At 70.2% G+C, this 112,763-nt stretch carries 108 protein-coding genes and 1 pseudogene (1 of these 109 running past the window's edge); 59 read left to right on the forward strand and 50 right to left on the reverse strand.

Going from position 1 to position 112,763, the window contains the following annotated elements; all coding sequences use genetic code 11:
• From ACRWNM_RS26595 to ACRWNM_RS26610, 4 genes and pseudogenes are all read left to right on the forward strand, one after another.
• Positions 1-406: pseudogene (locus ACRWNM_RS26595) on the forward strand (pyridine nucleotide-disulfide oxidoreductase); the annotation flags it as partial.
• 34 nt (positions 407-440) lie between these two features.
• On the forward strand, positions 441-1,574 hold the full coding sequence (locus ACRWNM_RS26600) for an Mrp/NBP35 family ATP-binding protein (RefSeq protein WP_431970830.1): 1,134 nt from the start codon (positions 441-443) through the stop codon (positions 1,572-1,574).
• Positions 1,575-1,673: 99 nt separating this feature from the next.
• Positions 1,674-2,516, forward strand: a complete 843-nt coding sequence (locus tag ACRWNM_RS26605) for a class I SAM-dependent methyltransferase (protein ID WP_431970831.1) — start codon at positions 1,674-1,676, stop codon at positions 2,514-2,516.
• Between the two features lie 185 nt (positions 2,517-2,701).
• On the forward strand, positions 2,702-3,085 hold the full coding sequence (locus tag ACRWNM_RS26610; RefSeq protein ID WP_431970832.1) for a helix-turn-helix transcriptional regulator: 384 nt from the start codon (positions 2,702-2,704) through the stop codon (positions 3,083-3,085).
• A 19-nt stretch (positions 3,086-3,104) separates the two neighbouring features.
• Here ACRWNM_RS26610 and lexA read toward each other — a convergent pair whose 3' ends face one another.
• Positions 3,105-3,836 (reverse strand): transcriptional repressor LexA, encoded by a 732-nt coding sequence (gene lexA, locus ACRWNM_RS26615; RefSeq protein ID WP_431970833.1) that lies wholly within the window; start codon positions 3,834-3,836, stop codon positions 3,105-3,107.
• Between the two features lie 208 nt (positions 3,837-4,044).
• On the opposite strand from lexA, the gene ACRWNM_RS26620 reads away from it, so the two are divergent.
• From ACRWNM_RS26620 to nrdR, 3 genes are all read left to right on the forward strand, one after another.
• Entirely contained in the window at positions 4,045-4,491 is a 447-nt protein-coding gene (locus ACRWNM_RS26620; protein ID WP_431970834.1) for a hypothetical protein, read from the forward strand.
• 157 nt (positions 4,492-4,648) lie between these two features.
• Entirely contained in the window at positions 4,649-5,896 is a 1,248-nt protein-coding gene (locus ACRWNM_RS26625; RefSeq protein WP_431970835.1) for a hypothetical protein, read from the forward strand.
• A gap of 120 nt (positions 5,897-6,016) precedes the next feature.
• Positions 6,017-6,487, forward strand: a complete 471-nt coding sequence (gene nrdR, locus ACRWNM_RS26630; RefSeq protein ID WP_431970836.1) for a transcriptional regulator NrdR — start codon at positions 6,017-6,019, stop codon at positions 6,485-6,487.
• Positions 6,488-6,564: 77 nt separating this feature from the next.
• Here nrdR and hrpA read toward each other — a convergent pair whose 3' ends face one another.
• Positions 6,565-10,641: an ATP-dependent RNA helicase HrpA gene (hrpA, locus tag ACRWNM_RS26635; protein WP_431970837.1), complete on the reverse strand. Its 4,077-nt coding sequence runs from the start codon at positions 10,639-10,641 to the stop codon at positions 6,565-6,567.
• A gap of 139 nt (positions 10,642-10,780) precedes the next feature.
• Between hrpA and ACRWNM_RS26640 the strand changes: the two genes are divergently transcribed.
• On the forward strand, positions 10,781-11,419 hold the full coding sequence (locus tag ACRWNM_RS26640) for a Pr6Pr family membrane protein (RefSeq protein WP_431970838.1): 639 nt from the start codon (positions 10,781-10,783) through the stop codon (positions 11,417-11,419).
• A gap of 73 nt (positions 11,420-11,492) precedes the next feature.
• On the forward strand, positions 11,493-12,716 hold the full coding sequence (locus tag ACRWNM_RS26645; RefSeq protein WP_431970839.1) for an aspartate aminotransferase family protein: 1,224 nt from the start codon (positions 11,493-11,495) through the stop codon (positions 12,714-12,716).
• Positions 12,717-12,726: 10 nt separating this feature from the next.
• Here the strand turns inward: ACRWNM_RS26645 and ACRWNM_RS26650 are convergent, their stop codons facing one another.
• Positions 12,727-13,221: a GNAT family N-acetyltransferase gene (locus ACRWNM_RS26650; RefSeq protein WP_431970840.1), complete on the reverse strand. Its 495-nt coding sequence runs from the start codon at positions 13,219-13,221 to the stop codon at positions 12,727-12,729.
• Positions 13,222-13,322: 101 nt separating this feature from the next.
• Here ACRWNM_RS26650 and ACRWNM_RS26655 point away from each other — a divergent pair, with 101 nt between their 5' ends.
• The gene (locus ACRWNM_RS26655) at positions 13,323-14,960 is read left to right on the forward strand and encodes an acyl-CoA synthetase (RefSeq protein ID WP_431970841.1); all 1,638 of its coding nucleotides are present in this window, start codon (positions 13,323-13,325) and stop codon (positions 14,958-14,960) included.
• A gap of 7 nt (positions 14,961-14,967) precedes the next feature.
• Here ACRWNM_RS26655 and ACRWNM_RS26660 read toward each other — a convergent pair whose 3' ends face one another.
• Positions 14,968-15,678, reverse strand: a complete 711-nt coding sequence (locus tag ACRWNM_RS26660; RefSeq protein WP_431970842.1) for an SDR family NAD(P)-dependent oxidoreductase — start codon at positions 15,676-15,678, stop codon at positions 14,968-14,970.
• 236 nt (positions 15,679-15,914) lie between these two features.
• On the opposite strand from ACRWNM_RS26660, the gene ACRWNM_RS26665 reads away from it, so the two are divergent.
• The 4 genes from ACRWNM_RS26665 to ACRWNM_RS26680 all read left to right on the forward strand — a co-directional run bounded on the left by ACRWNM_RS26665 (position 15,915) and on the right by ACRWNM_RS26680 (position 20,770).
• Positions 15,915-16,952, forward strand: a complete 1,038-nt coding sequence (locus ACRWNM_RS26665; protein WP_431970843.1) for an AraC family transcriptional regulator ligand-binding domain-containing protein — start codon at positions 15,915-15,917, stop codon at positions 16,950-16,952.
• An 80-nt stretch (positions 16,953-17,032) separates the two neighbouring features.
• Positions 17,033-18,091: an AAA family ATPase gene (locus ACRWNM_RS26670; protein WP_431970844.1), complete on the forward strand. Its 1,059-nt coding sequence runs from the start codon at positions 17,033-17,035 to the stop codon at positions 18,089-18,091.
• A 2-nt stretch (positions 18,092-18,093) separates the two neighbouring features.
• On the forward strand, positions 18,094-19,923 hold the full coding sequence (locus ACRWNM_RS26675; RefSeq protein ID WP_431970846.1) for a vWA domain-containing protein: 1,830 nt from the start codon (positions 18,094-18,096) through the stop codon (positions 19,921-19,923).
• A gap of 130 nt (positions 19,924-20,053) precedes the next feature.
• Positions 20,054-20,770 carry a DUF5134 domain-containing protein gene (locus ACRWNM_RS26680; RefSeq protein WP_431970847.1) on the forward strand — a complete coding sequence of 239 codons (717 nt, stop codon included), beginning with the start codon at positions 20,054-20,056 and terminating at the stop codon, positions 20,768-20,770.
• 56 nt (positions 20,771-20,826) lie between these two features.
• On the opposite strand, the gene ACRWNM_RS26685 is transcribed toward ACRWNM_RS26680, so the two are convergent.
• From ACRWNM_RS26685 to ACRWNM_RS26695, 3 genes are all read right to left on the reverse strand, one after another.
• The gene (locus tag ACRWNM_RS26685; protein WP_431970985.1) at positions 20,827-21,501 is read right to left on the reverse strand and encodes a PhzF family phenazine biosynthesis protein; all 675 of its coding nucleotides are present in this window, start codon (positions 21,499-21,501) and stop codon (positions 20,827-20,829) included.
• Between the two features lie 165 nt (positions 21,502-21,666).
• Positions 21,667-22,206, reverse strand: coding sequence for a carboxymuconolactone decarboxylase family protein (locus tag ACRWNM_RS26690; RefSeq protein WP_431970848.1), 540 nt, complete (start codon positions 22,204-22,206; stop codon positions 21,667-21,669).
• Between the two features lie 107 nt (positions 22,207-22,313).
• Positions 22,314-22,901, reverse strand: a complete 588-nt coding sequence (locus ACRWNM_RS26695; RefSeq protein WP_431970849.1) for a peroxiredoxin — start codon at positions 22,899-22,901, stop codon at positions 22,314-22,316.
• Between the two features lie 111 nt (positions 22,902-23,012).
• On the opposite strand from ACRWNM_RS26695, the gene ACRWNM_RS26700 reads away from it, so the two are divergent.
• The 7 genes from ACRWNM_RS26700 (at position 23,013) to ACRWNM_RS26730 (ending at position 28,603) form a co-directional block, all read left to right on the forward strand.
• The gene (locus ACRWNM_RS26700; protein WP_431970850.1) at positions 23,013-23,921 is read left to right on the forward strand and encodes a hydrogen peroxide-inducible genes activator; all 909 of its coding nucleotides are present in this window, start codon (positions 23,013-23,015) and stop codon (positions 23,919-23,921) included.
• 58 nt (positions 23,922-23,979) lie between these two features.
• The gene (locus ACRWNM_RS26705; RefSeq protein ID WP_431970851.1) at positions 23,980-24,759 is read left to right on the forward strand and encodes an MBL fold metallo-hydrolase; all 780 of its coding nucleotides are present in this window, start codon (positions 23,980-23,982) and stop codon (positions 24,757-24,759) included.
• A gap of 128 nt (positions 24,760-24,887) precedes the next feature.
• The gene (locus ACRWNM_RS26710; protein ID WP_431970852.1) at positions 24,888-25,376 is read left to right on the forward strand and encodes a gamma-glutamylcyclotransferase family protein; all 489 of its coding nucleotides are present in this window, start codon (positions 24,888-24,890) and stop codon (positions 25,374-25,376) included.
• A gap of 23 nt (positions 25,377-25,399) precedes the next feature.
• Entirely contained in the window at positions 25,400-25,990 is a 591-nt protein-coding gene (locus ACRWNM_RS26715) for a TetR family transcriptional regulator C-terminal domain-containing protein (RefSeq protein ID WP_431970853.1), read from the forward strand.
• 76 nt (positions 25,991-26,066) lie between these two features.
• On the forward strand, positions 26,067-26,804 hold the full coding sequence (locus tag ACRWNM_RS26720; RefSeq protein ID WP_431970854.1) for an SDR family NAD(P)-dependent oxidoreductase: 738 nt from the start codon (positions 26,067-26,069) through the stop codon (positions 26,802-26,804).
• The gene (locus ACRWNM_RS26725; protein WP_431970855.1) at positions 26,804-27,007 is read left to right on the forward strand and encodes a tautomerase family protein; all 204 of its coding nucleotides are present in this window, start codon (positions 26,804-26,806) and stop codon (positions 27,005-27,007) included. Before ACRWNM_RS26720 ends, ACRWNM_RS26725 begins: the two co-directional genes overlap by 1 nt.
• A gap of 201 nt (positions 27,008-27,208) precedes the next feature.
• Positions 27,209-28,603, forward strand: a complete 1,395-nt coding sequence (locus ACRWNM_RS26730; protein ID WP_431970856.1) for a cation:proton antiporter — start codon at positions 27,209-27,211, stop codon at positions 28,601-28,603.
• Between the two features lie 120 nt (positions 28,604-28,723).
• Here ACRWNM_RS26730 and speD read toward each other — a convergent pair whose 3' ends face one another.
• The 4 genes from speD to ACRWNM_RS26750 form a co-directional block, all read right to left on the reverse strand.
• Positions 28,724-29,932: an adenosylmethionine decarboxylase gene (gene speD, locus ACRWNM_RS26735; RefSeq protein ID WP_431970857.1), complete on the reverse strand. Its 1,209-nt coding sequence runs from the start codon at positions 29,930-29,932 to the stop codon at positions 28,724-28,726.
• 8 nt (positions 29,933-29,940) lie between these two features.
• Positions 29,941-31,053, reverse strand: coding sequence for a type III PLP-dependent enzyme (locus ACRWNM_RS26740; RefSeq protein ID WP_431970858.1), 1,113 nt, complete (start codon positions 31,051-31,053; stop codon positions 29,941-29,943).
• Positions 31,054-31,150: 97 nt separating this feature from the next.
• Positions 31,151-33,649, reverse strand: a complete 2,499-nt coding sequence (locus ACRWNM_RS26745; protein ID WP_431970859.1) for a DEAD/DEAH box helicase — start codon at positions 33,647-33,649, stop codon at positions 31,151-31,153.
• Between the two features lie 65 nt (positions 33,650-33,714).
• Entirely contained in the window at positions 33,715-34,647 is a 933-nt protein-coding gene (locus ACRWNM_RS26750) for a PAC2 family protein (protein ID WP_431970860.1), read from the reverse strand.
• Between the two features lie 297 nt (positions 34,648-34,944).
• On the opposite strand from ACRWNM_RS26750, the gene ACRWNM_RS26755 reads away from it, so the two are divergent.
• Together ACRWNM_RS26755 and ACRWNM_RS26760 are read left to right on the forward strand one after the other, a co-directional pair.
• Complete coding sequence (locus tag ACRWNM_RS26755; RefSeq protein WP_431970861.1) at positions 34,945-35,652, forward strand: DUF5642 family protein; 708 nt, start codon at positions 34,945-34,947, stop codon at positions 35,650-35,652.
• Between the two features lie 262 nt (positions 35,653-35,914).
• Complete coding sequence (locus ACRWNM_RS26760; RefSeq protein ID WP_431970862.1) at positions 35,915-37,267, forward strand: DUF4192 domain-containing protein; 1,353 nt, start codon at positions 35,915-35,917, stop codon at positions 37,265-37,267.
• A 50-nt stretch (positions 37,268-37,317) separates the two neighbouring features.
• Here ACRWNM_RS26760 and galE read toward each other — a convergent pair whose 3' ends face one another.
• Together galE and ACRWNM_RS26770 are read right to left on the reverse strand one after the other, a co-directional pair.
• The gene (gene galE, locus ACRWNM_RS26765) at positions 37,318-38,298 is read right to left on the reverse strand and encodes a UDP-glucose 4-epimerase GalE (protein ID WP_431970863.1); all 981 of its coding nucleotides are present in this window, start codon (positions 38,296-38,298) and stop codon (positions 37,318-37,320) included.
• A 3-nt stretch (positions 38,299-38,301) separates the two neighbouring features.
• The gene (locus tag ACRWNM_RS26770) at positions 38,302-38,991 is read right to left on the reverse strand and encodes an iron dependent repressor, metal binding and dimerization domain protein (RefSeq protein ID WP_431970864.1); all 690 of its coding nucleotides are present in this window, start codon (positions 38,989-38,991) and stop codon (positions 38,302-38,304) included.
• A gap of 185 nt (positions 38,992-39,176) precedes the next feature.
• Between ACRWNM_RS26770 and ACRWNM_RS26775 the strand changes: the two genes are divergently transcribed.
• The 3 genes from ACRWNM_RS26775 (at position 39,177) to ACRWNM_RS26785 (ending at position 43,535) form a co-directional block, all read left to right on the forward strand.
• The gene (locus ACRWNM_RS26775) at positions 39,177-40,442 is read left to right on the forward strand and encodes an acetoin utilization protein AcuC (RefSeq protein ID WP_431970865.1); all 1,266 of its coding nucleotides are present in this window, start codon (positions 39,177-39,179) and stop codon (positions 40,440-40,442) included.
• Positions 40,435-43,122 carry a GNAT family N-acetyltransferase gene (locus ACRWNM_RS26780; protein ID WP_431970866.1) on the forward strand — a complete coding sequence of 896 codons (2,688 nt, stop codon included), beginning with the start codon at positions 40,435-40,437 and terminating at the stop codon, positions 43,120-43,122. Before ACRWNM_RS26775 ends, ACRWNM_RS26780 begins: the two co-directional genes overlap by 8 nt.
• A gap of 107 nt (positions 43,123-43,229) precedes the next feature.
• On the forward strand, positions 43,230-43,535 hold the full coding sequence (locus ACRWNM_RS26785; RefSeq protein ID WP_431970867.1) for a DUF4333 domain-containing protein: 306 nt from the start codon (positions 43,230-43,232) through the stop codon (positions 43,533-43,535).
• Positions 43,536-43,670: 135 nt separating this feature from the next.
• Here the strand turns inward: ACRWNM_RS26785 and ACRWNM_RS26790 are convergent, their stop codons facing one another.
• The 3 genes from ACRWNM_RS26790 to ACRWNM_RS26800 form a co-directional block, all read right to left on the reverse strand.
• Entirely contained in the window at positions 43,671-44,639 is a 969-nt protein-coding gene (locus ACRWNM_RS26790; RefSeq protein WP_357400583.1) for a sigma-70 family RNA polymerase sigma factor, read from the reverse strand.
• A gap of 196 nt (positions 44,640-44,835) precedes the next feature.
• Positions 44,836-46,353: a DUF7059 domain-containing protein gene (locus ACRWNM_RS26795; RefSeq protein ID WP_431970868.1), complete on the reverse strand. Its 1,518-nt coding sequence runs from the start codon at positions 46,351-46,353 to the stop codon at positions 44,836-44,838.
• A 95-nt stretch (positions 46,354-46,448) separates the two neighbouring features.
• Positions 46,449-47,189: a VOC family protein gene (locus ACRWNM_RS26800; protein ID WP_431970869.1), complete on the reverse strand. Its 741-nt coding sequence runs from the start codon at positions 47,187-47,189 to the stop codon at positions 46,449-46,451.
• 198 nt (positions 47,190-47,387) lie between these two features.
• On the opposite strand from ACRWNM_RS26800, the gene ACRWNM_RS26805 reads away from it, so the two are divergent.
• Positions 47,388-48,674, forward strand: a complete 1,287-nt coding sequence (locus tag ACRWNM_RS26805; protein WP_431970870.1) for an MFS transporter — start codon at positions 47,388-47,390, stop codon at positions 48,672-48,674.
• A 4-nt stretch (positions 48,675-48,678) separates the two neighbouring features.
• On the opposite strand, the gene ACRWNM_RS26810 is transcribed toward ACRWNM_RS26805, so the two are convergent.
• Positions 48,679-49,095 (reverse strand): DUF3099 domain-containing protein, encoded by a 417-nt coding sequence (locus tag ACRWNM_RS26810; protein WP_431970871.1) that lies wholly within the window; start codon positions 49,093-49,095, stop codon positions 48,679-48,681.
• Between the two features lie 107 nt (positions 49,096-49,202).
• Between ACRWNM_RS26810 and ACRWNM_RS26815 the strand changes: the two genes are divergently transcribed.
• Positions 49,203-49,439 carry a DUF3039 domain-containing protein gene (locus ACRWNM_RS26815; protein ID WP_431970872.1) on the forward strand — a complete coding sequence of 79 codons (237 nt, stop codon included), beginning with the start codon at positions 49,203-49,205 and terminating at the stop codon, positions 49,437-49,439.
• Between the two features lie 17 nt (positions 49,440-49,456).
• Here the strand turns inward: ACRWNM_RS26815 and ACRWNM_RS26820 are convergent, their stop codons facing one another.
• The gene (locus ACRWNM_RS26820; RefSeq protein WP_431970873.1) at positions 49,457-50,566 is read right to left on the reverse strand and encodes a YihY/virulence factor BrkB family protein; all 1,110 of its coding nucleotides are present in this window, start codon (positions 50,564-50,566) and stop codon (positions 49,457-49,459) included.
• A gap of 165 nt (positions 50,567-50,731) precedes the next feature.
• Between ACRWNM_RS26820 and ACRWNM_RS26825 the strand changes: the two genes are divergently transcribed.
• Entirely contained in the window at positions 50,732-52,498 is a 1,767-nt protein-coding gene (locus ACRWNM_RS26825; protein ID WP_431970874.1) for a DEAD/DEAH box helicase, read from the forward strand.
• Positions 52,499-52,580: 82 nt separating this feature from the next.
• Here ACRWNM_RS26825 and ACRWNM_RS26830 read toward each other — a convergent pair whose 3' ends face one another.
• On the reverse strand, positions 52,581-53,177 hold the full coding sequence (locus tag ACRWNM_RS26830) for a TetR/AcrR family transcriptional regulator (RefSeq protein WP_431970875.1): 597 nt from the start codon (positions 53,175-53,177) through the stop codon (positions 52,581-52,583).
• A 104-nt stretch (positions 53,178-53,281) separates the two neighbouring features.
• Between ACRWNM_RS26830 and ACRWNM_RS26835 the strand changes: the two genes are divergently transcribed.
• Positions 53,282-54,022 carry an SDR family NAD(P)-dependent oxidoreductase gene (locus ACRWNM_RS26835; RefSeq protein WP_431970876.1) on the forward strand — a complete coding sequence of 247 codons (741 nt, stop codon included), beginning with the start codon at positions 53,282-53,284 and terminating at the stop codon, positions 54,020-54,022.
• 3 nt (positions 54,023-54,025) lie between these two features.
• Here ACRWNM_RS26835 and ACRWNM_RS26840 read toward each other — a convergent pair whose 3' ends face one another.
• The gene (locus ACRWNM_RS26840) at positions 54,026-54,805 is read right to left on the reverse strand and encodes an AraC family transcriptional regulator (protein WP_431970877.1); all 780 of its coding nucleotides are present in this window, start codon (positions 54,803-54,805) and stop codon (positions 54,026-54,028) included.
• Positions 54,806-54,860: 55 nt separating this feature from the next.
• On the opposite strand from ACRWNM_RS26840, the gene ACRWNM_RS26845 reads away from it, so the two are divergent.
• On the forward strand, positions 54,861-55,433 hold the full coding sequence (locus tag ACRWNM_RS26845) for a class I SAM-dependent methyltransferase (RefSeq protein ID WP_431970878.1): 573 nt from the start codon (positions 54,861-54,863) through the stop codon (positions 55,431-55,433).
• Between the two features lie 7 nt (positions 55,434-55,440).
• Here ACRWNM_RS26845 and ACRWNM_RS26850 read toward each other — a convergent pair whose 3' ends face one another.
• Complete coding sequence (locus tag ACRWNM_RS26850; RefSeq protein WP_431970879.1) at positions 55,441-55,989, reverse strand: hypothetical protein; 549 nt, start codon at positions 55,987-55,989, stop codon at positions 55,441-55,443.
• On the reverse strand, positions 55,989-57,884 hold the full coding sequence (locus ACRWNM_RS26855; RefSeq protein ID WP_431970986.1) for a DEAD/DEAH box helicase: 1,896 nt from the start codon (positions 57,882-57,884) through the stop codon (positions 55,989-55,991). The genes ACRWNM_RS26850 and ACRWNM_RS26855 overlap by 1 nt, the downstream gene beginning before the upstream one ends.
• Before the next feature lie 103 nt (positions 57,885-57,987).
• On the opposite strand from ACRWNM_RS26855, the gene ACRWNM_RS26860 reads away from it, so the two are divergent.
• A complete protein-coding gene (locus ACRWNM_RS26860) occupies positions 57,988-58,743 on the forward strand; it encodes a TetR/AcrR family transcriptional regulator (protein ID WP_431970880.1) in 756 nt (251 codons plus the stop codon).
• 130 nt (positions 58,744-58,873) lie between these two features.
• On the opposite strand, the gene ACRWNM_RS26865 is transcribed toward ACRWNM_RS26860, so the two are convergent.
• Positions 58,874-59,068: a DUF7455 domain-containing protein gene (locus ACRWNM_RS26865; RefSeq protein ID WP_029903635.1), complete on the reverse strand. Its 195-nt coding sequence runs from the start codon at positions 59,066-59,068 to the stop codon at positions 58,874-58,876.
• A 275-nt stretch (positions 59,069-59,343) separates the two neighbouring features.
• Between ACRWNM_RS26865 and ACRWNM_RS26870 the strand changes: the two genes are divergently transcribed.
• Positions 59,344-59,703: a DUF952 domain-containing protein gene (locus ACRWNM_RS26870; protein ID WP_431970881.1), complete on the forward strand. Its 360-nt coding sequence runs from the start codon at positions 59,344-59,346 to the stop codon at positions 59,701-59,703.
• Positions 59,704-59,712: 9 nt separating this feature from the next.
• Here ACRWNM_RS26870 and ACRWNM_RS26875 read toward each other — a convergent pair whose 3' ends face one another.
• Together ACRWNM_RS26875 and ACRWNM_RS26880 are read right to left on the reverse strand one after the other, a co-directional pair.
• Positions 59,713-60,360, reverse strand: coding sequence for a response regulator (locus ACRWNM_RS26875; protein WP_431970882.1), 648 nt, complete (start codon positions 60,358-60,360; stop codon positions 59,713-59,715).
• Between the two features lie 173 nt (positions 60,361-60,533).
• Positions 60,534-61,775 (reverse strand): sensor histidine kinase, encoded by a 1,242-nt coding sequence (locus tag ACRWNM_RS26880; RefSeq protein WP_431970883.1) that lies wholly within the window; start codon positions 61,773-61,775, stop codon positions 60,534-60,536.
• Between the two features lie 47 nt (positions 61,776-61,822).
• On the opposite strand from ACRWNM_RS26880, the gene ACRWNM_RS26885 reads away from it, so the two are divergent.
• The 3 genes from ACRWNM_RS26885 to ACRWNM_RS26895 are packed head-to-tail and all read left to right on the forward strand — an operon-like array spanning position 61,823 to position 63,767.
• Complete coding sequence (locus ACRWNM_RS26885; RefSeq protein WP_431970884.1) at positions 61,823-62,074, forward strand: hypothetical protein; 252 nt, start codon at positions 61,823-61,825, stop codon at positions 62,072-62,074.
• Between the two features lie 25 nt (positions 62,075-62,099).
• Entirely contained in the window at positions 62,100-62,582 is a 483-nt protein-coding gene (locus ACRWNM_RS26890; RefSeq protein ID WP_431970885.1) for a cation:proton antiporter regulatory subunit, read from the forward strand.
• Between the two features lie 3 nt (positions 62,583-62,585).
• Complete coding sequence (locus ACRWNM_RS26895) at positions 62,586-63,767, forward strand: cation:proton antiporter (RefSeq protein WP_431970886.1); 1,182 nt, start codon at positions 62,586-62,588, stop codon at positions 63,765-63,767.
• On the opposite strand, the gene ACRWNM_RS26900 is transcribed toward ACRWNM_RS26895, so the two are convergent.
• The 4 genes from ACRWNM_RS26900 to ppgK form a co-directional block, all read right to left on the reverse strand.
• Positions 63,764-64,513, reverse strand: a complete 750-nt coding sequence (locus ACRWNM_RS26900; RefSeq protein ID WP_431970887.1) for a rhomboid-like protein — start codon at positions 64,511-64,513, stop codon at positions 63,764-63,766. The genes ACRWNM_RS26895 and ACRWNM_RS26900 overlap by 4 nt on opposite strands.
• 206 nt (positions 64,514-64,719) lie before the next feature.
• A complete protein-coding gene (locus ACRWNM_RS26905; protein WP_431970888.1) occupies positions 64,720-65,847 on the reverse strand; it encodes an MHYT domain-containing protein in 1,128 nt (375 codons plus the stop codon).
• Positions 65,848-66,098: 251 nt separating this feature from the next.
• Complete coding sequence (locus ACRWNM_RS26910; protein WP_431970889.1) at positions 66,099-67,481, reverse strand: RNA polymerase sigma factor; 1,383 nt, start codon at positions 67,479-67,481, stop codon at positions 66,099-66,101.
• Between the two features lie 222 nt (positions 67,482-67,703).
• Positions 67,704-68,462, reverse strand: a complete 759-nt coding sequence (ppgK, locus tag ACRWNM_RS26915) for a polyphosphate--glucose phosphotransferase (protein ID WP_431970890.1) — start codon at positions 68,460-68,462, stop codon at positions 67,704-67,706.
• A gap of 169 nt (positions 68,463-68,631) precedes the next feature.
• On the opposite strand from ppgK, the gene ACRWNM_RS26920 reads away from it, so the two are divergent.
• Positions 68,632-69,546: an inositol monophosphatase family protein gene (locus ACRWNM_RS26920; protein ID WP_431970891.1), complete on the forward strand. Its 915-nt coding sequence runs from the start codon at positions 68,632-68,634 to the stop codon at positions 69,544-69,546.
• Between the two features lie 86 nt (positions 69,547-69,632).
• Here the strand turns inward: ACRWNM_RS26920 and cei are convergent, their stop codons facing one another.
• Positions 69,633-70,316, reverse strand: coding sequence for an envelope integrity protein Cei (gene cei / locus ACRWNM_RS26925; RefSeq protein WP_431970892.1), 684 nt, complete (start codon positions 70,314-70,316; stop codon positions 69,633-69,635).
• Positions 70,317-70,692: 376 nt separating this feature from the next.
• On the opposite strand from cei, the gene ACRWNM_RS26930 reads away from it, so the two are divergent.
• A complete protein-coding gene (locus tag ACRWNM_RS26930) occupies positions 70,693-70,995 on the forward strand; it encodes a DUF4193 domain-containing protein (protein WP_067779587.1) in 303 nt (100 codons plus the stop codon).
• A 55-nt stretch (positions 70,996-71,050) separates the two neighbouring features.
• Here the strand turns inward: ACRWNM_RS26930 and ACRWNM_RS26935 are convergent, their stop codons facing one another.
• Positions 71,051-71,563: a DUF3093 domain-containing protein gene (locus ACRWNM_RS26935; RefSeq protein WP_431970893.1), complete on the reverse strand. Its 513-nt coding sequence runs from the start codon at positions 71,561-71,563 to the stop codon at positions 71,051-71,053.
• A 62-nt stretch (positions 71,564-71,625) separates the two neighbouring features.
• On the opposite strand from ACRWNM_RS26935, the gene dut reads away from it, so the two are divergent.
• Positions 71,626-72,126, forward strand: coding sequence for a dUTP diphosphatase (gene dut, locus ACRWNM_RS26940; RefSeq protein WP_431970894.1), 501 nt, complete (start codon positions 71,626-71,628; stop codon positions 72,124-72,126).
• A 4-nt stretch (positions 72,127-72,130) separates the two neighbouring features.
• Positions 72,131-72,979, forward strand: coding sequence for a DUF3710 domain-containing protein (locus tag ACRWNM_RS26945; protein WP_431970895.1), 849 nt, complete (start codon positions 72,131-72,133; stop codon positions 72,977-72,979).
• Between the two features lie 332 nt (positions 72,980-73,311).
• Here ACRWNM_RS26945 and ACRWNM_RS26950 read toward each other — a convergent pair whose 3' ends face one another.
• Positions 73,312-74,076, reverse strand: coding sequence for an alpha/beta fold hydrolase (locus tag ACRWNM_RS26950; RefSeq protein ID WP_431970896.1), 765 nt, complete (start codon positions 74,074-74,076; stop codon positions 73,312-73,314).
• A gap of 101 nt (positions 74,077-74,177) precedes the next feature.
• Between ACRWNM_RS26950 and ACRWNM_RS26955 the strand changes: the two genes are divergently transcribed.
• The 3 genes from ACRWNM_RS26955 (at position 74,178) to ACRWNM_RS26965 (ending at position 76,069) form a co-directional block, all read left to right on the forward strand.
• The gene (locus ACRWNM_RS26955) at positions 74,178-74,555 is read left to right on the forward strand and encodes an OB-fold nucleic acid binding domain-containing protein (protein ID WP_067849155.1); all 378 of its coding nucleotides are present in this window, start codon (positions 74,178-74,180) and stop codon (positions 74,553-74,555) included.
• Between the two features lie 5 nt (positions 74,556-74,560).
• Entirely contained in the window at positions 74,561-75,298 is a 738-nt protein-coding gene (locus ACRWNM_RS26960; protein WP_431970897.1) for a DUF3159 domain-containing protein, read from the forward strand.
• Positions 75,299-75,436: 138 nt separating this feature from the next.
• Positions 75,437-76,069: a sigma-70 family RNA polymerase sigma factor gene (locus tag ACRWNM_RS26965; RefSeq protein WP_431970898.1), complete on the forward strand. Its 633-nt coding sequence runs from the start codon at positions 75,437-75,439 to the stop codon at positions 76,067-76,069.
• Between the two features lie 34 nt (positions 76,070-76,103).
• Here ACRWNM_RS26965 and ACRWNM_RS26970 read toward each other — a convergent pair whose 3' ends face one another.
• Together ACRWNM_RS26970 and ACRWNM_RS26975 are read right to left on the reverse strand one after the other, a co-directional pair.
• Positions 76,104-76,775: a potassium channel family protein gene (locus ACRWNM_RS26970; RefSeq protein ID WP_431970899.1), complete on the reverse strand. Its 672-nt coding sequence runs from the start codon at positions 76,773-76,775 to the stop codon at positions 76,104-76,106.
• 2 nt (positions 76,776-76,777) lie between these two features.
• Positions 76,778-77,443, reverse strand: a complete 666-nt coding sequence (locus ACRWNM_RS26975) for a potassium channel family protein (RefSeq protein WP_431970900.1) — start codon at positions 77,441-77,443, stop codon at positions 76,778-76,780.
• Positions 77,444-77,636: 193 nt separating this feature from the next.
• Between ACRWNM_RS26975 and ACRWNM_RS26980 the strand changes: the two genes are divergently transcribed.
• The 4 genes from ACRWNM_RS26980 (at position 77,637) to ACRWNM_RS26995 (ending at position 81,851) form a co-directional block, all read left to right on the forward strand.
• A complete protein-coding gene (locus tag ACRWNM_RS26980) occupies positions 77,637-79,628 on the forward strand; it encodes an APC family permease (RefSeq protein WP_431970901.1) in 1,992 nt (663 codons plus the stop codon).
• Positions 79,629-79,665: 37 nt separating this feature from the next.
• On the forward strand, positions 79,666-81,069 hold the full coding sequence (locus tag ACRWNM_RS26985; protein WP_431970902.1) for a class I SAM-dependent RNA methyltransferase: 1,404 nt from the start codon (positions 79,666-79,668) through the stop codon (positions 81,067-81,069).
• Between the two features lie 126 nt (positions 81,070-81,195).
• Positions 81,196-81,498 (forward strand): DUF1330 domain-containing protein, encoded by a 303-nt coding sequence (locus ACRWNM_RS26990; protein ID WP_431970903.1) that lies wholly within the window; start codon positions 81,196-81,198, stop codon positions 81,496-81,498.
• A gap of 74 nt (positions 81,499-81,572) precedes the next feature.
• Positions 81,573-81,851, forward strand: a complete 279-nt coding sequence (locus ACRWNM_RS26995) for a glyoxalase (protein ID WP_431970904.1) — start codon at positions 81,573-81,575, stop codon at positions 81,849-81,851.
• Positions 81,852-81,867: 16 nt separating this feature from the next.
• Here ACRWNM_RS26995 and ACRWNM_RS27000 read toward each other — a convergent pair whose 3' ends face one another.
• The 3 genes from ACRWNM_RS27000 to glsA form a co-directional block, all read right to left on the reverse strand.
• Positions 81,868-82,671, reverse strand: coding sequence for an enoyl-CoA hydratase (locus tag ACRWNM_RS27000; protein WP_431970905.1), 804 nt, complete (start codon positions 82,669-82,671; stop codon positions 81,868-81,870).
• 88 nt (positions 82,672-82,759) lie between these two features.
• Positions 82,760-83,443, reverse strand: coding sequence for an SIMPL domain-containing protein (locus ACRWNM_RS27005; RefSeq protein WP_431970906.1), 684 nt, complete (start codon positions 83,441-83,443; stop codon positions 82,760-82,762).
• A 61-nt stretch (positions 83,444-83,504) separates the two neighbouring features.
• The gene (gene glsA / locus ACRWNM_RS27010; protein ID WP_431970907.1) at positions 83,505-85,367 is read right to left on the reverse strand and encodes a glutaminase A; all 1,863 of its coding nucleotides are present in this window, start codon (positions 85,365-85,367) and stop codon (positions 83,505-83,507) included.
• A 244-nt stretch (positions 85,368-85,611) separates the two neighbouring features.
• Between glsA and dxs the strand changes: the two genes are divergently transcribed.
• Positions 85,612-87,510, forward strand: coding sequence for a 1-deoxy-D-xylulose-5-phosphate synthase (gene dxs, locus ACRWNM_RS27015; protein WP_431970908.1), 1,899 nt, complete (start codon positions 85,612-85,614; stop codon positions 87,508-87,510).
• Between the two features lie 105 nt (positions 87,511-87,615).
• Here dxs and ACRWNM_RS27020 read toward each other — a convergent pair whose 3' ends face one another.
• Positions 87,616-88,884 (reverse strand): HRDC domain-containing protein, encoded by a 1,269-nt coding sequence (locus ACRWNM_RS27020; RefSeq protein WP_431970909.1) that lies wholly within the window; start codon positions 88,882-88,884, stop codon positions 87,616-87,618.
• A gap of 22 nt (positions 88,885-88,906) precedes the next feature.
• Positions 88,907-89,458 (reverse strand): DUF3000 domain-containing protein, encoded by a 552-nt coding sequence (locus ACRWNM_RS27025; protein ID WP_431970987.1) that lies wholly within the window; start codon positions 89,456-89,458, stop codon positions 88,907-88,909.
• A gap of 225 nt (positions 89,459-89,683) precedes the next feature.
• On the opposite strand from ACRWNM_RS27025, the gene hemE reads away from it, so the two are divergent.
• The 3 genes from hemE (at position 89,684) to hemQ (ending at position 92,967) form a co-directional block, all read left to right on the forward strand.
• Complete coding sequence (gene hemE, locus ACRWNM_RS27030; RefSeq protein WP_431970910.1) at positions 89,684-90,739, forward strand: uroporphyrinogen decarboxylase; 1,056 nt, start codon at positions 89,684-89,686, stop codon at positions 90,737-90,739.
• A 121-nt stretch (positions 90,740-90,860) separates the two neighbouring features.
• Entirely contained in the window at positions 90,861-92,222 is a 1,362-nt protein-coding gene (locus ACRWNM_RS27035; protein WP_431970911.1) for a protoporphyrinogen oxidase, read from the forward strand.
• A gap of 49 nt (positions 92,223-92,271) precedes the next feature.
• Positions 92,272-92,967 carry a hydrogen peroxide-dependent heme synthase gene (hemQ, locus tag ACRWNM_RS27040; RefSeq protein ID WP_431970912.1) on the forward strand — a complete coding sequence of 232 codons (696 nt, stop codon included), beginning with the start codon at positions 92,272-92,274 and terminating at the stop codon, positions 92,965-92,967.
• A 103-nt stretch (positions 92,968-93,070) separates the two neighbouring features.
• On the opposite strand, the gene msrB is transcribed toward hemQ, so the two are convergent.
• The 4 genes from msrB to ACRWNM_RS27060 all read right to left on the reverse strand — a co-directional run bounded on the left by msrB (position 93,071) and on the right by ACRWNM_RS27060 (position 97,291).
• On the reverse strand, positions 93,071-93,514 hold the full coding sequence (gene msrB, locus ACRWNM_RS27045) for a peptide-methionine (R)-S-oxide reductase MsrB (RefSeq protein ID WP_357400618.1): 444 nt from the start codon (positions 93,512-93,514) through the stop codon (positions 93,071-93,073).
• Entirely contained in the window at positions 93,511-94,845 is a 1,335-nt protein-coding gene (locus tag ACRWNM_RS27050; RefSeq protein WP_431970914.1) for a glycosyltransferase family 87 protein, read from the reverse strand. The genes msrB and ACRWNM_RS27050 overlap by 4 nt, the downstream gene beginning before the upstream one ends.
• A gap of 95 nt (positions 94,846-94,940) precedes the next feature.
• Positions 94,941-96,497: an alpha/beta hydrolase gene (locus tag ACRWNM_RS27055; RefSeq protein ID WP_431970915.1), complete on the reverse strand. Its 1,557-nt coding sequence runs from the start codon at positions 96,495-96,497 to the stop codon at positions 94,941-94,943.
• A gap of 32 nt (positions 96,498-96,529) precedes the next feature.
• Positions 96,530-97,291 carry a pyrimidine reductase family protein gene (locus ACRWNM_RS27060; RefSeq protein WP_431970916.1) on the reverse strand — a complete coding sequence of 254 codons (762 nt, stop codon included), beginning with the start codon at positions 97,289-97,291 and terminating at the stop codon, positions 96,530-96,532.
• 35 nt (positions 97,292-97,326) lie between these two features.
• On the opposite strand from ACRWNM_RS27060, the gene zapE reads away from it, so the two are divergent.
• Both zapE and ACRWNM_RS27070 read left to right on the forward strand, forming a co-directional pair.
• Positions 97,327-98,346: a cell division protein ZapE gene (zapE, locus tag ACRWNM_RS27065; protein WP_431970917.1), complete on the forward strand. Its 1,020-nt coding sequence runs from the start codon at positions 97,327-97,329 to the stop codon at positions 98,344-98,346.
• Between the two features lie 59 nt (positions 98,347-98,405).
• On the forward strand, positions 98,406-99,203 hold the full coding sequence (locus tag ACRWNM_RS27070; RefSeq protein WP_431970918.1) for a tyrosine-protein phosphatase: 798 nt from the start codon (positions 98,406-98,408) through the stop codon (positions 99,201-99,203).
• A 21-nt stretch (positions 99,204-99,224) separates the two neighbouring features.
• On the opposite strand, the gene ACRWNM_RS27075 is transcribed toward ACRWNM_RS27070, so the two are convergent.
• The 3 genes from ACRWNM_RS27075 to ACRWNM_RS27085 form a co-directional block, all read right to left on the reverse strand.
• Complete coding sequence (locus ACRWNM_RS27075) at positions 99,225-99,713, reverse strand: GbsR/MarR family transcriptional regulator (protein WP_431970919.1); 489 nt, start codon at positions 99,711-99,713, stop codon at positions 99,225-99,227.
• Between the two features lie 75 nt (positions 99,714-99,788).
• Positions 99,789-100,568, reverse strand: a complete 780-nt coding sequence (locus ACRWNM_RS27080; protein ID WP_431970920.1) for an ABC transporter permease subunit — start codon at positions 100,566-100,568, stop codon at positions 99,789-99,791.
• A 42-nt stretch (positions 100,569-100,610) separates the two neighbouring features.
• A complete protein-coding gene (locus ACRWNM_RS27085; RefSeq protein WP_431970921.1) occupies positions 100,611-101,495 on the reverse strand; it encodes an ABC transporter ATP-binding protein in 885 nt (294 codons plus the stop codon).
• A 115-nt stretch (positions 101,496-101,610) separates the two neighbouring features.
• Here ACRWNM_RS27085 and ACRWNM_RS27090 point away from each other — a divergent pair, with 115 nt between their 5' ends.
• Entirely contained in the window at positions 101,611-102,363 is a 753-nt protein-coding gene (locus ACRWNM_RS27090) for an alpha/beta fold hydrolase (protein WP_431970922.1), read from the forward strand.
• A 16-nt stretch (positions 102,364-102,379) separates the two neighbouring features.
• Here the strand turns inward: ACRWNM_RS27090 and ACRWNM_RS27095 are convergent, their stop codons facing one another.
• Positions 102,380-102,919 carry an N-acetyltransferase family protein gene (locus tag ACRWNM_RS27095; RefSeq protein ID WP_431970923.1) on the reverse strand — a complete coding sequence of 180 codons (540 nt, stop codon included), beginning with the start codon at positions 102,917-102,919 and terminating at the stop codon, positions 102,380-102,382.
• Positions 102,920-103,150: 231 nt separating this feature from the next.
• On the opposite strand from ACRWNM_RS27095, the gene ACRWNM_RS27100 reads away from it, so the two are divergent.
• From ACRWNM_RS27100 to ACRWNM_RS27115, 4 genes are all read left to right on the forward strand, one after another.
• The gene (locus tag ACRWNM_RS27100; protein WP_431970924.1) at positions 103,151-104,377 is read left to right on the forward strand and encodes a cytochrome P450 family protein; all 1,227 of its coding nucleotides are present in this window, start codon (positions 103,151-103,153) and stop codon (positions 104,375-104,377) included.
• Positions 104,378-104,518: 141 nt separating this feature from the next.
• Positions 104,519-105,835 (forward strand): cytochrome P450, encoded by a 1,317-nt coding sequence (locus ACRWNM_RS27105; RefSeq protein WP_431970925.1) that lies wholly within the window; start codon positions 104,519-104,521, stop codon positions 105,833-105,835.
• Positions 105,836-105,887: 52 nt separating this feature from the next.
• On the forward strand, positions 105,888-107,690 hold the full coding sequence (locus ACRWNM_RS27110; RefSeq protein ID WP_431970926.1) for an NAD(P)-binding domain-containing protein: 1,803 nt from the start codon (positions 105,888-105,890) through the stop codon (positions 107,688-107,690).
• 70 nt (positions 107,691-107,760) lie between these two features.
• Positions 107,761-108,675, forward strand: coding sequence for a LysR family transcriptional regulator (locus ACRWNM_RS27115; RefSeq protein WP_431970927.1), 915 nt, complete (start codon positions 107,761-107,763; stop codon positions 108,673-108,675).
• Here ACRWNM_RS27115 and ACRWNM_RS27120 read toward each other — a convergent pair whose 3' ends face one another.
• A complete protein-coding gene (locus ACRWNM_RS27120; protein ID WP_431970928.1) occupies positions 108,676-109,830 on the reverse strand; it encodes a hypothetical protein in 1,155 nt (384 codons plus the stop codon).
• Positions 109,831-110,197: 367 nt separating this feature from the next.
• Between ACRWNM_RS27120 and ACRWNM_RS27125 the strand changes: the two genes are divergently transcribed.
• Positions 110,198-111,154 carry a hypothetical protein gene (locus ACRWNM_RS27125; RefSeq protein WP_431970929.1) on the forward strand — a complete coding sequence of 319 codons (957 nt, stop codon included), beginning with the start codon at positions 110,198-110,200 and terminating at the stop codon, positions 111,152-111,154.
• Positions 111,155-111,159: 5 nt separating this feature from the next.
• Here ACRWNM_RS27125 and ACRWNM_RS27130 read toward each other — a convergent pair whose 3' ends face one another.
• Positions 111,160-112,317, reverse strand: a complete 1,158-nt coding sequence (locus ACRWNM_RS27130) for a hypothetical protein (protein ID WP_431970930.1) — start codon at positions 112,315-112,317, stop codon at positions 111,160-111,162.
• A 251-nt stretch (positions 112,318-112,568) separates the two neighbouring features.
• Positions 112,569-112,763, reverse strand: the end of a protein-coding gene (locus ACRWNM_RS27135) for an SDR family oxidoreductase (protein WP_431970931.1). It continues 687 nt past the right edge of the window; only the last 195 of its 882 coding nucleotides appear in the window; its start codon lies off the right edge, out of view — the gene reads right to left on this strand; its stop codon occupies positions 112,569-112,571.

Genomic DNA, 112,763 nt, shown 5'->3' on the forward strand with positions numbered 1-112,763 from the left:
CACGCCGCCGGGGAAGCTACCGTTCGACGACTGCTCGGGAACGGTGCCCAACGAGGCGGGCCGCATTCTGGTCGACGAGGAAGCCGTGGGGTCCGCGAGGTATCTCCCGGCCGTCTACGTCACCGGCTGGATCAAGCGTGGCCCGGTCGGCCTGATCGGCCACACCAAGGGCGACGCCAACGAGACCATCACCTGCCTGCTCGAGGATCGCGAAACCTTCGACGGTGCAACCGATCCCGATCCGCAGTCGGTGCTCGAATTCTTGCGCTCGAAGGACGTGCCGTACACGACGTGGGACGGCTGGCACCGGCTCGACACCTACGAGCGCGCACTCGGCGAGCCCGAAGGCCGCGAGCGCGTCAAGGTCGTCGAGCGCGCCGACATGCTCCGCGCGAGCCTCGGCTGACCGTCCCGAACTCCGCACCGAAAGGCAACCCGCGATGACCCAGCCGCTGGTATCGAAGGAACGGATCGCGCAGGCGCTCGCGCTGGTCCAGGATCCCGAAATCCACCGCCCCATCACCGAATTGAACATGGTCGACGCCATCGAGGTGCATCCAGGCAACCGGATCGCCGTCCGGGTGCTGCTCACCGTCGCCGCCTGCCCGATGCGGACGACGATCGACCGTGACGTCCGCGCCGCGGTGCTCGATGTTCCCGGCGTCGCCGAGGTGACCGTCGAGTTCGGCGTGATGTCCGACGAGCAGCGGGCCGCGCTGCGCACCCGACTGCGCGGCGGCGCGCCGGACGATGTCGTTCCGTTCGCCCAGCCGCACTCCCGGACCCGTGTCTACTGTGTGGCCTCCGGCAAGGGCGGCGTCGGAAAGTCCACGGTCACGGTCAATCTCGCTGCGGCCATGGCCGAGCGCGGGCTCGCGGTGGGAGTGCTGGACGCGGACATCCACGGCCATTCGATTCCCGGGATGCTCGGCGTCACGGGCGCGCCGACCCAGATCGATCGGATGATCGTGCCGCCGACGGCCCGCGGCGTGCGGGTCATCTCGATCGGCATGTTCCTCGATTCCGACAAGCCTGTGGTGTGGCGCGGGCCGATGCTGCACCGCGCGCTGCGGCAGTTCCTCTCGCAGGTGTTCTGGGGCGATCTGGACGTGCTGCTCGTCGACCTGCCGCCCGGCACCGGCGACATCGCGATCTCGCTGGCGCAACTGCTGCCCACCGCCGAACTGCTGATCGTCACCACGCCGCAGCCGACGGCGGCCCGGATCGCCGAGCGGGCAGGCGCCGTCGCGGCGGAGACCGGGCAGCGGGTAACCGGGGTCGTGGAGAACATGTCCTGGTACGAGGACCCCGCGGGTGGCCGTCACGCCCTCTTCGGCGCGGGTGGTGGTCGTGCCGTCAGCGATCGTCTGGCCGCCTTGCTCGGCGCCGCCTGTCCGCTGCTCGGGCAGATTCCGTTCCATCCCGAGGTGGGCGCCGCGGGGGATCGGGGTGCGCCGATCGTTCTCGCCGAACCCGACTCGGTGGCCGCGGGGGTGCTCCGCGAGGTGGCACAGCGGCTCGCTGTGCGCCCGCGTGGTTTGGCGGGTCGTCCGCTGGCGGTCGCCGTGCGGTAACTCCACGAGCGGAGGTCGTTGCGGAGGCAGCGGACCTGAGTTAGGTTGTCCTTAGTTCTTGTTGAACATCGATTTCACTAATGCGGCTGGGGTGCGCGGGTGACTCCGCCGACCGAGTGGGAGGACGAAGCGATGGGCGCCGATATCGAACTCGACGGGATCCCGCTGACCATGCTCTGGACCCTGCACAACCGGGCAGGCGAGTCCACGCGACCCGATGCGATCCTGCGCGATCCCGACTGCGAGCGGATCTACGACGCCATCGCCTTCGACTACGAGCGGACCTTCGGCAAGCCGGACGGCACGCACGCGGTGCGGTCGAAGAAGTTCGACGCGGTGCTGCGGCCCTGGCTCGCGGCACACCCAGGCGGCACGGTGGTGGAACTCGCGGCCGGACTCGAGACGCAATTCCAGCGCTGCGACGACGGGCGGGTGCGGTGGCTGTGTGTGGACGTGCCGGACGCGATCGCGGTGCGCGAACGATTCCTGCCGCCGAGTGAGCGGTGCAGGCACCTGTCCGTGAGCGCGCTGGACACCGCCTGGCTGGACGAGGTGGATCCGTCGCGGGGCGTATTCGTCACGGCGCAAGGGCTTTTCATGTACTTCGAGCCGGAGCAGGTGCGGCGGCTGTGCTCCGCGATCCTGGACCGATTCCCCGGCGTGGAGTTGATGTTCGACACCATCCCGCCCTGGTTCTCCCGCAAGACTGTGCGCGGTTTCCACAAGACCCCGCATTACCAGGCGCCGCCGATGCCGTGGGGTGTCCGGCGCAGCGACATCGCGGCCCTGGTGCGCTCGTGGAGCCCGAAGGTGGTGGAGGTGACGGTCTCGTCGTACGGCCCGTCGCACGGACCGTTGCCCGCCACGCTGCCGCTGTTCGAGCGACTGCCGGTGCTGCGCGATATCCCGCCCGCGATCGCGCACGTCCGCACCGCCGTTTAGCGGCCTTCCCTCCGAAGGGAATTCGCGAGTTTCGCCCGCCGACCGCGCGCGGAATTGGTACTTTTCGCGGACCCGCGAGGGTGTCCAGGGAAGGTCGATGGGGGTTCGCGGAGATGTCCGACTCCGAACTATCTCGAGAAATGTCCGCGCCGGCGGGAAACATGTCTGCGGCGCACCGTGATCGGTTGCCGCGCAAGATGATTCGCGCCGATGTCGCGGGAGCGGTGCGCGACGAACTGGTCAGGGACCCCGCCGCGATCCCGGATCTGCCGCGGGTCGCCGCGGCACTGTTCCTCAGCGTTCGCACCCTGTCCCGGCGGCTCAACGCGGAGGGCACGTCGTTCCGCGCACTGGTGGACGACGTGCGGCGGTCCCGGTCCGAGCACCTGCTCGGCCGCACGCGCATGACCACCGAACAGATCGCCGCCCGGCTCGGTTACGCCGAATCGGCCTTGTTCATCCGTGCCTTCCGGCGCTGGAACGGGTGCCCGCCGCAGGAATTCCGTTCCCGCGGCGGGCAACTGCCGGGGCGCGCCTCCGCCCTCGCGCGCGCCGTACGCCCGCGGTAGCCGGACGTCGCCCGGCCGGCTAGATCTTGCGGATCACCGTCACGACCTTGCCGAGGATGCGGGCGTCGTTACCCGGAATCGGCTCGAACAGCGGGTTGTGCGGCATCAGCCACACGTCCTTGCCGCTGCGCTTGAAGGTCTTCACCGTGGCCTCGCCCTCGATCATCGCGGCCACGATGTCACCGTTGTCGGCGACGTTCTGCTGGCGGACGACCACCCAGTCGCCGTCGCAGATGGCGGCGTCGACCATCGACTGGCCGACGACCTTCAGCAGGAACAGCGAACCGTCGCCGACGAGTTCGCGCGGCAGCGGGAACACGTCCTCCACGGCCTGCTCGGCCAGGATCGGCCCACCGGCGGCGATCCGGCCGAGCACCGGAACGAACGTCGGGGTCGGACGGTTCGGATCGATCGCGGCGGATTCGGCGTCCTCGATCGCGGCGCCGGGCAGGCTGGTCACCGCGCGCACCGCCTCGTCCAGTCCGCGGACGTCGACCGCGCGGGGGCGGTTGGGGTCGCGGCGTAAATAGCCCTTGCGCTCCAGTGCCCGCAGTTGATGGGCGACCGAGGAGGTGGAGGTCAATCCGACCGCGTCGCCGATCTCGCGGATGCTCGGCGGGTAGCCGCGCTCGCTCACCGAGGTCCGGATGACCTCCAGTACCTTGCGCTGACGCACGGTGAGATCTGCCCCGGTCGGCGACGGGTCGCCGCCGACTCCGCTCTCGTCGCCCGTGTCGTCTGTGTGGCTCACCGCAACCGCCCTTCTTGTCGTTGATGTCGCCTCTCGAATTTAGTCCGGTACCGCCGAGGTTTCAAACATCTGTTCGACGCATGTCGGGCGTTTCGTGCTGACTTCGGCGGCCGCGCGTGGTAGAAATCGAACATCAGTTCTTCGAACATGTGATCGAAAGCGACTCCCTTCGAGCCACCCTGCCTGCATCTACACGGAGGTTTGTCCGATGAACACAGCGATCCGCGAAATCCCCGCCGCCGCATCCGCCCCGGAAACGTGTGACCCGGTCGACGAGCTCGGCTTCGACTCCGTACCCCTGGTGCGACGCGCGCACCGCGGCGGACTTCGCGCCGTGGAGGCGTCGGGGCGCGCCGTGGCGGATCGTCGCCCACGGGCGAGCAGGCCGGGCGGGTCTGTGGAGATGTATCGGCGCGGTCCCGTGCGCACGTCCGCGGCCCGCCCGCCGCGCGGAACGCACCCGGTGCCGAGTGTGGAACAGGCGCAGCTGGGCTTCGCGGTGCTCGCGGTCGCGGCGCTGATGAGTGCGCTGGTGGTGGCGGCGCTGCTGGGATTGGCGCACTGGCGGGCGGGCTCCGTCGTCGTTCCCGAGCCGTCGACCTCGATTCCCGCGGAGATCGAGCAGCAGCCGGTCTACGACGGCCTTCCGCGCTGATTCGTTGCCTCCCGGGTGGATTCGGCGGTCCTTCCCGAGTCGTCCGAGGCCGCGAACCGTGGCCGAAAATCTCGATCGACAACTAGAACACGTTGCTACTGTGCTGAAAACGTGACCCAGGCAACATCTGCCTCGAACGATTTCGGGACTTCGTGCAATGACGCATCGACACACCGCGGGCGGCGCGCTGCGGGCCTTCGCCGGACTGTTCTTCTGTCTTCTCTTGGGACTCGCCGCGATTCCCGCCGCCCACGCCGCTCCGGCCTACCTCGGCTATCTCGATCTGCCGTCGGTCAACGGCGACGGTGAGCGCGGCGGCGGCCTGAATCCCGCACTGCCGCTGGACGAACCGACGCTGCGCGCGGCGCTGGACGAAGCGCGGTCCGACGGCATCGCGCCGGAACGCTATGCGACACTGCTGCATCAGTACTGGCTCGTGGTGGCCACCGGCAACGCCGCGATCGATCTGGCGGGCTGGGATCCGAGCCGCGGCACGCGGGCCAACGAGCGCACCTTCAATCAGGTGTACGTCAATTATCTGCGGCTCACCACGACGCACCCGGAGTTCTACTGGGCCGGGCTCGCGGGGATCGCGGGCGGCTCGTTCGCTTCGGGCTTCTTCGACATGAGCGATGTGGGCGTCGTCCTCGACGTGCCCGGCATCCATCAGCTCGGCAACGCCGTCGCCGACCTGCTGCGCGGAACCCCCGAGGAACTCGTCGGCGAACTGCCCGCCGATATCGGGCTGCTGGCCACCCAGGGCGCGCGACTGTCCGCCGAGGACATCGCCTGGTACCAGACCCGGCTGATGATCATGCAGAAGCACATCTTCACCGACCTCGTCCCGATGCACGAAGCCTTTGTCGCGCTGGGCATGCCCGGCATCGACGAGATGTACGCCGCGGGCATCGTCGACGCGGACATCCACGCCGCGTGGCAGTCGATCACGACGGGCACCCGCGACGGCTACATCGACGCGCTGATCCGGATGACCGACCGGGAGCAGAACCACATCGTCGCCGATCAGTGGGACGTCACCGCCGCGGGTCGCGACGGCATCGGGCGGGTGCTCACCTACGTCAGCACCATCGCGGGCAAACCCGCGGTGCCCGGCGTGCGCGCACCGGGCGTCTTCGCCCCGGCCACCGTGCGCGCCGATCTCGGCGGGCGGCCGGTCGCGCTGCGCACCGCGCTCCCCGCCTTCAACTGGGCCGACCGGGACGACCGCTGGACCTACATCATGGGCGACCTGGTGCCGCGTCACATCGACATGGAGACCGACAGCGTGCTCGCGGCGGCGGTGCTCGGCGAGTCCTTCTGGAACAAGCTCGCTCGCGGCAGGCTGGTCCCGCGCCTGCCCGAACTGGTCGCCGACCTGACCGCGCGATGGCAGCTCGTCGAGTGATGCGGCCCGCCGGGCGAAACCCCCGGTGACGACCCGGGTATCCTCGAAGAGCTATGGAGGTATATCGCGTGTCGATACGGATATGCCTTGTGCCGGGTACATCGACGAAGGATCTCTCGGATGCATTGCCCGTACTGCCGACACCCTGACTCGCGGGTGGTCGACTCGCGCGAGGCCGAGGAAGGCGCGGCCATCCGCCGTCGACGTTCCTGCCCGAACTGTGGGCGGCGTTTCACCACGGTCGAGACCGCCATCCTGTCCGTGGTCAAGCGCAGCGGCGTCACCGAACCGTTCAGCCGGGAGAAGGTCATCCGCGGCGTGCGGCGCGCCTGCCAAGGCCGCGAGGTCGACGACGACGCGCTGAACCTGCTGGCCCAGCAGGTCGAGGACGCCGTGCGCGCGACGGGTTCGCCGGAGGTGCCGAGCCACGAGGTCGGCCTCGCCATCCTCGGCCCGCTGCGCGACCTCGACGAGGTGGCCTATCTCCGATTCGCCTCGGTCTACCGGTCGTTCACCTCCGCCGAGGATTTCGAACGCGAGATTCAGCAGATGCGCGAGGCGCGCGCCGCGGCGGGCGTCGTCGCCGACTGACGTGGACGTCCGAGCCCACCGGAACGAAATCCGGCGGGCTCGCTGCCGGACGAGGTACCTGCCGCAGCGAGGTCCGCTCATCGGCGGATGGCGGCGATCGCTTTCTCGATCCGCTTGGCGGACACCGGATACGGCGTGCCGAGCTTCTGGGCGAACAGGCTCACCCTGAGTTCCTCGGTCATCCACCAGATCTCGGTGACGTCGGCCGCGTTCTTGCGCCCGTCGGGCAATGCGGCGAGCAAGCTGTCGTACGCGGCGAGGACGCGGTCGAGTTCGGCCATGCCCTGCCGGTCGCGGACGGCGGAACCGGGCAGCGACTCCAGCCGGACCAGCGCGGCGCGCAGGTAGCGGGGGAGGTCCCGCAGGCGGGCACTGCCCCATTCGGAGACGAAGCCGGGGAACACCAGATCATCGAGCTGGTGCCGGACGTCCTCGGCGATGTCGCGCTCCGCGACGCCGCCCAGCGCCGAGGTCACCCGATGCGCCGCGGCCAGGACCGGCACCACGAGGCGGACGATGCGGGCGACCTCGGTGGCCAGCCGGGGGCGTATCGCGGAGACGAGCGCCTCGAAGCGGTCGGGGCTGTGCACCGGGCCGCCCGCGGCCGCGATCAGCTCGTCGACGGCCGCGGCGCGGCAGTCGTCGACCAAACCCTCCAGCGAACCGTATGGATTCTGGCTCAGCGCAAGGCGATCCGTGGGCGAGAGAGCCGAGGTGACAGTGCGCACCGAGGTGGGGATCGCGTGCAGCACCAGGGTGCGGGTGCCCGCCCGCATCGCGGCGGCCTGTTCGGCGGGAGAGCTGAGCACGCGCACCGCGACGCCCTCGCCCTCGGGCACCAGCGCCGGATATCCGGTCACGGTCTGCCCGGCGACCTGGCGGCGCACGGTCGGTTCGACGGTGCCGAGAGACTCCGAGGTCCACACGGTGGCCGCGGCGCGCTCGGCGCCCGCGGTCGCCCGCGCCACCGAGGCCGCCACCTGTTCGGCGAGTTCGGTCTTCAGCGCGGCGAGGCTCTTGCCCTTGGCGAGTACCCGGGCCCTGGTGTCGACCGCGGCGAAGGTCATGCGCAGGTGGTCGGGCAGCGCGGCGGGGTCGAGGTCGTTCGGCGTGATCGTCACCGAGCCGAGCCGCGACAGCTCCCTGGCCAGGCCGGTGCGCAGCGGCTCGGCGCGCGGGGTGAGCGCGGCCAGCGCGGCAGCGGCGAAGTCCGGGGCCGGAACGACGCTGCGCCGCAACGTCTTCGGTAGCGTCTTGATCAGCGCCGCCGCCAGCTCCTCGCGCATGCCAGGCACCAGCCAGTCGAAGCCGACGGCCCGCACGTGCGCCAGCTGCTCGACCGGGATGCGCACGGTGACGCCGTCGTCTTCCTGGCCCGGCTCGAACTGGTAGGTCAGCGGGAAGCTCAGCTCGCCCTGGCGCCAGGCGTCCGGGAAGGCCGTCGGGTCCAGCGCCGCCGCGTTCGCGTTGACCACGGTGGACTTCGAGAAGTCCAGCAGCGCGGGATCTTTCCGCTTCGCCGTGCGCCACCAGCTGTCGAAGTGGCGCGCCGAGACGACCTCGGCGGGGACGCGCTGGTCGTAGAACTCGAACAGCACCTCGTCGTCGACCAGGATGTCGCGCCGGCGGGCCCGGTGCTCGAGATCGGCCACGTCGTCGAGCAGTTCCCGGTTGCGGTGGAAGAACTCGTGTTTGGTCTGCCACTCGCCCTGCACCAGCGCGTGCCGCAGGAACAGCTCGCGAGACACCTCGGGATCGATCCGGCCGTAGTCCACCGGGCGGCTCGTCACCAGCGGCACGCCGTAGAGCGTGACCCGCTCGTAGGCGCGCGCCGCGCCACGCTTGGCCGACCAGTGCGGTTCGGAGTAGGTGCGCTTCACCAGATCGCCCGCGAGCCGCTCGGCCCACTCGGGTTCCACCCGGGCCGCGATACGGCCGAACAAGCGGGACGTCTCGACGAGTTCGGCGGCCATCACCCAGCGCGGCGGCTTCTTCGCCAGCGACGAGCCGGGGAAGATCATGAACTTGGCGCCGCGCGCGCCGAGGAACTCCCTGGTCTCCGCCTCCCGCACGCCGATGTGGGAGAGCATGCCCGCCAGCAGCGACTGGTGGATCGCCGTGGAATCCCATGGCAGGCCGTCGTTCTCGGATGCGACGACCGGGATCTCCGAGGGCTTGGCCGTGCCTCGGCCGCCGCGCCGTCTGCCGGAACGGTTCGACGCGGCGGAGTCATCGCCGCCCTCGGGCGCGGATTCTGTTGTCGCGCGGGAAGTTCGAGAGCCGCGGCCGTCGGCCGACCAGCCCAGCCCCTTGGTGATCGTGCGCAGCTGCCCGTGCAGGTCCTGCCACTCCCTGATCCGCAGGTAGTGCAGGAACTCCTCGCGGCACATCCGCCGGAACTGATTGGACGACAACGATTTCCGCTGCTCGGTGAGGTAGTCCCAGAGTCGCAGGTAGGCGAGGAAATCCGAGCCCTCGACGACGAATCGCGCGTGCTTGGTGTCGGCGGCCTGCTGGAACTCGGCGGGCCGCTCGCGGACGTCCTGGATCGACAGCGCCGCGACGACGATCAACACCTCGGCCAGACAGCCGTTGGCGTTGGCCTGCACCAGCATGCGCGCCATACGCGGATCGACCGGCAGCTGCGCCATCTCGCGGCCCACCGGCGTGAGCGCGAGCGCGGCGTCGGGACTCGCCGCGCCGCGAGCCAGCGCGCCCAGCTCCTCCAGCAGCGCGACACCGTCGCGGATCGCGCGCTTGTCCGGCGGCTCCACGAACGGGAAGTTCTCGATATCGCCCAGCCCGAGCGCGGTCATCTGCAGAATGACGGCGGCCAGGTTGGTGCGCAGGATCTCCGGTTCGGTGAAGGCGGGCCGGGATTCGAAATCGTCCTCGGCGTACAGCCGGATCGCGATGCCGTCGGCGACGCGGCCGCAGCGCCCGGAGCGCTGCCGGGCCGAAGCCTGGGAGACCGGTTCGATCGGCAGCCGCTGCACCTTGGTGCGCATCGAATAGCGGGAGATGCGCGCGGTGCCCGGGTCGATCACGTAGCGGATGCCGGGCACGGTCAGCGAGGTCTCCGCGACGTTGGTGGCCAGCACGACGCGGCGGCCGGTGTGCGACTGGAAGACCCGGTGCTGCTCGGCGGCCGACAGCCGCGCGTACAGCGGCAGGATCTCGGTGCGCGGCAGTTTCAGGTCGCGCAGTGTGTCGGCGGTGTCGCGGATCTCGCGTTCGCCGGAGAGGAAGACCAGCACGTCGCCGTCGCCCTCGGAGAACAACTCGCGCACCGCGTCGCCGATGGCGTCTACGGGGTCGCGGTCCACCACGCGGGTGTCCTCGTCGTCCTCGTCGGCGGCGGGAAGCTCGAGACTCAGCGGCCGGTACCTGATCTCGACCGGATACGACCGGCCGGACACCTCGACAATCGGTGCGGGCGTGCCCTTTTCGTCGGCGAAATGCCGGGCGAACAGCTCCGGATCGATGGTCGCCGAGGTGATGATCACCTTCAGGTCGGGGCGGCGGGGCAGCAGCTGCTTGAGGTAGCCGAGCAGGAAGTCGATATTGAGGCTGCGCTCGTGCGCCTCGTCGATGATGATCGTGTCGTAGCGGCGCAGCAGCCGATCGCGCTGGATCTCGGCGAGCAGGATGCCGTCGGTCATCAGCTTGACCAGCGTGCGCTCGGAGGCCTGGTCGGTGAACCGCACCGTATAACCGATCACGTCGCCCAGCTCGGTGCCCAGCTCCTCGGCGATGCGCTCGGCGACGGTGCGCGCGGCCAGCCTGCGCGGCTGGGTGTGGCCAATGGCACCGCGGACGCCGCGCCCCAGCTCCAGGCAGATCTTGGGGATCTGCGTCGTCTTGCCGGAGCCGGTCTCGCCCGCGACGATCACCACTTGGTTGTCGGCGATGGCCTTCGCGATATCGGCGCGACGGGTCGTGACGGGCAGTTGCTCCGGGTAGCGGATCCGCGGCACCGCCGCGCGGCGCGCCTCCACGCGCAGCTCGGCGGCGGCGATGTCGGCGGCGATCTCGTCGAGGTCCGTGCCGCGTGCCCGGTCCAGCCGACGCCGCAGCCGGTACTCGTCGCGGAGGGAGAGATTCGCCAGGCGGGTGCGGAGCGCGCGGGTTCCGGTATCAGCTGTCCTGGTCATTGCGTCGTCCAGCCTACCGGGCCGGGCATCGCGGCCCGCCGCTGCCGGTCCGCCGCGACGGACCGCGCCGTTAGCCGAACGTATGCCAGCGGCGGTGATTCGACCGGTCGAGCGTCGTCCGGTGTGCGAAGATCGGCCGATGGACGCGGGCTCGGGCACGTCGTGGGTGATCAGAGGACCTCGTGTTGCCTTCGGTGTACTCGGCATCGTTGCGCTGGCCTGGATCCCGCTGCGCAATCTGGATGTGGACACCTTCTCCACCGCGAACTACTTCAGCTACTTCACCATCCAGTCGAACGTTCTCGGCGTGCTCGTGCTGCTGATCGGCGGCCTGCTGGACCTGGGCTCGCGGCGCTGGCAGGTGCTTCGCGGCGCGGCGACGCTCTACCTGCTGATCACCGGCGTGGTGTACGCCGTGCTGCTGGCGACTATCGACGTGATGCTCACCGACAAGTGGATCAACGACATCCTGCACCGCATCCTGCCGATCGTGCTGGTGCTGGACTGGATCCTGGTACCGGTGAGCCTGGGCGTCACCGGCAGGCTCGTCGGTGGCTGGCTGATCTATCCCGCGGCGTACGGCGTCTACACCCTCGCGCGGGGGCCCTTCGTGGACTGGTACCCGTATCCCTTCCTGGATCCCCGCGATCAGGGATATGTCTCGCTGATCATCGGACTGATCGTCCTGACCGGGGTGTTCGCGCTGCTGGCGATGGCCGTCGCCGCCCTCGGCGGGCTCGCCGAGCGATGGCGCGAACCCAGCGAGGTGCAGGCATGAGTGAACGTAGTGAGCGAATCATGTGTCAGCGCGCTTCGCGCGTGCCGGAGCCGAGCGCCGGCGAGGTGCAGGCATGAGCGCGTTGTGGCACGGATTCGCCGACATGGGCGCCGTCGAACGGGACGGCGCGTTCGTGATCGCCCGCGGTGAGGGCGCCTATGTCTACGACGAGGCGGGCACGCGATATCTCGACGCCACGGCCGGGTTGTGGTTCGCCAACGTCGGGCACGGCCGCGCCGAGATCGCCGACGCGGTCGCCGGCCAGTTGCGCACCATCGCGCACTACTCCAACTTCGGCGACCTGGCCGAACCGGCCACCAGGGAACTCGCCGAGCGGCTCGCGACCATCGCCCCGGTGCCGGGCAGCAAGATCTTCTTCACCTCCGGCGGCTCGGACGCGATCGACACCGCCGCCAAACTGGCCAGGCGCTACTGGAACGAACTGGGCAGGCCGGAGAAGACGATCGTGGTGGGCAGGGAGCGCGCCTATCACGGAATGCACGTCGCGGGAACGGCTTTGGCGGGTCTGCCGCTCAACCGCGCCGGGTACGGCGAGCTCATGCCCGACGCGCGCATCATCGCGTGGGACGACGCGACGGCGCTGCTCGCCCTCGTCGATGAGGTCGGCGCCGAACGCATCGCCGCCTTCTTCTGCGAGCCGATCATCGGCGCGGGCGGGGTGTACCTGCCGCCGGAGGGCTACCTGAGCGAGGTGCGTCGCATCTGCCGCGAGCACGACATCCTGTTCGTTGCGGACGAGGTGGTCACCGGATTCGGGCGCATCGGCGGAAGCTGGTTCGCCTCTACCCGATTCGACCTGCGACCCGACATCATGACCACCGCCAAGGGGCTGACCAGCGGCTATCTGCCGATGGGCGCGATGTTCGCCGCGCCGCACGTGGCCGAGCCGTTCTTCCGCGGCGGCGTCTGGTGGCGGCACGGCTACACCTACGGCGGGCACGCCGCCGCGGCCGTCGCGGGCCTGGTCAACCTCGACATCGTCGAACGCGAGAACCTCCTCGCCGAGGCCGCCCGGCTGGAAACCACCCTGGACGAGAAGCTGGCGCCGCTGGCGGCGCATCCGCGGGTCGCCGAGGTGCGTAGCGGACTCGGCGCGGTGGCCGCGGTGCAGCTGGCCGAACCGTCCGAAGCGCTGTCGTTCGTCAAAGAGCTTCGTGCCCAAGGGGTTTCGAGCAGAGCCGCGGGTCAGGGAGCCATCCAGGTCTCGCCCGCGTTCGTGATGACCGACGCGCAGGTCGACGAGCTGGTGGCGGCGTTCACCCGAGCGCTGGGCTGATCGCGGCTGCTCACAGTGCCAGTGTCATGAAAACGCTGTGCGGGTCGTCGGTGTAGTCGGCGAAGGGCGGGCAGACCTGGAAGCCGTGCCGCGCGTAAAGGCGTTGGGCGGGAAGGTAATAGGGCGCGGCGCCGGTCTCCAGGCTGAGCCTGCGGTAGCCGCGGGCGCGGGCTTCGCCGACGATGTGCCGCAGCAGGTCCGCTGCGACACCGCGGCCGGTGTGCCCGGTCGCGGTGCGCATGGATTTGATCTCGCCGTGGGCGGCGTCCAGCCATTTGAGCGCGCCGCAACCCAGGAGTTCGGCGCCCTCGCGCACGCTCCAGAAGGTGATGCCGGGCCCGCGGAGCTCGGCGAGGTCGAGTGCGTGCATGCTGCCAGCGGGGGAGTTGGCGTGCATCTCGGCCAGGTGGGTGGCCAGCAGGTCGACGATGTCGGTGCCGGTGAGGTCGTCGACGGCAATGCGTGTCCCAGTGCGCGACGGCGGCTCCTCGATGCGGCTCGACATACCGTCCATCATGGCCGCGAGCCGAGCTCTCGACGGGACTGTGTGAGACACCTTACTGTGAGGACACCCGCCCTCATCTCGGCCCCAGCTCAGGTGGATCCATGAACCGTGTCAACACCCTCGGCTCCGTCGCGCTCGGCGCGGCCCGCCGCGTCGCCGACGAGACCTACTACGCGAGCCTGGCGGTGCGCGCGGGTTTGGCGACGCCGCAACGGCCGGACCGATTGGCGCGGATGGGCATGGCGGTGGTGCGCTCTGGCATGCTCGGCGGACTCGTGACGGTCGCGGCGCTGCGTTACCGGAACCGGGCCGCGCTCATCGACGAACTCGGCGCGGTGAGCTTCCGCGAGCTCGACGAGCGCACTACCGCGTTGGCCAACGCCTGGCGGGCGCGCGGTCTGCGCGACGGCGAAGGCGTCGCGGTGCTGGCGCGCAACCATCGCGGCTTCCACTACGCGGTGTTCGCCGCGGCCAAATGCGGTGCCAGGATCATCCTGCTCAACACCGATTTCGCCGGGCCGCAGCTGCGCGAGGTGCTCGGCCGCGAAGGCGCCGACCTGCTGGTCTATGACGACGAATACGCGGGCATCCTCGGCGATCTGCGGCCGCCGCGCGGGCGCTACCGTGCCTGGACCGACGCGCCCGCGGTCGACTCGCTGGAGAACCTGATCGCGGGCGGCTCCCGGAAACCGCCGCGCAGGCCGAGCACCGCCGCCAGGATCATCCTGCTGACCAGCGGCACCACCGGAACCCCGAAGGGCGCGCCGCGGCGGGAGCCGAGGTCGCTGGCTCCGCTCGGCGCCATCCTCGGCCGGGTTCCGTTCCGCGCCGAGGAGATCACCGAATGCCCGGCGCCGCTGTTCCACACTCTCGGCTTCGCGCACGCCGTCACTGCCGTCGGCTTCGGGTCGACCCTGGTGATCCGGCGCCGCTTCGATCCCCGAGCGGTGCTCGACAGCCTGCACCGCCATCGCGCCACGGCGTTGATCACGGTGCCGGTGATGCTGCAGCGACTGGTCGATCTCGGGCCCGAAGCCCGTGCCGGACACGACTTCTCGCGGCTTCGGATCATCTTCGTCGCGGGCTCGCAGCTGGGCGCGGAGCTGTGTGTGCGCGTCACCGAGGCGTTCGGGCCCGTGGTCTACAACGTCTACGGCTCCACGGAGGTGGCCTACGCGACCATTGCCACGCCCGCGGATCTGGCGGTCGAGCCCGGCTGCGTCGGCACCCCGGTGCCGAGCACCACGGTGAAGATCTTCGACGACAACGACGCCGAGCTGCCGCAGGGCCGCACCGGGCGCATCTTCGTCGGCAACGACTACCAGTTCGAGGGCTACACCGGCGGTGGCGACAAGGACCGCATCGACGGCCTGATGTCTACCGGCGACGTCGGCCACTTCGACAGTGCGGGCAGGCTTTTCATCGACGGGCGGGACGACGACATGATCGTCTCCGGCGGTGAGAACGTCTTTCCCGGCGAAGTCGAGGAACTGCTCGCCGCCCACCCCGCGGTCGCGGAGGTGAGCGCCTTCGGCGTCGACGACGAGCGCTACGGCCAGCGGCTGCGTGCGGTGGTCGTGGTCCGCGCCGGACACGCGCTCACCGAGGACGAGGTGCGCGAGCACGTGAAGGCGCATCTGGCTCGGTTCAAGGTGCCGCGCGATGTGCTCTTCGTCGACAGCCTGCCCCGCAACCCGACCGGCAAAGTACTCAAACGCCTACTGCGCGAACTGCGTTAGACAGGGCCTAAGCCATCCCGAACATGCGGCGCATGGTCTGGCGCAGCTGAACGGGATCGGGAACGGTGGTGCGGAACCAGCCGTCGGGCGGCACCACCACCAGCCCGGCCCTGCGGTGCTCGACGCAGTCGACGATGGCGTCGGCGACCATCTCGGGGGCGGGTGCGTAGCCGGGGGCGATGGTGCTGACCAGCACGCCTTGTGGGGCGAGCCCGCGGTGCAGTGCCGCGCCGAGCCCGACCACAGCGTGCTTGGTGGCGCTGTACACCGCCGCGCCGAGCGCCGCGGTGACGCCGACCGCCGAGCCGATATTGACGATGTGGCCGTGCCCCTGCTCCACGAAACGCCGTCCGGCCAGCCGGGATCCGGTGACGACCGCGCGCAGGTTGACGTCGATCTGGAGATCCGATTCGGCCTCGGACTCGCTCAGGAACGATCCCGTCGGCGCGGCGTCGGCGGCGTTCACCACCACGTCCAGCCCGCCCAGCTTGCGTTCGGCGCGGGCCAGGAATTCCGCGAACCGGGCGCTGTCGGTGGTGTCCAGCGCGAGACCGACGATGGTGCCGCCGTGCATCCGTCCGAACTGCTCGGCGACCGCGCGCGCCCGCCCCGTGTCCGAGTCCCCCAGCGCGATGTCCGCGCCCGCCGCAAGGAAGGCCAGCGCGGTCTCCTTACCGACGCCGTACGCGCCGCCGGTGATCGCTACCCGTTTGCCCACAAGTGTCTTCTTCGACATGTGATTTCGCTCGCTTCCGCCTCTACTCGACGGTAGGGCGCGGCGCGGGGCCGGTGCCATGCGATGTCGGGTCAGGACATTTCACATATCGGCCAGTTGTGCTGCGGCTGCGCGAGGTTCGCCGCGTACCGCGGACGGATGGACCGGACGAGCGGCTGTCCTTGCGATGTCCGGCCAAACCCATGCGGAATCCGGCCATCCTGGACGACGATGGAGCGGTGTCCACATGGGAGTGGCGGCGCTCGGTCGCATTGTCGGCTGTCTTGGTCGAGCTGGCGCGGGACCACGGTGTGCCGCTCGAGGAATGCCTGCGCGACACCGGGATCGAGCCCGCCCAGCTGACGACGCCGGGCACGGAGGTCACCGCCGCGCAGGAACTCGCCCTGATCGGCAATCTCGTCACCCGGTTCGACGACCGCCCCGGTCTCGGGCTGGAGGCCGGAATGCGCACGTACGTCACCACTTACGGCGCCCTCGGACTGGCGCTGCTCAGCAGCCCGACCGTGCGGTCCGCGGTGGATCTGCTGATGCGCTACATCCGGATGACCACGACCTTCGCGAAGACCCGGCACGTCTACCGGGACGGGCGGCTGCTGCTCTACGCCGACGATCGCGAGGTGCCGGAACGGTTGCGTGGCTTCCTGCTGGAGCGCGATGTTGCGGTGCTGCTGACGAATTGGACCGCGGTCTACCACGCTCCCGCGCCGATCGTGGGCGGCGAGGTCGCGTGGGGACTGCGTCCGCGACTGCGGCCGATCCTCGACGAGTACGGCATCACGGCCACCGACGGCGCGGGCCCGCACCTCGTCGTCTTCGACACCGCAGGCTTCGACGACCCGCTGCCGCAGGCGAGTCCGCTCACCGCGGCGCTGTTCGAACAGCAGTGCGCGCAGCTGTTGCAGCGGCGTGGGCTGGCGCAGGGCATCGCCGGATCGGTGCGCGAGGTCCTGTTGCGCCGACTGGGCGCGCGCGTCTCGCAGGAGGACGTGGCCGCCGCGCTGCACATGAGCCTGCGCACCATGCGCCGCCGCTTGGCCGACGAGGGCACCTCCTACCGCAGGCTGTACAGCGAGACCTACGGGAACCTGGCAGAGGAGCTGCTGGCCGCCGGCCTGACCGTCGAGGACGTCGCCTACCGGATGGGTTACTCGGGCGCGCCGAGCTTCTCGAACGCGTTCAAACAGTGGCGCGGCACCTCGCCCGGCCGGTTCGCCCGCGCCGCCGCCGAGCGGGAGGGCCCGCCGTCGATCGCCTGACGTCCCGGAAAAACGGTGGCTCGACCTGGCTCGGCGGGCGTACCTTCGACCCTCGTGATACTCGACGGGGGAGGAGAGGTATGGAGGCGACGGTCACGGTAACCCCGGACCAGCTGCCGGAACTGCTGCTGCACGTCGCCGTGGTGCGGCCGGTGTTCCTGTGGGGCGCACCGGGTATCGGCAAGAGCTCGCTGGTGCGCTCGTTCGCCGAATCGCTCGGGCTGGAGTGCGTCACGCTGCTCGGCACCCAGCTGGCGCCGGAGGACCTCATCGGGGTGCCGCAGATCGTCGGCGACCGCAGCCGATTCGCGCCGCCCGAGCTCATCGCCAGGCCGACGCCCTACTGCCTGTTCCTGGACGAGCTGAACGCGGCCGCGCCCGAGGTGCAGAAATCGTTCTACTCGCTGATCCTGGACCGCCGCATCGGCTCCTACGAGTTGCCCGCCGGGTCGGTGGTGATCGGCGCGGGCAACCGTGCCACCGACAACGCGCTGGCACGGCCGATGGCCTCGGCGCTGGTCAACCGCATGGTGCACCTGCACCTGCGCGCCGACGTGGACGACTGGCTGAAGTGGGCCGCGCACAACGACATTCACCCCTGGGTGGTGCGCTACGTGACCCAGCGCCCCGATCACCTGTGGTCGGCGGCGCCGAAGTCGGAGGCGCCCTTCTCCACCCCGCGCGGGTGGCACATGCTCTCCGACGCACTGCACTCCTGCGGCGACGACCTCGACGACACCCTGCTCGACGTGCTCGCCGCGGGCACGCTGACGCCCGCGCACGCCTCGGCGTTCCGCGCCTTCGTGAAGACCATCCGCCACGCCTACGATCTGGAGGCCGTGCTGAAGGGCGAGGCGGGCTGGCCGCGCGACCCCGGCGACCGGGATCTGCTGTACTTCCTGTCCGAGACCTTCCGCGCCCGGCTGATCAAGGAACTGCCCGGTTCGCGCAAGCACGTCTCCGGCGGGGTGCACCGTTTCGTGCTGCGGGCCAAGACGATGCTCGTGGAGCTGGCCGAGATCTCGGTCGAATGCGCGCAACTGGTGATCGCCTCGGACGCCGACGGCGCGCCCGTGCTGCCCTCCTGGTTTCTGGTCGAGGTGACTCGCGACCTGCCGCGCCTGGCCGCGCGGCGGTAGTCGTGAGCGCCGCGCGCGGGAAGCGCCGCGCGATCGTCGACCCCTGGCGCCAGGCGGTGCTGGACGGCTGGGGCATGGTCAATGCCCACCGGGCCTTCGGCCACCTGCCGGTACGGCTCTACGAGCTCGATCCGCGGGTGACCCCGCCGGAGGTGTGGGCGCGCATCATCGGTTCCGGCCTCGCCTACCACCCGAAGCGTCGCGCCGAATCCGAGGAGTGGGCTTGGGTTTTCGCGCACTGCCTGCTGCACGCCGGGTTCGGGCATCTGGATCCGCGCGGCGTCGACCCTCGCGACATCCTCACCGAGATCGATCTGGCCGAGAGCCGGGCCATCGACCAGGCCGAACCGCACCCCGCGTACCGCGCCGCCTGCTGCGCGGTGGTCGACCAGTACCTGGCCACCATGAAGATCGGGCGTCGGCCGATCGAATTCCCCAGCGCGCCGAGCCTGTCCGACGAGCGTGCGGCAGCGGCGCGCTGGCGCGACAGCGCCGTCCCCGTCGAGTACCGGCGCGACGACCCGCCGGACTTCCTGATCAGCGGCGCGGTCGCGGCCGAGCACGCCGACCATCAGGGGCGCTTCGCGGCGGGCATCGCCGCCGCCGCCCGCGACGCGCTGACCGTCGCGGGCGGGGAGGCGACGCCGGAGGGTCGTCGGCCGCTGCGGGCCTGGGACGCGGCGCTGAGCTGGTTCGTGTCTTCCTATCCGCTGCTCGGCGCGCTGGCGGCCGGGATGACGCTGGTCGCCGACGCGGATCTGGCGCGCGGCTGGGACATCGCCATCGCCGCCGTCAACGCCGAGGCTGCGGAGATCTACGTCAACCCACTGGCCGGATTGACCCAGGAGGAGTGGCGTTTCGTGCTCGCGCACGAAATGCTGCACGCCGCACTGCGACACGGCGAACGCGCGGGGTGGCGCGACCCGTACCTGTTCAACATCGCCTGCGACTACGTGGTGAACGGATGGCTGGCAGAGCTCGGGGTCGGTGTCATGCCCGAGGGACTGCTCTACGACCCCGCGCTGCAAGGCTGTTCGGCCGAGAAGGTGTACGACCGCATCGCGGTGGATCTGCGGCGGCTGCGCAAGCTGGCGACGTTGCGCGGGCGCGGTCGCGGCGACGTGCTCGGCGAACCGCTGCCGCATCCCGGCGGCGCCGGGCGCTATGTCGATCTGGACGAGTACTACCGCAACGCCCTGAGCACCGGCCTCGCCTATCACCTGAACAGCGGGCGCGGCTACGTCCCCGCCGCGCTGGAAGAGGCCATCCGCGCCATGGACCAGCCGCCGCTGCCCTGGGACGCGCAGCTGGCGCGCTGGTTCGACGAGCACGTCCCCGCCGCCGACAAGCGCCGCAGCTACGCGCGCGCCTCCCGCAGGCAGGCGGCGACGCCCGATATCCCGCGCCCCGCCTGGGTGCGGCCCAAGGAGACCGCGCGTCTGCCGACCTTCGGCGTCGTCCTCGACACGTCGGGATCGATGGATACGACGCTGCTCGGAAAAGGTTTGGGCGCCATCGCTTCCTACGCACTGGCCAGGGACGTGCCGCGCGCCAGAGTGGTCTACTGCGACGCCGCGGCCTACGACGCCGGATACCTGCCGGTCGAGGAGATCGCGCGCGGGGCGCGGGTGCGCGGCCGCGGCGGCACCGTATTGCAGCCGGGCGTGCGGCTGCTCGAACGCGCCGACGACTTTCCCGCCGACGGGCCGATCCTGATCATCACCGACGGTGCCTGCGATGTGCTGCGGGTGCGTCGTGAGCACGCCTATCTGATCCCGGCGGGCGCGTCGTTGCCGTTTCGTCCGAACGGGCCGGTCTTTCGTCTGCGGTGAGCGACGCGGGTGGGAGCTTCCGCGCTGGTTCGCCCGAACTCGGAGTCGTGAGAAAGGGCGCACTAACACCGTGTGAGATGCGAGCATGGAAGGGCTGTCTCACGATCGCCGCGGCGAAAGGTGGTGGGGTGTGGCCGAGTTCGTGCAGGAATACGCCGCATTGCGGTGGGCGGTGGTGGCGGCGTTCTTGGCGGCGTCCGCGGTCGTGGTGCTGCGGTTGGCCGGATCGGTTCTCGGCCGAGACCGAGCGGTCGATCACTGTTCAGGCGCGACGGGGCCGGACGCCGCGCCGCTCGGGCTCGCCGCCGCGCCATCGTCCGCGAATCAGCTTTCGGCCCTGTCACTTTCACCGACGATTCGCGCGAACCCTCAGGAATCGGATGCCGCTCATCTGGTCATGTGCCTGATCATGCTCGCGATGCTGATCTTTCCGGCCGGTGCGAACCCGCACGCAGTGCGCGGCGTGCTGATCGCCATGATGGTCGTGTTCGGTGCGCTGCTGGTGAGCCGGATCGTGGAATGGCGCGCGGCTCGTGGCGCGGTTACGGCGGGACAGGTCTTCGCGATCGGGTATCACGCGATCGCCGCGGCGGCCATGCTCTACGCGATGTCCGGCCATTCGGGCGGCGGTCACACGGGTCCCGCGCCGCTCGCGGCCCTCGCGCTCGCCGCGCTCTTCCTGGCGGACGCGGCCGCGGTGCTGTGCCTGCGCGGCGGCGGATGGCACCGGCTCGCGCACCCGGTCGGTGGCGGCTCGGCGGCCGTGGCGCCGCATGTGGTGATGGATCTCGGCACGGCGTACATGCTGGTCGCCGCCGTGCTGGGCGGCAACGCCGCGCTCCGGTGAGACGCCGTTAGCGGGGAACGCGCCGCTCGGAGCGACGGCGCCCGGCCGGGTCGCGATCAGAGCTCGACGACGGTGTCGGCGACGACCCGTCCGCCCAGGCGCACCCAGCCGTCGGAGTCCCACTCGGTGAACAACTGCGAGCCCTGACCCTGGGTGATGATCAGGCTGCGGCGCAGCAGTGCGGTGAGCGCGACGGCCGCCGCGCCGGTGGCTTCGTCCTCGGCGATACCCATGGTGGGGGCGAACATTCGCGACCGCACCGTCGCACGGTGCTCCTCGGTCCAGCACCACAGGTAGTGCGGTCCACCGGGGAACTCGTCGGGCCGCACCGTCTCCAGTTCGTCGACGCTGTCGAGCTGATGGAAGGTGAAGTCCGGCGTCCATTCGCCGCGGGCCTTGATCCACGTCATGCCCTCGGCCAGCTCGACAGCCACCGGACCGGCGGGCAGGTCGAGCACTCGCACCGGGATGCCCTGTTCGGCGAACCACCACGCGGTGCCGACCGACGGATGTCCGGCGAACGGGAGTTCGACGACCGGGGTATAGATCCGCACGCGGGCTATCTCGTCGACCGGATCCTCGACGACCACCGTCTCGCTGTACCCGGCCCGTGCCGCGAGGGCCTGCGCGTCGACGTCGCCGACGTCTTTCGCACGGGCGATGCCCAGTTGATTGCCGAGGCGTCCGGTCGCATCCGTGAATACGCGCACCACCTCGACCCGTGTGCCCATGGCTTCCGGTTCATCCTGTGTGCCCATGCACGCGAGCCTACCGGCTCTCACCGCTGGCTACTTGCTAGCAAATGTAGCCTTGGTCACTCTTCGGAGCGTCCGCCGAGGTGGCGAAACGACGGCGGTCCCGTCCGATGTGGACGGGACCGCCGGGTTGTCGCCGCGTCAGACCGACGCGGCGGCGAGCGTCTCGGTGGACTGCACGGCCTGACCGACGCCCGCCACGATGGCGGCGGCGCGCAGCGACTCGAAGATCACCTCGCGAGAGACACCGGCCTCACGCAGGGTGTGCTCGTGCGCCTCCAGGCAGTGGGCGCACCCGTTGATCGAGGAGACCGCGAAGGACCACAGCTCGAAATCGGCCTTGTCGACGCCGGGGTTGCCGATGATCTGCATGCGCAGACCGGCCCGCAGGTCGTCGTAGCGGCCGCCGAGGAACGCCTTGCCCCGATAGAACACGTTGTTCATGCCCATGATCGAGGCGGCGCCGAGCGCGGCGTTGTACGCCTCCGCCGACAGGACGTCGGCGGCCTCCTCGGCGATCTCGCGCAGGGTGGTCGCCGACCGGGTCGCGGCCGCCGACGCGAGCAGGGTGCCCCACAGCTGCTGTTCGTTCAGCACGGTGGTGCGCGAGATCGATGACAAGTTGAGCTTGAGGTCCTTGGCGTACTCGGGGAGGGAGTTCTTCAGGTTCTCAATGCTCATTCGACGCTTCCTCTGTGTGGATCGGGCCCCGCGCGCGGGGGACGTTCTCGATGACGCTCCCCGCAGGCGCGGGGATCGGGATCAGTTGGGGGACGGGGTGTTCCGAATCAGACGCTGGCGGCGAGGAGCTCGCCGGCGTTGATGGTCGGATCGCCCTTCTTCCAGTTGCAGGCGCACAGCTCGTCGGACTGCAGCGCGTCGAGCACGCGCAGCACCTCGTCGACGTTGCGGCCGACGGAACCCGCGGTGACCGAGACGAACTGAATCTCGTTGTTCGGGTCGACGATGAAGGTCGCGCGGTCGGCGACGCCGTCGGCATTGAGCACGCCGGTGGCGGCGGCCAGCTCACGCTTGAGGTCGGACAGGATCGGGAACGGGAGGGTCTTGAGGTCCTCGTGCTGCGCGCGCCACTGGAAGTGGACGAACTCGTTGTCCACCGAGGCGCCGAGCACCTGGGCGTCGCGGTCGGCGAACTCGTCGTTCAGCTTGCCGAACGCGGCGATCTCGGTCGGGCAGACGAAGGTGAAGTCCTTCGGCCAGAAGAAGACGATCCGCCACTTGCCCGCGTGGTCGTCGCTGGTGACCTGGGTGAAGTAGTCGTCAGGCTGCTGAGCGTCGACCTTCGACAGGTCACCGCCGATGACCGCGGTGAGGTTGTATGCCGGGAACTGGTCGCCGATGGTCAGCAGGGCCATGCTTTGTCTCCTCGTCCTTTGTGGGGTTTTGGGCGTGCGGAAGTTCTGCTGTGATCTTGCCTAAAGGCCGGTGAAAAGGTAAAGGTGATCAGTCGCACTAAACTGATAGGCGTGACTGATCAGACTTATCAGCCGACACTCTCGCAGCTGCGTGCGTTCGTTGCGATCGCGGAGTACCGGCACTTCGGTACCGCGGCCGCCCGGCTCAATGTGAGCCAGCCCACGTTATCGCAAGCATTGGCCGCGCTCGAAAACGGACTCGGGCTACAGCTGATCGAGCGCAGCACGCGTCGGGTCCTGGTCACCGCGGCCGGAATGCGCCTGCTGCCGAAGGCGATGGCGACGCTCGAGGCGGCGGATCGCTTTCTGGCCTCTGCCACCGGCGACGGGCTCGGCGGCACGCTGCGGATGGGGATCATCCCGACCGTCGCGCCGTACGTACTGCCCCGATTGCTGCCCGAGCTGTTCAAGCGACTGCCCGCGCTGGTGCCGCAGGTGGTCGAGGATCAGACCGCGCGCCTGCTGGAGGGGCTGCGCACCGGCGTGCTCGACGTCGCGCTGCTCGCGTTGCCCACCGAGAATTCGGGTCTGGTGGAGATTCCGCTCTACACCGAGGAATTCGTGCTGGTGACTCCGCGCGGGCACGAACTCGCGGGCCGCAAGGACATCGCGCCCGCGGTGCTCGGCTCGCTGCCCCTGCTGCTGCTCGACGAGGGGCACTGCCTGCGCGACCAGACCCTCGACCTGTGCCGCTCGGTCGACGTCCATCCCGGCGCCGTCGGCGACACCCGCGCCGCCTCGCTCGCCACCGTGGTGCAGTGCGTGGCGGGCGGACTCGGCGTCACGCTCATCCCCGAAATGGCCGTCGCCGCCGAAACCGCAAGGGGCACACTGGAAACCGCCCGCTTCGCCGACCCGGCCCCCGGCCGCACCATCGGCCTCGCCTTCCGCGCCTCCAGCGCCCGCAGCGAAGACTACGAATACCTCGCCGCCATCATCCGCGCGCAGCGGCCGATGTGAGGGATTCCCAGCGGTGCGGGCATTGACCGCCAGGCGTGGTGGCTGAGACGCTCGGCGGGTGCGGATTCACCACCTGAACTGCGGGTCGATGACGTTGGGCATGGTCGACCACTGCCTGTTGATCGAGACGGACACCGGGCTGGTCCTGGTCGACACCGGCTATGGCCTGGAGTGCGTGCGGGATCCCGGGCGGATGATGGGGCCCGCGCGATTCTCGTTGGGCGCCAAGCTGCTCGAACGGGAGACGGCCGTCCGGCAGATCCAGGCGCTCGGCTACGACCCGGCCGACGTCCGCGATATCGTGCTCACCCACCTGGATCTGGACCACGCGGGCGGGCTGGCCGACTTCCCGGACGCGACGGTGCATGTGCACGGCCCGGAACTGCGCGCGGCGACCTCCGCGAAGGGCTTGTTCGACAAGTTGCGCTACCAGCCCGCTCAGTGGGCGCACCGGCCGAAGTGGCTGACCAACGAGATCGACGGCGGCGCAGAGTGGTTCGGCTTCCGCGCGGTCCGCGACCTGCCCGGCCTGCCGCCGGAGATTCTCGTCGTCCCCCTGTACGGCCACACCGAGGGGCACGTGGGCGTGGCGGTCGACACCGGCGACGGCTGGTTGCTGCACGCGGGCGACGCCTTCTACGTCGGCAGCGAGGTCGATCCGGTGCACCCGCGGACCCCGTTGATCTGGCAGCTCCTGGAGCTGCGTTCACTGGGGTCGAGCGACTTCCGGGAGAACCGCGAACGGCTCCTCGAACTCAATCGGGCGCACGGCGGCGAGATCACCGTCTTCTCGTCGCACGATGCCGAGGCCTTCGCCCGGCTCGCTGGGCGGGGCTGACGCCGGTCCGTCCCTGTCGTGGAGCCGGGTCCTCGCCGCCGCCGACGATGCGGCACAGTTGGTGGGGACGGCGGAGAGGAGCTGTGGTGGACGGTGTCGGTGGTCATCCGGCTGGACGCTTAGCGCGGGTGTCCGTGTCCGAGCACGCGCTCTTCGTCTACGGCACCTTGCAGTTTCCCGAGGTCTTGCGCGAGCTGCTCGGCCGGTGCCCCGACCTGTCACCCGCCGAGTTGACCGGATGGCGCGCGGCCGCGCTGCCCGGCCGGGTGTATCCGGGCTTGGTACCGGATGGGCGAGCGACGGTGCGCGGCGTGCTGCTCTTCGGCTTGAGCGCGGGGGAGTGGGCGGTGCTGGACGCCTTCGAGGACGACGAATACGACTTGCGCCCAGTGGATTTCGGTGCAGAACGGGTCGACGACCTGCTGCGCCCCCACCCGGAGAGTTCCGAGGGCTGCGCGTTTGTCGCGTCATGCGCGGTGTGGACGTACGTGTGGACCGCCGAGGCGACCTCGGTGGAGTGGCGGGCCGAGGCGTTCGCCGCCGAGCACTTGAGCGCGTTCACCCTGCGGTGCGCGGGCTGGCGACGGTCGCTCGACCCGACGGGTTGCGATTCCTAGACGACCGGTCGTATATTTCTCGCATGGCACGACCGCGACGCAGTGACGACACCCGTCAGCTCCTGGTGGAGGAGGGCGCCGCGGGATTCCTGGCCAACGGCTATCACGGCACCGGCATCAAGCAGGTGCTCGACGCGGTCGGCGTGCCGAAAGGCTCGTTCTACAACTACTTCGACAGCAAGGAGAGCTTCGGGCAGGCGGTCATCGACTACCACTCCCGCTGCATCCAGCGGAATCTCGCCGAAGCGCTCGGGCCCGCACCGGATCCGGTGACCGGACTGCGGGCGTTCTTCGCCAGGCAGATGGGCGAGTTCGTCGAATCCGATTACACCGGTGGGTGTTTGATCGCCAACCTGGGCGGCGAGCTGGAGGGCAGCGAGACGCTGCGCGAATCGCTGTCCGGCGCGTTCCGCACGTGGCGCGACGGTGTGGCCGAGGCGCTGCACGAGGCGCAGGAACTCGGCCTGGTGCGCGGCGACATCGAGGCCGAGGAACTCGCCGACCTGCTGGTCGAGTCGTGGGAGGGGTCGGTCATCCGGATGAAGGTCGATCGCTCGCTGGAACCGCTGCACAAGTGTCTGCGGCGCCTCCTGGACGACTATTTCCGCCCCTGAACTCCGCTGCCCGCTTCGGCGGGCCGCTTCGTACCCATTCCAAGACGACCGGTCGTATCAAAAGAAGGGAAACAACATGTCAGCGAAAACGGTCATCGTGACCGGATCCTCCAGCGGGATCGGTCGCGATGTCGCCAGGGCGCTGGTCGCCCGCGGCGACAACGTGGTGATCAACGGGCGCGATCCGGACAAGCTCGCCGCCGTCGCCGCCGAGCTCGGCGCCCCCGAAAGGGTCGGCAAGGTGGTCGGCGACATCGGCTCCGCTGCAACGGGTTCCGCGCTGGTGCGGGCCGCGGTCGAGCGGTTCGGCCGGGTGGACGTACTGGTGAACAACGCCGGGATCTTCGGCGCCAAGCCGTTCGTCGACGTCACCGAAGCGGAGCTGGACAGCTACCTGAACGGCAACCTCAAGGGCACCTACTTCACCACCCAGGCGGTGGTGCGCAGGATGCGAGAGCAAGGCGGCGGCGGGAGCATCGTGAACATCGGCACCGTGCTGATCAACCACGCGCTCGCCGGGTTGCCCGCGTCCGCCGCGCTGGTCAGCAAGGGCGGCGTGCACGCGCTCACCACGAGCCTGGCGGCCGAACTCGCCGCCGAGGGCATTCGGGTGAACCTCGTCGCGCCGGGCATCATTCGCACCCCGTTGCACGGCGACGGCGACGAAAAAGCCTCGGGCCGTTTGGCTTTGCTCAACCGTATCGGCGAGGTCACCGAAACCACCGCGGCCGTCCTCTATCTGGCGGACGCCGAATTCACCACAGGTCACATCTTCCCCGTCGACGGCGGGTTCATCTCCGGGAGGGCAGCGTAATGCCGTACGTCAACATCAAGGTCACCGACGAAGGCGTCACCGTCGAGCAGAAGACTCAGCTCATCAAGGGCGTCACCGACCTGCTGCGGGATGTGCTCGGCAAGGATCCGGCGAGCACGTTCGTGGTGATCGACGAAGTGGCGCTGACCGATTGGGGCGTCGGCGGGATGAACGTGGCGGACTGGCGCGCACGGAATTCCTGAGCGCGGGCGCCCGGCGCGCGTGTGGTCGGACCGCGGTTCCGGCCACACGCCGCCGGGCGTCGGCGTATCCCGGTGTGCCGGAGGAAAGCGGCGGCACGGTGAGCGGATCAGGCACAGAATAGGACACTGAGTTGCGTTCCGGAGGGGCTCCGCGATCTCTCAGTGTCAGTGCACAATCCAGCTCGACGGAGGGGAGCTGCGATGCCATCGCTTTTGCAAATCACCACCCATTTCTTTCTTCAGGTCGCGGTCATCCTGGCGACCTACCGCCTGCTCTGGCCGGTGTTCCGTCGGTTGGGTCAGGTACAGGTGGTGGCCATCATGGTCGCCGGATTCGTTCTCGGACCGTCGATTCTGGGCCTGATCTGGCCCTCGGCGCAGGAATGGCTGTTCCCGGCCAAGCTCGCGGTGGGAGGCGCGAGCATCACGCACCCGAACCTGACCGCGATCTACGTCGTCGGCCAGCTCGGCCTGGTGCTCTACATGTTCCTGGTCGGCGCTTCGTTCAAGCTGGACATTCTGTCCTCGCATCTGCGCAAGGCGGGCGCCACCTCGACCGCGGGCGTGGCCGTGCCGCTGGCGCTCGGCGGCGCGCTCGGCTGGTGGATGGTCGGCGCGGGCGGATATTTCACCGACAAGGTGGAGCCTTGGCAGGGCGGGCTTTTCGTGGCGGCGGCCGTCGCCATCACCGCGTTCCCGATGCTGGCATGGATCATCTACGACTCGGGTCTGCTGAACACGCGCCTCGGCACCATGTCGCTGGCCTGCGCCGCCGTCGACGACGCGTGCGCGTGGGTCCTGCTGGCCACCGTCGTCGCCACCACCAAGGACAGCATGAACGGCGCGCTGCTCGCTATCGGCGGCGGACTGGCCTACCTGCTGTTCATGGTGTTCGTCGCGCGGCGCTTCCTGGCCAAGCTCGAGACCTGGCAGCCCAAGCGCGGCGACACCGAGCGCGCGGGCGGGCTGCCGATCGCGCAACTGTCGATCGTGCTGCTGGTGGTGCTGCTGGCCAGCTGGTTCACCGACTGGTGCGGGATCTACTCGGTATTCGGCGCGTTCGTCGCGGGCGCTGTGATGCCGCGCGGCAAGCTGCTCGACGCCATCCGGGAGCGTTTCGAGCCGCTGGTGGCCTACCTGCTGCTGCCCGCGTTCTTCATCTACTCCGGCCTCAACACCCAGCTCAGCCTGATCTTCGAGCCGGAGGTCCTGCTCGTCGCGGCCATCGTGCTGATCGTCTCGTTCGCGGGCAAGTTCGGCGCGGTCGGGCTCGCGGCGCGCTGGCAGGGCATGAGCAGGCGCGAGGCCGCCTCGATGGGCGCGCTGGCCAATGCCCGCGGGCTGATGGAGCTGATTCTGTTGAACATCGGCCTGAGCGCGGGGCTGATCAGCGGCGAGCTCTACACGATCCTGGCGCTGATGACGATCATCACCACGTTCGTGGCGACGCCGGTGCAGCGGATCTTCGAGCGCGGCGCGTGGAAGGCGGGTCTGGTCTTCGGACCGGACGGTGAGCAGCCGAAACCGGAGACGGCGGGCAAGGAGCCGGGCGGTGAGCCGGAGCGCTCCGGCGATCCCGCACCCGTCACCACCTGAGCGCCGGCACCGTTTCGGTACTCGCCCGGCTGACCGCCGAGCGCGGAAAAGACGAATCGCACCGGCGCCGAGGAAGTCGAAAATCCTTGGCGCCGATGCGATTCGGCGTATTTCGGGAGCCTAGTGCTCCGCGCGCAGCGCGTGCGGCTCGATGGCGCCGCGCACCAGCGCGCGACCGTCGATGGTCTCCGCGCGGTAGGGCAGGGTGGCCAAGCGGTCGACCATGCCGGGCACCGGATCCCCGATCGAGTCGACCAGACCGAACAGGAACGACCACTCGTGCTCGTCGCTGCCGTAGTGCACGACCGTGCCGAACTGCTCGTGGAAACGCTTCCAGGACCGCTCGAGGGTCTCGTTGCGCCACATCGTCGCGCAACCGGCTTGCGCGCTGAGCACGCCGCCCGGGGCGAGCAGCGCTCGACATCGGGACAGGAACTCCGACTCGTAGAGCCGGTTGTGCTGCGCGTCCTCGACCCGCTCGTCGGGCAGATCGATCACGATGACGTCGTAGCGAGTGCCCGCCTGCTGGGCGTTGGCCAGGAAGTCCCAGCCGTCGGCGTAGTGCACCGTGACCGGGCCCTCGCCCGCGACCGCCGCGGCGAGCTCCTCGGTGGTGTAGCCGTAGGGCAGGTGCTCGGCGCACAGCTCGACCTCGAGCTGGTCGATGTCGACATGGTCGACGTGGGTGGCACCCGCGGCCACCGACATCTGGCTCGCGACGCCCTCGCCGGAGCCGATGATCAGCACTTTGTCCAGCTTCTCGGCCAGCACGAAGGCGGGCACCATCATCGCCTCGTGGTAGGTCAGCTGGGAGAATTCGGTCGACTGGCGGTCGTCGTCGGAGAACAGGCTGATGCCCTGTTCGGTGCGCGCGATGACCATGTGCTGGAACGGAGTATGGGTGTCGACGATCACATCGTGCAGATCCCAGATCCGGGTCAGGCCCGCGCCGACCGGCTCCTCGATCTTCTGCGCGCCGTGCCCGCGCTGAATGACCTTCATGCGAACGTCTTTGGGGGACAGCTTATCCCGCAGCATCTCGACGGCCTTCGTCGCGCCCGCGCCGATGCTGCCGCAGGTGAAGACGTCGACGAAGATGTCGCCGGACTCCGGATAAGTGTGAATCGAGGCGTGGGACTCCGACAACAGCGCGAGGACGGTCACCCCCTGCGGATCGAACTTCTTGTGAACGACATCGCAGATGGTGACGCCCGCCGCGATCAGAGACTCACGCAACGCCGATTCGAGTCGTTCGAGATCGTCGCAGAGATCTGCGTCGACACCACCGAACTCGGCCAGCACGTGCCAGCCGGTGAATTCCGCCGTCATAGGCAAACTCACTCTCGCTCAGCGCCCGAGACATGAACGGTCAAGGGCGGAAAACCATTGAAGGACACCGACGAATAGCTCGCGGTATAGGCGCCGGTGTCGAGGATCGTGACGCGATCACCGGCTCGCAACGTGGTCGGCAGAAGGACCCGTGTGCGTTGATACAGTACATCGTCGCCGTCGCAGGTTGGACCGGCGACCACCGCCTCGTCGACGGGGTCTCCGTCGCGTTCGGTGACGAACCGGTAGGCGATGTACTCGTTCTCCGTCTCGGCCATTCCGCTGTAACGGCCGATGTCGAGATACACCCAGCGCCGTCCGTCCGGCGCGATTCGAACGCCGACGACCTCGGCGTGAATGGTGCCCGCGTTGCCGACCAGCGCGCGACCGGGCTCGACGACCAGTCCGGCAGTCTCGGGCAGGAATTCGGCGGCCGCGGCGTTGACGACCGCGGCGATCTCGCCGAGCGCGGGGGCGGCCTCGGCGTAGGAGATCGGCAGCCCACCGCCGATGTTCACCGAGGTGATGTGAATGTCCTTGGCGGCCAACGCTTCCGCGATCTCACCGGCTTGCTGGATGCCGATCCGCCACGCCGCGGGATCCAGTTGCTGAGAGCCGACGTGGAAGTAGGGCCCGGCCACGACCAGCCCGAGATCGCGGGCGCGCACCAGCAGCCGCAGCGCCTCGGCGGGCGCGCAGCCGAACTTGGTGCCGAACGGGGTGCGCGACTCCGGGGCCGAGGCCAGGAACCGGCACTCGACCTCCGAACCGGGGGCGTGCTCGACGATGCGCAGCAGATCGTCCTCGGTGTCGAAGGCGAAGCGGCGCACCCCCGCGGCGTAGGCGCGGGCGATGTCGGCGGCCTTCTTGATGGGGTTGCCGTAGCAGAGTTTGTCCGGCGCCACCCCGAGGCCGAGGCACAGGTCGATCTCGCCGATGCTCGCCACGTCGAATTCCGCGCCCTCGGCATCGAGCAGAGTGATCAGCTCCGGCACCGGGCTTGCCTTCACCGCGAAGCGAATGCGGGCCTTGTCCCCTCGGACGGCGACAGCGGCGTCGAGCGCACGGTAATTTTCGCGAACTCGCTCGGAGTGGATGACAAGGTACGGAGATTCGGGCATAGTTGATCTTTCGCGTGGGCAGCAGCGGAGAGAGTATCAGCGGCCCCTACCCAGATACGAATCCGTCGAAACCCGTATCCGAGCTGGGGCGGCGGCCCTACCCTTCGGACACCGTGACCTCGTCGAACACCACCTCGCCCGCGGCGTCGGACTCGGCGAGATCGACCACCGCCTCGATGGCCCAGCCGTGGTCGCCCGCGGGGTCGTCGAGGATCTGGCGGACATGCCAGAAACCGGGACGCTGCTCGATCCGGAGCATCTGGGGACCGCGCGCGTCCGGGCCGGTGCCGATGCGCTCGTATTCGGCGAAGTAGGGGGCGAGCTCCTCGGCCCAGTCCGGTCCGGTGCCGAGGTCGGCCAGCGCCTCCCAGCGGCGCAGCGCGGCCAGCTCGACGCGGCGGAACAGGGCATTGCGCACCATGACGCGGAAGGCGCGCTCGTTCGCGGAGATGGGGCGGATGGTCTCCGCGCCGAAGGCCAGCTGCTCGGCGTCGCTCTCCGCGCCGGGACCGGTGAGCTGCTCCCATTCGTCGAGGAGGCTCGAATCCACCTGCCGGACAAGTTCGCCCAGCCACTCGGTGAGGTCGTCGAGTTCCTCGGTGCGTGCCGCGTCGGGCACGGTGCGGCGCAGCGCGCGGTAGGCGTCGGCCAGGTAGCGCAGCACCACGCCCTCCGAGCGGGCCAGCTCGTAGTGCGAGATGAGCTCGGCGAACGTCATCGAGCGTTCGATCATGTCGCGCACGACGGACTTGGGGGAGGGCGCGAACTCCGAGACCCACGGATGTCCGGCGCGGTAGGTCTCGTAGGCGGGCTCGATCAGCTCGGCCAGCGGCTTGGGCCAGGTCACCTCCTCGAGCAGTTCCATGCGCTCGTCGTACTCGATGCCATCGGCCTTCATCTCGGCGACGGCCTCGCCGCGCGCCTTGTGCTGCTGAGCCATCAGCAGCTGGCGCGGATCCTCGAGGGTGGACTCGATGAGCGAGACCACATCGAGGGTGTAGCCGGGGGAGTCGCGATCCAGCAGGTCGAGCGCGGCCAACGCGAAGGGCGAGAGCGGCTGGTCCAGGGCGAAATCGCGTTGCAGGTCGACGGTCAGGCGGGCGTAGCGGCCGGTGGCGTCGGGCTCGGGCAGCTGCTGGACCACCCCGGCGTCGCGCAGCGCGCGGTAGAGGCGGATCGCGCGCAGGATGTGTCTGCGCTGCGCCGGACGCGGCTCGTGGTTGTCCTCGAGCAGATGCCGCATGGCGTGAAAACAGTTGCCCGGCCGCGCGATCACGTTGAGCAGCATCGCGTTGGTGACGGCGAAGCGGGACACCATCGGCTCCGGCTGGGCGGCGACCAATCGGTCGAAGGTCTCCTCGCTCCAGGACACGAAGCCCTCCGGCGGTTTGCGGCGCTGGACCTTGCGTTGCTTCTTGGGATCGTCGCCGGCCTTGGCGAGCAGCCGGGCGTTCTCCACCTCGTGTTCGGGGGCCTGCACCACGACGGTGCCCATGGTGTCGAAGCCCGCGCGTCCGGCCCGCCCCGCGATCTGGTGGAACTCGCGGGCCTTGAGCCTGCGGGTGCGCACGCCGTCGAACTTGGTCAGTCCGGTCAGCAGCACGGTGCGGATCGGGACGTTGATGCCGACGCCGAGAGTGTCGGTGCCGCACACCACTTTCAGCAGCCCGTCCTGCGCCAGCCGCTCCACCAGCCTGCGGTATTTCGGCAGCATGCCCGCGTGGTGCACGCCGATGCCGTGCCGGATCAACCGCGACAGCGTTTTGCCGAAGCCCGCCGCGAAGCGGAAGTCGCCGATCGCCGCCGCGATGGCGTCCTTCTCCGCGCGGGTGGCGAAGTTCACGCTGGTCAGCGCCTGCGCCCGCTCCAGTGCCGCGGCCTGGGTGAAATGCACCACGTAGACCGGGGCCTGATGGGTGGTGACCAGCTCCTCCAGCGTCTCGGTGATCGGCGTGCGCACATACGAAAAGGTCAGCGGCACCGGTCGTTCGGAGCCCGCCACGATCGCGGTGCCGCGGCCGGTGCGCCGCTCCAGGTCGCGGGCGAAGAAGTCGACCTCGCCCAGGGTCGCCGACATCAGCAGGAACTGCGCGCGCGGCAGCTCGAGCAGCGGCACCTGCCAGGCCCAGCCGCGGTCCGGATCGGCGTAGAAGTGGAACTCGTCCATGACCACCTGGCCGACGTCGGCGTCCGCGCCCTCGCGCAGCGCCAGGTTGGCCAGGATCTCGGCGGTGGCGCAGATGATCGGGGCGTCGGGGTTCACCGCGGCGTCGCCGGTGACCATGCCGACCTTGTCGGCGCCGAACACCTCGCACAGGGCGAAGAACTTCTCGCTGACCAGCGCCTTGATGGGGGCGGTGTAGTAGGTGCGCTGGCCCCGGGTCAGTGCGAACAGATGCGCGCCGACCGCCACCAGGGATTTACCGGAGCCGGTGGGCGTGGCCAGGATGACGTGGGATCCGGACGCCAGCTCCAGCAGCGCCTCGTCCTGCGCGGGATACAGCGGCGTGCCCTGCTCGGCGGCCCACATGCCGAACGACTCGTAGAGCGCGTCGGCGTCGGTTCCTGGAATGTCGAGCAGTTCGGTCAGATCCACTCCGACCAGCTTAGGGCAGGCGTTGTCGGGGCCGTCACCGCGATCGGGCCACCGCGCCGCGCCCGTCAGATGTTGTCGCCGTCGTAACCGCCCTGTTCGGCGAGGAAACGCTCGAACTCGGCACCCAGTTCGTCACCGCTGGGCAGCTCGCCGTCGCCCGCCAGCAGGCTGGACTGGCGTTCCTGGGAGGTGACGAAGCTGTCGTACTGGCGCTCCAGCGCGTTCACCACCGTCTCGACCTCGGAGTTGCCCGCGATGTGCTCGTTGACCTGCTCGCGGACCCGCGCGGCGGCCTCGCCGAGCGCGGCGAGCGGCAGCTCCAGGCCCGCGTTCTCGGCGACGTTCTCCAGCAGCGTCTGCGCGGCCTCCGGGTAGGCGGTCTGCGCGAGATAGTGCGGCACGTGCACCGAGAAACCGACCGACTCGTGGCCGTGCTGGGCCATCCGGAACTCCAGCAGCGAGGACGCGCTGCCCGGCACCTGCAACTCGCCCGGCCAGCGCTGGTGATCGGAGATCAGGTCGCGATTCGAGGAGTGCGCGGTGACGCCGAGCGGGCGGGTGTGCGGGATGGCCATCGGAATGGCGCTCAGGCCGATGCTGCGGCGCACGCCGAGCTGTTCGGCCAGCAGCCGCACCGCGGTGGTGAACTTCTCCCAGCGCAGATCCGGCTCCAGACCGGAGAGCAACAGGAACGGGGTGCCCGCGGTGTCGCGGAGCGCCCACAGGTTCAGCTCGGGGTCGGCGTAATCGGCGAAATGATCGGTCTTGAACGTCATCAGCGGACGGCGCGAGCGGTAGTCGAGCAATTCGTCCACGTCGAACGAGGCGACCAGTTCGCTTTCCAGGCTCTCGCGCAGGTGCGTCGTGGCCAAGCGGACAGCGTGCCCGGCGTCGGTGAAGCCTTCCAGTCCGTGTACGAGCACCGGACCCGCGCCGTCGGCCGACGACAACTGCGGAGCGGGGAACTCCAGCTCGTACATTCGCGACTCGTAGTCCATCGCGTACTCCTTCCTGCGCGGTCCACCGCGGCCGCCGATCCTGGGCAGCACGGCGGGGAACCCATGTCCATTGTCCCCCATGGCGATGACACGTACCGCGCACGGTGCGGACACCGACCCATAGAACGAGCCAACAGCGCCCGAACCCCAGGCATTCCCGCCCGGATCGATACCGGTATTCCCTCGTCGCGGCGGGTTACACCGGCACAGCGTTTCGCCCGATGTGCCACTGGCCGGGGCGGGGTCGTCGGCGTGGCGGCGTGGAAGCGGAAACTCGCGTTTGGCACAGTGGGCCGGGTGACTGTGCCGGTGTGGACGGGACGTACGCGCGTGCTGAGCGCCTGCGCGCCTGTCGTGTGTGCGCTGGTTCTCGCGGGCTGCGGATCGACCGTCGCCGGGAGCCCGGTCGCGGTCGGGCCGACGACCGTCCGGCACATCGGCGCGGAACTGACGACGATGCTGCCCGACCCCGCGCAGTTCCCCGCGAGCTACCCGGCGGTGGTGCTACCACCGGAGGCGGCGGCCCAGGCGGCGGGCGATCTGAACGGCGTGACCCGCGGCGCGACCGTGCGGCCGGACGGGTGCGCGCCCACCGAACAGCAGTTCGGCCCCGATCACACCGCCATCGCGGTCGGCACCGACGAGGTCTCCCGCGGGACGCTGACCGTGGAACTCACCCGGACCCGGCAGCCGCTGTCCACACTGCGCGACCAGGTCCGGCGGTGCGGTGAGGTACGGGTCTCCCGCGCGGGCGCGACCACGACCGTGTCGACCGAGCTGACCCCGGCGCCGCCCATCGATGCCGACGACACGCTGGCGCTGCGCCGCACCGTCGCCCCCGACGTCGGCGGCCCCGGCCTGACGCAGAACATGCGGACTCTGATCGGGCAGGTGGGTGATGTGCGAATCGCGGTGACCTACATGACGTTCAGCGAGGCGGTCGCGGACAGCGCGGCGCTGGACGAGCTGTTCACGACATCCGTGCGGAAGGTGCGCGAGGCCTGAGGATCGGCCCGCGCGGCGGGACTGTCCTCCGGGGCGAAATCGTCGGTTCCGCACGGTGATTCGTGTCGTCCAGGGCGAAATGACGGGTGCTCGCGCCGGTGCGGGCACGGGCATCGGCCCGGTACTCGCGGGGTACGACATCGCGCACCGCCGGACGTCTGCCTCGCCCCGATTCGTCCACAGCGCGGCCGTTATCCACAGGGGCATCGTTCGCGCAGGTCGGGCGGTCGGCGGCGGTCCGGACGACGCGCAGGATGGCGGCATGACGACTCCAGCGAACCCGCCCCGCGACGCAGGGGCCCGGCGCGGCGGCGAGAGCCGCGAACCGGCTTGCCCGCCCGGACGGCAGCACAGCGACTCAGCGCGCACCGACCGGCGGCCGGAAGGTCTACGGCCGCGGTTGTGCCAACGTCCCTCGTTCGTCGGCTCACGGAACCGCAGGACGGGCGAGGAGGACGATCCAGGGGCAGGTGTGCTGTGCGGACAGCCCTCGCCGCTGTATCGCGGCGGGTACTCGGCGCGCCCGCTGCGGGTCGACGATCCCGGCGAACTGATCGCCGCCGTGCCCGCGATGGTCGGTTTCTATCCGTCTCGCTCACTCGTCGTCGCGGTGCTCGGTCCCGCCGAGCCCGGCGCCAGCCCGGCCATCGCGGCGGTGCTGCGGTTCGATCTGGCGCCGGAGGGCGGCCGTCGTGGTCTCGCCGCGTCGTTCGCGGCGCTGATCGGACAGATCTGCGCCGCGGAGCGCGCGACCGAGGTGCTGGCGGTGATCGTCGACGACCGAGCCGGTCGGCCCGCGCGCAAGGCGCGGCGTGCCGCGCGGTCCGGCGCCGCCGGGCGGGCGTTGATCGCCGCACTGGCCGACCGGCTCGGTTCCAGCGGCATCCGGATCGGCGGCGCGTGGGCGGTGGCCGCGATCGAGGAAGGGCGGCCGTGGTGGAGCCTGCTCGACCGGTCCGGCGGCGGCACGGTGCCGGATCCGAGCGCGTCCACGGTGGCGCTGGCGCACGTGCTGGACGGGCGGCCGATCCTGCGTTCCCGCGCGGAGCTCACCGACCGTGTGGCCGTCGACGCGGCGCTGTGCGCCGAGGTCGGCGCCCAGCTCGACAGCGCGGTCGCGGTGGCCAGGGACCGGTTCGCCAGGGCGATACGGCACGACGAGCTGACCGGATACCGCAGGCGGTCGCTGGAACACGTGCTGTGGCAGGTCGCCAACATCGAATCCGGCGCCGTGCTAGCCGCGCCGGAGATCGCGGAAATCGTTGCCGCCCTGCGTGATCGGGTGGTCCGCGACGCGATGTTCGCGCTGGCCGCCGGTGACCACGCGGCCGCCGCCGAACGGCTCTGGCTGACCCTCGCCCGCGGTTGCTCCGGGTCGGATCGCGCGGAGTTCGCGGCCCTGCTCGGCTACAGCGCCTATCTGCGTGGCGATGGACCGTTCGCGGGCATCGCGCTGGAGGCGGCGTTGGACGCCGACCCGTCCAACGCGATGGCGACCCTGTTGGAGACCGCGCTGTGCGCGGGCATGCGCCCTGAACAGCTGCGCAGGCTCGCTCGCAGCGGTTACGCCACCGCCGCGTGGCTCGGCGTCGACCTCGGACCGATGATCCGATGAGGTGGGGCCGGGATGATCCGACGCGGCGGGGCGGACGGTGCGGCGCGCGGCTACGGTGCGCTATGCGCGCGCGAACCCAGCGAGCGCAGGAACTCCCAAGCGTCGGCGACGATCTCGTCGAGATCGTTGTGTTCGGGCCGCCAGCCGAGTTCGGCGATCGCCCGCTCGCTGGAGGCGATCAGCGTGGCCGGGTCGCCGGGGCGGCGCGGCGCGTCCTGGGCGGCGATGGGCAGGCCGGTGACCCGCTCGCATGCCGAGATCACCTCGCGCACCGAGAATCCCGCGCCGCTGCCGAGGTTGTAGACACGATGCACGCCCGCTTCGGCCGAGCGCAGCGCCAGCAGGTGGGCCTCGGCGAGATCACGGATGTGGATGTAGTCGCGTACCGCTGTGCCGTCGGGAGTCGGCCAGTCGGTGCCGAAGACGGAGATGGCCTTGCGATGGCCGAGTGCGACCTGCAGGACGAGCGGGATGAGATGCGTTTCCACCATGCGGTTTTCACCGAGGCCGCCGTAGGCGCCCGCGACGTTGAAGTACCGCAGGCTGGTCGCGGCCAGGCCGTGGGCGATCGCGTAGGAGGTGATCGCGTGGTCGATGGCGAGCTTCGACGCGCCGTAAGGGTTGGTCGGCCGGGTCTGCGCGTCCTCGGTGATCGGCACCTGCTCGGGTTCGCCGTACACCGCGGCGGTCGAGGAGAACACCAGGCGCGGCGTGCCGGTCAGCCGCATGGCCTCCAGCAGCTCCAGCGTCTTGACGACATTGCCGTGCCAGTACTTCTCCGGCTGCTGCACCGACTCGCCGACCAGCGATTGGGCCGCGAAATGCAGGACGCCGTCGAAGGTTTCCCCGCGCAGCAGCGCGGGCGCGAGCTCGGCGACATCGCCCTCGACGAAGCGCGCGCCCACGGGGACGCCGTCGGCGTTACCGGTGGACAGATCGTCGACGACGACCACCTCGTGGCCGTCCTCCAGCAGCACCTGTGCGCAGACGCCCCCGACGTAACCCGCACCACCCGTGACCAGAAGTTTCACGGATCAGACCAGCTTCACCTGGACGGCGTGGGCCATTTCGTCCGACAGCTCGAAGCCGCTGTCGTGGCCGGGCACGCTGATGATCACGGATCCCGGCTTGGTCTCGACCGTCACGCGCGCGTCGGGCACCACACCGGCCTCGCGCAGCTGGCCGATCACCTCCGGGTCGGTCTGGATGTGCTCCGCGAGGCGGCGCACGACGACCGCGTGCAGCTGGCCGTGCGGCAGGTCCGAGAGCCGCACCAGGGTCTCGTCGACCGCGGTGGGCGCGGTGATGCCCAGCTCGTCCAAACCGGGGATGGGGTTGCCGTACGGCGAGGTGGTGGGGTGGTTGAGCACCTCGACCAGACGCCGCTCGACGTCCTCGCTCATGACGTGTTCCCAGCGGCACGCCTCGGCGTGCACGTTCTGCCAGTCCAGGCCGATGATGTCGACCAGGAGCCGCTCGGCGAGCCGGTGCTTGCGCATCACCGCGACGGCCATGCTGCGGCCCTTCTCGGTGAGCTCCAGATGGCGATCGCCCGCGACGAGCAGCAGTCCGTCGCGCTCCATACGCGCGACCGTCTGGCTCACGGTCGGGCCGCTCTGCTCGAGGCGCTCGGCGATCCGGGCGCGCAGGGGCACCACGCCCTCCTCCTCGAGGTCGTAGATGGTACGGAGGTACATCTCCGTGGTGTCGACCAGATCCTTCACCTGTTACCCCTTCGTCGGCACGAATTCTACCCACGCACGGCGATAGCACCGTGCGCCGTGTCGGTTCGCGTCCCACCATCGGAACCGTGTCGGCGCACGGCCTGTCGCCGTGTTCGTACTTGCTCTATTTCTACTGCATACAAACGTCCGACGGGGCGCGTAGCTTCCCGCGTACCGTTGCGAGCATGGCCACTGCACCCTCGGCGTCGCCCCACGAGCCAGGGGCGCACCGGAGTTCGGGCACCGTCGTGTGGAGCGATCGCTTCCTCGACTACACCTGGACGCCGGAGCACCCCATGAAACCGGCGCGACTGAAGTTCACCATGGCGCTGGCCCAAAGCCTGGGATTGCTCGACGGTGTCGAGCGGCTCGAGCCCGCGCCCGCCGACCGCGCCGATCTGCTGCGCGTCCACACGGCCGACTACATCGAGGCGGTCGAGCACGCGGTCGCGCCGGCCGACGAGCCCCTCGCCCCGCCTTACGGTCTCGGTTCACCCGACAACCCGGTGTTCCCGCGCATGCACCAGGCGGCCTCGATCATCGTCGGCGGCACGCTCGCCGCGGCGCGCGAGATCGCCGAGGGCCGCACCCGGCGTGCGGTCAGCATCGGCGGCGGCATGCACCACGCGATGGCCTCGACCGCCTCGGGCTTCTGCATCTACAACGATGCGGCCGTGGCGATCTCCTGGCTGCTCGAGCACGGTTTCGACCGGATCGCCTACCTCGACGTCGACGTGCACCATGCCGACGGGGTGCAGCGTGTCTTCTACGCGGACCCCCGGGTGCTGACCGTCTCGATCCATCAGCACCCGGCGACCCTGTGGCCCAATACCGGCTGGCCCGAGGAGACCGGCGTGGGCGCGGCAGACGGCACCGCGATCAACCTCGCGCTGCTACCCGGCACCCGAGACGCCCAGTGGCTGCGAGGTTTCCACGCGGTGGTGCCCGGCGCGGTGGAGGCGTTTCGCCCGCAGATCGTGGTGAGCCAGTGCGGTGTGGACACCCACCGTGAGGACCCCCTCGCCGACATGGAGCTCACCGTGGACGGGCAGCGCGCGGCGTTCCGCGCCATGCGCGATCTCGCCGACCGATACGCGGAGGGACGCTGGCTCGCGGTAGGCGGCGGCGGTTACGGCCTGGTCCGGGTGGTGCCGCGCGCCTGGAGTCACCTGCTGGCGACCGCGCTGGACCGCGACATCGCACCGGAAACCCCGGTGCCGCAGGACTGGATCGATATGGTGCGCGCCGTGGCGCCGAACACGGAGCCGCCGCGCACCATGGGCGACGGGGGCGACATCACATACCGTCCGTGGGACGGGCCCGGCGGGACCGTGGAGACTGGAGACGCGCGCGCCGACCGGGCGCAGCGGGCCGTCGACACGGCCGTATTGGCAACGCGCCGAGCCAGCTTCGGATTGCTCGGCTTGGATCCGGAGGACCCCCGTGACTGAGCAGAACCCCGTCCCGGACTCTCCGTCCACCCCGGCGACGCCGCCCCCGCCGCCGCAGCACTGGTTCGCCGACGTGCTCGCCTCCGACGGCGGGGTGGTGCGGCTGCGGCCGGTGACCTCCGAGGACGGCGACCGGATCCAGGAATTCCACGCCGCGCTCTCCGACCGCACCAGGTACCTGCGGTATTTCGGCCCCTACCCGCGTATCTCGCCCAAGGACCTGTACCGGACCACCCATCTCGACTATCACAACCGGGTCGGGCTGGTCGTGGAACTCGCCGAGCAGATCATCGCGGTGGGCCGCTACGAACTGCTCGACCGCACCGGCCCCCGCTCGGCGGAAGTCGCCTTCGTGGTGGCCGACGAGCACCAGGGCCGCGGACTCGGCTCCATCCTGCTCGAGCACTTGGCGGGCGCCGCGGCGGAGAGCAAGATCGAGACCTTCGTCGCCGAGGTGCTCGCCGAGAACACCGTGATGGTCACCGTGTTCCGGGAGGCGGGCTATCAGGTCGAGCGCAGCAGGGACGGCTCGGTGCTGCACCTGGAGTTCGCCATCGACCCGACCGAAGCCCTGGTGTCCGTGCGGGATTCGCGCGAACGGGCCTCCGAGGCGCGCAGCGTGGGGAACCTGCTCGCGCCCGGTTCGGTCGCGGTGATCGGCGCCACGCCCGCCGCGGGCCGGGTCGGCGGGGTCGTGCTGGCGAACCTGCTGTCGGGCGTGTTCCAGGGGCCGGTGTATCCGGTCAATCCCACCCGCAAATCGGTGCGCGGGGTGCGCGCCTACGCCACCGTGCGCGAGATTCCCGACGAGGTGGACCTGGCGGTGGTCGCGGTGCCCGCCGCGGCGATCGATTCGGTCCTCGACGACTGCATGGCCAAGGGCGTCAAGGGCCTGGTCGTGCTCACCGCCGGGTTCGGCGAGACCGGTCCGGAGGGGCTCGCCGCCGAACGCGATCTGGTGGCGGCCGCCAGGGTGCACGGCATGCGGGTGGTCGGGCCCAGCGCGCTCGGCATCGCGAATACCGATCCGGCGGTCTCACTGAACGCGACACTGGCGTCGGTGCTGCCCGCGCGCGGGCGGATCGGGTTCTTCTGTCAGTCCGGCCCGCTGGGCGCCGCGATTCTCGGCGAGGCCGCCGCGCGAAACCTGGGACTCTCCACCTTCGTCTCGGCGGGTAACCGCGCCGACGTGTCCGGCAACGACCTGCTCCAGTACTGGGACACCGCGCCCGACACCGACGTGATCCTGCTGTACCTGGAGAGTTTCGGTAACCCGCGCAAGTTCTCGCGGATCGCGCGCCGGGTCGCGCGCACCAAACCGATCGTCGCGGTGAGCAGCGGGCGGCAGGCGGGGCGCAGCCAGCCGGCCCGCGACATGGATCGCTCGATCGTGCGGGATCTGTTCGCGCAGGCGGGCATCGTGCAGGTGGACTCGATCTCGGAGTTGTTCGACTGCGCGGCGCTGCTCGGTTATCAGCCGCTGCCCGGCGGGTCGCGGCTGGCGGTGATCAGCAACAGCACCGCGCTGAGCTGGCTGGCCGTCGACGCGGCGCGCGGCGAGGGCCTGGATGTGGCCGAACCGGTGAATCTGGGTCCGCAGGCGACCCCGGGCGCCTACCTGGACGCCGTGGTCGAGGCCCTGCGCGCCACCGAGATCGATTCCGTCATCGTGGTTTTCGCGCCGCCGGTGCCGCTGCCGATGGCCGGGTTCGCCGACGCCATCCGGTCTGCCGCGGCGGCGGTGCCCGAGGCGGACAAGCCGATCGTCACCACCTTCATCGCTGAGCAGGGCATTCCGCACCTGCTCGCGGTGCGTGGCCAGGGCGGGATGGCGCTGCGCGGATCGATTCCGTCGTACCCGGATCCCGAACGGGCGGCGCGGGCGCTGGCCCGGGTCCGCCGCTACGCGGAGTGGCGGGACAAACCCGTGTCGGCGGTGGTGCGACCGGACGGCATCGACACCGAGCGGGCCAGGGGCCTGGTGGCGCGGTGGATGGGTGATTCCGGCGGTCGCTGGCTGACCGATCTGGAGGCCGTCGAGCTGCTGACCTGTTACGGCATCCAGGTGGTCGAGTTCCGTGAGGTGCGCGACGCCGAGCAGGCGGTGGCCGCGGCCGAGGAATTGGGATATCCGGTGGCGGCGAAGGCCACCGGAGAGATGTGGCGGCGCCGGCCGGATCTGTCCGGCGTGCGCCTGGACCTGTGGCGACCGGAGGCGGTGCGCCAGGCTTACACCGACCTGGTGCAGGTCTGCGGCGATCCGGTGCTGCACATCCAGAAGATGGCGACCAAAGGCGTCGGCTGCATCCTGCGCGTCCAGGACGACCCGTCGTTCGGGTCGGTGATCGAGTTCGGCTTGTCCGGCATGATCATCGAAATGCTCGGCGACCGTGCCTACCGCGCGCTCCCGCTGACCAGAGACGAGGCGGCGGCCCTGATAGACGCGCCGCGCGCGGCCCCGTTGCTGTCCGGCACACCGGCCAGCCCGCGGGTCGACAAGGCCGCGCTCGCCGAACTGGCCCAACGTATTTCGGCGCTGTTCGACGACATCCCGGAAATGCGCGAGCTGTCCTTCGATCCGGTGCTGGCCTCGCCGACCTCGGCGGAGATCATCTACGCGCGTGGGCGCATCGGTCCCGAGCCGAGCCGGTTCGACGTAGGCCCGCGGCGGTTGGCGTGAGCGCCGCGCCGCGGCGACCGGCTGCTGCCGGTCGGCGTTAACGGCGCTTGTGCGACACCCGATCTGGTGAAGATCCGAAGGATTCGACCAGAGAGGTTCGTGTCGACATGAAAGCCTTTGCCCTTGCCGGGTTGTTCGTCGCGTTCGTGGCCGCGGGGTGTTCGGTGGAGATCGGTTCGACCACGCCCGAGGTGAAGGAGAGCGAGCTGGAGAAGTCGGTGAAGCAGACGTTGACGGAGGAGGTCGGACAGGCGCCCGACGCGATCGATTGCCCGGGCGATCTGGAGGGCAAGGTCGGCACGACCATGCGCTGCACCTTGACGGCGGGCGGCGACACGCTCGCTCTCACCGTCACGGTGACCTCGGTGGAAGGCGACACGGTCAACTACGACGTCGCCGTCGACCCGGCCTGACCAAGAGTTCGCCGACCGGTTCGCGCGGAACCCGGAGGGGGCGGGTCGCGCGGACACCGGCCGGCGTCTGTGCGGTGACGCGTCGGCCACCAAGTCGGACGCCGGGGCGCCTCGGAAGCACCCGGCGTCGACGGGTCAGCTGGCGTAAGCCCGCAGGCGGTCGGCCCGCTCGCCCTTGCGCAGCTTCGCCATGACCTCACGCTCGATCTGACGCACCCGCTCGCGGGACAGACCGAAGAGCTTGCCGATCTGATCCAGGGTGCGCGGCTGACCGTCGTCGAGGCCGAAGCGCAGGCGGATGACCTGCTGTTCGCGCTCGTCCAGGGTGGCGAGCACGCTACGCACGTCGTGGTGCAGCAGTCCGGCGATCACCGCGGACTCGGCCGAGGTGGCCTCGGAGTCCTCGATGAAATCGCCCAGCGGCGCCTCTTCGTCGTTGCCGACCGGCATGTCCAGGCTCACCGGGTCGCGGCTGTGGTCGAGCAGATCGGAGATCTTGTCGACCGGGATGCCCGACTCGTTGGCCAGCTCTTCGTCGGTGGCTTCGCGGCCCAGCTGCTGGTGCAGCTCACGCTTGATCCTGGCCAGCTTGTTCACCTGCTCGACGAGGTGGACGGGCAGCCGGATGGTGCGGCTCTGATCGGCCATGCCGCGGGTGATCGCCTGACGGATCCACCAGGTGGCGTAGGTGGAGAACTTGAAGCCCTTGGCGTAGTCGAACTTCTCCATGGCCCGGATCAGGCCCAGATTGCCCTCTTGGATGAGGTCGAGCAGCGGCATGCCGCGGCCGGTGTAGCGCTTGGCGAGCGAGACCACGAGGCGAAGGTTGGCTTCGAGCAGGTGCGCCCGTGCGGACTGGCCGTCGCGCACGATGATGGCGAGATCCTTCTTCCGGCCGGCGGAAAGCCGCTTGCCCGTTTCCAGCAGGTGCTGGGCGTAGAGGCCCGCCTCGATGCGCTTGGCCAGCTCGACCTCGTCGGCAGCCGTGAGCAGCGCGGTGCGGCCGATTCCGTTCAGGTACACGCGTACCAAGTCGGCGGCAGGGCTCTGGGCGTCGAGGTCCGATTCGCTGGTGCGCACTCGAGTGGTGGCGGGGCTGGTCATGACTTGCCTCCTGTCGGTGGTGTCTCACTCCGATCAACGGACCCGACAGAGAGAAAGTTCCCCGCTCGTGCCCCGATAAACCGCTTCTGAACTGCGGTTTCGGTCACCTACGTCTGAGAAGTTCCTGAGAACCCCCGCGGGTGGGAACGGCTCCCTGTCCGATGCCTCCGCCGACGCATACCCGGTTGCCCTTTGCTTACACGGGCTCGATCAACCCGTGCCGGACCAGTCCGGCGACGACGGTCAGCGCGTCGGCCGCGAACTCCGGCGTCACCTCCTCGAATCCGTGGGCGAGCGCCAGCAGTTCGATCAGCTCGTACAACGGCAGCCCGTCCGGCCGCATTCCCGCGACCAGCGCGATCGTCGTCTCATCCACCTCGTGCTGCCAGCGCGGACCGTCGCCGCGGTGCAGCCGCGCGACGCGCTCCTGCCAGCCCTCGGGGCCCGCGAGGAACACCCGCTCCAGCGCGGTCGCCTCGCCGACCGCGAAACGTGCGGACCAGGCGAGGTTTTCGTTCCCGGCCACCGTCCGCAGCCAGGCCGAACGCTCGAAATAGGCGCTCGCCTCGGCGCCGAGCGGGTCGTCGAAGCCGTGCGTCAGGTCCTCGGCGAGCAGTTCGGTGGGGCCGTCGACGGCGCGCAGATAGACGAAGCCGAAGCCGATGCCCGCCACGTCGGCGGCCGCGAACGCGTCCAGCCACTGCTCGGCGCGCGCCTGCGCCGCCGGATCGCGCGGGTCGAGGCCCGCGTCGCGCAGCCAGGTGCCGACGTAGAGCGCGGGGTCGGCGACGTCGCGCTGCACCACCCAGGCGTCGACGCCCTCGGCGGGCAGCCAGGAGGACACGCGCTGGCGCCAGTCCTCGCCGTCGACGTGCACCCAGGCCGCCAGCATGGCCGCGGTGCCGCCCGGCGCGAGCAGCTCCGGCGCACGCGAGACGACCAGTTCGCTGGCCCCGTCCAGCGCGAGACCGGAATCACGGTAGGAGTGCTCGATGCGCGCGGGCCCGACGACGAAGGGCGGATTGGCGACCACTTGGTCGAAGCGCCGCCCGGCGACCGGTTCGAACCAGGAACCCTCCAGCAGTTCGATGTCGATGCCGTTGAGCGCGGCGGTCGCCTCGGCGAGCCACAGCGCGCGCGGGTTCACGTCGGTCGCGGTGACGGTGCGCCCGTAGGACGCGGCGTGCACCGCCTGCACGCCGCAGCCGGTGCCGAGGTCGAGGACCGAGCCGACGGGCCGGGTGGGTGTGGCGCGCAACAGCGACAGCGACGCGTGGCCGACGCCGAGCACGTGATCCTCGGTGAGGGTGCGCCTGCGCATCGAGTCGTCCAGATCCGACAGGATCCAGCGGTTGCCCTCGCCCGCGTCCAGCGGACGCAGGTCCAGCGCCGCGCGGACCTCGTCGCCGTCACGCGCCAGCAGGCCCGCCGCGACGGCCCGCTCGACATCCACCGGTGCGAGGGCGGCCGCCACCTCCCGCTCGGGCAGGGCGTCGCCCAGCAACAGCAGCCGGATCAGCGTGCCGAGTTCCCCGGCCGCACGCGCGGCCCGCCGCACCGGCACGGGCTCGGAACGGCCCAGCGCGGCGTGCACGTCCGGACCCAGCGCCGACAGCAGGGTGTCGGCGTCGTAGCCGACGCGGGTCAGCGCCGTCCGCAGCTCCGGGCACAGGGCGGTGAGCAGGGATCCGGTCGTCGTCTGGTTCGTAGGCACATCGGTACTCTGCCACCGCTACCGGCGGGCATCCGCACCCTGTCGCCCGTGTCACCGGGAGACGGAGCGCGGTGTGGGTCGAACTCGGCTGCGGATCACACGCCGTTCGGGTCGCGGGCGGTGATGCAGTACACCGCGTCGGCCGGATCGGTCATCACGATCCAGTGCTCGTGGCGCTGCACCAGACCGGCGCCGAGCGACTGGTGCCAGGCGGCGGTGGCCTCGATGTCGGAGGAGGCCAGATCGATGTGGGCGCTCGCGGGGCGGTCCTCGCCGAGGCGTTGCAGCAGCAGCTGGACCGGCAGCGTCTCCTCGGCGCGCAGGCGGGAGAATTCGGCGAGGCGGCCCGGGGTGTGCCGCCAGCCGGTGAGATCGGCCCAAAAACGCGTCTCCGCTTCGTGATCGGCGGCGCCGATGTCCAGGCAGACCTGGTCGAGGCGGGTCAGCGTGCCATCGGGGGCGCGGAATGCGGGGGCGGGGCGGCCCTTGGCCCGCCCGCTCGGGGTGAAGCAGAAGATCTGGCCGGACGGCGAGCGGAGTACCGCGTAGTCCGGGTGGTTGGCGACCAGTTCGGCGTTCAGGTCCAGCGCGGTGCGCACGGCGGAGGCGATGTCGTCGACGTCGAAGTCCAGGTGCACGCCGCCCAGGCCCTGCACCGACTGCATCTTGACCCCGGCCGCGGCGAAGAGCGCCGGATCGGGCAGCAGCGTGAGGAATTGGTCGTCGCCGCCGCGGCGTGGTGAGAGCTGGGTGCCGGTGATGGTCGACCAGAAGGCCGCGCAGTCGTCGAAACGTTGTGCGGGACGGTCGAGGAACGCCCAGACCCAGCGAATCATCTTGTCTCCTGTGCCGCGCGGGACGCGCCCGCGACCGCCGACGTGGTCACCGAGCGACGGCGCACGCGATCGCGCTGCCGTGCCCCCGGACACAGTAGGGCGCGGCCGGAGGGCTGTCGAACCGATTTGGCGGAATCTCGACGTTCTGTGGCATTCGTGCCACTCGTTCGGTGCGCGGTTTTCCGGCAGTCTCAGCGGGTGACCGAACTGCGCACCGCCCCCACCGAGCCCATCGATCCGGTGCCGCCACGATGGCATCCCGCCTGGGGCGTCGCGGGGGTCGGCTTCGTCGCGCTGCTCGGCGCGGCCGCGTTCCGCTCGGTGCCGAGCGTGCTGATGGATCCGCTGCACGCGGAGTTCGGCTGGTCGCACGGCACCATCGGACTGGCGGTCTCGCTGAATCTGCTGCTCTACGGACTCATTTCGCCGTTCGCGGCGGCGCTGATGGACAAGTTCGGCATCCGCAGGGTGGTGGCCTGCGCGCTGGTCCTCGTCGCGGCGGGCAGCGGGCTGACCGTCTTCATGACGCAGGCCTGGCAACTGGTCGCCACGTGGGGGTTGCTGGTCGGCGTCGGTGTCGGCTCGATGTCGATGCCGTTCGTGGCGACCATCACCGGGCGCTGGTTCGTGCGGCATCGAGGGCTGGTCACCGGCGTGCTGACGGCCGCGGGCGCGACCGGGCAGCTGATCTTCCTTCCGCTGGTCTCGGCGCTGGCGCACGAGCACGGATGGCGGCTGCCCGCGCTGGTGGTGGCCGGCGCCGCGCTGGCGGTGGCGCCGCTGGTGCTGTTGTTCATCCGCGATTTCCCCAGCGACATGGGCGTTTCGGCGTACGGCGCGGAACCGGGCTCGGCGGTGGGCGTGCGTACGACGGTGAGCGGCGGCGCGACGCGGGCGCTGACCGTGCTCGCGCGAATCGCGCGGACGCGCGGATTCTGGCTGCTCGCGGGCGGTTTCGCGGTGTGCGGCGCGTCGACCAATGGCCTGGTCGGCACCCATTTCGTCAGCGCGGCCCACGATCACGGAATGCCGCCGAACACGGCGGCTGGCCTGCTCGCGCTGGTCGGGGTGTTCGACGTGGCGGGCACCATCGCCTCGGGGTGGCTGACCGACCGGGTCGACCCGCGCTATCTGCTGCTGGCGTACTACACCCTGCGCGGCGCGTCGCTGCTGATCCTGCCCTCGCTGTTCGCGCCGCACACCGAGCCGAGCATGTGGGTCTTCGTGATCTTCTATGGCCTGGACTGGATCGCGACAGTGCCGCCGACCGTCGCGCTGTGCCGTGAGCTGTTCGGCGAGGACGGGCCCGTGGCCTTCGGCTGGGTCTTCGCCTCACACCAGATCGGTTCGGCGATCGCCGCGACCGGCGCGGGCGTGCTTCGCGACCTCCAGGGCAGCTACGACACGGCTTGGTATGTGGCGGGCGCGCTGTGCGGGCTGGCGGCGCTGATGTCGATCGTCATCCGCAGGACGGTCGCCGCGTGAGGGCTCAGCCGTCGATGGCGTTGTGCGGCCGGGACTCGATGGCCCGGTGCGGGCGGTCCCAGCGGCTCGGCTCGTCCTTGCGCCGCGGCGGGCGGTCGTTGGCGATGAGCACCGCGATCCACGGCAGCGGGATGGACGCGCCGATGATGAGCAGCGAGATCAGGGCGTTGCCCCACGCGCTGTAGGCGACCGCGGCCAGCACCAGCGCGGGAATGCGGAACGCCATGAGGATCGTGTACCTGCGCACCCGCGCGCGATGCTGATCCTCCAGCGAGGGCGCGGCTTCGGTGATGAGCACCGGGTGCTTCTCGTCGTTGCCGGGGAAATAACCCCGCGAGCGTGGAGGGCTGGGAGGTGTGACGTCCGGGCGAACACCGCGGCCGATGTCGTCGGCGTCGGGGGAGTCGCCGTGCTGCTGCATACCTCGAGTCTTCCACTCGGTGTTCCCGGCGCACACACCGAGGTCGATTCGTCACCGGCGCCGGGCGCGGGCGCGCCACGAGGCCGTCATACGGCATCATGGAATCCGTGAGTACCGACACCCTGGTTCGCCCGGACACGACCACCGACGAGACGACGGGCGACGACACCCCGAAGTTCTTCCACTACGTGAAGAAGGAAAAGATCGCCGAGAGCGCCGTCATGGGCACCGTGGTCGTGGCCCTGTGCGGCGAGGTGTTCCCGGTGACCCGGTCGCCCAAGCCCGGTTCGCCGGTCTGCCCGGAGTGCAAGAAGGTCTACGAGAGCCTGCGCAAGGGCGACTGAGTCCTCGAACCGCGTGACTACCCCGAGCTGCGCACCGCGTCCCGCGTGGCCGGGGTGATCCCGCACGCCGATTCCGGGTGGCTCGCCGCGTCGGCTTCGGCCTCCTCCTCCGGCGTCTCGCCGCGCACCTGGTTGGAGATCCACTCCTTCATCTGCTCGATGCGCGTCGCGCGGGCGGGCCAGAATTCCTGCACGGCGGCATTGAATTCGGCGCCGAGGATCACCGCGAAGCCGAGGAAGAACGTGAACAGCAGGAAGGCGATCGGGGTCGCCAGCGCGCCGTAGCTCACGCCGGTCGCGGTGATCCAGGACAGATACCGGCGCAGTCCTTCGCTGGCCGCCATGAAGAACACGCCCGCCACCAGCGCCCCGCCGAACAGCCGGTGCCAGGGCAGCGTGCGGTGCAGCGCCAGCTTGTACAGGGTGGTCAGGCCGACGATGAGCAGCAGGCCGACGCCGGGATAGTAGAAGGCGTCCAGCAGCCGCAGTCCCGGCTCCCGCCACGCGTCCGGCAGGACCCGGCCGATCATGGACGGCCCGAGCGCGACGAGCGGCAGGATGAACACGGCCGCCACCAGGAACAGCACGTACAGCAGCAGCGCGAAGATGCGCTGCCACACCGGGTGTCTGGCGTCCTGTTGGTCGTGCGCTTCCACGATCGCGTCCACGAACGTCGCCATGGCCGAGGACCCGGCCCACAGCGAGAGCACGAAGCCGACCGACACCACCGCGCCGCGCCCACGGCCGAGCACGTCGCCGACGGTCGGTTCGATCAGATCGGTCACCACGGCCTCGCTGAACAGCTCGCGGCTGAACGTCATGATCTTGGATTCCACGATCTCGACGGTGTCGGGCCCGAACCAGCCGCCGACATAACCGAGACTGCCGAGCACCCCGAGCAGCAGCGGGGCCAGCGACAGGGTCTGCCAGAACGCGGCCGCCGCCGACTTGGCGAAGATCGAATCGTCCCAGGCCTTCTTGGCGACCCGGACGACGAGCCTGCGACTCTGCCGTCCGGCGTGCCGGACCCACCGGACGGCGACGTCCGAGCCGCGCGAGGGCGCGCCCGCGCCACCGCTGTGGATCGGCTCGGGCCCGCTCGCCGGTAGGGGTCTGTGGTCGGTCATCGTGTACAGCATCGCGCACTCGGCGCTCGCGCACCGGTCCGTCTCCGTATCGTGTCGGCGGGCAGCAGGTGAACACGGGGCACTGCGCGCCGAATTGTGTGATGCCGATCGCGCCCACCGCGTCGGTTTGGCGACACGCCGTCCCCGGCCGCTACTGTCTTCTGCGTGACTGGGTCGGATGGCGCTGCGGCGGGAGATGGAGCAACGCCGGGCGATTCGGGAAAGTCGCCAGCAGGGGGCGGTTCACTACGCGCGTGGCAGCGGCGCGCACTCACGAAGTACCTGGCCACGAAGCCGCGCGACTTTCTCGCCGTGGCCACGCCCGGCGCGGGCAAGACCACCTTCGCGCTGCGGGTGGCGGCCGAGCTGCTCGCCGATCGCACCGTGGACCAGATCACCGTGGTCGCGCCGACCGAACACCTCAAGCACCAGTGGGCGGCCTCGGCGGCCCGCAACGGCATCCAGCTGGACTCGCGTTTCTCCAACGCCACCGGCGGCACCTCCGGCGACTACCACGGCGTGGTCGTCACCTACGCACAGGTCGCCTCGCATCCCTCCCGGCACCGGGTGCGCACCGAAAACCGCAGGACCCTGGTCGTTCTCGACGAGATCCACCACGCGGGCGACGCCAAGAGCTGGGGCGACGCGACGGCCGAGGCGTTCGGCGACGCGACCCGCAGGCTGGCGCTGACCGGTACGCCGTTCCGCTCCGACGACAGCCAGATCCCGTTCGTCATCTACGAGCCCGACGAATCCGGCTTCCCGAAGTCGCGCGCCGACCACACCTACGGTTACGCCGAGGCGCTGGCCGACGGCGTCGTGCGTCCCGTGGTCTTCCTGGCCTACTCCGGTGACGCGCACTGGCGCGACAGCGCGGGCGAGGAACACTCGGCCCGCCTCGGCGAGCCGCTCAACGCCGAACAGACCGCGCGCGCTTGGCGCACCGCGCTGGACCCGGCGGGCGACTGGATCTCCGCGGTGCTGCGCGCCGCCGACATTCGGCTGCGCCAGAAGCGCGCCTCCGGTATGCCCGACGCGGGCGGCCTGGTGATCGCCACCGATCAGGAGCGTGCCCGCGACTACGCCGAACTGCTCGAACACATCTCGGGCGAGCGGCCCGCGCTGGTGCTCTCCGACGATCCCGCGTCCTCGAACCGGATCGCCGAGTTCAGCAACAACACCCAGCCATGGATGGTCGCGGTTCGCATGGTGTCCGAGGGCGTCGACGTGCCGCGCCTGGCCGTCGGCGTCTACGCGACCAGCGCCTCGACGCCGCTCTACTTCGCCCAAGCCATCGGCCGCTTCGTGCGTGCGCGTCGCGCGGGCGAGACGGCCAGCGTGTTCCTGCCCTCGGTGCCGGTGCTGCTCGATCTGGCCGCGCAGCTGGAGGTGCAGCGCGATCACGTCATCGGCAAGCCGCACCGGGAGAAGAACGGCCTGGACGACGAGCTGCTCGTCGACGCGGCCAAGCAGAAGGACGAGCCCGGCGAGGACGAGAAGAAGTTCATCGCGCTGGCCGCGGACGCCGAACTCGACCAGGTGATCTACGACGGCTCCTCGTTCGGCACCGCGACGTTCGCCGGCAGCGACGAGGAGGCCGACTACCTCGGCATCCCCGGCCTGCTGGACGCCGATCAGATGCGGGCGCTGCTGCGCGATCGTCAAGCTCGTCAGCTGGCCGACCGCGGCGAGGCGAAGCCCACGGCGCCCGCGCCGCAGGTCGCCGCGGCCGCGGAGCGGGTGGCCACCTCGGACCGGCTCGGCGAGCTGCGCAAAGAACTCAACAGCCTGGTGGCGATGCATCACCACCGCACCGGCAAACCCCACGGGGTGATCCACGGCGAGCTGCGTCGCGAGTGTGGCGGGCCGCCGACCGCGCTGGCCACCGCCGAACAGCTCGGCGATCGCATCGCGGCACTGCGTCGTCGGTGAAGCGCTGTCGTCGGTGAAGCGCCATCGTCGGCAAAGTGCCACGTACGGCGGCGTCGGCGAGGAATCCGCGCATCGGTAGCGCTCAACCCGCGGGCCAGGCCGCCATCGCGCAGTCGATGGATCGGGTGAGCTCGTCCAGCGCCGCGCCGTCCCTGGCTTGGATGGACAGCCCGTAGAGCATCGTCGTGTAGAACGCGGCCAGCGACGCGGTGTCGGTCTGCGCGGGCAGATCGCCCTCGTCGACCCCGCGGCGCAGGCGCGCCTGGATGTGGTCGGTGGTCTCCTTGCGCTTGTCGACGAGGAAGTCGCGCACGCCGGTATTGCGGGTCGTGTAGGTCGCACCTGCCAGCACGACCATGCAGCCGTGTGGTTTGTCCCCGACCGTGTAGGCCGCGGCGTTGTCGCGCAGCATCGCCTCGATGGCGGCGCGGGCGGTGGGCTCCTCGCGCAGGGCGCGGTCGGTGTAGCCGCCGTCGGTGCGGCCGTACAGCTCGATGGCCTCCCGGAACAACGCTCCCTTGCCACCGAACGCGGCGTACAGGCTGGGCGAGTTGATGCCCATCGCGGCGGTGAGATCGCTCATCGATGCGCCCTCGTAGCCGTGCTCCCAGAACACCTCCATGGCCCGGCGCAGCGCGATCGAGCGGTCGAAGGCCCGGGGACGACCCCGTTCTGCCACGGCGGACTCCTTTCTGTGTCGATCGTTAAATATACCTCTTGACGCCGCAGCGGCCGTGGGCTTAGCTATTTATGTACTGATCGACACAAAAAGGAGGAGTACCGATGTCCGACCTGACCGGCAAGGTGGCACTGGTGACCGGCGGCAGCAGGGGGATCGGAGCGGCCATCGCCCGGCGACTGGCCGCCGCGGGCGCGGACGTCGCGCTGACCTACCAGAGCGCGGAAACCGCCGCGAATTCCGTGGTCGCCGAGGTCGAGGCGCTGGGCAGGCGCGCGATCGCCGTGCGCGCCGACAGCGCGGACGCGGGCGAGGTGGCGGACTCGGTGCACCGCGCCGCCGCGGAACTGGGCAGGCTCGACGTGCTGGTGAACAACGCCGGGATCTTCCCGAGCAAGCCCTTCGAGGAGTTCACCGTCGAGGAGATCGACCGGGCGCTGCACGTGCACGCCCGCGCGGCGTTCGTCGGCGCCCAAGCCGCCGTCGGACACATGACCGAGGGCGGCCGGATCATCAGCATCGGCACCAATCTCACCGATCACGCCCCGTTCGGCGGCCTCGCGCTCTACAACCTGAGCAAGTCGGCGCTCAACGGATTCACGAAGGCGCTGGCGCGCGAGCTCGGCCCGCGCTCGATCACGGTGAACCTGGTGCAGCCGGGTTCGACCGACACCGACATGAATCCGGCCGACGGCGAACACGCCCCGACCCAGGTCGGTCTCTCCGCACTCGGCCGCTTCGGGACCGCCGACGACGTCGCGTCCACCGTGGCGTTCCTTGCGGGACCCGCGGGCCGCAGCATCACCGGCGCGATGCTCACCGTGGACAGCGGCGCCAATGCCTGACGCTCAGCCGGTGAAGTAGCGGCCCGGCGAGACGCCGACGGTCCGCCGGAAGGCCGCGACATAGGCGCTCGGCGTGGCGTACCCGACCCGCCCCGCGATCCTGGCGATCGGCAGGCCCGCCGCGAGCAGCGGCAGCGAGGCAGCGAGGCGGACCTGGGTGCGCCACTGCCCGAAGCCGACGCCGGTCTCGGCGAGGAACAGCCGGGCCAAGGTGCGCGTACTGGTCGCCACGTCGGCGGCGAACTCCGCCAGCGTGCGCTGGTCGGCGGGGTCGCTGGTCAGCGCGTCGGCGACGGCTCTGGCGCGAAGATCCTCGGGTTGTCGCGCTCCGATCGGGATGACGTCCACCGGCTCGAGCAGATCGAAGATCACCGCCTCCGCGCGTTCCCGGCGCGCGGCGGTGCGGGCCGCGGCAGGCGTGGGCGCGGTGAGGTGATCGAACAGTTCGTGCAGCAGCCGGGTCACCCGCACCATCGTCGGCACGGTGTAGGTGACCGGGCAGCGATCGGGTTCGAGGAAGATGCCGCGCATCGCGGCGCCGTCGGCGGTGCCGGTGCGATGCGGGTGGCCGCCGGGAATCCACAGCGCTCGCGTCGGCGGAAGCACCCAGTGCCCGTGGTCGGTCTCGACGACCAGGACTCCCCGTGCGGCCCAGGCGATCTGGTGCTGCGGGTGGGCGTGCGTGTCGAACCAGTGTCCGGCGGGCAGCGCGCCGACGCCGAACACCATGGCGGTCGGGCCCGACGGGGCCGGATACAGCGCGGGTTGGCCGTTGCGCGACACAGTGTGTCACCGTAGCCTCTCGCGAACGGGGCCGGGGATTCCTAGCGTCGAGTGCATGCCGATGAACCTCTTGCACCGCATGCTCTGCCGATCCGCGCTCTGGGAGCGCACCAGCGCGACGCGCATCGTGCCGTGGGCGCTGACCGGGCTCGATCTCGGCGCCGCCGCGCTGGAGATCGGTCCGGGCTACGGCGCGAACGTGCGCACCCTCGCGTCGCGCACCGGCGCTCTCACCGGACTCGAGATCGACCCCGGCCTCGCCGCGCGGCTGCGCGACAGGCACGGCGCGGACATGACCGCCGTCGAGGGCGACGGCGCCGCTATGCCCTTGCCGGACAGCGCATTCGACGCCGTCGTCTGTTTCACGATGCTGCACCACGTGCCTTCGGCCGCTGTGCAGGACGCGGTGTTCGCCGAGGCGCTGCGCGTGCTGCGCCCCGGCGGGGTGTTCGCGGGCAGCGACGGCCTCGACAGCCGCGGTTTCCGGCTGCTGCACGTGGGCGACACCTGCGTGCCGGTGCCCCCGGACACCGCGGCCGAGCGACTGACCCGCGCCGGCTTCACCGACGTCGATATCGAGACGGGGACGACGAGTTTCCGCTTCCGCGCGCGCCGTCCCGCGGCCTGAGCCGTTCTCAGGCCGGTTCGAAGTAGCGGCCGGGGTCGAGGGTGTTGATCGGCGTCCAGCGCGGCTGTTCGGTGCGGACGTCCGAATCGTTGTGCGCCGCTTCGAAATATCCCCGGATTTCCAGCGCCAGCCGCGGGTTCTCGTCGACCCGGCGCGCCATGTCGTAGAGCGTCGCCAGCACGTGGACGCAGCGATCGGTGCGCGCCGAGCACGAGCAGTCGACGGCCGCGAGCTCCGGTGCCGGAGCCACACCGGCGGTGACGAGCGCGCGATGCATCTCGTCGGTCAGCAGAGTGGGATCCGGGATCACTTCGGCGATCGCGGCGACCGACTGACGAGACAGCGGCGCGACCTCCAGATGGGTCACCGAGGCCTGACCGCCGCGATGGATGTGGGCGCGCACGACGCGGCCTTCGACGGTGGCCTGGACCCCCTGATTGCGGGCGATGCTGCGGGCGCGGGGCAGCAGCGGTTCCGGCCGGGTCTGGCGCAGCGGCTCGGCGAGCCGCACCCAGTCCATGCCCCAGGGGGTGTAGCCGAATTCGTTGTCCGCCATCAGTTCTCTCGCTTCCGCCGCAGGATCTCGACGAGCTGGTCGTCGTCGAGGCGGGCCAGCGCCGCGATGCCCGCCGAGTCCGAGAGGTCGGTCAGCGCGGATTTGCGGTCGTGCATGCCCGCGATGTGCTCTTCGACGGTGGTGCCGGAGGTGAGCGTGGTGATGGTGACCGTGCGGGTCTGGCCGATACGGTGCGCCCGGTCGGAAGCCTGCGCTTCCACCGCGGGGTTCCACCAACGGTCGAAGTGGACGACGTCGGCGGCGCGGGTCAGGGTGAGCCCGGTGCCCGCCGCCCGCAGGCTCAGTACCAGCACCGGCGGCCCGTCCGCGGACTGGAAGTCGCGCACGATCGCGGCGCGCTCGGCCTGGCTCAGCCCGCCGTGGAAGAACGGCGCGGTGACGCCGAACTGTTCGGCCAGATGGCGGACCAGCAGTTCACCGGTCTGCCGGTACTGGGTGAAAATCAGTGTCGGCGAATCGGTCTCGAGGTTGGTGGCCACGATGTCGGTGCACAGATCCAGCTTGCCGGAACGGCCCGGTAGTTCGGCGAGGTCGCCGGTCACCAATCCGGGGTGGTTGCACACCTGCTTGAGCGCGGTCAGCGCGGCGAGCACTCGGCTCTGTCGTTGTGCGCCGGAACCGAACCCGTCGTCGATGGCTCGGTCCAGCAGCCGGTCGTAGAGCTGCTCCTGTTCGGCCGTCAGGTCACAGAGCAGATCGGTGTGGATCTTGGCGGGCAGCGTCGCCGCGACCTGGAACTTCTTGCGCGCCAGCACGACCGGTTCGATGGTGTCGCGCAGCCGGGCGGCGGCCACGGCCGAACCCTCCTGGATGGGCCGGACGAAGCGGCGGCGGAACTGCCCGCGATGGGCGAACAGGCGCGGCGCGATCAGATGCAGCAGCGCCCACAGTTCTTCGAGGTGGTTCTCCACCGGTGTGCCGGTCAGCGCGACTTTCGCGGGACTGGCGAGCGCACGGGCGGCCTTGGCGAGCTGGGTGCGCGGATTCTTCAACGCCTGCGCCTCGTCGAACACCGTGCTCGCCCAGTCGCGTTCGGCGAGCACGTCTCCGTGCCGCCGCAGGATCGGGTAACCGGCCACGACGACGTCACCGGGGCCCGCGGCCGGCTCGCCGCCGCGCCAGGCGATCGGGCGCAGATCCGGTGCGAAGCGGGTGATCTCGTGCGCCCAGTTCCCGACCAGCGACGTCGGACAGACCACGAGTTGCGCGCCCTCGGTCGCGCGTCCGAGCAGAAAACCGATGGCCTGCACGGTTTTCCCGAGACCCATCTCGTCGGCGAGCACCGCGCCGCCGAAGGCCGCGGTGGTCTCGGTCAACCAGCCGACCCCGCGCGCCTGATAGGGGCGCAGATCGGCGCGCAGCGTGGTCGCCAGGTTCGCGGCCATCGCCTCGGTGTCGAGCAGCGTGCGCAGCGCGCGGGCCCCGGACACGATCGCGGTGCCCGCGGCGTCCGGTACCGCGTGGGCCGCGGCGGGCAGCGCGCCGCCGGGTTCGCCGCCGCGTAGCACGGCGTGCCAAGCCCGGAGCGACGCGCCCGCGGCGGGCAGCCGCGGCGCGGCGAGCGCCTCCGTCGGAATCGCCCCCGAGCGGCCCGGTTCGGTCTCGGGCCGCGTCGAGGTCGTCGCGGCGACCGCGACGCCGGATGCGCCCGTGGTTCCCGGTGTGGTCCCCACGATCGACACCGCACCCAGGTCGAGTGCGGCGAGTTCCGCGGGTGGGATCAGCGCGCAGTCGACGTCGGTGATCTCGATCGCTCCGCGCGCGCCGGTGGGCACCGCCAGCGCGAGCGTCTCGCGATCACCGAGACCGGCGGGCGCGCGTCCGGTGCCGTGGCCCGTCCAGATCCACAGCGCGAAGAGATGGCGGTCGGGCAGGTAGGTGGCCTGTGTGCTGGGCAGAGCGAACCCCTAGATCATCGTATGGTGTACGGAGTATCGTGACAACGTACACCGTACCGGGTTTGTTCCGAGGAGTCCCTTGTCCCAGGAGAGCGACGACGATCAGGCGAAACAGCTGCTGCACCTGCTCTGGCGCCAGGCGCTGCCGCCGCGCACGGGCGGGCGCGGGCCGAAGCAGACGGTGAGCGTCGACGCCGTTGTCGCGGCAGCCGTCGCGCTCGCCGATCGCGACGGGTACGAGAAGGTGTCGATCCGCGCGGTCGCGGCCGAACTGGGCCTGCGGCCGATGAGCCTGTACACCTACGTGCCGAGCAAAGAGGCGCTGACCGTGCTGATGGTCGACGCCGTCGCCGCCGAGGACGCGCCCATCCCCGCCGAGCTGCCGGTGCGGGAGCGGATCGCCGCGATCGCGCGGCAGGTGCGCGCCGAGGTGCTCGCGCATCCGTGGCTGCTGGAGGTGTCGCCCTGGCGCGCCGTGCTCGGGCCCGGACGGATGCGGCGTTACGAACGTCAGCTGGCTGCCCTGGAGGGGGTCGGTCTGACGGATCTGGCGATGGACCGGGCGATCGCGGTGCTGACCGAGTTCGCCACCGGGAACGCGCGGATGGCGGTGGCCGCGGCCCGTGGCGCCGCGGAGCTGAGCGACGCGCAGTGGTGGGAGCGTTACGGTCCGGAGCTGTCGCGGGTCATGCCGGTCGAGGAGTTTCCCCTCGCGGCGCGGGTCGGCGCGGCGGTGGGGGAGCGGTATCAGGCGCCCGCGGATCCGGACGGCGCTTTCGAGTTCGGGGTGGGCCGCCTGCTGGACGGCATTCTCGCCGACCTCGACGCGAAGTGATGTGACCCAGAACACTGTGATGTGCAACACATGTGGGTCGAACATGCCGCAGCGGGCGACGATTCGTCGCCCGCTGCGGGTAGGCCATGTTCTGTTGTTCGATGCTGTTGTGTCGGGAAGCGAAAACCGGTCAGAGGGCGGGAGCCGACTCCGTGTCGATCACGGCCTCGAGCTCACGCAGCCGATCCATGTGTTCGTTCGCGTGATGCTGGCAGAAGAGCAACTCTCCACCTGCGGGCAGAACGGCACGCACTCGGGCAGCCGCCCCGCAACGGTCGCAACGATCGACCGCGGTCAGTGGGGTGCTTGTCAGGGTTCCTGGCATGACTCCTCCGTCCTGGCTCCCGGCACTACAGTCCGTTCACCTGGTGTGGGGCCCGTGGTCACTCACCACGAGCTCGCTACCGCTACTTCCCAGCAGTGGTATGACTACTCTGTCAGACGTTCGGGACGGGGGCATTGTTCCCGCAAGTGATTCTGTGTGTTTTCTCTAACACGACCTGGTATTTCGCTCATGGCGAACATTCCAGGTTGGGGACCGAACCGCACTCGATCACCCCACGAACACGCCTATCCAGTTGGTCTGTTGGGAGATTACCCGTGACCTACGACACTCACACGCTGGTTCACCTGTGTACTTTGCCGGAGTGGCGCAACGCTCGGCAAACCGGCGAGCGCAGGCCACCGTCGTTGGCCGAGGTCGGCTTCGTTCACCTTTCCACTACGCGGCAGGTGCACCTGCCCGCCAACCGGCTCTTCGCCGGTCGGCGCGATCTGGTGCTGTTGCGCATCGACGCGAATCTGCTCGTGGATCCGGTGAAATGGGAGCCCGGCGTGCCGACGGACCCGGAGTCGATGCTGTTCCCGCATCTGTACGGGCCGCTCCCTGTCAGCGTCGTCACATCGGTGGAGGAGTATCTGCCGGGCCCGGACGGAGCCTTCGCACCGCTGGTGGAGTGAGCCCGCCGGTCAGCGCTCGCGCGCCTGCCGCGCGAGGATGGCGGCCTGAACACGGGACCGCACACCGAGTTTGGTGAGCACGCGCGAGACGTGGGTCTTCACGGTGGTCTCCCCGATGAACAGCCGCGCCGCGATCTGCGCGTTCGACAGGCCGTCGCCGAGGCAGTCCAGCACCTCGCGTTCGCGTTCGGTGAGATCGGCGAAGCCGTCCGGTGCGGCGGGTCCGGCGTCGGCGACGGAGGACGCGAACGCGGCGATCACGGCCCGGGTGACCTCCGGCGCCAGCACCCCGTCGCCCGCGTCGACCGCGCGCACCGCGTCGACGAGTGCTTGTCCCGACGTGGATTTCAGCACGAACCCGGACGCGCCCGCGCGCAAGGCGCGAAAGACGTACTCGTCCAAGTCGAACGTGGTGAGGATGAGCACGCGCGCCAACGCGTCGGCGGTGATGCGTTCGGTGGCGGTGATGCCATCCACGCCGGGCATCCGCACATCCATCAGCACCACATCGGGCCGCAGCGCCTTGGCCTGCGCCACCGCGATGTCACCGTCGGCGGCCTCGCCGATCACCTCGATGCCGTCGGCGCCGTTCAGGATCATCCGCAACCCCGCGCGAATCGCGCCGTGATCGTCGGCGATCAGCACGCGAATCGTCATGCCACCTCCGCTGTTCGGGTCATGCCTGCGCCTCGCTGACGCTCGGCTCCGGCATGCCGCGGAGGGGCTGCCACATGATTCGCTCACTGCGTTCGCTCATGCCTGCGCCTCGCTGACGCTCGGCTCCGGCATGCCCCGGAGGGGCTGCCACATGATTCGCTCACTGCGTTCGCTCATGCCTGCGCCTCGCCGATGCTCGGCTCCGGCATGCCCGCACCTTGCTCCGGCATGCCGAGTGGCAGACGGGCGCGTACCGTCCAGTCTGCGGCTTCCGGTCCGGCGGTGAAGCTGCCGCCCAGTGCGGCGGCGCGTTCGCGCATGTTCATCAGGCCGCGATGCGCCGCCGCGGAATTCGCGGGCTCGGACGAAACCACCGCGGCGCGTGCCGCATTGCGCACCGTGACGTCGAGGGCCGCCGGATCGGCGCGCACCGCGATGTCGACCCGCTGCCCCGGCGCGTGCTTCATCGCATTCGTCAAGGCTTCCTGGATGATGCGGTAGGCGGCCTGGTCCACCGCGCTGGGCAGCGGCGTGCCGTCGAGCGAATCGGCAACGCGCACCGATGTTCCCGCCGACCGGGCGGTGTCCACCAGGATCGGCAGCTGGGCCAGCGTGCGCGGAGCGACGGTCTCGTCCTCCGCACCGTCGTCGCGGCGCAGCAGACCGATCATGATGCGCATCTCCTGGAGCGCGTTGACGCTGTTGGCACGGATCGAGCCGAGGATCCCGGCCATCGCGGGGTCGGAATCCCGGCGGGTCAGCTCGCCGAGCGCCGCCTCGGATTGGATCGCGATGGCCGAGAGGTGTCCCGCGATGACGTCGTGCAGATCGCGCGCCATCGTCTTGCGCTCGTCGGCGATGGCCGCGCGCCGGTCCAGTTCGGCCACCAACGCCATCGCCTGCACCCGCGCGCGTTCGGCCGCGGCGATCTCCTTGTGTGTCCGCACCGACAGCCCCCACCAGATCGGCGTGCCGACGAAGGCCGCCGCCGCGGCGACCGCGAGCACCAGCGCCCGCCAGTCGCCGGTCGCGGCGAACACCGCCACCGTGATCACTGTCGTTAGCGCGGCGCAGCCGATCGCCACCCAGCGCGACACCGCGCGCGTGCCGTACAGGACGGCCGCGTAGATCAGATCCGAGTACAGGAGCCACACCGGCACCGTCGCGCCGAGCGCCAGATCGATCCCGAGCGGGACCAAGCCCGCGAGCAGCGCCGCCAGCGGCGCCCGCCGCCGCAGCAGCGCCACCGCGCACAGCAGCGCGAGCACACCGAATCGGACGCCGAGCGACGTGTCGGTGCCGCCGTCGGCCATCGGGTACAGCCCGGACAGGTACAGGAACGCGCCGAAGGCGAACGCGAAGGCCGCGACCAGCGCGTCCTGCGCGGTCGCCGACAACGCGTGCCACTGCTTCACCGCCTCATCACAGCACACGGGCGAGCGCGCGAGGGTCCGCCGAAGTAATGAGTTCGCCGTCCGGTGACGCGCCGATCGGAGGTTCGGTCGCGCTGCCGGCCGGGTACTGCCTTGTGATGGTGGTACCCGCGCTGGCGCTCATCGCGGGGAGGTCGCTGCTGCACACCAGGATCGAACCGCTGCCGGCTCGGCTGGACGCCTTCCTGTCCCGGCACGCCGACAGCGCGACCGGGTGGGCGCCGGCCATCGCGGGCATCGTTCTGGTCCGCGGCGCCATCGGCGGCCTTGCCGCTGGTTAGCCCCCCAGAGAGTTAGGCTGAACAAGTGAACGTCGACGTCACCGCACTACCCGGGATCGGGGTACGCAAAGACTTCGAGGCCAGGTCGGGCCGCCGGATCGGCGTGGTCGACCACCGCGACGGAGGCATCGATCTGATCGTCTCCAAGCTCGACGACCCGGACGCGTGTGCCGCGCAGGTGCCGCTGACGAGCGACGAGGCGGCGGTGCTCGCCAACCTGCTCGGCGCTCCGCAACTGGTGGCCTCGCTCCGCGAGGACCATCGCGACCTGCCGGGCATCACCACCCGGCAGCTGCCGATCGCCGACGAGTCGCCCTACGAGGGCCGCACCCTCGGCGAGACGGCGATGCGCACTCGAACCAAGGTCTCGATCGTCGCGGTGATGCGCGCCGGTCAGCTGCACCCCTCGCCCGGGCCCGATTTCACCTTCGCCGCAGACGATCTGCTCGTAGTGGTAGGCACCCCCGACGGCTTGGACGCCGCCGCGAAGATCCTCTCGCACGGTTGACCCGTGAGCGCGACCGCACTCGCTTTCCTCGAGCTCGGAGCGGTGTTCTTCGCTCTAGGCATGTTGGGGCGGGTGGCGGGACGATTCGGCATGTCGCCGATCCCGCTCTATCTGCTGGGGGGATTGGCGTTCGGGTCGGGCGGGTTCATCGACCTCGCCGAGGCCAACGAATTCGGTCATGTCGCGGGCGAGATCGGCGTGGTGCTGCTGCTCCTGTTGCTCGGCCTGGAATACACCGCCGCCGAGCTGATGACCGGTCTGCGGCGGTCCTGGCCCGCCGGCTTGGTCGACATCGTCGTCAACGCGATCCCCGGCGTGGTGGTGGCGCTGCTGCTCGGCTGGGGCGCCGTCGGCGCGATCACCATGGGCGGCGTCACCTATATCTCCTCCTCGGGCATCGTCGCCAAGGTTCTCAACGATCTAGGGCGGCTCGGTAACCGCGAAACCCCGGTCGTGCTCTCGATTCTGGTGTTCGAGGACCTGGCCATGGCGGTGTACCTTCCGATCCTCACCACCATCCTCGCGGGGCTGAGCTTCCTGAGCGGACTGCGGTCGCTCGCCCTCGCGATGGTGACGGTCACCCTGGTGCTGCTGGTGGCGCTGCGGTTCGGCCGCCACGTGTCATCGATCGTGGACAGCTCCGACAACGAGGTGTTCCTGCTCAAATTGCTGGGCGCGACGCTGCTGGTGGCGGGCGCCGCCTCGGCGCTGAACGTCTCGGCAGTGGTCGGCGCGTTCCTGCTCGGCATCGCGATCTCCGGATCGACGGCGCACCAGGCCGCGAAACTGCTGGAGCCGCTGCGGGATCTGTTCGCGGCCATCTTCTTCGTGGCCTTCGGGTTGAGCACCGACCCGCGCGCGATCCCGCCGGTGCTCGGCTGGGCGGTGCTGCTGGCCGTGGTGACCACGGTGACCAAGGTCGCGACCGGGTGGTGGGCCGCGGGCAGGCAAGGCATCAGGCGGATGGGCAGGGCAAGGGCGGGGGCGACGCTGGTCGCGCGCGGTGAATTCTCGATCGTCATCGCGGGATTGGCGGTGAGCGTGGGCGCGGTCGCGAGCGAGCTGGCCCCGCTGGCCTCGGCCTATGTGTTGCTGATGGCGGTGCTCGGCCCGGTCGCGGCGCGGGTGGTGGAGCCGCTGGTGCACTTGGTGCGACCCGAACCCGGCCCCGCGGTCGCCGCCTAGTCGGCCTCGGCGTTCGATGCCGCGGCGCGGCGGCGTTCGACGCGAGTCCAGAACGCGGTGGCGATTCCGCCGACCGCGAGGCCGATCAGGGCCGCGCACAGGTGGCCGTAATCGGTGAAGGTCGGCCCGATCCAGATCGCCGCGACGAGCACACCGACGAGCACCGCCGCCCAGACCAGCCGGACGGGCCCGCGGAACCGGAACGCCATCGCGGCCAGCACCGCCGTGAACCCGTAGCTGGCGCCGACATCAGGGGCGATGGCCACGCGCACCGGAATGAGGCGGCGATCGATGGCGTAGGCGATGCCGGTGACGGTGAGCAGCGTGGCGCCGATGTGCCCGGTGGCGAACAACAGGATCCAGCGGCCGGTGCCGAGCCAGCGCTCGGCGGCCGCCATCACCACGAGGAACTCGAGGATGGTCAGCCACGGGAAATCGCCCTCGGTCCAGAACGCCGACGCCACCAGCACCTGCACCGGATCGCGCCGCATATTGGCGAGATTCGTGGACGCGGACAGGATCAGCCGATGCTCGACCGCCTCGCCGACGCCGCGCAGTGTCCACCAGGTGACGAAGAGGGTGAAGGCGTACGCGGTACTCGCGGGCGCGGCCCCCAGATGCCGCCGGATCGCCGGGATCACGCGGCGCGGCAGGTGCGGGCGACGCAGTCCTTCGATGCCCTTCCGCAGCTCGTCGCCGAGGTCGACGGTCCGGACCCACGGCGCGCTGATCGGAGTGGCTGCCACACAAGCAGTCTGCCGGGTGCCCGGCCGTCGGATGCGCAGGACGCGCGCCGTCGAGCCCGCGTGTGGCCACGGTGGGCGACGGCCGTGCGTGCGTCGGCGACAGCTGTTGTGCTTCCGCCCGGGCCGGTGCGCGTTCTGGCCGCCGGGCCCGATGTGCGCTGCGCGCCTGTCGCGACCGGGGTTGGTATGCGGCTCGACCCTGGCGGTTATTGCCCCCGGCGCGGAACGTCGCGGGTCGTCGGCCAGTACGGTGTCCCGTTGATCGGTGCGACGGAGGCGGGAGCCGATTCCGGTCGCGGTTCCGGGCGGGGCGGCGGCGTCGGCGCGACGTTCTCCGCGGTGACCGTGCCCAGCGGGAGCGACGCCGCGAGGTTCTGGGCGAAGGGGCGCACCGTGGCCGGCGGTATCGAGGCGAGGTTCTCGGTGGCAGGACGCTCGATGGTCGGCGGCGGTGTGGGTGCGAGGTTCTCGGCCGCGGGGCGCACGGCGACCGACGGTGTGGGGGCGAGGTTCTCGGTGACGGCTCGCGTGGGGGCACGGCGCGCGGGCGGCGTCGGCGCGACGTCTTCGGCGGCCGGACGGATGGCGGCCGCGCGTAGCGGCGGCAGGTCGATGTCGTGCTCGATCGAGGTGAGACTCACCGCGATCAGCAGCAGCATCGTCACGATGCTGATGCCGACGATCAACGGCGCGAGCAACTGCATCGCCCCCGTGCCCGCGACCGGCCCGCCGTGGCCTGCGCTGTGCGCGTGCATCGAGGCCATGCCGATGTAGTGCATACCGCACACAGCCAGACCCATGATCCCGGCCGCGCCGGTGGTCGCCAGAAAACCGTTGACCCGCAACGTGAACCACAGCGCCACCGTCGCCGCGATCACCGCGATCGCCACCGAGAGCACCACCATCGGCAGGTTGTAGCTGATGGTCGCGCTCGACTTCATCGCGAACATGCCGATGTAGTGCATGGCCGCCACGCCGAGGCCGGTGACGGCGCCGCCCGCGAGCAGCGCGATCAGCGTCGGCCGCGGGGTGACCACGACGAACAGACCGATGCCGACCACGACGATCGCGGTCGCCGCGCTGAGCAAAGTGAGCGGCACGTCGTAGCGGATCTCCGCGCCGCGGATCGAAAAGCCAAGCATCGCAATGAAATGCATGACCCAGATCCCGGTGCCGCCGATGGCGAACGCGGCCAGTACCAGCCAGCCTGCTCTGCCCTCGGCAGCCCGGGCCCGCGCGGCGCACTGCAAGCCGAGCAGCGACCCGGTGAAGGACATGATGTAGGCCAGCAGCGGCGTCAACCACCCGTAACTGAAGTGGTGAATGTCGAGCACGTGAATCCCCATGGCTGGGCCGAGACCGCCCGGCGTTGAAAAACTTGTGCGTCAGACTGTACGGCAGCCGGGCTCGCGAAGCCGTGTTCCTGTCAGTGTTTTGGATCACTTTCAGGTTTGATTCCATTTGGAAAGTGGTAGGAGGCACGGACTCTCGCGAAACGCCCGGAACGACAACGGGCCCGCATCCCCGTTCCGCCGCCGAAAGGCAAGCGGCACAAGGGATGCGGGCCCGAAGGTCCGTGCGGTGATCAGTCCAGGTAGTCGCGCAGCACCTGGGAGCGGCTGGGGTGGCGCAGCTTGCTCATGGTCTTGGACTCGATCTGACGGATGCGCTCACGGGTGACCCCGTACACCTGACCGATCTCGTCGAGGGTGCGCGGCTGGCCGTCGGTGAGGCCGAAGCGAAGCCGGACCACGCCCGCCTCGCGCTCGGACAGCGTCTCCAGCACCGACTGCAGCTGATCCTGTAGCAGGGTGAAGCTCACCGCGTCGACCGCGACGACGGCCTCGGAGTCCTCGATGAAGTCGCCGAGCTGGCTGTCGCCCTCGTCGCCGATGGTCTGGTCCAGCGAGATGGGTTCACGCGCGTACTGCTGGATCTCCAGTACCTTCTCCGGCGTGATGTCCATTTCCTTGGCCAGCTCTTCCGGGGTGGGCTCGCGGCCCAGATCCTGGAGCAGCTCGCGCTGGATGCGGCCGAGCTTGTTGATGACCTCGACCATGTGCACCGGGATGCGGATGGTACGGGCCTGGTCGGCCATGGCGCGGGTGATGGCCTGCCGGATCCACCAGGTGGCGTACGTCGAGAACTTGTAGCCCTTGGTGTAGTCGAACTTCTCCACCGCGCGGATCAGACCGAGGTTGCCCTCCTGGATCAGGTCCAGGAACGCCATGCCGCGGCCGGTGTAGCGCTTGGCCAGCGACACGACCAGTCGCAGGTTGGCCTCGAGCAGATGGTTCTTGGCCCGGTTGCCGTCGCGTACGATCCAGTTGAAATCGCGGCGCATCGCGACGGGCAGCTTCTCGCCCGCCTCGGCGAACTCGCGCACCTTCTCCGCCGCGTAGAGACCGGCCTCGATCCGCTTGGCGAGCTCGACCTCCTCCTCGGCGTTGAGCAGCGCGACCTTGCCGATCTGCTTGAGGTAGGCGCGCACCGAGTCGGCGGAGGCGGTGAGCTCGGCGTCCTTGCGCGCCTGGCGCAGCGCCTCGGACTCCTCCTCGTCCCAGACGAAGTCGCCGGAGGCCTTGTCCTTCGCCGTCGGCTCCTCGGTGCCTTCGGCTTCGGACTCTTCCTCGTCGTCCTCGGCGGCGTCCTCGGCCGTGTCGTCCGCCAGGTCCGCGTCGTCGGCGAGATCACTCTCGTCGACCTCCAGATCGTCCAGATCCTCGAGATCGACCTCGTCCTCCGGCGCCTCCTCGGCGCCGGGCTCGCCGTCGGGGCCTACCTTCTTGGTGGCGGCCTTCTTCGCGGGCGCCTTCTTGGCCGCGGCCTTCTTCGCGGGCGCCTTCTTGGCCGCGGCCTTCTTGGCCGGTGCCTTCTTGGCGGCAGCCTTGCGGACCGGCCGTGCTGCGGTTACATCTGTGGAGTCGGCGTCGGCCGATTCGGCGGTCTGACGGGTCGTGGCTACCACGTACGCCCTTTCGTGACGGTCTCGTGCGGCGTCACGCCAGAGTTGTGTTCCGGCGGAGCGGTCTGTCGGGTTTCACCGGCGGAGGGCCGGTCGGGTTTCTCCGGCTCACCGCCGGGCATGTTCCATTGTAACGATCCAACCAGGGTACTCACGGCACGATGCCACTTGTCGCACGCCTGCCTCGCGCGTTTTCCGCGTCGCCGCGCACCACCGCCACGCCGGTCACGGGAGGATGCCCGCGTCGATCGCCATCGCGGCGCCGACGATGCCCGCGGTGTTCCGGAGATGGGCGGGAACCACCGGAGTCCGGTTGGTCAGCAACGGAATCCACTGGTCGGCGTCGCGGCTGATGCCGCCGCCCGCGACGAACACTTTCGGCCAGAACAGGTTCTCCAGACCGATCAGCACGGTGCTGACCTCCGTGGCCCACTGTTCGTAGCTGAGGCCGTCGCGATCCTTGATCGAGGCCGCGGCGCGGTGCTCGGTCTCCATGCCGCCGACCTCGAGGTGGCCGAGTTCGCTGTTGGGCACCAGCGTGCCGTTGTACAGCAGCGCCGAGCCGATGCCGGTGCCGAAGGTCAGCAGCAGCACCAGCCCGTCGTATCGCTGCGCCGCGCCGTAGCGGTCCTCGGCGAGTCCGGCCGCGTCCGCGTCGTTGAGCACCGTCACCGGCCTGCCGCCGAGCGCCGCCGAGAAAAGGGCGCGCGCGTCGGTGCCGATCCAGCTCTTGTCGATGTTGGCGGCGGTGCGTGCCACGCCGTCGAGCACCACGGCGGGCAGCGTGATGCCCACCGGGCCGGGCCAGTCCGCCTCGGCGACCAGCTTGGCCACCGCGTCGGCGACGGCCTGCGGGGTCGAGGGGTGCGGGGTGGCGATCTTGATCCGCTCGTGCGTCAGCTCGCCGGTCGCTAGATCGACCGCGGCCCCCTTGACGCCGCTGCCGCCGATGTCGATACCGAATGCGTGCCCCCGAGCGGACATGGCTAACCCCTCGTTCCCTTAGCTGGCCGGTGAGATGACAGCGCCCACCGCACCGGGCCCACGACGCCGCCGGAGCGGATGCGGTGGGGTGCCCGACGACGGCGCTGTGTCGTGCACGACAAGAGTAATGCGCGATCGGTGCTGTGCGCCTCGGAGGATCTGTGATGCGATGGGCGGCGTGCCGCAATCCACCACTCCCGTAGCCGAAGACTCCGCCGCCGACCCCCGCGAGACCGCGTCCGAACTGCGCCGCATCGCGGTCGAGCTCGCCGAGCGGGCCGCCGCGCACGTGCGCGCCCGCCGCCCCGAAGTGTTCGGCCCGGCCGGTGTCGCGGCCGAGGGGGCCGTGCAGACCAAAGGTCACGCCACCGACCCGGTGACCGTGGTCGACACCGAGAGCGAGGAGCTGATCCGCGGGCTGCTCGCCGAACTCCGCCCCGGCGACCCGATCGTCGGCGAGGAAGGCGGCGGCAGCCTGGCCGCCGACGACGACGCGGTGCACTGGGTGGTCGATCCGATCGACGGGACCGTCAACTTTCTCTACGGCATCCCCGGATACGCCGTCTCGGTGGCCGCGATGCGCAACGGACAGTCCGTGGCGGGCGCGGTGGTCGACGTCGCGCGGGCGGTGACCTACAGCGCCGCGCGCGGCCTCGGCGCGACGGCCACGGCCGCCGACGGCACGGTCGAGCAGCTGCGATGCAATCCGATCGAGGACGTCTCGATGTCGTTGGTGGCCACCGGATTCGGTTACGGCACGCACCGGCGCGCTCGGCAGGCCGAACTGGTCGCGCAGGTGCTGCCCCGGGTACGCGACATCCGTCGCTTCGGCGCGGCCGCGCTCGACCTGTGCCATGTGGCCGCCGGGCGGGTCGACGCGTACTACGAGCACGGACTCCACGCCTGGGACTGGGGTGCGGGCGCGTTGATCGCCGCGGAAGCGGGCGCGCGCCTGACGCTTCCGCCCGCGACCGCGACCGGAACGGCGGGCGATCTCGTCGTCGCCGCGGCGCCGGGAATCGCACGGGAACTCGGCTCGCTGCTGGCGGAAATCGGCGCGACCGAGCCGCTTCCGGATCGTTGATTCCGAGCCGCGCCCGTGAGTGGCGCGGCTCGCCGTCGGTCAGCCCCCGGTGACGTGCCGGGGGTCGGTGGTCGAGCTGTTCGGCGTCAGCAGTGCGCGGTGCGCGCGGCGTCGAGCAGGTCGGTGTCGATCGCGGGGCTGGAACCCGGCGCCGGGTTCTTCAGCGAACGCAGCACCTCTTCGGCGTCGTTGCTCGGGCGCAGGTCACGGAACAGCGAGCCGAGCACCAAGTCCACGGTGTCGTCCTCGCGCTGATCCTCGATCAGCTCGGCGCAGGGCGCGACCAGTTGCACCGACGCCGCGGCGGGCCTGCCGTTCACGCCGAAGCGGATCTGGCCGGTGCATTCCAGGTCGCCGTTGACGTATATGGAATCGTTGCCGTACTGGGTTCCGGACGCGCTCGCGAAGCCGAGGTCACCGAGCTGCGCGGCGACGTGCGCGGCCTGGCCACGCTGGTTGTTCGCGTTGAGCACGCGCACCTTGCTCACTGCGAGCGGCGCGGGTTCCACGTCCTCCAGGCGCGACGGGCCGACCCGCTGGCCCAGTTTGGGCGCGGGAGCCTGGGACGCGCCCGTATCGCTGGCTGGGCTCGGCGAGCTGCAGGCCATCGCGGTGGTGTCGGTGTCCTGCGTCGTCAGCGCCTTGATCCACACGATCGCGCAGATCAGCGCCATGACGCCGAGCATGATGAGCCAGGGCTGGGGGTGGCGACGCGCGTAGGGTCGTCCCTGCGAATCCGACGCGCTGCCTTCGGTGATCAGTGAAACCACGAGCCACACTCTACGAAAATGTCGCGGTGGGGGTACGGAAGGTCTCGGCGAGTTCGACCGTTGGTGTCGATTCCCCGACAGTTTCGACTCGGCTGTGTTTTGATTGCGACTTTTGTCGCGCGGTCCGCTATTGTCTGGCGGCCCAGATCGAATCACCAGCGGCGAAATCGGTGGTCGGTCGCGGGAACAAGTAGGGCATGTCCTGCGTTTACCGAGCGCTACCGGGTATGGGTCCTAGTGATCCTCCCTGATAGGTGACCGGTGCACGTGTGATGTGCACCACCGGCGGGGCGGTGTGGACGCCCGATTCCGGCGAGGAATCGGTGTGTCGGCAGCCGGTCCGGGATATACGGAGTAAGGACGAGGGGAAGACGACATGGCAACCGACTATGACGCACCGCGGCGCACCGAATCCGACGATGTGTCGGAAGATTCGCTGGAGGAGCTGAAGGCTCGTCGCAACGAGGCGCAGTCCGCCGTCGTGGATATCGACGAATCCGATACCGCGGAGTCGTTCGAGCTTCCCGGCGCGGATCTGTCCGAGGAGGTGCTCTCGGTTCGGGTGATCCCGAAGCAGGCCGACGAGTTCACCTGTTCCAGCTGCTTCCTTGTTCACCACCGCAGCAGGCTGGCCAGCGAGGCCGGCGGTCAGATGATCTGCATGGATTGCGCGGCCTGATCGTCCGCGGAGTTCGGAACGCGGCCGGGCCACCGGGTTCGGCCGGGGATAACTGTCAGCCCGCGCTCGGCAGCCCGAGCGCGGCAAGGACCTTTTCCGGTCGGCGGGTACTGATCAACCAGTACGGCGTCGGATCGTCCGGATCGTCGAGGACCAGCAACACCATCGGGCCGATCCACGGCCGGTGTTGCACGTAGGCTGCGGGATCGAGCTGGCGGCCCAGAGCCGCACTCTTGGCGGTGGGAGCGACCACCGCGGCGCGAGACACGAAATTCACCGGCAGATGGGCGCGATCGGCGCGCAACTCCGGTGTCCCTTCGGCGTCCTCGGCCACCGCCACCCGATGGTGGCTCAACCACAACAGCACCCACGCGGGGATCGGGAACAGCAGAACGTAGGGCAGCCAGGCCCGGATTCCCGGTGCGCCCATGTGGATTTCGGCGGCGAGCAGCCCGGCGATGCCGAACGCGACGGGCCACCACCACAGCGGCACCCAGAGGCGCTCACTGTAAGGCTCGCGAGTCCGCTTCTCGTTGTCCGTCACCGAAGGGTTGGGCCTGTCCGACACGACTCAACAGTAGGCCACCGTCCCGCCAGGCGAACGCCGAGGTACGCGTAGGCTCGACCAACGTGAGCGCACTTTCACCGATACCCCTGCTGCGGCTGGATCCGGGCATTCCCGTGCCGACGCGCGCCCATGAGGGCGACGCGGGCGTGGACCTGTGCACCACCGAGGACGTCATCCTGGAGCCGGGCGAGCGGGTGCTGGTCGGCACCGGTGTCGCCGTGGCGCTTCCGGTCGGCACGGTCGGGCTGATCCATCCCCGGTCCGGACTGGCCGCCAAGGCAGGGCTGTCGGTGGTGAACACGCCGGGGACCGTCGACGCGGGCTACCGGGGCGAGATCAAGGTGTGCCTGATCAATCACGATCCGCGCACGCGCATCGAACTGCGTCGTGGCGACCGGATCGCGCAGCTGCTGGTGCAGCGGGTGGAGTTGGTGGACTTCGTCGAGGTCGACCGGCTCGACGAGACGACGCGGGGTGCGGGCGGCTACGGGTCCAGCGGCGGTCACGCCAGCCTGGGCGCGGAGCCCGACGGGGTAGGCCGGGCGACCGGCCGGGAGGCGTGAGGCGATGTTCGGAAAGAGAAAGAAGCAGTCGGACCGGTTCGTCGAGGACCAGTACGACGAGTACGGCGAGTACGACGACGCGGAGTACGACACCGACGAGCTGCCCTACGTCGAATCGGCTGAGGACGCAGCCGGTTTCGACGACCGCCCGGCGGGTGAGCAGACCGGCCCCTACGACTACGACGATGTGTCCGAGCTGCTGGACGCGGTGGTCGAGCAGCGTCTCGACCTGGGTTCGGTCATCCTACCGGTGCCGCCCGGCGGCCAGCTACAGGTGGAGATGAGCCCCGACGGCACCCCGCAGGCGGTGCACCTGGCCACCGAGCACGGCCGCATCACCGTCGCCGCCTACGCGGCGCCCAAATCGCCGGGCCAGTGGCGCGCGGTGGCGGCCGACCTGGCCGACTCGCTGCGCAAGGAGGGCGCGCGCGTCGCGGTCGAGACCGGTCCGTGGGGCCGCGAGATCCTGGCCATCACCGAGGGTGCGGACCTGCGCTTCATCGGCGTCGACGGTTACCGCTGGATGGTGCGCCTGGTCGCGGCGGGCCCCTCGGGCGCGGCCGACGACGGGACGCCGCTGGTGGCCGCGGCCCGCGCGATCCTCAGCGAGACCATCATCCGGCGTGGCTCCGATCCGCTGCCCGTGCGCGACCCGCTGCCGGTCGTGCTGCCGCAGCAATTGGCCGAACAGCTGGCCGCCGCCCACCACGCGCAGGTCGAGGCGCAGCAACAGCAGATGGCTGCCCAGGTCGCCGCGGCCCAGACCCCGGTGCGCGCGCAGCCGCAGTCGCTGCCACCGCAACCGCGTCGCGGCGCTGACGGCTCCGCGATGCAACAGCTCGGTCTGAACTGAACTGAACTGACCCCGGCCGTACGCGCGGCCGCCACTGTCATCGGTGGTGGCCTGCTGTGTGGGCGTTTCGCTTGCCTCGCGGGGGCTGCTGTGTGGACGCTTCACCTGCCTCCCGGCGTCGCTGCGCGGACGCTTCACCGGCGTCTCGGAGCGTCGTCCCCCGAGCGAGGCCGCTGCGCGGATCGCGAGGCCGGTGATCGCGAGGCCGGTGATCGCGAGGCCGGTGATCGCGAGGCCGGTGATCGCGAGGCCGGTGATCGCGAGGCCGGTGATCGCGAGGCCGGTGATCGCGAGGCCGGTGACCGCGAGCGGTCCGCGAGGTCGGGCGTCGGTCAGAAGGTCGGGTCGGGTCGGTCGAAGGCGGTGAACCCGATGTGTCCCAGGATCGCCGGGGCCGCGCCGAGTTCGGCGAGGGTGGTGCGGAACAGTCGCGCGTGCGGGATCAGCCGCGCCCACTCTTCGGCCACCGCGAGCGGATGGACCGGGTCGTCCTCCGCAGTGACGACCGCGACCGGCACGTCCACGGTGGCGAGCCGGTCGGTGCTCGGCCACTTGTAGTCGGCGGCCTCCTCCAGCGCCTGCGGCAGGTGCGGCCACTGGGAGCGCCAGGACTGGGTCAGCGCGTCGGCCAGCCAGCGCGGGCTGCTCGCCCGCATCCGCGCGATGACGGTCTCCAAGCCGTCGGCGCGCAGCTGTTCCGCGGTCACGGCCGCGCTGAGCGCGGCCGGGCAGCGGGCGGTGTCCGAACCCGTCCACGCGGGCAGTGCGGCGACCACGCCGGCGGTGGATTCCGGGTGCGCGCCCGCCCATTCGAGTGCGATCGCCGCGCCGAGCGAGATGCCCGCCGCCAGCACCGGTCCGCGCGCGGCGGCCGCGTCCAGCGCGGCGTGGCAGCTCGACACGACCGCCCGCGGATCGGGATCGACCGCGATCAGCTCGAACCCGCGGGCCGCGCTCGCGGGACCGAAGGCGCGCCTGGCGAAATCGGCGTCGGAGCCGGTGCCTGGAAGCGCGACGACGAGGGGAACCGCAGGTCGTGTGGCCCTCGTGACATGTGGGGTGTCGAACACCGGGTCGAGCGTAGCGGGGGTGGCCATGGGCATCTACAGTGGCGGGTGTACGGCCAACAGCCGGTCGTCACAGAACAACCACGATGGCGTGTGACCCGCGCCATCTGTGCTAGCAGGAGAAGCGTGCAATGCCATCCGCAGCCTCAGGGTATTTTCGACGTCTGGGCCGAAGGCTGACCGAGGACATCGACCAACTCGATGCCGAGGAGCTGGCCGAGACCGCCGAGGCGTCGGGCGCGTGTCGGGCGTCCGAGTGTCGTCGTGGAGACGAAGCGACGATGCTGGGTCGACTACGGAGTGTCGAGGCCTGCCCCAAATCGTCGGGCGCCAGTGTTCAGGCAGAATTCTTCGACGGCACCGATGCCATCACCTTGGTCTGGATCGGCCGCCGGCGCATCCCCGGCATCGAACCGGGGCGGCGCATCCTGGTCCGTGGCCGGGTCGGCGACCGCGATGGCCGTAAGGTGATCTTCAACCCCTACTACGAATTGCGCGGGAACAGCTGACACGTATGCCATCGAGCAACGACCACGGCGCCGACCTCGGCACGCCGACCGATATCGAGCGACCGATCGACGCCGCGGTTCCCGGGCGCGGATACGCCGAGCCCGACCGGGCGGCGTCCGAGCGCGCGGAACCCGCCGGACCGTCGCTGCTCGAGCAGCTGGGCGGCTTCAGCGGCCTGATCTACTCCACGCTGCCGGTGCTCGTCTTCGTTCCCGTGAACACCCTCGCCGGGCTCACCGCCGCGATCTGGACGGCGCTCGGCGTCGCGGCCGCCGTGCTGGTGTGGCGGCTGGTGCGGCGCAGCCCGGTGCAGCCGGCGATCTCCGGCTTCCTCGGCGTCGGCGTCTGCGCGCTGATCGCCTACCGGGTCGGTGAGGCCAAGGGCTTCTTCCTGTTCGGCATCTACACCAGCCTCATCTACGCGGGAGTCTTCCTCGCCTCGATCCTGGTGCGCCGTCCGCTGGTCGGCGTGATCTGGAGCGTGCTCAACGGCCACGGCTCCGACTGGCGCTCCGATCGCCGGGCCGTGCGCCTCTACGACCTGGCGACCGCCACCTTCGTGGTGGTCTTCGCGGCCAGGTATCTGGTCCAGTCCCAGCTCTACGACACCGACCGCACCGGGTGGCTCGCCGTCGCCAGGATCGGGATGGGCTGGCCGCTGACCGCCGTCGCTTTCGCGGTCACCATCTGGGCGGTGCGCCGGGCGGGTCATCTGCCGCGCAGGTCCGCCGAAACCGCCTGACGCAGAACAGGGTGGCGTCGGTCCCACCGCAGAGGTGGGCCACTCTCCACCCTGGGGTGCCTGGTCGGTGAGCCGAGTTCATCAGACGATCGTTTGCAACACGGAAAACGCAACGATCGGCTAGAAAGGACTCGGACATTGGCTACCGAGCACATGGTTTCGACCACCAAGACCCACGCCCACACCAGCCCCGCGCTGTCGGAAAGCCGCCGGGTGGCGGGGGAGCTGGACAAGCTGATCGGCCCCGCCGCCGCGGGCGACAAGAACGCGGTGTCGGAGATCGTGCGGGTGGTGCATCCGCTGGTCCGCCGCTATTGCGGTGCGCGCCTCGGCAATACGGCCCACCTCCATGTCACCGCCGACGACGTGGTGCAGGAGATCTTGCTGGCCACCGTCAACGCCATCCCGCGCTACAAGGATCAGGGTAAGTCCTTCCTGGCCTTCGTCTACGGCATCGCGGCCAACAAGATCGCCGACGCGTACCGGCGCTCGCAGATGCACCCGACCTACCCGGTGGCCGAGGTGCCGGACGCCCCGTCGTCGGCGGCAGGCCCCGAGGAATGGGCGCTGGCGCTCGAACGCCGCACGGCCACCAGGGAATTGATGAAGGTGCTCGCCCCCGCGCACCGCGAGGTGCTGGTCATGCGGATCGTGCTCGGCTGGTCGGCCGCGCAGACCGCCGAGGCCATCGGCACCAGCCCCGGCGTGGTCAGGGTGATGCAGCATCGCGCCCTCAACAAGCTGCGGGCGCAGCTCCAGCCGGCCGCCTGAAACCCGATCCGCGGCAGCAAACCGTATCGGGGAGTTATGGCTTGATGCCGTGGTGGGACAGCTCCACCCGCAGATCTTCCTCGGCCTCCACCGAGGTCACGAACAGAAGTTCGTCCTCGCCCTCGAAAGGATCGTCGCCCTGCGGCACGATCACCCGCCCGCCGCGCAGGATCGTCACCAGCGCGGCGTCGCGCGGCAGGGTCAGGGTGCGCACCGGCTTGCCCGCCAGCGCGGTGTCGGCGGGCAGGGTGATCTCGACCAGGTTCGCCTGTCCCTGGCGCAGCGTCATCAGCCGGACCAGGTCGCCGACCGAGACCGCCTCCTCGACGAGGGAGGCGAGCAGGCGCGGGGTCGAGACCGCCACGTCGACGCCCCACGACCCGTCGAAGAGCCACTCGTTGCGCGGGTCGTTGACCCTGGCGACCACCCGGCGCACGCCGAACTCGGTCTTGGCGAGCAGGCTGTGCACCAGGTTCGCCTTGTCGTCACCGGTGGCGGCGATGACCACCTCGTAGGTCTCCAGTCCGGCGTTCTCCAGCAGCGCCAGTTCACATGCGTCGGCGTGCACCCAGATGGCGTCCGGAATGGCGTCCGGGTCGATGTGGTCGAGCTGACGCTCGAGCAGCATCACCGTGTGTCCGCTGCGTAGCAGTTCGCGGGCAATCGATCGGCCGACGGCGCCTGCCCCGGCGATGGCCACCTTCATGATCAGTCCTCGCTAGCGGGGGGCTTGCCGGCCAGTGCGACGGCCTCGCCGACGTTGCCGGAGGTCGCGGCGACGTAGACGACGTCGTCGGCCTGGACGATGGTCTTGTTGTCGGGGAGCAGGCCCTGCCCGAACCGGATGATGAACGCCACCCGGACGGCGATCGCGCGTTCCAGGTCGCGCACCGTGCGCCCGTACCACTCCTCGTGCAGCGTCAGCTGGGTCACCGCGACCGTTCCGGTGGGGTCGCGCCAGGTGGTGGTGCTGGAATCGCCGACGAGAGTGCGCATGAAGCGGTCGGTGGTCCACGGCACGGTGGCGATGGTCGGGATGCCGAGCCGCTCGTAGACGGCGGCGCGCTTGGCGTCGTAGATCCGGGCCACCACGCGCTCGACGCCGAAGGTCTCGCGGGCCACCCTGGCCGAGATGATGTTGGAGTTGTCGCCGGAGGAGACCGCGGCGAACGCGTCGGCCCGCTCGATTCCGGCGCGCGTCAGCACATCCCGGTCGAAGCCGACGCCGACCAAGCGCTCGCCGGGGAAGTCTTCACCGAGCCGCAGGAACGCGCTCGGATCCCGGTCGATCACGGTGACTTGGTGGCCAACCCGGACCAGGGCGCGGGCCAGCGACGAACCGACGCGTCCGCATCCCATGATCACTACGTACACCGTGCAACCTCGCTCCTGGACCAATGACGTTCGGTCTGTTTGCCCGTCCGCAGAACCGTACCCGCCGGATGTGTCCATGGCCCACTTTCCCCCTCTGGAGGGTGGGCAAACCTGTTTGTGACACGTGGGCCTGCACAGACGCGCAGGTACACCCCGCGGGCGATCACCGGCCGGGGGATCTATGCTCGCTCCAGTGTCCAAGTTGACGACGGCAGCCAAGCGGATGCTGCTGGGCAGGCCCTTCCGTAGCGATTCGCTGGGGCACACACTGCTGCCGAAGCGAATCGCGCTGCCGGTGTTCGCCTCCGACGCGATGTCGTCGGTTGCCTACGCGCCCGAGGAAATCTTCCTCGTGCTCTCGGTGGCGGGCGTCTCGGCGTACATGTACGCGCCGTGGGTGGGTCTCGCGGTCGCCTTCGTCATGGCCGTCGTGGTGGCCAGTTACCGCCAGAACGTGCACGCCTACCCGTCCGGCGGTGGCGACTACGAGGTCGCGACCACGAATCTGGGGCCGACCGCCGGGCTCACGGTCGGCAGCGCCCTGCTGGTGGACTATGTGCTGACCGTCGCGGTCTCGATGTCCTCGGCCGCGTCGAACATCGGCTCGGCCATCCCGTTCGTGGCCACCCACAAGGTGCTGTTCGCGGTCGTCGCGATCGCGCTGCTCACCGCGATGAACCTGCGCGGCGTGCGGGAATCGGGCAAGGCGTTCGCGGTCCCGACCTACGCCTTCATCTTCGGCATGGCCATCATGCTGGGGTGGGGCCTGTTCCGCATCGTGGTGCTCGGCGAGGACCTGCAGGCCGAGTCGGCCGGGTTCCAGCTCGAAGCGGAGGACGAGCACCTGTACGGCCTCGCTTTCGCCTTCCTGATCGCGCGCGCATTCTCCTCGGGCTGCGCCGCGCTGACCGGTGTCGAGGCGATCAGCAACGGCGTGCCCGCGTTCCGCAAGCCCAAGTCGCGGAACGCCGCGACCACGCTGCTGATGCTGGGCAGCATCGCGATCGCGCTGCTGATGGGCATCATCATCCTGGCGCAGAAGATCGGCATCGTGTACGCCCACGACACCGACCACCTGATCGGTGCGCCCGACGACTACCAGCAGAAGACGCTGATCGCCCAGATCGCCGAGACGGTCTTCCAGGGCTTCCCGATCGGCTTCTTCTTCATCACCACCGTCACCGCGCTGATCCTGGTGCTGGCCGCCAACACCGCGTTCAACGGCTTCCCGGTGCTGGGTTCGATTCTGGCCCAGGACCGTTACCTGCCGCGCCAGCTGCACACCCGCGGCGACCGGCTGGCCTTCAGCAACGGCATCCTGTTCCTGTCCGGCGCCGCGATCGCCTTCGTCGTGGTCTTCGGCGCCGAGGTCACCAAGCTCATCCAGCTCTACATCGTCGGCGTGTTCGTCTCCTTCGTGCTCAGCCAGACCGGCATGCTGCGGCACTGGACGCGGTTGCTGCGCACCGAGACCGACCCGGCGCAGCGGGCCAGGATGCACCGCTCCCGGGTGATCAACGCGGTCGGCCTCAGCGCCACCGGCGCGGTGCTGATCATCGTGCTCATCACCAAGTTCTTCGCGGGCGCGTGGATCGCGATCCTGACCATGGTGTCGATCTTCGTCGTGATGAAGATGATCCGGCGCCACTACGACTCGGTCGCCAGGGAGCTCGACGAGCACGAGTGGGACGGCGTGCTGCCGAGCCGCTCGCATTCGATCGTGCTGGTCTCGCGGCTGCACCTGCCCACCAGGCGCGCCCTGGCCTACGCCCGCGCCACCCGGCCGGACACGCTCGAGGCGATCACGGTGAACGTCGACGAGGCCGACACCAGAGCGCTGGTGCGGGAATGGGAGAACAGCGATATCACCGTGCCGCTGAAGGTGATCGAATCGCCGTACCGCGAGATCACCAAGCCGGTGCTCGACTACGTCAAGCGGGTGCGTCGCGACGCGCCGCGCGACGTGGTGACGGTGTTCATCCCCGAGTACGTGGTCGGCCACTGGTGGGAGACCGTGCTGCACAACCAGAGCGCGCTGCGGCTCAAGGGCAGGCTGCTGTTCGAGCCCGGCGTCATGGTGACTTCGGTGCCGTGGCAGTTGAGCTCGTCGACGACGCGGGCCAAGCAGGTGGGCGAGATCAACGCGCCCGGCGCGGTGCGGCGCGGCTACGAGGACCGGGTATGAGCGCGCGGCATCGGCGCGCCGCAGGCAGGTCTCCGCGATGACCGACTGGTTCGGCCTGACCTTCGACCTGCGGCTCGGCCCGCCCGGGCACGGCGGGTTCTGCGTCGGCAGGCACGAGGGCCGGGTCGTCTTCGTGCGGCACGGGCTGCCGGGTGAGCTGGTGCGCGCGACGGTCACCGAGGATCGCGGCGGTTCGTTCTGCCGCGCCGACGCCGTGCGGATCCTCGAGCCTTCACCGGATCGAGTGCCCGCCAGCTGCCCGGTCTCCGGGCCGGGCGGCGCGGGCTGCTGCGATTTCTCGCACGCCACTCCCGCCGCCCAGCGCGGACTGAAGGCCGCGGTGGTGGCCGAGCAGTTGCGCAGGCTGGCGGGCATCGAGCGCGAGGTGGTCGTCGAGCCGATCGCCGGATACCCGGACGACGCGTCCGGCGGCTGGCGCACCAGGATCCGGCTGCCGGTCGATGCCGAGGGTCGGGCAGGCGTGCACCGTTATCGCAGCACCGAGGTGATCGCGGATCTGCGCTGCCCGCAACCGGTTTCGGGGGCGATGGACGGTATCGCGGACCGCGTGTGGACGCCCGGCGCCGATCTGGTCGTCACGGTGGACGGTGACGGGGTGCGGCATCTCGTGGAACTGCCGCCCGCCGAGCACGCGACGCCGCGGCGGGGCAGGCGGCACGGCGGCGGACCACGGGGACGGCGCGGCGGTGACGCCGGGGATCGCCGGAGCCGAGGGCCGGAGGGTGGCGGGCCTTCGGTCGAAGGTGCGGCGGGACGGCACGGGGCCGAGGATCCCGCGGAAGCCCGCCGCGCGGCAGCGGCGCGCCGGGCGGCGACGCACGCCGCACGCGACGAATGGGTGATCGACGGCAGCGGGCGGGCCGTGGAATACGTGGCCGGGCGACGCTGGGAGGTCGCCGCGACCGGGTTCTGGCAAGCGCATCGGCTTGCGGCACAGTGTTATTCGGACGTCGTGTCGGAATGGTCCGATCTCGCCGCAGGCGACCTCGCCTGGGACCTGTACAGCGGCGCGGGAGTCTTCGCGGCGCGGCTCGCCGATCGGGTCGGAGCGGAGGGCGCGGTGCTCGCGGTGGAATCGGCGCGTTCCGCCGTGGCCGACGGACAGGCCGCGCTGCGCGACCTGCCATGGGTGGAGCTGCGCGCCGAACGCGTCGAGCGCTGGTTGGCCGAGCACGCCGGCGGCGCCGCGCCGCGGGCGGTGGTGCTGGATCCGCCGCGCGCGGGCGCGGGAAAGGAGGTCGTCGCGGCGGTGGCGACGGCGAATCCGTCCCGGGTCGTCCACGTCGGCTGCGACCCGGCCGCTTTCGCCCGCGATCTCGGCCTCTACCAATCGCACGGCTATCGCCTCACCGACCTGCGCGCTTTCGACGCCTTCCCGGCGACCCACCACGTGGAGTGCCTGGCGCTGCTCGAGCGGTGAGAGTCCGCCGCGGCCGTCGGAGGATCCGGCCGTGGTCGGCGTCTTGCGCCGAGTCGAGCCTGCCGCCCACCGGGGTGCGGCCCGATCCTCATAAACCTGCGGCACGGCCGGTTTAGAGTCCTGATCATGACCGTGTACGTGATCGCCCAGCTGAAGTTCACCGACCGCGCCGCCTACGACCGCTACCAGGCGCGCTTCATGTCGGTGTTCACCAAGTACGAGGGCACCCTGCTCGCCGCCGACGAAACCCCGACCACCCTCGAGGGGACGACCGACCGCGAGAAGGTCGTCCTGATGTCCTTCCCCGACGAGGCCGCCGTCGCCGCGTGGTCGGAATCCCCTGAGTACCAGGAGATCTCGAAGGACCGGCGAGCGGGCGCCGACGGCGTGATCCTGCTGGCGAAGGGTCTCGACCACCGCCCGAGCTGACGCGCGAGCGCCGCGAGCCGGACAGCCGCCGACCGGCGCAAGGTCGGCGGCGGACCCGAGAGTCCTTGTGCCGGTTGCCGAAGCCTCCGCTGCTCGCGGAGCGCGGCGGTTGCTGGTTCCGGGTGCCGGGCTGCGGCGGGCCCGACGGCGAGCTGCACGTGGGGGTGGAGGCGGACTTCCGGCCCGCCCTAGAGGCGCATCCGGCTTTCGTGGTCGACGTCGACGCGACGGCCGAGGCGGTCGCGGCCGGGGGCCATCCGGTGCGGAGGGCCGATCCCGCCGAGATCCCGGGTCGCCGCCGCTTCTTCACCGTCGACGGCATCGGCAACCGGCTGGAGTTCCTGGCGCGCTGAGGTCCGGCGGGCGCGATCAGTGTTCGTAGTGGGGCGGGCGGCGGTCGCGGCGGGCGCGGATGGCTTCGTCGAAGTTGTCGGTGGTGAGGCGGACGTAGAGCTGGGCGAGGCCCTCCTGCTGCATGTGCGATTCGAAGCTGCTCGCCTCCAGCCCGCTCCACAGCATCCGCTTGGTGAGCTCGGTGCCGACCCTGCTGAAGCCGATGATGCGCTCGGCCAGGTCATAGCAGGTGTCGAGGAGCTTCGCGGTGGGCACGGTGCGGGAGACCAGGCCGATCCGCTCGGCCTCGACGGCGTCGACGTCGCGGCCGGAGAGCATGATCTCGAAGGCGCGCGCGGAGCCGATGGCGCGCGGCAGCAGGAAACTCATGCCCAGTTCGGTCGAGGTGAGCCCGTTGTTGATGCCCGCGGCGCGGAAGTAGGCGTCCTCGCCCGCGATGCGGATGTCGGCGCCGACGCTCAGGCAGAACCCGCCGCCGATGGCCGCGCCGTTGACCGCGGCGATCACGGGTTGGTGCATGCGGCGCAGCGTGATCATCACGTCGTTGAGCAGGTCCATCGAACGCCGCGCCACCGTGGTGGTGGTGAGCCCCGTCGTGTTCGGCACCCGACCGGCGCCCTGGAGGTCGGCGCCGGAACAGAATCCGTGCCCGGCCCCGGTCAGCACCACCACGCGGACGTCGTTGTCGGCGCTCACCTGCTCGAACGCCTCGCGCAGCGGGATCATCACGTCGAAGGCCATGGCGTTCATCCGCTCCGGCCGGTTCAGCGTCACCAGCGCGATCTGCGGCCGCGGCCGATCGATCAGCACGAAGGACATGGCGACTCCTGACCCGCGGCGCCGCGTCCGCCGCGCGCCTTCACTATAGGGTTGCCCGCGCGTCGATCGCGGCGAAATCCGCGCCCCTTCAGTCCAATGCCCAGGTGGCGCGCACGTTCGCCGAGATCTCCGATTCGCCGAGCTCCACCGGGACCGCGGCGGCGAACGCCACCTCGCCCACCGGCGCCGACATCGCGCGCATCGCCGGCGCGAAAGGCGGTGCGGACGCGGCGTTCTCGGTGATCTCCAGCACCGTGCCCAGCGAGCGGCCCGCGCGTGCGGCGTACTGCTCGGCCTTGGCCAGCGCGTTGTCCCACGCCGCGTCGCGGGCACGCGCGAGCAAGCCGGCCTGGTCGGCGAAGGTCAGGACGAGCCCGCCCAAGCGGACGTCGTCGCCGCCCGCCTCGACCGCGTCGGCGATGATCGTGGCGGGGCCGGGGAACGCGCCTTTCTCCGCGTCGATATCGCGCAGCGCGACGGTGAGATCGGCGGTCGCGAGATATCCCGTGATGCGGTTGCCCTGCCCCTCGGTCCACACGGTCTCGGTGCGCACCGACAGCCCGCTGGTGGCGATGTCGGCGTCGGCGACGCCGTTGCCGCGCAGCGCCGAGGTGACCGCCGAGACGCGCTCGCCCGCCTGCCCGTAGGCCAGCGCGACCTTGCTCGCCCTGGTCTCGACGGAGAGGGTGACCCGCATCAGATCCGGGGTGGCGCGCACGCTGCCCTGACCGAAGGTGGTGACCGTGCCGGTGTCGGACTTCTTCTTGCTCACGTCGCTGTGCTCCTCGCTCGGTTGTCTCGTCGCCGGATCGTCGGACGCCATGGCTGGCTCGCTAGTCCCCACCGCGGACCACGATGGTCCGCACGGCGGAGTCCACCTGCGCGTACGCGCTGGCCGCGAGCCGTTTCAGCAGCGCCATCTTCAGCTGTGGCGCGCGTTCGGCGAGCACGTCGAAGCGGGCCGGGTCGAGCACCGCGACCCTGACCTCGGTCTCGGCGCGCACCTCGTTCACGAACGGCGCGTCGACCAGCATCGGCAGTTCCCCGAACGACATCCCCGCCGACAGCGTGACCAACCGGTGGGCGCGTCCGTCGGCGCCGAAGAAAGTGAGCCGCACCCGCCCTTCCAAGATCAGATACAGCCCGGAACGGCTGCTGCCGTGGCGGGCGATCACCTCGCCGCGGGCGATGGTGCGTCCCTCGAACTCCTTCGCCAGCCGGTCTCTGTCCTCGGGGGTGAGCGCGGCGAGCACGGGGTGCTCCTCGATCGAAATCGACGTGCACGCCGGTTCGTCGGCGGGCCGGTGCCTGGCCAGCACGATGTCCTCGCACCACTCGGTGGCGGTGTCGCGGTCGATGAAGATCCGCCCGCGCGGGTCGGCCGGGTCCAGGCTCGACACCGAGCGCCCCAGCTTGGCGTCCGGGTCCACCAGCGCGACCAGGCAGTCGGTCGCGGCGAGCTCGCGGTGCAGGTCGTCGAGCATGGTGACCGCGATCGCGCTGACCTCACCGACTCGGCGCAGGTCGATCAGCAGCGCGTCCAGCTCCCCGGCCCTGGCCTCGATCGCCCGCACCGCGCTCTCCGCGCCCGCGAACAACAGGTCGCCGTGTAGTTCGTAGACCCTGGCCCGGTGTCCGTGCTCGTCGAGCACCGCGATCTCCTCGGTGCTGCGCCGCATCCGGGACGGAGCCTCCGCCATCGTGTACTCGGCGCGGATCGCTGTGCGCGCCGACCGCGTGACGTGCAGGAAGTGCAGTTCCAGCCGCCGCGAGAGCTCCCGGCACGCCGCGACCCCGCGCACGCTGTTGCCCTGCCGATCCAGGCGCGGCGAGTACACCGCGATCCCGATCTGTCCGGGCAGCACCGCGAGAATGCCGCCGCCGACGCCGCTCTTGGCGGGCAGGCCGACGGTGCTCACCCAGTCGCCCGCCGCGTTGTACATCCCGCAGGTCGTCATCACGCTCAGCACCTGCTCGGTGAGCGCGCTGGACAGGGCCCGCTCCCTGGTCAGCGGGTTGACGCCGTTGTTGGCCATGGTCGCGGCCATCACCGCGAGGTCGTGGCAGGTGACGTCGATCGAGCACTGCCGGAAGTAGCGGTCCACCGCCTCGTCCGGATCGGAGTCGATGATGCCGAACGAGCGCAGCATGTAGCCGATGGCGCGGTTGCGATAACCGGTGCGCGCCTCGGAGGCGTACACGGCGTCGTTCAGGCGCAGCTCGCGCCCGGCGAAACGGGAGTAGCAGCGGCGCACCCGGTCGAACTTGTCGGCGGCGTCACGGCCGGCGATCAACGAGGCGGCGGTGATGGCGCCCGCGTTGATCATCGGGTTGCGCGGACGTTCGGTCACCGGGTCGAGGCTGATCTCGTTGAACGGTTCGCCGGAGGGTTCCACATCGATGCGCTCGGCCACCGCGGCGGGCCCGCGATCGGCCAGCGCGAGCGCGTAGGTGAACGGCTTGGAGATCGACTGGATCGTGAAGGCCGCGTGCACGTCACCGGCGCCGTAGACCCGCCCGTCCGCGGTGGCCAGGCACAGGCCGAACGAATCGGGTTGCACCGCAGCGAGTTCGGGAATGTAGTCGGCCAGCTCGCCGGATCGATCGGTCACGCACCCGGCGTATACGTCGGCGACGATGCGCGCCACCACGCCGGCATCGGCTGGTCGGGGAACCTCGTGCTGGGGCTCGGCCACACGACCACTCTATGGGCGTTCGCCGCGCCCGGGGCGCGAAGTTTGCCCGGACACTGTCGGGCCACGTTCGCGCGACAGGTACGGTAGGGACCGACGGCCGGATGTTTTCGTCCGGCCGCGCGCGTGCCCAGTCTCACATTTCGCGACGAAGTCGGTTGGTGACAGGCACTTGTCGGAAAGCGGCACTGTCACCGCTCAGTAGACTGATCGGATCAGAAGCGCTATCCGGAGGGAGCGAGTTCAGGTGGGAGTGCTTTCCCGGGTCGACACGCCCGAAGACTTGCGCCGGCTGAACGTGGCCGAGTTGCGGGAGCTGGCGGAGGAGATCCGTGAGTTCCTGGTGCGGAAGGTCGCCGCCACCGGCGGCCACCTCGGACCGAACCTCGGCGTGGTGGAGCTGACCATCGCGCTGCATCGGGTCTTCGATTCGCCTGCCGATCCATTGATCTTCGACACCGGCCACCAGGCCTACGTGCACAAGATCCTCACCGGCCGCAAGGACCAGTTCGACGGCCTGCGCAAGCAGGGCGGACTGTCGGGCTACCCGAGCCGCGCAGAGAGCGCCCACGACTGGGTCGAGTCCTCGCACGCCTCCGCGGCGCTGTCCTACGCCGACGGCCTGGCCAAGGCCTTCCAGCTCACCGGGCAGGGCAGGCACGTCGTCGCGATCGTCGGCGACGGCGCGCTCACCGGCGGCATGTGCTGGGAGGCGCTGAACAACATCGCCGCCGCGCCGGACCGCTCGGTGGTGATCGTCGTCAACGACAACGGCCGCTCCTACGCGCCGACCATCGGCGGACTGGCCGACCGGCTCACCGCGCTGCGCACCCAGCCCTTCTACGAGCACGCGCTGGACGCGGGCAAGCGGATCCTGAAGAGCATTCCGCGGGTGGGCGAATCGGCCTACTCGATGGTGCACGCGGTGAAGGCGGGCATCAAGGACGCGGTGAACCCGCAGGAGCTGTTCAGCGATCTCGGGCTCAAGTACGTCGGCCCGGTGGACGGCCACGACGTCGCCGCCATGGAGGCGGCGCTGCGCCGCGCCAAGGACTTCGGTGGTCCGGTGGTGGTGCACGCGGTCACCCAGAAGGGCCGCGGCTACGCGCCCGCGGAGAACCACGTCGCCGACCAGATGCACGCCTGCGACCCCATCGACCCGCTGACCGGCCGCCCCGTCGGCGGTCCGAAGGCGATCGGCTGGACCTCGGTGTTCTCCGAGGAACTGATCGCGCACGCCCACCAGCGCGACGACATCGTCGCCATCACCGCCGCGATGCCGGGCCCGACCGGTCTCGCCGCGTTCGGCGAGCGGTTCCCCGACCGGATGTTCGACGTCGGCATCGCCGAGCAGCACGCCATGGCGTCGGCGGCCGGTCTCGCGCTCGGCGGTCTGCACCCCGTGGTCGCGATCTACTCGACCTTCCTCAACCGCGCCTTCGATCAGCTGTTGATGGACGTGGCTCTGCTGAAGCAGCCCGTCACCGTGGTGCTGGACCGCGCGGGCATCACCGGGTCCGACGGCGCCAGCCACAACGGCATGTGGGACCTGTCGGTGCTCGGCATCGTCCCCGGCATCCGGGTGGCGGCTCCGCGCGACGCGGCCACCCTGCGCGAGGAACTGGGCGAGGCGCTGGCCGTGAACGACGGGCCCACCGCGCTGCGGTTCCCGAAGGGCAGTGTGATCGAGGACATTCCGGCCGTCGAACGACTCGACGGTGTGGACGTGCTGCGCTTTCCGGACGCCGAGGGCGGTTCGGCGCGGGCGCAGCGCGGTGATGTGCTGATCGTCGCCGTCGGTTCATTCGCCGAGACGGCGCTGGGTGTCGCGGATCTGCTGACGCCGGAAGGCGTCGCGGTCACCGTCATCGACCCGCGCTGGGTGCTGCCGGTCTCGGACACCGTGGTCAAGCTCGCGGAGAACTACCGCCTGGTGGTCACCCTCGAGGACGGCGGCCTGCACGGCGGCATCGGCTCCACCGTCTCGGCCCGCCTGCGCTCCGCGGGCCTCGACGTCCCCACCCGCGACCTCGGCGTGCCGCAGCAGTTCCTCGACCACGCCTCCCGCAACCAGGTCCACGAGGAACTCGGCCTCACCGCCGAAGATATCGCCCGGCGCATCACCGGCTGGCTCAGCGCGAGCTGAGACGACCCCACTCGACCACACGCCCCGGCAGGCTCGGATCCTCCGAGCGCCGGGGCGCGTGTCGTTCTCAGGCCGGCGTCGGGTCCCCCGGGCGCGGACGTCGGGTCAGGCGGGTGTGGGCGCCAGCGCGACGGTGAGCCGGGGCACGGCCAGTTCCCGCTGCCAAGGACGGGCACCGCCGGACTTCAGGAAACCGTCGATCGCGGCCGCGAGCTCGGCGGTGTCGGTGCGGTCGTATTCCGGCAGCCCGTCCCAGCACAGTCTGCGGACCAGGTCGGGGGAGAGCAGGTTCTCGACCGGGACCGAGTGCTCGAGCGAGAGTTCGCCCATCGCGGCGCGGGCGCGGGCGAGGCGGGCGGCGGCGATCGGGTCGCGGCGCTCCCAGCGGTTCGGCGGGGGCGGGCCGTCGAACGGCTGGGTGAGCGGGGGCAGTTCGCTGTCCGGCAGCGCCCGGGCGCGGTCGACGGCGCCGAGCCACTCGCGCGAATACCGGCGCTGGCGCGGCCCGCCGAAGACCGGGAGGGTGCGCAGCTGGGCGATGGTGCGCGGGTCGGCGGTCGCGGCGGAGACGATGGCGGCGTCCGGCAGGATGCGCGCGGGCGCCACGTCGCGGGCGCGGGCCAGCCCGTCTCGCGTCGTCCAGAGCTCGCGCACGACGGCCAGCTGCCGCGCGCGGCGCAGCGTATGGATGCCGGAGGTGCGCCGCCACCGGTCGGCCTTGGGTGCGGGCGGTTCCGTGGTCCTGATGTGCTCGAATTCCTGTGCCGCCCAATCGGTCTTGCCTTGCGCCTCGAGATCGGCGGCGACCGTGGCGCGCAGCTCGAGCAGGAGCTCCACGTCCAGTGCGGCGTAGTTGAGCCAGTCGGCGGGCAGCGGCCGGGTCGACCAGTCGGCGGCGCCGTGGCCCTTGCGCAGCGCCCGGCCGAGCAGCCGCTCGACCATCGCGGCCAGCCCGACCCGCTCGTATCCGGCCAGCCTGCCGCCGAGCTCGGTGTCGAACAGTCGCGCGGGACGCAGCCCCAGTTCCGCCAGACCCGGCAGATCCTGATCGGCCGAATGCAGCACCCACTCCAGATCGTTGATCGCCTCGGCCAGCGGCGCGAGCCCGTCGGTCACCGGGATCGGGTCGATCAAGAACGTGCCGGCACCCGCGCGGCGCAGCTGGATCAGGTAGGCGCGCGCGGAGTAGCGGAATCCCGAGGCGCGCTCGGCGTCGACCGCGAGCGGCCCGCTGCCGCCCGCCAGCGTCGCGGCCGCCGCGGCGACCTCCTCCGCGGTGGCGAGGACCGGCGGCACTCCATCGACGGGGGCGAGCAGAGGTTCCGCTGTGCTGTCTCCCGCGCGCCCGTCCTCGGGCTGGTCTCCTACCGGCATAGACCTGAACTTTACGTTGTGGTCAGTTGTGGTCGTTGCTGGTATACGACTGTGGACGCAGATGGGTGATCCCGGCGGGCGGCAGACCCGCCGAATAGGCCAGTACCTCGCAGAACGCCTCGACGTGCGGACGCATCTCCGTGGTGAGCGCGGTCCACGACGCGCGCAGCTCCAATTGGTGGGCGCGGGGCGGGCCCGCGATGTCGCCGTAGCGCACCGAACTGGTCGACGTGACGGTGCCGCCGAGCGCGGTGAACGGCTCGGTCCGCGACTCGAGCGCGTCCACCAGCCAGCTCCAGGCCACCTCGGGAAGCAGCGGGTCGGTGGCCAGCGTGGCGTCGATGTCGGCCTGGATGTAGGCGACCAGACGGAATATCCCGTGCCAGGCGTCGTCGCCGTCCGGGTCGTGCAGCAGGATCAGCCTGCCGAACGCGTCACCCTCGGAATCGACCGGAACGACCGGGGTTTCGGGATGTTTGACTTCGGCGCCGAGGGCGTAGGAGAAGGGTGCCAGGCGTTGCGGCGGCCGGATGGGCGCGAGCTCGATCCGAGGATGCACGGTTGCGGTGCCCATCGCCTCGACCGCGGCGCGAAACGGAGCTGGTTCGCCTTGGGGGTCTTCGGTCGGTGCGGCGCCGTCGCGGAAGTCGAGCGGTGTCACAAAAGCGACGGTAGACCTTGTGCCCCCGGCGCGGGCGGAGGCGCGCCGCTACGGCCGCACGACGGCCTGTTTCGTCCGGTCCGCCGCTGCCGCACTCCGGCTCCGGAGCCACCGCCGGGCGCGCATACGATAGCGGTGATGAGCACCTACACTCGCCGCCGCTTGACCGACGCCCCGTTCCTGGCCGCCGCTACCGGCGCCGCCCCGAGCAGGCGCCCGGTGTGGTTCATGCGCCAGGCCGGACGTTCGCTGCCCGAGTACCGCGAACTGCGCGCGGGCATCGGCATGCTGGAGTCCTGCTTCGACCCGGAACTGGTGTGCGAGATCACCATGCAGCCGATCCGCAGGCACGGCGTGGACGCGGCGATCCTGTTCTCCGACATCGTCGTTCCGCTCAAAGCGGCCGGGATCGACCTCGACATCGTGCCCGGCGTCGGCCCGGTGGTGGCCGCTCCGGTGCGCACCACGGACGACGTGCGCGCGTTGCCCCGGCTGCGGCCGGAGGAAGTCGGCGCGGTCACCGAGGGCGTGCGCCTGCTCACCGACGCGCTGGGCCAGACGCCGCTGATCGGTTTCGCGGGCGCCCCGTTCACCCTCGCCTCATACCTGGTCGAGGGCGGGCCGAGCAAGAATCACGAGCGCACCAAGGCGATGATGCACGCCGACCCCAAGACCTGGCACGAACTGCTCGGCGTGCTCACCGACATCACGATCGTGTTCCTCCAGGCGCAGCTGGCGGCAGGTGTGGACGCGGTGCAGCTGTTCGACTCCTGGGCGGGTGCGCTCTCGCTCGCCGACTACCGCACCTTCGTGCTGCCGCATTCCGAGCGGGTGTTCGCCGAGATCGCCGACGCGGGCGTGCCGCGCATCCACTTCGGCGTCGGCACCGGCGAACTGCTCGGCGCGATGGGCGAGGCGGGCGCCGACGTGGTGGGCGTCGACTGGCGCGTCCCGCTGACCGAGGCGGTGCGCCGCGTCGGTGCCGGAAAAGCCTTGCAGGGCAACCTGGATCCGGCCATCCTCTTCGCGGGCCCCGAGGCCGTCGAGTCCGAGGCCCGCCGCATCGCGGCGGAGGCCGACGAGGCCGTCACGATGGGCGCTGCGGGTCATATCTTCAACCTCGGACACGGCGTTCTCCCGGACACCGACCCTGGCGTCCTCACCGCCTTGGTCGAACTCGTTCACGAACTCTGAGACCGCCGCCGAGATTCCGCGGGCTCTGTCGGAGCCCGCGGATCGGGGGAGCGAGGTGCTGTTCCGGACAACGGGCGGGGCGCGGGCAGTCGTGATCGGCGGGCGGGATACCGTCGCAGACATGAGGATCGCGATTGTCGGCGGTGGAATCAGTGGTCTCGTCGCGGCCTACCGGCTGCGCACGCGGTTGGGCGCCGACGCCGACATCGTGGTGCTCGACCGCGCCGAACGGCTGGGCGGCATTCTCTACACCGGCGACGTCGGCGGGGAACCGCTGGATCTGGGGGCGGAGGCGTTCGTCGGGCGCAGGCCCGAGGTGCCCGCCCTGCTGGGCGAACTCGGCCTGACGGATCAGCTCGTGACGCCCGCAGGCCGACGTCCGCTGGTGTGGGCAGGCGGCGCGGCGCATCCGCTGCCGTCGGGCACCCTCATGGGTATTCCCTCCAACGCCGAATCGATGCGCGGCCTGGTCGACGCCGACACGCTGGCCCGCATCGCCGCCGAACCCGACCGCGCTCTCACCTGGTACCCGGACGCCGACCTGGACGTGTACAGCCTGGTCGCCGACCGTTTCGGCGCCCAGGTCGCCGAGCGCAGCGTGGACCCGCTGCTGGGCGGTGTGTACGCGGGCAGCTCGCGCTCCATCGGCGTGCGCGCCGCACTGCCCGGTGTCGCCGCCGCCCTCGACGCGGGCGCGCCGAGTCTCACCCACGCCGTCGCGGCCGCGCTGCCGCCGCCGTCCGACGCCCCGGTGTTCGGCGGCATCCGCGACGGGTACCGGGTGCTGCTCGACGCGCTGGCCGACGCGGCGGCCGCACGGTTCGTCACCGCGACGCCGGCCACCCGGCTCGCGCGCGCCTCCCGCGGCTGGGTGCTCGACCCCCTCGGGCTCGTCGACGCCGTCGTGCTGGCCACCCCGGCGCCGGTCACTGCCCGGCTGCTCCGCTACGTCGCGCCCGAGGCGGCGGACGCGGCCGCCGGGATCGAACTGTCCTCCTCCGTCGTCGTCGCGCTGTCGCTGCCGAGGGACACCGCGCTACCGGACAACTCCGGCATCCTGGTCGCCACCGGAGAGTCCTTGCGCGCCAAGGCCTTCACTCTCTCCAGTCGCAAATGGCCGCATCTCGCCGAGCGTGAGACGGCGCTGGTGCGCGCCTCGTTCGGCAAGTTCGGCGACGCCGCGCCGCTGTCCTGGTCCGACGCCGACCTGATCGCCGCCGCGACCGAGGACCTGGCCACGGTCACGGGCGCCGTCATCGACCCGGTCGAAGCGATCGTGCAGCGCTGGCCGGGCGGCCTGGCCCAGTACGCCGTCGGCCACGTCGACCGCATCGCCGAGATCGAGTCCGCCACAGCCGAACTCGACGGGATCGCGCTGGCGGGCGCGTACCTGCACGGCGTCGGCGTCCCGGCCTGCGTCGCTTCCGGGGAAACCGCCGCACGACGCATCGCCGAGTCCCTGTCCGCGCCCGCGCCGTCCTAGGCTGCCCCACGCGGCGGAGCGTCCCGGTCGCAGTGGCACGATAGGAATCATGGCGCGACTCGACTATCAAGCTCTCAACTCCACGATCCGTTACCTGATGTTCTCGGTGTTCCAGGTGGAGCCGGGTGTGCTTGGCGAGGACCGCGAGGCGGCCGTCAAGGAGGCGCGCGCGTTCTTCGACGGACTGGCCGAGCGCGACGTGGTGGTGCGCGGCATCTACGACGTGGCGGGCATGCGCGCCGACGCCGACTTCATGATCTGGACGCACGCCGAGCGCGTGGAGGACCTGCAGGCCGCGTACGCGGACTTCCGCAGGACCACCGAGCTGGGCCGGGCCAGCGCCCCGGTGTGGAGCAACGTCGCGCTGCATCGCCCCGCGGAGTTCAACAAGAGCCACATCCCGGCCTTCCTGGCCGGCGAGGACCCGGGCAACTACATCTGCGTCTACCCGTTCGTGCGGTCCTACGAGTGGTACCTGCTGCCCGACGAGGATCGCCGCAAGATGCTGGCCGACCACGGCAAGGCCGCCCGCGGCTACCCCGACGTGCGCGCCAACACCGTGAGCTCGTTCGCGCTCGGCGACTACGAGTGGATTCTCGCTTTCGAGGCGCCGGAACTGCACCGGATCGTGGATCTCATGCGCGATCTGCGCGCCACCGAAGCGCGGCTGCACGTCCGCGAAGAGGTGCCGTTCTTCACCGGCCCGCGGGTGGAGGTCGACAAGCTCATCGCGGCGCTGCCTTGATCGAAAAGCTGCCCTGATCGAAAAAACACCCTGCATGCCCCGGGTTTTCGGGGCATGCGGGGCGTGTCGACGGGCCCGTATTCTGCGCTGAGCGTTCGGTCGGCTACCCGGCTGCGCTGTCCGAGGGGTGCAGCCGCAGTGAGATGGAGTTGATGCAATAGCGCTGGTCGGTGGGTGTGGGATACCCCTCGCCCTCGAACACGTGGCCGAGGTGGCTGTGGCAATTCGCGCACAGCACTTCGACTCGGTGCATACCCAGCGAATCGTCGGGAAGCAGGATCACCGCGTCCGACTTGGCCGGATCGAAGAACGACGGCCAGCCGCAGTGCGACTCGAATTTCTCTGTGCTGCGGAATAATTCGGCGTCGCAGGCGCGGCAGCTGTACACGCCCTCGGTCTTGGTGTCGGTGTACTCCCCGGTGAAGGGACGTTCGGTCGCGGCCTCGCGTAGCACCGCGTACTCCTCGGGATTCAGCTTGGCCCGCCACTGCTGCGGCGTCAGCTGGAGTCGTGGCGCGGGTAAAGACGTTTCGGCGTCGGAACTCATTGCTCCACGCTAATACGTTTCTCCTCCACGGGCTCCGAACCATTGCGTGACGTGGGCGAATCCGGAAGCGGACCGGTCGCGGGCGTGACGGGCTCGGCGCCGTCGCGGCTGTCCGGCGCGTTCTTCATCCAGACGGGGTCGATGCCGAACGGCAGGCGGCCTTCGCGCCGGGCGGCCAGGTACCGGTCGCCGAGCACGCAGAACGCCACGATGAGCAGCAGGCTCCAGCCGAACGTGATACGCAGGTATTCGAGGTTGCGTCCCAGGCTCTGAAAGCGGTCCGACAGCCACTTGTCGTAGGACATGAATCCGAAGATCGCCAGCCAGGCGGGCCAGTTGCGCAGAACGGAATTGCGCAGCACCACCGTCATCAGGAATGGGAACAGCATCATCGAGTAGTACATCTGGCCCAGACCGGACAGCAGGAACTCCGCGGTGAGCAGTACGCCGGACGCCGTGGTGACGAAGAACAGCTCGTCGTCGCGGTAGTACCGGTAGAGCAGCCACAGCGAGATCGCGACCAGGGCGGCCATCGTCAGGCGGATACCCCAGGTCAGCGCGTCCGGCAGGCCGTAGTAGGCGGCGTTGCCCGCGATCGCGCTGTTGAAGTAGTCCCTGGTCTCCAGGATGTAGGGGAGCGTTCTGCTGAAGAACTGCTCGGGGTCCTTCAGCAGCGGCCAGGCGGCCGCGGTGAACGCCACCGGCACGCCGATGGCGGTGAGGAAAACCTTCCACTGTCCGCGCGCCGCCGCGATCAGCACCAGCGGCGCCAGCGTGGGTTTCACCGTGATGCTCACTCCGAGTACGGCGCCCGCCCACAGATCGCGCCGCGCTAGCAACAAGTGCAGGAACAGCAGCTCGGCCAGCAGGATGCAGCCGTTCACGTTGGTGAAGACCAGCGTGTTGATCACCGTCTCGGACATGAACATGGCCAGCAGCAGCGCGGGCGCGGCCACGGACTTCACCGAGTACTTGAACAGCCGCAGCAGCAGGTACCAGGCCAGCAGAATGGCGGCGGCGTTGATCAGGATGAACAGCCAGCGCGATTTCTCGGGATCGATCAGCGCGATGGGTGCAATGAGCAGCGTGCCGCCCGGCGGGTAGAGGTAGTGCGGGTCGACGGAGTCGAAGTTGGCGGTGTATACCGGGCGGCCGTTGAGGAAGGCCAGCGAAGCGTTGTAAACCGGCTTGTAGTCGTCGGTGATGAACCCGTTGACAGCCTTGATGAATACCCTATTCAGCACCGTCATGACCGCGAGGGGCCAGAGTGCGAACTTGATCACCTCGGCGGTGGTGCGAGCGGTGCGGGGCTCGAGCTGTCGAAGTAACACTGGGGCACGGTACACCGGATCGGCGGCGCGCAGGTTGCCGGGATATGTCTCGGCGTGCCTGGCTCGCCCATGTGAAACGGCTATGAAGCCCCCGGTCAGGCGGGGCAGGCGCTGCCGTCCTGCGGCAGCCGCGCCTCTTTCAGATAGTCCAGCAGCAGACGCTGCGCGCATCCCGAATGGGTGAACACCGGATGCCCCCAGCCCTGCCAGTTCACCGACGCGTGCCGCGCGCCCGCCGCGCCGAGCGCGCCCGTCACCGATGCCTGACCGCCGTTGCCCACCACCGGGTCGGCGATGCCGCCGAGCACCAGCACCGGAAGGGTGAACTTCTCCGGCAGCGGTGGGGCGCCCGCGACCGGCCACGCCGAGCAGTCCATCAGCGCGATCGCCGCGTTCCTGCCGAACACCGGATACTTCTGCCCCCACGTGTCCATCAGCTCGGCGGCCTTGGTCGGGGTCGGCGGCTGCTGGATGTCGGTGCAGCGGTTGACGAACTGGCCGTCGCTCGCGGTGGCGGCCGATTCCCGCAGCACCAGGTTGCCCAGCGCGGTGCGGTCGCCGCGACCGGCCGCCGAGAGCGCGTCGGCCAGTTCGGCGATCCGATTGGCCTGGTCCGCGCGCGGACCGCCGAGGAAACCGCTGATCGTGGTGAGCAGCGCGTTGGCTGAGATGTCGCCGAGCCCGCCCTGGCCCGCCCGGCGCACCAGGTCGGTGATCGCCGCGCGTGGATCGGGACCGAGCGAGCAGCCGAGCCCGACGCAGCGTTGGGCGAACGCCGTGAGCGCCGCCTCCGCGCCCTGCAGGCGCTGTTCCTCGGCGGTCACGGCGTCGGCGCCCGCGGCTTCGGGGGAGTCGAGCACCAACCGGGCCAGGTGATCGCCGAACTTGCGCGCGTAGCTGAGCGCGACCCGCGCGCCGTTGCCCGTGCCGAGCAGGTCGATGTGCTCGACCTGCCATTGCTTGCGCAGCTGTTCGATGTCGTCGGCCGCGTGCGGCGCGTCGAAGGTGCCCTCGTACGGCTGCAGGAAATCGCGGCAGGAGATGGTCGCCTCGCGGCTCAGCGCGGCCACCGCCTGCACCGGATCCGCCGCGCCGGGGCCGAACTGGGCGTTGTCGGCCAGACCACGCCGGATGTCGGGCGGCAGACAATCGATCGGCTGCGAGGTGCCGAGGCCGCGCCGGTCCACCGCGACGATCGGACGCGCGCTGAGCAGCGAGCTCGCCGGTCCGACGGCCAGGCCGGCCAGTGTCGCGGTGGAGGAGCGGTCCGTGCCCGAGGTGAGGACCAGCGGCGCGACATCGGCCGGTGTCTGCGCGAGCCGGGCCCGCATCGCACCGGTGCGGAAACTGCCGAGCACGTTGCCGCCCGCATCGATCGGCGTGGAGTACTCCGCGCAGTCCAGCACCAGACCGTCGGGCGCCGGTCCGAGGCCGAGCAGATCGAGGGTCGGTTTGGTGCAGTCGCGCCAGCTCAGGTCGGTCTTGGGCAGCTCGGCCACGGGCGGCGGGGGCGGCGTCGACACCGACGGCTCGCCGCCGCCGACGGCCGGGTGCTCGACCGCGACGACGGGACGATCGGACGGGCCCGCACCGCATCCGGCGATCATCATCGACAATGCCGAGGCCAGCACGGCGGCTCGAGTCCAGCGCATGCGCTACAGCCTGCCAGGTTCGGACGCGCGTTTCATCGACGGGCCCACCGGGTCAGGATCGTGCCGTCCTTGTCGAGCAGGATGTGCCTGCGCTCCATCGGCATTCGGAACTCGTGCGCGGACAGCGAGATTCGCCGCGCCGTGCCGCCGACCAGCACCGGCGCGGTGGTCAGGCACAGCTCGTCGATCGCGTCCGCCTCCAGCAGTTCGCCGAACAGGTGCGGGCCGCCCTCGCACAGCACACGCGTGAGCCCGCGTTCCGCCAGCGCGGCCAGCAGACCCTTCGGCGTCACCGCGACGCCACCCGCCTCGATCACCACGCCGCCCGCCTCGGCCAGCGCTTGCTTGCGATCTGCGGGCGCGGTGCTGGTGGTGATGATCAGCGGCGGCACCGCGGTGTCGGTGAACAGACGGCAGCCCGGTTCGAGCGCGGCGCTCGCGGTGACCACCGCGATCGGCGGCGGCGCGCCGTCCCGGTGCCCGCCGAGCCCGCGGTCGTAGAGCGCCCTGCGGCGGGTGGCGCTGGTGCGCGCGCCGCCGTAGTTCTCGGTGCGGACGGTGCCCGCGCCGACCAGCACCACGTCGGCGAGTTCGCGCAGGAGCATGAAGACTGTCTTGTCGGCCGGGGTGCCGAGGCCTGCCGTCACGTCGTCGCTGGTCGCGGCGCCGTCGATGCTGGCGACGAAATTCGCCCGCACCCAGGGCGCGTCGAGTTCGAGGGGGTAGGCGTAGAGCTCGGCCAGTTCGTCCCGGCTCAGCTCTGTGAGCTGGATCGCATTGTGGATACGCTGCATGAAGTCAGATCACACCACGTCATTAGGCTTCGTCCATGCAAGAACGCCTTGTCGATCGCCATCCGGAGGTTCCGGCGGACCAGCTCGTCGCTCAAATGGTGCCGCCGCCCATGTTCGACGAGGTCAGTTTCGCTTCCTACATCCCGGATCCCAAGGAGCCCAGCCAGGCCGCGGCCGTGCGCAAGGCCGAGGAGTTCTCGGGGCAGGTGGCCAAGATCCACAAGGCCGCGAGCAAGAAGGGGCTGTTCGGCAAGAAGAAGCCGGTCAGCGGCGCGGGCCTGTACCTCGACGGCGGCTTCGGCGTCGGCAAGACGCACCTGCTGGCCTCGATCTTCCACAGCGCGCCCACGCCGAAATCCTTCGGCACCTTCGGCGAGCTGACCAACCTGGTCGGCGCGCTCGGCTTCAACAACGCCGTGGAGCGGCTCGCGGGCAACAGCGTGCTCTGCATCGACGAGTTCGAGCTCGACGATCCGGGCGACACCATGCTGGTCTCGCGCCTGCTGACCGAGCTGTCCGCCCGCGGCGTCTCGATCGCCGCCACCTCCAACACGCTGCCCGGCCAGCTGGGCGAGGGGCGTTTCGCCGCACAGGATTTCATGCGCGAGATCAAGAAGCTCGGCGCGATCTTCGAGGCCGTGCGCGTCGACGGCCCCGACTACCGGCACCGCGACCTGCCGCCTGCGCCGGAGCCGACCTCGGCCGAGGAGCTCTACGAACGGGCCTCCGCCACACCAGGTTCCACGCTCGACGACTTCGACGACCTGCTGAAGCACCTGAGCACGCTGCACCCCTCCAAGTACGGCGCGCTGATCTCCGGACTCTCGGCGGTGTTCATCTCCGGCGTGCACCCTGTGACCGACCAGGCCGTCGCGCTGCGCGTCGTGGTGCTGGCCGACCGCCTCTACGACGCCAGCGTCCCGGTCACCGTCTCGGGCGCCAAACTGGACGAGATCTTCTCCCAGGAGATGCTCGACGGTGGCTACCGGAAGAAGTACCTGCGCGCCATCTCGCGCCTGCTCGCGCTGTCCCGCTTCGAGGCCGCTCCGGCCTAGGCAGTCCGCACGAATCGCCCGCCGGACCTCGGCGGGCGCCAGGAAGGGAGCCCGACGACGTGACCCCAGATCGCGCGCTGCGCGCTTCGATCACCGCTGCCACCGGCTTGGCCCTCGTGTTCGGCCCGGTGGCGGGCGTCGCCATGGCCGACCCGGCCGTCGCCGTCGACACCGCGTTCGACCGTTCCGTCGGCCTCCAGACTGTCCAGAACGCCAGGGACGTGGGCGGTTACCGCACCGTCGACGGTCGCCTCGTACGCACCGGACTGGTGTACCGCACCGGCCAGCTCGACAAGGCGACCCCTGCCGACTTGGCCGTGCTCGGCGAGCGCGGCGTCCGGGTCGTCGACGATCTGCGCACCGGCTACGAGCGGGCGGTCGCCCCCGACCGCGTCCCCGCGGGCGCCGTCGAGAACTGGGACGACGTCATCGGCCATGCTCCGCCGCAGGCGCTGATCACCACCCTCGCCGGCGGCGACGACCTCTATCGCGCCTTCGTCACCGCCCCGGGCGCGAGCGCGGCCTTCGCCGCGGTGTTGCGCGACGTCATCGAGACCCGCGACGGCGCCGTGCTCTACCACTGCACCGCGGGCAAGGACCGCACCGGATGGGCCACGGCCGTGCTGCTGACCCTGCTCGGCGTCGACCGCGCCACGGTCACCGAGGACTACCTGCTGTCCAACCGGTACCGCAACGCCGGTCCGGACGACCCGCTCAACGGCGTGCGAACCGAGTGGCTGGACGCCGCGTTAGATCAGGTGAACCGGACCTACGGCGGCTTCGACGCCTATGCGCGCGAGGGCCTCGGCCTCACCGACGCCGACCTCGCGGCCCTGAAGACCAAGATGCTGGCCTGAGCGTTCGCCTGCCGCGCCGGTTCACGACCTGTGCTCGGCGTACCACCGGTCGACCAGGGCGGGCAGCTCCTTGCCCAGCCAGACGAAGAACTCGTGAATGTCGAGGACCCGGGCGGCCTGTTCGCTGCGCGGGTCGTCGAACAGGGCGAGCCCGCGCGCGGTCATCGCGGTCAGGTCGGTGTACTGGCTGCTCTGTGCGCGGATGAGCTCCGGCATGATGCCGGGCCGGATCGAGTAGTAGTCCTTGCGGTCGCCGGGTTTGGAGCTCTTGTCGACCCAGCGCATGGTGGTCAACTGCTTGAGCGAGTTGGAGATCGAGCCCTTGGACGCCTGCAGCGCCTCGGCGATCTGGGCGAAGGTCTGCTCGGGCGGATCGCAGATCAGCAGCCAGCCCGCCGCGCGACCGGTCATCCGGACCAGACCCATGCGTTCGAGCACGAGCGCGAAATCCTCGACGAAGGCCAACTGTTCGGGAGTGGGCGCCGCCTGGTCGTGTTCCGTGCTGGTCATCGGTCGAGTATCCCTTTCGTGCGGAAGAAACGGGAAAACGGGGCGGGCCGTGTCGGCCCGCCCCGTGCGGTGCGGTTACACCGCCAGGTCGCGGCGCTCGAAGAGGGCCAGCGCTGCGGCGACCGCCACGGCCGCCAGCGCCACCAGCACCGCGAGGTGGCCGAGGTCGGCCCCGTTCACCAGCGGCGAGTGGCCGTTCGCGTAGTAGAACGGCGAGAGCCTGCGCAGCCATTCGCCCCCGTCGAACATCCCGCCGAGGTTGTTGGCCAGGTAGCCCGCGACCGCGACCAGCGCCGCGAAACCCAGTGTCAGCGACCGCTTTCCGGTCGCCGCACCGAACAGCAGGGTGATCGCCCCGATCAGCAGAGACAGCAGACCCAGGCCCGCGCTCGCGGCCACGATGTGCCCGGCGGCGATGTCCAAGCCGCCGCTGTTCGCGCCCGCCAGAACGCTCAACGTGAGCACCGAGGTGACCACCGCGATCTGCACCGCCAGCGCCGCGAACCGCTGCGCCAGCAGGCTCTTCCGGTCGACCGGCTGGGCGAGCAGCAGATCGAGCATGCCGTTCTCCTCCTGCGTCACCGACCGGGTGGCGAAGGTGACCGCGAAGATCACCATGAGCAGCAGTCCCATCAGCGAGAACACCGTGGCGTTGAGATAGCCGGTGGCGCTGGCGAAATCGCTGAGCCCCATGGCCTCGTACATCGTGTTGTGCGCGATGTCGAGCGAGCCCTGGTCGCGCAGCGACTGGTAGGACGGCAGATACATCATCGGGACGACGGCGAGGCCGATCGACCAGCCGATCAGACCGCGACGCTGTTCCTTCAGCGTCTGGGTGAAGACCGAGCGTGACATGTTCGAGTTCTCCTGTGCGAGTGATTGTTTCGTCTGGTCGGCTCAGCGGCCGTAGAGGCTGAAGAAGATCTGCTCCAGGTCCGGTTCGGTGGACAGCACGCTCACCAGCCGGTATTTGGCCGCCTTTTTGAACAGCTCGTCGACCTCGCCCTCGGTGGTGCAGCGCACCGTCCTGTCGGTCACGGACAGGTCGCGCACGCCGGGCAGGCCGGCGAAGTCGTCGGCGAACACGTCCTCGTCGAAGACCAGTTCCACCGCGCGTGGGGAGCGGCGGCGCAGATCCTCGACGTTCTCGGTGCCGAGCAGCTTGCCCGCCCGCATGATCACGGCGCGGTCGGCGGTCTGCTGCACCTCGCTCAGGATGTGCGAGGACATGAAGACCGTCTGGCCGTTCGCCTTCGCCTCGCTCACCAAGCCCAGAAAGCGTTGTTGCAGCAACGGATCCAGGCCGGAGGTGGGTTCGTCCAGGATCAGCAGGTGCGGCCGGTGCATGAACGCGGCGATGATGCCGACCTTCTGCTTGTTGCCTTTGGACATCGCGCCGACCTTCCTGGACAGGTCGAGGTCGAGCAGGTCGGCCAGCTCGGTGATCCGGCCCGGCTCGACGGCGCCGCGCTGGTCGGCGAGGAAGCCGAGCAGATCACCGGCGGTGTTGCGGCCCTCGATCTCCAGTTCGCCGGGCAGGTAGCCGATGTGCGCGCGCAGTTCGGCTCCGCCGACGCGGGGATCCATGCCGAGCACCTCGACGCGGCCCGCGGTGGGGCGGATCAGGTCGAGCAGGATCCGGATGGTGGTGGACTTGCCCGCGCCGTTGGGGCCGAGGAAACCGAACACCTCGCCCTGGGCGACCTCCAGGTCGAGGTCGGTGAGTGCGACGTGCTTGCCATAGCGCTTGGTGAGGCCTTCGGCCAGGATCGCGGCGGACATGATGCTCCTTCGAGGTTTCCATCTCGTCGAGTTCTGTAAGAACTGATGAGTTCAGTGAAGACTGAACATATAGAACATGTCAACCCTAGGGGCGACGCTGGCTACGATCCGGGCTATGTCGAAGTTCAAGACCTGGGACGGGCTGGAGCTCAGCTACCGCGTGTGGGAGGGCGACGGCCGCACGGTGGTGCTGCAGCACGGTGTCGTCGCCGACACCAACGCCAACTGGATGAGCATGGGTGTGGTGGCCGCGCTGCAAGCCGCAGGACACCGGGTCGTCTCGCTCGACGCGCGCGGCCACGGGCGCTCGGAGAAGCCGCACGACGCGGCGCGGTATTCGTGGGACGCCATGGCCCGTGACGTGCGCGCGCTCTACGACGAACTCGGCCTGGAAGACGTCGCGCAGGTGGGCTATTCGATGGGCGGGGTGATCTCGCTGCTGGTCGCCGCGGCCGACGAGCGGGTCGCGAAACTCGCTGTGGGCGGCATCGGTTCGGGCGTGATCGACTGCGGCGGCGTCGACAGGAGGGTGGTGGAGCCGGAGGCGATTCTGCTGGCGATGAACGGCGACGGTGCCGGCGCGCCCCCGGTGGCCAGGATGTTCCGCGTTCTCGCCGACGCCGTTCGTGCCGACCTGGCTGCCATCCGGGCCGTCGTCGTGGGTTTGGACGACCGCCCGATCGCCGGCCTGGACGACATCACCGTTCCCGCGCTGGTGCTGGCAGGCTCCGGGGATCCGTTCGCCGCCGAACCCGACCGTCTCGCCGCCGCGTTGCCGGACGGTCGCTCCGTCGTCGTGCCCGGCGACCACATGCTGGCCGTGATGCATGCCGAGTTCAAGGCCGCCCTGGTCGAATTCGTGCGGTGACCGGCCCTTCGCGCGATCAGAAGACCAGGCGCATCACGTAATCGTCGTGGAGCTGATGGCCGACGGGGAAGGTCTTGGTGCCGACGACCTCGAAGCCGTGTTTGGCGTAGAAGCGCTGCGCGCGAGTGTTCGCCTGATTGACGCCGAGCCACACGCCCGCGTAGCCGCCCTCGCGCGCGTGCTCGAGCGCGGCGAGCATGAGCGCCGTCGACACCCCGGTGCCGTGGTGGCCGGGTAGCACGTACATCTTGCTGATCTCGACCACGGGGCGCAGGTCGACCGCCCTCGCCACCTCCGGGTCGGCGGGCTCGCCCGCGTGCAGCATCGCGTACCCGACGATGTCGCCGCCCGCCACCGCCTTGAGCACGATCCGTTCGGGATCGGTCAGGTATTCGCCGAATCGTTCGCCGGACAGTGCCTCGGTCAGGTAGATCTCGATGTCGTCCGCGGTGGCGCCGGGCGGGCAGGCGAGCGGAAAGGTCACGGCCGCAACGTCACTGAGGGCTTCGGCGTCCCACAAACCGGCCCGGTCCACGATGACTGGGATGTTGCTCATACGTCCAGTAGAGCACGGTCACGCCGCCGCGGTACCGGCGATCCGTACTCACGCCGTCCGGTGTGGTGCGTCGGCCACCGGTCTTCGGGGGCGTTTCTCGCGCCTGTCGGCCGAAGGGAGGGGCGCGGCCGACGGCCCTGGTGATCAGGAGCGACAGTGGCCGAACCTCGTGGCCCGTGCCACTATCGAAGGGGCGCAACATAACTCGCGACTGGGGAAGGCCATTCGATCATGAGACAGCTGCCACCGGACTTCTTTCGTACGCCGTATGCCTTCTACGAGCAGCTCCGGGCCGAGGGCCCGGTGCATCAGATCCAACTGCGCACGGGGGTGCGCGCCTGGGTGATCGTCGACTACGACGCGGCGCGCGAGGCGCTGCGCAATCCGACGATCCGCAAGGACCCGCACACCGACACCGGCGCAGAGGCCCGCCGCGAGAGTGCGGGCGAGAGCGGCGTCCGGGCCGTGAACGCCCGCCTCAGCCACCACCTGCTCAACATGGATCCGCCGCAGCACGCCCGCCTGCGCAAGCTGGTGGTGCCCGCGTTCGCCCCCGCCCGTATCGAGGCGCTCACCTCGCGCATCACCGCCATCACCGACGAGCTGCTCGACGGTCTCGCGCGGGCGGAGGGGCCGGTGGATCTGATGGCGGAGTTCGCGTTCCCGCTGCCCATCACCGTGATCTGCGAAATGCTCGGCGTGCCGACCGGCGACCGCGCCCAGTTCAAGGAATGGTCGGCGGTGGTCTCCGACATCACGCTGGCCGACCCGGTGCGGATGCGCTCGGCCACCGAAGCCGTCGTGGCGTACTTCGAGGACCTGCTCGCCCGTCGCCGCGCGGAGGGCCCTGGGGCCGATCTGTTCTCGGACCTCGTCACCGCGGGCGGTGCGGAAGACCGGCTCACCGACGACGAGATCATCTCCATGGCTTTCCTCATCCTCATCGCGGGCCATGAGACCACGGTCAACCTGATCGGCAACACGATGCTCACCCTGCTGTCCGATCCGTCGAGGTACGCGGCGCTGCGGGAGGATCTGGACAGGGTGCCCGCGTTGGTCGAGGAGATGCTGCGCTTCGAGGGCCCGGTCAACATGGCGACGCTGCGCTACACGACGGTGCCCACCGTCATCGGCGAGACCGAGGTCCCGGCCGGGGAACTCGTCCTGGTGGCGCTGGGTTCGGCCAACCACGACGAGAAACACTTCGTCGCGCCGGAGAACTTCGACGCCGAACGAAACCCCAACGGCCACCTCGCTTTCGGACACGGCATCCACTTCTGCCTCGGCGCGGGGCTGGCCAGGTTGGAGGCGCGCATCGCGATCTCGCGGATGCTGGACCGCTATCCGGACCTGCGGCTCGCGGTGGACGCCGACGAGATCCTGTGGCGGGAGAGCGTCCTGTTCCGCGGTGTGCAGGATCTGCCGGTCGAGGTGACCAAAGCGCCCGCGCTGCGCTGATTTCCGTCCCGCGGTTCGCCGGGCCGGATCATCCACAGGCCGCCGTTTCTCCACAGCGCCGCCGACGAGGGTTCCGAGGACCGCGCGGGTGTGCCAGGCTGAGCTCGGCGCACCCGCACGGACACCCCGGGAGGAGGACCGATGAGTCGAGGGCACGCATCGACGGAGTACCCGCCGGGCCCGGCGCTGCCTGCGTTCGCGCAGACCTATCTCTACCTCCGGCACCGCGCCGACCTGCTGCCTGTACTGCGCCGTCGCTACGGCGAGGTCTTCTCGCTGCGCATTCCGCCGTTCGCCGACCGGCTGGTGGTGTTCTCCCGTCCCGAGCATCTGAAGGAGATCTTCGCAGGCGACCCGCGCGATATGCACGCGGGAGAGGCCAACAACATCCTCCGCCCGGTGATGGGCCCGCATTCGGTGTTGCTGACCGACGAGGCCGAGCACGCCAGGGCGCGCAAACTGCTGATGCCCGCGTTCAACGGCGCCCCGCTGCGCGGCTATCGGGAACTGGTGTCCGAGATCGCCGCGGCGGAGACCGGACGCTGGCGGCCGGGGTCGACCGTGGTCACGCTGGACCGGATGAACGCGCTGACCCTCGAGGTGATCATGCGGGTGGTCTTCGGCGTCACCGACGAACGCACCCGCGCGGAGCTGGCGCCGCGACTGCACCGCATCGTGACCGTCGGTCCGCTGCAATACGCGGGGCTGCGCATGCCACGGTTGCAGCGATTCTGGCCGTGGCGGTCCTTCCGCGAAACCCTCCGCGCCATCGACGACCTGCTCTACCGCGAGATCGCCGAGCGCCGCGCGGCGCCCGATCTGGCCGACCGCGCCGACGTGCTCTCCCGTCTGCTCCAGGTCGGCGGCGAAGCGCCGTCGACGGACGCGGAACTGCGCGATCAGCTGGTCACCCTGCTGCTGGCCGGACACGAGACCACGGCGGCCGCGCTGTCCTGGGCGCTCTACGAGCTCGCCGTCGACCCCGCTCTCCAGCAGGGGACGTACGAAGCCGCGCGCGCCGACGACGACAAGGCCGTGGAGGCCGTGCTGAAGGAGGCCATGCGCCTGCACACGGTGATCCCCGGCGCAGTGCGCAAACTCACGAAGGAGACCACCATCGGCGAATGGCGGCTGCCCGTCGGCACCACCGTCAGCTGCTCGATCGTCCTCGCGCACCGTCGCGCGGAGAACTTTCCCGACGTCGCGACGTTCCGCCCGGCCCGGTTCGTGGACGGTGAGGTCGAGCCGAACACGTGGCTGCCGTTCGGCGGCGGCGTGCGCCGCTGCCTAGGCGCCGGGTTCGCGCTCATGGAAGGGACGGCGGTGCTGCGCGAGATTCTCACCCGGCACACGCTGGCCCCGGCCGACCCGCGACCCGAGCGCGGGCGGGTGCGCAACATCACCACCGTGCCGCGCGGAAAGGCCAGAATCATGGTCACTCCGCGCGAGATCCGATGAATCTGTGCCCGCGAGCTTTACCGCGCGCCGCGGGCGGGTAATCTCGGTGGCCATGACGAGCGGGAACCGCATCGCGATCGTAGGCGCGGGCATTGCAGGCCTGTCCTCCGCGAAGGTGTTGAGCCGAGAAGGTTTTCCGGTCGAGGTGTTCGACCGTGCGCCCGATGTCGGTGGTGTCTGGAGTGCGACCAGGCGTTATCCCGGGTTGCGCACGCTGAACAGTAAGTACACCTACCGCTTCTCGGACTACGCCATGCCCGAGGACTACCCGCGGGTGCCCGACGGCGCGCAGATGCAGGCCTACCTGGAGGGATACGTGCACCAGTTCGGGCTGCGCGAGAACCTCCGGCTCGGCACCGAGGTGGTGGCCGCCGATCCGGTGGACAGCGGCTGGCTGCTGGAGATCCGCGACGAGACGGGCGTGCATCGCACCTCCTGCGATCACCTGGTCGTGGCCAACGGTGTGTTCAGCGAACCCGAGATGCCCGACTATCGCGGCGCTGAGACCTATCTCGCGCGCGGCGGACAGCTCTATCACTCCTCGGAGTTCCTCGACATCGAGCAGGCGCGCGGGAAGTCCGTGCTGGTGGTCGGGTACGGCCAGTCCGCCTGCGACATCGCCGAGGCTGTCAGCCACGTCGCGGCCGCGACCACGGTGGTGGCTCGTCGTTTGCTGTGGAAGATGCCCCGCAAACTCAGCACCGGTCTGGACTTCGAGCGGCTGTTCCTCACCCGGCTCGGTGAAGCGCACTTCCGCTATCACAGCCCGCGCGGCTTCGAACGCTTCCTGCACGGCGCCGGGCACAGCTTCCGCGACACCGATTTCGACGTGCTCCAGGAACTCGCCACCAAGAAGCTGGGCCTGCGCGACCTGGATCTGGTCCCGGAGGGCCGCTTCGAGGAGATCGCCCAGAGCACCGCGAGCATCGCCACCGAGGGATTCTTCGAGCAGGTCCGCGACGGGCGGATCACCGTGCTGCGCGACACCACCGTCACCGAGCTGTCCGGCACACCCGCCGGTTGTGCCGTGTGGCTGTCCGACGGTCAGGTCGTCCCCGCCGACATCGTGGTGTGCGCCACCGGCTTCCAGCAGCGGGTGCCGTTCCTGACCCCGTACATCCAGCGCAGGCTCACCGACGACGACGGCAATTTCCGCCTCTACCGGCACATTCTGCCGACCGAGGTGCCGAACCTGACCTTCGCGGGCTACAACTCCTCGCTGCTCGGCGCGCTGAGCGCCGAGGTCGGCGCGCACTGGACCGCCGCGCTGCTGCGCGGCCGTCTCGCGCTGCCGTCGCCGGAGGAGCGCAGCGAGCAGATCGACACGCGCCTGCAATGGATGTCGGCGGGCACCGGCGGTCACCACGCGCACGGCACGACCATCACGCCGTTCGCCCTGCACAACATCGACGAGATGCTGGCCGACCTGAAGCTCCGACTACCGCTGGGCACCCGGCTCGCCCAGTGGTTCCGGCCCGTGAAACCGGCCGCGTACCGCGGGCTCTGGGAGCGCGGACAGCGCCCGGCGGAGCCGACTCCACCCGAACCGCCCGCCGAGGTGGCCCCGGCTCCGGCGGAGACACACCCGGCCACCGCCGAGATGTATCCGCCGACGGCCGAAATGCACCCGGCGACAGCCGAAGTTCGCCCGGCGACAGCCGAAGTTCGCCCGGCGACAGCCGAAGTTCGCCCGGCGACAGCCGAAGTTCGCCCGGGGTCGGCCGAAGTTCATCTGGGGTCGGCCGAGGTTCACCCGGGGGCGGCCGGGGTTCGCCCGGGGTCGGCTGAAACGCACCCGGCGCCAGCTGGAAGGTACCCAGCGGGGTGGCGCGACCGATACCCGTCGCAGAGGTGACGCCGAGGGCTCGCGGATTATCACCGGCGCAACGCCAACGCCCTGATCTTGCGTCTGTGATAATCCGCGAGTGGATGCCCTCGACCTGAATCTGCTGGTTGCCCTGGATGCGCTGCTCGACACGAACAGCGTCACCAAGGCCGCCGAACGCCTGGGCACCTCGACCCCCGCCATGAGCCGGACGCTCGCCCGGTTGCGCCGGACGCTGGACGACCCGCTGCTGGTCCGGGCCGGGCGAAACCTGGTTCCGACACCGCGCGCCCTCGAATTGCGTTACGAGGTCTCCGCGTTGGTCGAACGCGGGCGCGCGCTGCTCGACATTCGCACGGAGGCCGACCCCGCCGGTCTGCGGCGCGGCTTCACCGTGCAGGCCGACGACACGGTCCGTGCCCATCTCGCCGCCCCGCTGCTGGCCGCCGTGCGGCGCCGGGCTCCCGGCGTCACCGTGCATTTCCTGCCCGACGGTCCCGAGGCCACGGCGGGGTTGCGCGAGGGGCGCGCCGACATCGCCGTCGGCGTCCTGGAACGCGGCGATCCCGAGATCACCGTGCAGCGTGTGCTCGGGGATCGTCTCGTCGGCGTCGCCGCGCCGGACCATCCGCTGATCACCGACCGGGTCACCGTGGCCGCCTACGCCGCCGCGGCCCACCTCGCGATCTCCCGGCAGGGTCGCCCCCGCGGCCCGATAGACGACCGGCTGGCCCTGCACGGCCGCACCCGCCGGGTGGTGGCGATCGTCCCCGATCTCAGTACCGCGCTGTTGGCGGTGCGCTCCGGCGAACTCGTCTGTCCCGCGCCCGCTCGGTTGACCCGCGACGCGTTGCAGGCCATGGGACTGCGCGCCTTCGACATTCCGCTGCCGCTGCCGGAGGTGACGGTCGGCATGGCGTGGCATCCGCGCAACACCGCCGACAGCGGGCATCGCTGGTTGCGCGAAACGATCCGCGCGCTGCTCGCCCCGCCGGATCGGAGCGACACCGAGTGACTACTGCGCGGAGGGGTCGCCCGGCGGACTGCTGAGGGGCCTGCCGAAAGGGCCCGCCGGGTTGCGCTTGAGTTCGTCGAGCATGGCCTGGAGCTTGTCGACGTGCGAATTGTCGTCGATGGTCGCGTGGTGCTGGGTGGGCGTGGCGGCCTGCTCGTCGCGCGGCGCGGTCAGGGTGGTGTCGGCGCGGCTGGTGAGCGTCGGCGCCTCCAGGCGGCCGTTCAGCCGCGGCGCGGTGTCGACGACAGGCGTGCCGACGGTGCCGAAGCCCAGTCGCTCCTGCGGTGTTTCGGTCCGCGGCGCGATCTCCACGGGCTCGGCGTGCGCGTTCGAGACCGGTTCGGGCGCGGCGTCGTAGGGTGCGCCACGCGAGACGTTGGGCTCGACCCAATCGTGCAGCGCGGGCGGGACGGCGCCGGGGTCCCTGCGCGGCAGCGAGTTCGGCGCAGGCGTCTGCTGCTCGACGCGCGCCACGATGGCGGCCGCTTCGAGACTGTCGGTGCGCGGTGACTCGGGGGCGGCCTCCGGGCGCGGCGACGCGGGCGGTCGAAGGCGCTCGGCGCGACGAGCTTCGGGGCGCGGAGTCTCGGCGTGAGAGGTCTCGGCTCGCAGGTTTTCGGAGCGCGGGGCTTCGGCGCGAGGAGCGTCGGTGCGCAGGTTTTCGGGGCGGGAGCTCTCGGTGCGCGGGGTTTCGAGGCGGGAGCTCTCGGCGCGCGGGGTTTCGAGGCGGGAGTTCTCGGTGCGCAGGTTTTCGAGGCGGGAGTTCTCGGTGCGGGGGGCCTCGAGGCGAGAAGTCTCGGCGCGCGGGGTTTCGGTGCGTAGGGTTTCGGCGCGTAAGGATTCCGGCCGCGGCTCTTCGAGACGCGTCGTCGGCGCGGCCGGTGCGCGGCGTGCGGCGCGGGGCAGTGGCGCGGCCTCGGTGCGTTCGACGGACGCGCCGGACGTCACGCCGTCCAGCCGCGTCTCCAGCGTCGAGACATTCTGCTCGGTTCGAAAGGCCCAGGCCTCCAGCTTCTTCAGGCGCGCCTCGACGCCGTTGTCCTCGCCGACCCGGGCGGCGACACTGTCGAGTTTGTCGCTCACCTCGCGCAGGAGCTCCGCGATGCCCGACAAGATCGCGCCGACCGACTCGGCGCCCTGCTGGCCGTGCTCCATACGTACCCTCTTCCCCGTCGATGCCCGAACTGCGCGTGGCCTGGCGATTCTATCCACAGCCTTTCCGAGGTGCGGGGCGAGCACCGCCCGCGCGGCTCCGGCGGCGGGCGGACGATCCGGCGCGCCCGGCCGCGTCGCCGAATTGGCGGCAAAAATCAATCACCCGAAACTTCTGTGTCGTTTCTCGCGCATGTCGCTGCGAAATCCATTGTGACGCAGCGCACATCGCCTGATGGGAGGTGTCGCGCCGACGGCGGCGCACCCGAGCGCGGGGTAAAGGGGGCTGGCGGGCGGCCGAAGATAGGCGCACTCTTGATCTATGGAGTAGGTCGAGAGACCGTGCGGTGTTGGGCAGGGGAGTGATCGCGTGAGAACGACGCAGCGCGTGGAGCAGGCTTGCGGACGTCGGGCGATGCTCGCCGAATTGGGCATCGCCGAGGTGCCGGACGAGGTCCGCACCGCGGTGGGCGATCGATCCCGGTACAGCTGCCGTTGCCCGGGATGCGCAGACGCCCAATGGGATATCCAGCGACTCAAGTACTGGCTGTGCGGCAGGCTGGTGGCGTTCGGCGCCGACGAGGCCGATGTGGATCGGCGCGTCGGCGGCATCCGCGTCGACATTCTGTGGCGGATCGGCGAGCGGACCTACGCCATCGAGGTGCGCGGTGGCCCGCTGGACCGGACGCTCGCCCACGAACACACGGCCCGGCTGCGCGCGGCGGGATGCGACGGCGTGCTGTGGCTGTGCCAGCCCGGCTACTGGGTGGCCCACCTGCCTGCGCTCGGCATGGCCGACTTCGCCCCTCCCGCCTGCGATTACCTGATCGACGTGGGCATGCTGGACGCCGAGCACAGCGCGGTCGCGGTGCCGCGGCGCGAGCGGTTCGAGTTGCGCGAGTTCCTGCGCGGCTGGGTGTCCGGCGAGATCGCCTGGGGTTTTCGCGACGAGATGACGGGAGGATGGGCCACCGTGACCGACTGGGAGCATCACACGAGAACGCAGGCCGCGGTGATCGCCCGGCAGCGGCAGGAACTCGTCAACCAGCGCACCTCCCTTGCGCTGTCCCGGAAGTCGGTCAGGGACAAGCAGAAACAGGTGATGAAGCTGACCGCGCGGCTGGAACGCGCCGAACACGACGCGCAGGCGCAGGCGGACGCGCTGGCCGAGGTGAATCGCAAGCTGGCCGACCACCACCGGGTGGACAACAGCCTGCGCGCCACCATCGCCGGGCTCCAGCAGACCGTGAGCCACTGGCAGTTGATCACCTACTGCGCGATGTTGCTGATCGTGACATTCCTCGCGGCGGCCATGGTGGTGCGCTGAGCGAGTCAGCTGCGCGTCAGGCGGAAGGGGCCGCGGTCCCAGCGCCATTCGTTGCGCAGCACCAGCGCGGCGAAGTCGAGCAGTTCGAGGCCGGACTCCTCGCGGAGCCGCCGCACCTCGCGCCACGTCACCGACCCGCGCTCGACGAGTTCGCCCAGACCGTCTTCGCAGCGGGCGTCCACCTCGCGGCGGGCGAGCTCCGGTAGGCCGAGGCGGCTTCCCGTCCACACCAGCCAGCCCCAGCCCGCGGCATGCGCCCGGCTGCGCGCCGCCGCGGACCTGACGCGGTTGACGTGGAAGGCGACATGGCCGAGTGGTTGCACGTCGATCAGCGCCACCCTGCCGTCGGTGAAACGCGCTGCGACGCTCGGATAGTGGACGCGCTCCGAGCCGTCGATGTCGTAGCGCACCGCGATCGGATGTTCCTGAAACGTCTCGACGGTGTCCGCCGCGTTGAGCGTGCGCAGCAGCCGGGCCTGCAGCGCGGAATCGAAGCCGACGTCGCGACCGACCTTGTCCAGGTAGAACCGGCCGCGTCCCTCGTCGTCGCCGTCGACCGTGCGGGCGGAGCTCGTCGGCAGCGCGGCGGGCGAGCCCGCGGGCCATTCGACCCGCGCGGCCCATTCGCCGATCTCGGTCGCGGCCGCGGGCTCGGCGTCGCGCAGCTTCGCCAACTGCCGGTTCGTCTTCTTCTGCCACGCCATGATCCGCTGCATGACGTAGCCCGCGATCCGCTTCGCGTCCTCGGGAGCGTGCCCCGCGAGCCGCAGCTTCAGATACGACAACTCGTTGGCCGCCAAATCCGTATCGGTCGCGTACGTCTCCACGAGCAGCGCTCGCACCAGCGCCGAATCCCGCCCGTCCACCGGATAGCGCCCCGCGAACACCTCCGCCTCCCGGCCTCCGATCAGCGCCGCCTCCCGCAGCATCTGCCCGACCGCCCGAGTGTGCAACTGCCGCACCCGATCCCGCGCCAGATCGAATCGCGCCCCGATTCGCGCCAACGTCTCCGGTCCCTCCCCGCCGATCCCCAGCCGATACCCCACGATCTCGGCATCCCGCTTCCGCCGCTCCGCATGCGCCCCCACCAGCCCCGCCAACACCTCGTTCACCTCTTCGAGCCCGAGCGACACCTCCTCCCGAATGTCATCCGGAAACGCCACCTCGCCACCCCCTACCGCAACCCCTGACTCACCAGCCACAACCGGCAGCCTAACGAGGGCCCCCGACAACCCGTGGCACTCCACGCAGCCCGGTCGGGACATCGCCGAATTCCCGTGCGCCGTCCCGACCGCGCGGAAACCTCCGCGGCCGTCGCCTCAGTCGTTCCCCGTACCGACGCCGTAGTCCACGCTGGACACCTTGTGTCGATGGGCTTGCCGCTCACTGAGAGCGCCCGGCTGCCACCGGCCGATCAGGGCTGGATGTTTTCCAAATCTTCGAGAAGGCTCGGGTGCCTGGGCTGCCAACCGAGTGCCTGTCGGGTGTGGGCGCTCGACGAGGGCTGATCGGTGGCGAAGATCGGTCCGAGAGGGCCGAACACCTGTTGCGGCACGGCTTCCACGGCAAGCCCGAGCCTGCGACCGATGACCGTCGCGATGTCACGCAC

The sequence above is a fragment of the Nocardia sp. bgisy134 genome (assembly GCF_965341865.1).
Taxonomy (GTDB): Bacteria; Actinomycetota; Actinomycetes; order Mycobacteriales; family Mycobacteriaceae; genus Nocardia.

Bases quoted from the DNA above. Each gene is read 5' to 3' on its own strand.
- ACRWNM_RS26600 (WP_431970830.1), top strand. From the start codon at position 441: ATGACCCAGCCGCTGGTATCGAAGGAACGGATCGCGCAGGCGCTCGCG.
- ACRWNM_RS26620 (WP_431970834.1), top strand. From the start codon at position 4,045: ATGAACACAGCGATCCGCGAAATCCCCGCCGCCGCATCCGCCCCGGAA.
- ACRWNM_RS26625 (WP_431970835.1), top strand. From the start codon at position 4,649: ATGACGCATCGACACACCGCGGGCGGCGCGCTGCGGGCCTTCGCCGGA.
- nrdR (WP_431970836.1), top strand. From the start codon at position 6,017: ATGCATTGCCCGTACTGCCGACACCCTGACTCGCGGGTGGTCGACTCG.
- hrpA (WP_431970837.1), bottom strand. From the start codon at position 10,641: ATGACCAGGACAGCTGATACCGGAACCCGCGCGCTCCGCACCCGCCTG.
- ACRWNM_RS26640 (WP_431970838.1), top strand. From the start codon at position 10,781: ATGGACGCGGGCTCGGGCACGTCGTGGGTGATCAGAGGACCTCGTGTT.
- ACRWNM_RS26645 (WP_431970839.1), top strand. From the start codon at position 11,493: ATGAGCGCGTTGTGGCACGGATTCGCCGACATGGGCGCCGTCGAACGG.
- ACRWNM_RS26650 (WP_431970840.1), bottom strand. From the start codon at position 13,221: ATGTCGAGCCGCATCGAGGAGCCGCCGTCGCGCACTGGGACACGCATT.
- ACRWNM_RS26655 (WP_431970841.1), top strand. From the start codon at position 13,323: ATGAACCGTGTCAACACCCTCGGCTCCGTCGCGCTCGGCGCGGCCCGC.
- ACRWNM_RS26670 (WP_431970844.1), top strand. From the start codon at position 17,033: ATGGAGGCGACGGTCACGGTAACCCCGGACCAGCTGCCGGAACTGCTG.
- ACRWNM_RS26685 (WP_431970985.1), bottom strand. From the start codon at position 21,501: ATGGGCACACGGGTCGAGGTGGTGCGCGTATTCACGGATGCGACCGGA.
- ACRWNM_RS26690 (WP_431970848.1), bottom strand. From the start codon at position 22,206: ATGAGCATTGAGAACCTGAAGAACTCCCTCCCCGAGTACGCCAAGGAC.
- ACRWNM_RS26695 (WP_431970849.1), bottom strand. From the start codon at position 22,901: ATGGCCCTGCTGACCATCGGCGACCAGTTCCCGGCATACAACCTCACC.
- ACRWNM_RS26715 (WP_431970853.1), top strand. From the start codon at position 25,400: ATGGCACGACCGCGACGCAGTGACGACACCCGTCAGCTCCTGGTGGAG.
- ACRWNM_RS26720 (WP_431970854.1), top strand. From the start codon at position 26,067: ATGTCAGCGAAAACGGTCATCGTGACCGGATCCTCCAGCGGGATCGGT.
- ACRWNM_RS26725 (WP_431970855.1), top strand. From the start codon at position 26,804: ATGCCGTACGTCAACATCAAGGTCACCGACGAAGGCGTCACCGTCGAG.
- ACRWNM_RS26730 (WP_431970856.1), top strand. From the start codon at position 27,209: ATGCCATCGCTTTTGCAAATCACCACCCATTTCTTTCTTCAGGTCGCG.
- speD (WP_431970857.1), bottom strand. From the start codon at position 29,932: ATGACGGCGGAATTCACCGGCTGGCACGTGCTGGCCGAGTTCGGTGGT.
- ACRWNM_RS26740 (WP_431970858.1), bottom strand. From the start codon at position 31,053: ATGCCCGAATCTCCGTACCTTGTCATCCACTCCGAGCGAGTTCGCGAA.
- ACRWNM_RS26750 (WP_431970860.1), bottom strand. From the start codon at position 34,647: ATGGACTACGAGTCGCGAATGTACGAGCTGGAGTTCCCCGCTCCGCAG.
- ACRWNM_RS26760 (WP_431970862.1), top strand. From the start codon at position 35,915: ATGACGACTCCAGCGAACCCGCCCCGCGACGCAGGGGCCCGGCGCGGC.
- ACRWNM_RS26775 (WP_431970865.1), top strand. From the start codon at position 39,177: ATGGCCACTGCACCCTCGGCGTCGCCCCACGAGCCAGGGGCGCACCGG.
- ACRWNM_RS26785 (WP_431970867.1), top strand. From the start codon at position 43,230: ATGAAAGCCTTTGCCCTTGCCGGGTTGTTCGTCGCGTTCGTGGCCGCG.
- ACRWNM_RS26790 (WP_357400583.1), bottom strand. From the start codon at position 44,639: ATGACCAGCCCCGCCACCACTCGAGTGCGCACCAGCGAATCGGACCTC.
- ACRWNM_RS26800 (WP_431970869.1), bottom strand. From the start codon at position 47,189: ATGATTCGCTGGGTCTGGGCGTTCCTCGACCGTCCCGCACAACGTTTC.
- ACRWNM_RS26810 (WP_431970871.1), bottom strand. From the start codon at position 49,095: ATGCAGCAGCACGGCGACTCCCCCGACGCCGACGACATCGGCCGCGGT.
- ACRWNM_RS26820 (WP_431970873.1), bottom strand. From the start codon at position 50,566: ATGACCGACCACAGACCCCTACCGGCGAGCGGGCCCGAGCCGATCCAC.
- ACRWNM_RS26835 (WP_431970876.1), top strand. From the start codon at position 53,282: ATGTCCGACCTGACCGGCAAGGTGGCACTGGTGACCGGCGGCAGCAGG.
- ACRWNM_RS26845 (WP_431970878.1), top strand. From the start codon at position 54,861: ATGCCGATGAACCTCTTGCACCGCATGCTCTGCCGATCCGCGCTCTGG.
- ACRWNM_RS26850 (WP_431970879.1), bottom strand. From the start codon at position 55,989: ATGGCGGACAACGAATTCGGCTACACCCCCTGGGGCATGGACTGGGTG.
- ACRWNM_RS26865 (WP_029903635.1), bottom strand. From the start codon at position 59,068: ATGCCAGGAACCCTGACAAGCACCCCACTGACCGCGGTCGATCGTTGC.
- ACRWNM_RS26875 (WP_431970882.1), bottom strand. From the start codon at position 60,360: ATGACGATTCGCGTGCTGATCGCCGACGATCACGGCGCGATTCGCGCG.
- ACRWNM_RS26885 (WP_431970884.1), top strand. From the start codon at position 61,823: ATGAGTTCGCCGTCCGGTGACGCGCCGATCGGAGGTTCGGTCGCGCTG.
- ppgK (WP_431970890.1), bottom strand. From the start codon at position 68,462: ATGTCCGCTCGGGGGCACGCATTCGGTATCGACATCGGCGGCAGCGGC.
- ACRWNM_RS26920 (WP_431970891.1), top strand. From the start codon at position 68,632: ATGGGCGGCGTGCCGCAATCCACCACTCCCGTAGCCGAAGACTCCGCC.
- ACRWNM_RS26930 (WP_067779587.1), top strand. From the start codon at position 70,693: ATGGCAACCGACTATGACGCACCGCGGCGCACCGAATCCGACGATGTG.
- ACRWNM_RS26945 (WP_431970895.1), top strand. From the start codon at position 72,131: ATGTTCGGAAAGAGAAAGAAGCAGTCGGACCGGTTCGTCGAGGACCAG.
- ACRWNM_RS26950 (WP_431970896.1), bottom strand. From the start codon at position 74,076: ATGGCCACCCCCGCTACGCTCGACCCGGTGTTCGACACCCCACATGTC.
- ACRWNM_RS26955 (WP_067849155.1), top strand. From the start codon at position 74,178: ATGCCATCCGCAGCCTCAGGGTATTTTCGACGTCTGGGCCGAAGGCTG.
- ACRWNM_RS26960 (WP_431970897.1), top strand. From the start codon at position 74,561: ATGCCATCGAGCAACGACCACGGCGCCGACCTCGGCACGCCGACCGAT.
- ACRWNM_RS26970 (WP_431970899.1), bottom strand. From the start codon at position 76,775: ATGAAGGTGGCCATCGCCGGGGCAGGCGCCGTCGGCCGATCGATTGCC.
- ACRWNM_RS26985 (WP_431970902.1), top strand. From the start codon at position 79,666: ATGACCGACTGGTTCGGCCTGACCTTCGACCTGCGGCTCGGCCCGCCC.
- ACRWNM_RS26990 (WP_431970903.1), top strand. From the start codon at position 81,196: ATGACCGTGTACGTGATCGCCCAGCTGAAGTTCACCGACCGCGCCGCC.
- ACRWNM_RS27000 (WP_431970905.1), bottom strand. From the start codon at position 82,671: ATGTCCTTCGTGCTGATCGATCGGCCGCGGCCGCAGATCGCGCTGGTG.
- ACRWNM_RS27020 (WP_431970909.1), bottom strand. From the start codon at position 88,884: ATGCCGGTAGGAGACCAGCCCGAGGACGGGCGCGCGGGAGACAGCACA.
- ACRWNM_RS27025 (WP_431970987.1), bottom strand. From the start codon at position 89,458: ATGGGCACCGCAACCGTGCATCCTCGGATCGAGCTCGCGCCCATCCGG.
- hemE (WP_431970910.1), top strand. From the start codon at position 89,684: ATGAGCACCTACACTCGCCGCCGCTTGACCGACGCCCCGTTCCTGGCC.
- ACRWNM_RS27035 (WP_431970911.1), top strand. From the start codon at position 90,861: ATGAGGATCGCGATTGTCGGCGGTGGAATCAGTGGTCTCGTCGCGGCC.
- hemQ (WP_431970912.1), top strand. From the start codon at position 92,272: ATGGCGCGACTCGACTATCAAGCTCTCAACTCCACGATCCGTTACCTG.
- msrB (WP_357400618.1), bottom strand. From the start codon at position 93,514: ATGAGTTCCGACGCCGAAACGTCTTTACCCGCGCCACGACTCCAGCTG.
- ACRWNM_RS27055 (WP_431970915.1), bottom strand. From the start codon at position 96,497: ATGCGCTGGACTCGAGCCGCCGTGCTGGCCTCGGCATTGTCGATGATG.
- ACRWNM_RS27060 (WP_431970916.1), bottom strand. From the start codon at position 97,291: ATGCAGCGTATCCACAATGCGATCCAGCTCACAGAGCTGAGCCGGGAC.
- zapE (WP_431970917.1), top strand. From the start codon at position 97,327: ATGCAAGAACGCCTTGTCGATCGCCATCCGGAGGTTCCGGCGGACCAG.
- ACRWNM_RS27075 (WP_431970919.1), bottom strand. From the start codon at position 99,713: ATGACCAGCACGGAACACGACCAGGCGGCGCCCACTCCCGAACAGTTG.
- ACRWNM_RS27080 (WP_431970920.1), bottom strand. From the start codon at position 100,568: ATGTCACGCTCGGTCTTCACCCAGACGCTGAAGGAACAGCGTCGCGGT.
- ACRWNM_RS27085 (WP_431970921.1), bottom strand. From the start codon at position 101,495: ATGTCCGCCGCGATCCTGGCCGAAGGCCTCACCAAGCGCTATGGCAAG.
- ACRWNM_RS27090 (WP_431970922.1), top strand. From the start codon at position 101,611: ATGTCGAAGTTCAAGACCTGGGACGGGCTGGAGCTCAGCTACCGCGTG.
- ACRWNM_RS27095 (WP_431970923.1), bottom strand. From the start codon at position 102,919: ATGAGCAACATCCCAGTCATCGTGGACCGGGCCGGTTTGTGGGACGCC.
- ACRWNM_RS27100 (WP_431970924.1), top strand. From the start codon at position 103,151: ATGAGACAGCTGCCACCGGACTTCTTTCGTACGCCGTATGCCTTCTAC.
- ACRWNM_RS27105 (WP_431970925.1), top strand. From the start codon at position 104,519: ATGAGTCGAGGGCACGCATCGACGGAGTACCCGCCGGGCCCGGCGCTG.
- ACRWNM_RS27110 (WP_431970926.1), top strand. From the start codon at position 105,888: ATGACGAGCGGGAACCGCATCGCGATCGTAGGCGCGGGCATTGCAGGC.
- ACRWNM_RS27120 (WP_431970928.1), bottom strand. From the start codon at position 109,830: ATGGAGCACGGCCAGCAGGGCGCCGAGTCGGTCGGCGCGATCTTGTCG.